Raw genomic sequence first — 115,343 nt, forward strand, 5'->3', positions numbered from 1 at the left:
GCGAAACGCTTTACCAGTCGATTTCTCTCTTTCAGCCCAAAGTGAGCAGTAAAAATTTAGAACTGTATCTCTCTATGGACGAAAACCTGCCTGCGAAAGTATTGGCGGATGAACATCGTATCCAGCAAATTTTGACCAATTTGATTGGTAATGCAGTCAAATTCACCGATAAAGGGCGTGTGTCGGTTGCGGTTGAATATAACGCTGAAACTGCGAGCCAGGGTATCTTGACGATCAAAGTGGCGGACACCGGGATAGGCATTGATAAACCGAAGCTGGCCACCATTTTTGAACCTTTTACCCAGGAAGATGACAGCATTACCCGTCAGTTTGGGGGGACTGGTCTTGGTCTCACCATTTGTCGCCAACTGCTGGCGATGATGGGCGGTGAACTGACCGCCACGTCCACCAAAGGGCTAGGAAGCTGTTTCTCATTTACGATTCCTATCAAGGTACTGGATGGAAGCCACTGGAGCCCTGACGAGATAAAAAGAGGTTTGTTGGTAGCCGACTCCGGCCCGTATGTCAATCAACTCGTGGGTGAATGCCATGTTGCCGGTATTGAGCTGATTAAGGTTAAGGAGATCAGCCAAGCTAGGCGCTTGAATACCGATTTCGATGTGGTGTTTTATTTCCACGCTGCGGGCAAGGATCTGCAAGGCGAGTTGATGGCATTGGAGGAGTGTGTGTCGTTGGATAAAGTGGTGCTTTGCCAGCCGCATTTTGCGACCGTCATGCTTAATTCAGACAAAATTCACGGTATGCTGACGCTGCCATTCTTGGGTAAGCGCTTTAAAACGTGTCTTGAGTCGCTCGGACAGAAACTGCGGCAAAACAACGTCACTGTGCTATCGCCGAATGTACACATCATTAACTCAGCCGTCGCACATTATTACAGTAAGAATCATCGCCGCATTTTGATCGCCGAAGACAACCTGATGAACCAGAAGATCGCCAGTTTCTTTTTAGACAAAGCGGGATATGAATACATGGTGGCCAGCAATGGGCAAGAGGCTTTGGAAGCGATTATGTACAGTGGTCGATTCGACGCAATTCTTATGGACTGCATGATGCCGGTCATGGATGGCATTACTGCGACACGTGAAATTCGTCGCTGGGAGAACGAGCAGGGGAGTGATAAGACGTTGATTATTGCACTGACGGCGAGTGTGCTTGAGGAAGATATCCAAAGCTGTTTCGATGCGGGAATGGATGCGTATCTACCTAAACCTTATAAATCCAATCAGCTATATGAACTGTTTGATGAACTCATGGCCTCCTAGTCAAGACTACGCAGTCGCCAATTGCTAGGGCGACTGCGTCTTGAAGTTAGCGAGTTGGTGATTGCGCTGAATCCACTTGATTGAGCAATTTGTTCAGCGCAGAACGATAGCTAAGCCAAGCGACAAAGCCCGCCAGCAGGTTGCCCAGTGCTGCGCCAATAAATAGCCCTTGCAACCCCGCTAACTGGGCGCCGATCCACAAGCAGGGTAAGAAGAATGCGAACAGGCGTAGCGCGGAAATGGTCAAAGCGGTATAGGACTTACCCAGCGCATTACAGACTGAAACCATTAGCATACAGATGCCTAGTGGGCCAAGGCTCAGCGGCACAATCAGCAAGTGCATGTTGAGCACCGACTCTACGTCGTGATCGCTGGTCATTAGTGTGGACAGCTGGCCCGCCAAAAGCATGCTGACTATCGCCAGAGCGGATTGGAACAGAAGTACAAAGCGAGTGGCAATGTTCACCAGTGATTGAATATCGGCGAACTTTTTTGCTCCCAAAAGACGCCCAACCATCGGCGGCATCGACATGGTCAGGGCAAGCACGCCGACCAAGGTAAAAAACTCGAAACGTGAACCAAGAGCCCAAGAAGCGACAGCCGCAGTACCGAAGCCTGCGATGAGTTTGGTTGCCAGCATCGAAGAGACAGGCGGTAACAACTGGCTAATCATCGCCGGGCCCATAATATGGCCTATAGCGGCAACGCTTGCAGAGACGTTAAGATCGTCTTTGGCAAAACTGATCCATGAGTTGCGCTGTAGTCGCGGTGCGATGACTAAAATGCCAAAACCAAAAGCGATGATGGTTGCAATCGCAGCACCTTCGATCCCCATATCCAAGGTGAAGATAAACAGCGGATCCAATGCCAAGTTCAGACCACTGGTCACCATCATCATGGTGCCTGGCAGTATCGTATTGCCGTTCGAACGACAAATGCTGTAGAGAAAATAGAGCATCGCTCCAGTCCAGGCACTGATAAGCCAGTAGGGCCAGTAGCTGTCGATGATGGCGTACACACTTTCTGGTGCGCCGAGAAGTTGTAAAATCCAGTGGCGAGTAAACCAAAGTAATGCACACACCAAAGCAATGCCCACTGCGCCCATGAGTACAATAAGCCCTGCCAGTTGGCGAGCATATTGCGTTTGATTCGCGCCTAATGCTTTGGAAATCACGGCCGTGGTCGCAATACCCAAACCGACTTGAATGCCGATGATCACCATTTGTAGCGGCAGGGTAAACCCTTGTGCGGCCAACGGCAAAATGCCCAACTGCCCGATAAAGGCGCTATCAACTAATTGGAAACTCATGAGTGAGAGCACGCCGAAAAGCATCGGCCACGTCATGGCGAAAAGCTGACGTGATAACGAAGGAGTATTTTGTGTCATAAATTCGATGTGTGAGCGGTCATGGCACAAAGTCTACATGACTCAGACAACTTGTGGGAAAAAGATTCATCCCGTTTTTCTGTGTGGTTAAGAGCCGATGGTTCAGGCAATAAAAAACCTCACCGAAGTGAGGCTTAGCTAACTGGCAAACTGTAAATGCAGCGGGCTTATTTCTTAGCACCAGTTGCTTGTTTATCTACTTCTGTCAGCTCGCGAATGCGACGGCTGATGTCGCGACGCGCTTTCGAAATCTCTGCGCTCTTGATGATGTGATCGTCGACGCGGTCTTCGTAGTCGGCTTTCATGTTCTTGATGATGGTTAGAATTTCATCATAAGTCATGTTGGGTTTAATGTAATCCAATAGGTTTTCGAGCAGTTCAACCCGTTTGCTGTTGTCGCGAACTTTTTTCTCATTGTCCAACAGTTCACGTTTCAGTTTGTTCTTGCGGCGTGCCTGCGCGACAATTTCAAATACCGTATTCATAGGTCCCTTACCTCAAATGTGAATGTGAAAAAGCAAAATAACTTCAAGATACCCTTCTTATTCTCGCTTTGAGCGCTATCTTGAGGTCACTCTTCTCGGCGATTCGTCCCGTCACAGATTAAAGCACATCATACACAGCCATAACAGCTTTTAGATCAAGCCAATGCCTGTCTGGATAAGAAAAATACAGATTTTGCCCTGCGAATTGTGTTTAACCAATGGTTCGCTATATTATCTGCGCAACAAATCAATCGATAGCCAAACAAAGTCGTATGACCTACGTAAATTCCACGCTGGAAAATGCCGAGAAATCCAGCGATCAAAACGCAAAAGATGTGTGTCAGAAGTTAAAGTACGCCTATATTGATGAAAGAGTCCGATTAGAAATCGTCGAAGTTGAGCTAAATCGCACCAAGATCGTGATGGTGGATGAAAAGGGAAGAATGCGTAAGATTTCACTGATACCAGAGCACTAACATTTTGAGTTAAAAAAGAAAAACGTGTTATGGTGTCACGTAAAATAGCCCTATAAGCCAGATGGTTGTATGCGCAAAATAACAATAAGGATAAGCCAAATGAAGATTGAATTGACCGCCGTTGAAGCACGTGCCATTGGATGTTTGATTGAAAAAGAAGTGACCACGCCAGACCAATATCCGCTGAGCTTAAATGCCCTGACTAACGCTTGCAACCAAAAAAGCAACCGTGAGCCAGTGATGAATTTGTCAGAGTCTGACGTGTTGGATGCCGTCGATCAACTGATTGCTCGCCGTTTGGTCAGTGACGAAAGTGGCTTTAACAGCCGTGTGAGCAAATACCAGCACCGTTTCTGCAATACCGAGTTCGGTGATTTAAAACTATCGGCTCAGGAGAAAGGCATTGTCTGTTGCATGCTCCTGCGCGGTGCACAAACACCGGGTGAACTGCGTACCCGGACCAATCGTCTCGCAAACTTTGCCGATGTTAAAGAAGTAGAGACGGTGTTGGACAGATTGGCGAGTGAAGAACGTGGCCAGTTGGTGGTAAAACTGCCGATTGAGCCCGGTAAACGCGAATCGCGTTATATGCATCAGTTTTGTGGTGAAGTAGATGCGAGCCAAGTGGCCCTGTCGATGCCGGTTCATGCTGCCAGTCACCCCGCAGGCGATCAGCGAATCGCTGAATTAGAAGAGCAAGTGAGCGCCCTCAGGGAGGAACTGGATGAGCTTAAAGCCTTAGTTCAATCGCTCCTGTAATGAATCAATGTTCTGTGGGTTCGGATTGGTCAGTCTATCTGATCCGAACTCGTCTCAATGCCCTTTATTGCGGCATCAGCAATAATGTCGAGCGACGCTTTAGCCAGCATCAACTAGGGAAAGGCGCCAAAGCGTTACGTGGTAAAGGGCCATTGGTGCTCGAATGGTCCTATCCTGTTGGTGATAAAAGCACGGCGTTGAAAATCGAACGTCACATCAAATCGCTACCCAAAAGAGACAAAGAGCGCCTAATAAAAGGTGATCTATGTTTGCCTATCGATAATTTCCCTTATTGATATCACTATTCTCAATATAAAACTGATACGCTTTTATTGGACTTGATGAATAACAACAAGGATTGAGCGCATATGCAGCAGCACAATAAAATCGCAGTGGGTATCGGCTTAGCACTGGCTTCACTTTCTTCCTTCGCGGCTAACCACGTTGCGGACGGACGCGGCAACGGCATGGGCAATACCGGAGTTGCATCGGCAGACTACCTGACCGCACCATTTTACAATCCGGCCCTCGTCGCCGATTTCAAGCAGCAGGATGATTTTGGACTTCTCTTACCCTCGTTTGGCGTGAATGTCCGAGACAGTGATGACAGTTTGACGACCATTGACGATCTACAAGATGCCATCGACCGATATGAGAATTCGGCCAAAGGGCAGGATCAGATTGATCAACTCAACCGTTATATGGATGACTTACAAGGGAACACTCCTCTTACCGTTAGCAGCAGTTTAGGGTTGGCGCTAGCCATTCCGACCAAAGCGCTTTCTACGAACTTGTTTGCCAGAGGTTACGTTGAGATCGTCGCGTTGCCAGTCATCGTCGATTCAAACGGTAATACGGCGGCGGACGTAGAAGATCGCTATACCGACTCAAGTGTGAAAATGGCGGCATTTGGTTATACCGAGTTTGGTTTGGCGCTGGCCAAAGAGCTTACCTTCTCCGAACAGCGCGTTTCGCTGGGCGTTACGCCAAAACTGCAAAAGATGACCACCTATTTTGTTCAGCCCTCGGTCAAAGATTTTGATGTCGAAGATTATGATGACAGTGAACATGAAGAATCGGCCTTCAACCTCGATTTAGGTGCGGTTTGGTATAAGGATGAGTTCCGTGTTGCCTTTGCGATAAAAGATCTATTGAGCCAAACCATCGATTTGAAGGACAAAACCGGACTGAAGAAGGACACCTATGAGCTAAACACTCAGATCACCCTCGGTGCGGCTTATTCAGGTGAGCTTCTGACGGCAGCGATTGATTTTGACCTTACCAAGCAAGAGCGGTTTAAGTCACTTAACGATGAAACGCAGTTTGTTCGTTTGGGGGTGGAAGGCAATGCTTGGGGATGGGCGCAGCTACGTGCGGGCTATGAAATGGATCTCGAAGACACGGTAGAAAATGCGTTTACATTCGGTATTGGTATCAGTCCATTTGATGTGGTTAGCTTGGATCTGGCAGCCAGCTATGCGGGTGAAAACCAGTTTGGCGTTTCGGGAAATTTGGCCTTTACGTTCTAAAAACTGAAAAGCACTGATTCTTTCCTCTCGCCATGTCGTGTATGGAATAATAAAGCCCTCAAGCGTAGAGTTCTACTCGCTTGGGGGCTTTTTAGTCAATGCTAAAATGGATAGACAAATTGTGACACTGAACTGGAGTCTTAACAGATTTCACGTTACTCTTTCAGTACAACCTGGTTAGGTCATGCCAATAATAAATTCCAAGAATAAATCGAGTGTCACATGAAAAAAGCATTAATGATGTCTTTGCTTTGTATAGCAAATTTTAGTGCCAATGCACAAACTGCAGAAGTATTGAACGGATATTGGGCGTATCAAGAATATTTAGAGCGTTTCCCAGAACAAGCCGATTTAACCAATGCGCTTGCGCAAACAGTGCGTAACCATCCTGTGCCGCTGAAAGCGTATCAAGCCAAACCAGTGCGTATTTCTGTGGTGTTTCCCGGGCAACAAGTGTCTGATTACTGGGTTAGGAATCTGAGTGCGTTTGAGAAACGCATGGATAAGCTGCAGATAAGCTATCAGATCAACCAAGTGTTCACCCGCCCAAATGCCGATGTTAAGCAGCAAAGCGTCTCTTTGATGGAGGCGCTGAAGAGTAAGTCGGATTATCTGATTTTTACCTTGGATACCACCCGTCACCGCAAATTCATTGAGCATGTTCTTGACTCCTCGGACACTAAGCTGATCTTGCAAAACATCACCACGCCAGTACAGGCATGGGAAAAACGCCAACCATTTTTGTATGTCGGTTTCGACCATGCGCAAGGTAGTATTGCGCTGGCTAAGCAATTGGAAAAAATGTACCCACAGGGCGGCAAGTACTCTGTGCTCTATTTCTCAGAAGGCTATGTTAGTGACGCCAGAGGCGATACCTTTATTCGTGAGCTAAACAGGGACAACCGTTTTCAATTGCGCTCGTCGTTCTACACTAAAGCGACCAAAGACTCTGGTTATGAAACCGCGATGATGAGCTTAGAAAAATACCCAGATGTCAACTTCATCTATGCCTGCTCGACCGATGTCGCCTTAGGCGCACTAGATGCGTTAAAAGAGCTTAAACGAGACGATATTGTGCTCAACGGCTGGGGCGGTGGATCCGCTGAATTGGACGCCATCAGCGCGGGTGATCTCGATCTCACCGTCATGCGGATGAATGATGATACGGGCATAGCGATGGCAGAAGCGATTAAGTGGGATTTGGAAGGGAAGAACGTCCCGACGGTATTTTCAGGAGATTTTGAAGTGGTGACCAAACAAGACAGCCCGCAGCACATCGAAGCGCTTAAAGAGAGAGCCTTCAGATATTCTGGCCAATAGTGAATGATAGACGACGCAACTTCAATCAAACGCCAATCTCTGGCCACCTTAATCACCCGCATATTTTTACTGGTACTCGGTGTGATCACTATCGGGATTTTTATCCAGAGTTATTATTTCAGCAATAAAATCATCAATCAGGAAGTGCTGCGTACCAAGCAACAGACGTCAGCACTGGTGAGAAACCTGTTTGAAAACCACTTGGTCGCGCTGCAGATCCACCATGATAACAGCGCGAAAAGTAGCGCGATATTTGACTTTTTTGCGCAAAAAAATAGCGAAAATCTCGATTTCTTTTTCCTCAGTGTCGATCAAGCGGATCCGTCTCATACGCCAGAATTTCGCTTTCTCACCGATGCCTCCGGTGTGATTTGGGATGACGGTAATGGCCATTTCTATGGCGTCAATGAAGTGATCTTAGCGAAGATTGCTCGCCGCGTCGCATTCAATAACAACTGGCACTATCTTTCCATGCTCACCCTGATGGGCCCAAGACACCTATTGGTAAGGCGCTCACCAGTGATTGATCCAAACAGTGGTGAAGTGCACGGGCAGTTTTATGTCACTATGGTGCTGGATAACAACTTCCCGCTGGTCGAGATGTTAGAGAGCGGCAGTAACAGCGACAGCATTCTTTTATTGGCTGAGCAGAATACCATCGCGCATTCAATGAATGGTAACGAGACTTACGACGTAGATGCCGTTATGGAACTTAAAGAGGCTGCGGATAATGCAGTGATGCACAATAACCTTGTCAGCCAAACCGCAATTCGCATCAATTCGTCCGATACACCTTTATCCATCTTGGCGGTACAAGACAACAGCCATGTGGTTTCTCTGCAGCGACAACATTATCTCGGTATTATTTTCTCAATTTTACTGATGCTCATGCTTTCAATGATGATCCGGGTGTGGATCCAAAACCGCGTTGCAAACGCCTTGAGTACCTTGATGAACTACAGTCGCTTTGGCGCCGCTGGTGAGCGCTTTCAGCGATTTTTGGGTTCTGACATTGTTGAGTTCGATCACATTGGTCACACATTAGAAGATACCTTCGAGCAGCTTGAATCTCAGCGCCGCTCTTTTCAGGATTTATTCAATTTTGCGCTCTCTCCTATGATGGTGTGGTCAGAAAATGGTCTGCTGATTAAGATGAATCCCGCCGCGCGTAAAGAGCTGGTGGTTGATAGCCTTGATCAGCCTGAAATGATGCATCCGGTGTTTCATTCGTTTAAACAACTGTTGTTGCCGCATGTCTCCATGGCAGGTCAAGGGGCCACTTTAACGGGCGTCAACGTGCCGATTGGTGACAAAATATTCCGTTGGAACCTGTCTCCTATTGTGGTGGACCACGGCATCAGCGGCATCATCGTGCAGGGGCAGGACATCACCACCTTGATTGAAGCCGAAAGGCAAAGCCAGCTTGCTCGACGCGAAGCTGAGCAGTCTGCAAAGACTCGCGCGGATTTCTTAGCGAAAATGAGCCATGAAATACGTACTCCGCTCAACGGTGTTCTTGGTATTGCGCAACTGCTCAAACGTTCGGTGCAAGGAGAAGAGAATCTTAAACAGGTGGATGTTCTGTGTCACAGTGGCGAACATCTGCTGGCGGTACTTAATGACATTCTTGATTTCTCAAAGATTGAACAAGGCAAATTCAACATCAAGAAACGTCATTTCAGTTTCGCCGATACCTTGTATACCGTGGAGAACATCTATCGACCAATTTGCCGTGACAAAGGAGTAGTTCTCTCAATTCAAAGCGATTTGCCACAGACTTATCAGCTTTGCACTGATCAAGTTCGTCTCAATCAGATCTTGTTCAATCTGCTCAATAACGCGGTGAAATTCACCATGCACGGGCACATTGATGTGACTTTCTCTTTGACGTCGAGCGAGCAAACACCGCAGAAACTGGAGATCCGTGTTGCAGACACGGGCATTGGCATTGCTCAAGACAAATTGGAGAGTATTTTTGAGCCCTTTGTGCAGGCAGAATCCATTACTACGCGAGAATACGATGGGAGTGGCCTTGGCTTAACCATAGTTAAGAATCTGGTGGAGATGCTTGGTGGGGAGATCAAGGTGAAGAGCGAACTTGGACGAGGTTCTGAGTTTTGCGTCCTCTTACCTGCTAGCGAAAGTGTTCCTCCCGAAGCAAACAGCGGCGTTGCCGTTACACCAGAAAACTTATTCGCTCAGCCGCTAAAAGTGCTGTTAGTCGAAGATAACCACACCAATGCCTTCATATTAAAAGCGTTCTGCCAAAAATATCGCATGCAAGTGGAATGGGTTCAAGACGGTACGTTGGCGTTGGAAAAACTAACAAGCGAGACATTTGATCTGGTTATCATGGATAATCAGTTGCCGAAGATGGGAGGCATCACGGCCACCAAATTGATCCGTGAGGACCTGAAGTTGGCGACCCCAGTTTACGCGTGTACGGCGGATACCCAAGAAGAGACCAAGCGCGCTTTCTTATCTGCGGGCGCGAACTACGTATTGGTGAAGCCGATTAAAGAAGAGGCCTTATACCGTGCTTTTGTGCACTTTAAGCAGCATTTTTGCTAATGAATCTGGCAACTCTTTTGTTAACTCAACGGGGCTAAGCCTGACCCGCTTTAAAAGAGAGCTCAAGCAGCTCTCTTTTTAATTCGCTAGTCATTCTCACTTCTTGTTCGAAACTGATGCCGACAAACCAGCCATTGGGCATTTTACGCACACTTGCGATATGACAGCCGTTATCTGCGGAGATAAAGCGGTTCAGTGTGGACTCGACTTTAACAAAAGCGCCTTTGGCAAATTCGGGCTCGACGAGTGTGGTGAATCCGCAGCCAGAGACAGAAAAATCGATCAAGTTGCCTTGATACTGATTGCCATTGTGCGTCAGCATACCGTTGAGCGCCACCTTGTAACGCACGTGTTCGCGCACAGGCTTAGTGGCAAAATTGCTCGGTATACGGAGAAAAAGGAGAAACGCGGGCTTGGCAATGGTCGTCAAAATACTGCTTTTGAACGCAACGATATGACCCAGCTCAGTATCGGCAATACCGCGTACCACCACATCCGTGTTCTCCAATTTGCGCAAGACAAACTCTTCCTTGTCCTTTTCGGCGATTTCAATAATGACAAAGTGCTTATCTTTCAAACCAATGAAAGTGGCTGGGCGAGCCATTTTATCATCTGGACCAAACTCAAAGCTGACATTCAGTTTCATGCCGGGGGTTAGGAAACGGCGAATTTCTTCCTTGCTATTGCTGGGAGCCATGGAGCGTTCTGTTTTATCGTTTAGGTATCTGAACTATAAACTGGAAGAGAGCGGCATCAAAGTAAGGATGCCGCGCAGACAAGAGGTTAATGCGTATTTTGTGACGTTGTCCGTCTCTGCAATCGGGTGTTGAAAATGCCTAACGTTTTTCGACACCGTGCGCTGGTGGCTGGTAATCCAGCGACGTATCGTGACGCATGAAGATGTTGCTGGCGATAAGGCTACCGCTGCTGACGACAATCAGTGCTAACCAAGTGATGTTATCAGGATATTCGCCAAAGGCAGGTATCGCGAGCACAGTCGCAAGTACAGGCGTTGCGCTGCCAAAGGCGGCACTCCTTTCAGCACCGAGCGTGCGTACAGCGTATAGATAGGTGACAGACGCGATTAAGCCCGCGCCGAGGCCTTGAATTAAAGTATGGCCCAGTAACTCACGCCAAGGCCATTCAGCGAGCGGAGCCTGAACCAGATAACTTGGCAATAGGCCGCTGTACATAGCCAGCACGAGAGCGATCAAAGAGAACAAGGCAACAAAACCTGAACTGACTAAGGCATTGAGATTGGCGACCCGAGCGCTGATGGTAAAACTCGCCCACATCAGACTACAAAGAAGAAACAGCAGATGTCCTTTGGTTTCTTGCCCTAAGTGTAAGCCATTCAAATGAGGAGCCAAAAATAACCCAATGCCTATGACAACCAGCGACAAGCCAAATATTCTATGTCGACTCAGTGGCTGTTGATAGAACAGCACCGCAATACCTGTGACAAACAAAGGCAGGGTTCCCGGAACCAGTGTGCTGCCGTGGGCCACCGGGACATAGTGCATCGCTGTGCCCGCCATGAGCAGATAAGGCAAGCCGCTGCCAATAAACATGCCTGCTAGATAGCGTTTGGGTACCTGAACAATCTGAGTTTTTGCTCTGAGGACCAGTGGTGAAAGTACAAGCGCTGGTATGAGAAAACGTGTTAGGGCTATATCGGCAGGCTGAAGCGCTGAAATCGCGCCGCCTTTCAACGAGAGAAAAAAGCCAGACCAAATGAATAAGGTGATGAATATCGCGAGGTAGCCGAGCGTCATAATGTGCATGAATAAGTTAACATAGTGTTAATTATCGTTTGTTGTTCGGGGTGAATTTTGGCAAAAATCATCATAGATGAGATAAATATTGATGATTTCCACTAATTAAATCGTTTTTGATGAAGAGAAAAGCCAGTGTGATGGATAGGATAGATAAGAAAATACTCGGATTGATTCAAGAAGATGGTCGCCTAACCACTGCAGAGATCGCTGATAAGGTTGGTTTATCTGCCTCGCCCTGCGCAAGACGGATTAAACGTTTAGAGCAAGATGGCATCATCGCTGGATATCATGCGTATCTAGTTCGGGATAAAGTGGGTATTGCCATGACGGTGTTTGTCGAGGTGAGTCTCAACAATCATCAAGTGACGTCAATTGATCACTTTGAACAAGCCATTGTAGAAATGGAAGAAGTCGTCAGTTGTCACGTCGTCTCCGGAGCCTACGACTACTTGCTTGAGGTAGTGGCAAAAGACTTAACCGGATATGAAGCGTTTACTCGAAAGTTGCAGCGTTTACAAAACGTCAAGGATATTCATACGCACTTAGCGATTCGTAACGTAAAAAACTCAGCGGCACTGCCGATCTACCGCTAATAAAAAGCGGAGCTCAAATTGCTCCGCTGATAAAATTCGTTTGCTAACAATGACTACTGATGGCGCATTTGAGAAATTTCACAATTGCCCGTATCTCGGTCGATTCGAAAAGAGAATGCCGCAGAGTGATATTCTGAGCCATCACACCAAATGGTTTCTCCGAAGATCTTGCACAAATCAAGGTCGTTGATCGATCCAAATTCTTTCACGTGTCTGACGACGGATAAGAATTTCGCTCTAGCAACGGTTTGACTTTCCATGTGATTCAAGCGATTGAAAAGCATGTCATTTTGCATGTTCACCAGCCAACTATTTTGTTTTATGAAAACTTATGAATACGAAGTTAACCAAAAAAGCAGCAAAAGTAAAGCATTATTGTGACGCGTGTCGCTATTTTCCCCCTGTGCTGGTACTAAAAGTCCTGTAAGGAAAAGGGTTTTACGGCTCTTCGAGTACATACGCGCTCTTCACGTTAGGGTGACTATTTAAGCAGTGGGCACGAACGGTATGCTATACCTAGGAGAGATTGTTTTGGCTAGTTGGCGTAAAGCGATGTTTTCGTTATGCTCATGAGCAAAACAGAGCCGAAAAACAGAAGACGGATGTGTGGATGAAAAAAATTTTGGTGGTGTTAATTATCCTGTTGTTGCTGGTTGGAGCCGCAGCGGGCTATTACGTCTTCTTTATGCAGCCGGAGGAAGTAAAAGAGCCGCAAAGCGAACAAGCGCCACCAGCGGTTGCTACCGAGATGAAACCTATACTTGATCTTGAAGCGCCGGCCCCAGAAATTACGGAATATTACGTCGTTGAGCGACGTATTAGCGTGCACAATAAACCTCAAGAAGATGCGTTGGTGGTCGATCATCTTTATAAAGGAGAGAAGCTCACCATTTTGGAAAAACAACTCGGCTGGGGGCGAATTACCGATTATCTCGTCTATGAGGAAGGGGGGGAAGAGACGGCGGAGTGGGTCAATATGACGCAGTTATCTAACGAGAAACCCGTGATAGAAGAGATGGAACGCTTGGAGATTCTCGATGGATACATCGCGCGTTCAGATGATCTCCTACAGCATCAGGAGGTTTTCCGCAAACACACTCAACAACTGCTGAATGATGGCACTTGCAAGCCGCAAGATTTTGAGGAACTCGGTGGTTGGGTGCGCTCCGTCACTTTTCAGCCTAGAGAAGTGTATTTCATATACTGTGGCGGCTTGGATCAAGAAAATAAAATTTATCTCGATATCAATAGCGGAGATATTTTCTATCGATAGATTGAACGCTACCCATCGGCGCAGATTTTAGATTTTTTTAGTTGAGCTAGATCCACCTTAGGCATAGTATGACCAAGCAAGCCACTGTGGCTTGCTTTTTGATCTTGAGTACCGCGATGCATTCAAACTTTTTACGACTATTGGCTTTGCTGTTAACACTGGTGATGACACCAGTAGAAGCCTTTGCATCGATTGCCGAGAACATAGAACGTTCCAACTCATTAAGCGGACGTCTTGCTAGCGCACACCTCAAGCTGACCAATCACTTTGCTGGTGAAAGCCGTAGCGAGCAGGACAGTGCTTCTTTTCCCGTTTCACAATCGTATCAACGACATGATGCTGCCGCTATCTTGCATGCGAATCGTTGGAGTGTTGCGCAGCGTGAAGACTCACCGCGGAACAGCGACCCGCTCTTCTTTAGTGGCCTTGATCAACCTAACATTCATGGCAACTTATTTCGTCTTTACGATTGTTTAAGACAGCTTGAGCTATTACGAGCCTACCATTTTTCTCCCAACCATCGTTTGGCGGGTTGGAAAGAAACCAATGCCATGTACGTCGCGCTCAACAGTCAATTTTCCTGACTCAATTTTCTAATCAAAAAACATTTATTTGAACTGAATTGACTCTGTCTCTCTAGACGGAGGGGAAAACTATGACAAAAAAACACAAATCGGCCAAGGTGCTCAATCACTATTCCGTTTGGAAGTACTTGGTGTTGATTACTACCCTAGTGATTCTCACTTTAAGCGCGATTCCAACGTGGTATGGCGAGCAACCCTCAATCCAGATTGCCTACGCGAAAGATACGACGCCTCAGTATGATCTGCTGCAATTGAAAAAATGGTTGGCTTCACAAGAGATCACGGTGGATAAGATCACCCAGCAAAACGGCGTAACGACCTTGGTATTTGCCGACGAAAACGCGCAAAGCCTCGCTAGAAAACGTCTAGATGGCGTCTTACATGCTGATGCAACCCTCACGTTTTCTTACCTCTCGATCGCGCCGCAATGGCTGAGCGACTTAGGGTTCAATCCGATCAAACTCGGGTTAGATCTACGTGGCGGGGTACAGTTTCTGCTCAATGTGGATGTAGACAAAGCGTTTGAAGAGCAACGGGACGCCTTAGCTGATGAAGTTCGTGCGATGCTACGTAGCGAGAAACTGCGCTCCGTGCAAATCCAGGCGAGCAAAACTTCCGAGCTACGAGTGCTCAGCGAGAGTGTGCAGGCCAAGGATAAAGTGGTGTCGTTTATCAAAACCAATTATGCCAATTGGCAAACGCGCACAGAAGCTGGAGCCTTAGTCATTAAGCCATCAGAGGCCTACGTGAGCGAGTTCCAAAGCACAACGCTCAAGCAAAATCTTAAGATCATGCGCGATCGCATTGAAGAGCTTGGCATTACGGAAGCCTTGGTGCAGCGTCAAGGTGCGCACAGTATTCGCATTGAGCTACCCGGAGTGCAAGACCCTGCTCAAGCGAAAAATGTGATTGGCGCAACGGCCAGTCTGGCTTTCTATGCAGTGAAAGCTCCGGGCGCAGTGTCTTCGTCAGAAGATCTTATCCTCAGTGACAATGATGGCCGTCAAGTGATTCTGGATAAACGCCCAGTGCTAACCGGAGAGCATATTGTCAACGCCCGCGCTGGCGTGGATAAGATGGGCATGTCGGAAGTGAACATCTCACTCGACCATAGTGGCGGCAAGAAGATGAGCGATTTCTCCGCCAAACATTTGGGTAAACCGATGGCGACGGTTTACCGCGAATACATTACACAAGAAAATGGTGAGATCTCGCGCAGTGAGCGTGTGATCAGTGTGGCCACGATTCAGTCTCAACTGGGCAGCCAATTTCGCATCACCGGTGCTGGCAGCATGGATGAGGCGCAGCAACTGGCTCTGTTGCTGCGAGCGGGATCGTTGACCGCTCCCGTCTCGATTGTTGAAGAGCGCACCATTGGCGCGTCACTCGGAGCGGAAAACATCGAAAACGGCTTTGCCGCTCTGGCATTAGGCATGGGGCTGACGCTAACTTTCATGGCGCTCTGGTATCGTCGTCTGGGCTGGGTGGCTAATGTTGCACTTGTCGCCAACATGCTTTGTTTACTTGGTCTCATCGCTTTGCTTCCGGGCGCTGTACTGACATTACCGGGCATCGCTGGCTTAGTATTGACGGTCGGGATGGCAGTCGACACCAACGTGATCATTTTTGAGAGAATTAAAGACAAGATGCGTGAAGGACGCAGCTTCGCGCAAGCGATTGATGCTGGGTTTGACAGCGCTTTCTCAACCATTCTCGATGCCAATATCACCACTATGATTACCGCCGTCGTGCTCTATGCCATCGGCAATGGGCCAATTCAAGGCTTCGCATTAACGTTGGGATTGGGCCTGCTGACCAGTATGTTCACGGGTGTTTTTGCTTCTCGAGCCATGATCAATCTGATCTGGGGACGAGATAGCCGCCGCAGTGTGAGGGTTTAACTATGATCAATTCTATGAAAAAGCACATCCGTTCGATCCGTTACTTGACCAGCGTCATTTCACTCGCACTGATGCTCGTTGCTTTGGGAGCATTGGCGGTACGCGGTTTAAATCTAGGGTTAGATTTTACCGGAGGTATGGTCACTGAAGTGGCGTTAGCGCCCACGGTGACCAATCATCAGTTACTCGATGCAGTACAACCGATTTTGGGTGAATCGGCTACGGTGACTAAGGCGGGAGAAGAGGGGCGATGGGTGATTCGCTACTCATTACCTGAGGAGCAAACCAGCCTTCCAGATCTATCCAGTGGGTTGGCATCTGTCTCCTCGCAGGTATCGGTGATTAGCAATAGTGTGGTTGGGGCACAAGTTGGGCAGGATTTACTTGAACAAGGCGGCATGGCCATGCTGGTTTGTCTCTTGGCGATTTTGGGTTACCTCTGTCTGCGCTTTGAATGGCGTCTAGCCGGCGGCTCTTTAGTGGCTTTGCTTCACGATGTAGTACTGGTGCTGGGTTTCTTTGCTATCACGCAGATGGAATTTAATTTGACGGTTTTCGCTGCCATTTTAGCGATATTGGGTTACTCTCTGAACGATTCGATCATTATTGCTGATCGTATTCGTGAACTGTTGATCGCTAAACAAGACGACACCACGGAGCAGATCAACGATCAAGCCGTGATAGGCACGTTTTCGCGTACCATGGTCACGTCGGGGACCACGCTCATCACCATCGCTGCACTCTGGTTAATGGGCGGTAGCGCCTTGCTGGGTTTCTCAACGGCGATGTTTATTGGCGTGCTCTCTGGTACTTGGTCGTCAATTTCTATTGGTACGGTCTTACCAGAATGGTGGCAGCTTAAACCAGTCCATTACTTGCCGGCAGAAATCGACACAGCTCCTTAGCTCACAGAGCATTCGTCGAACGGTAAATAGCGTTACGCGATAAAATAGTGAATACATAAAACAAAGCCACAGAATAATGTGGCTTTATTTTATTTAAAAATTTAATCTTAAAAAATATATATCAATTAGTGTGGATTTTAGTTGGATATTTATTGATAAATAAGAATTTAGATAGATGAAGGAAATATATCGGTAATTCGTTGAGAGTGTCTGTAAGTTATACACTTCAGCGATGAAACAAGAAAAAACATCAAGTCCTATTTAATACAATCACTTACGAATCTTCTCATCAACATTAAGATTATAAATTCATTTTAATTCAATGAATTATATTTTCATTAACCATTTTATAACATTTCATCCCTTATGAGATCTAGCTCAACATTAGGTGTAATTTTTAAAATTTTATTTGAAATGTAATATTTATAAGTTAGCTTATTTAAATAGGTGAACGTTAGATGAAGACGTCACAAATAATATTTAAATTGTCAGTTGGCAAATATTTGCCAATCGGTCTATGTGCTAGATTTTTTGCTGTTAAGAATGGAGTTCTTAGATGAAAAAGGTCGCTTTGATCACCGGATCAAAAGGCGGAATTGGTTCTGCAATCTCTTCTCAACTTGTACAAGATGGCTATCGCGTAGTGGCTACTTATTTCACAGGTAACTATCAATGTGCGCTAGATTGGTTTAACGAAAAAGGCTTTACCGAAGAGCAAGTGCGCTTGTTTGAGCTTGATGTAACGAACACCCAAGAGTGTGCTGAGCGTTTGAGCCAACTCCTTGAAGAGGAAGGCACCATTGACGCCGTCATCAATAACGCGGGTATCACTCGTGATGGTGTGTTCAAAAAGATGAGAGCAGAGGCGTGGCATGATGTCATTAATACTAATCTCAACAGTGTGTTTAATGTGACGCAACCGCTTTTCTCCGCCATGTGTGAAAAAGGTAATGGCCGCGTTATCAACATCTCCTCCGTAAATGGGTTAAAAGGTCAATTTGGCCAGACTAACTACTCTGCAGCAAAAGCCGGCATGATCGGATTCTCCAAAGCATTGGCGCTGGAAGGGGCTAGAAATGGTGTCACGGTCAACGTGATTGCGCCTGGATACACATTGACGCCAATGGTTGAGCAGATGAATCCGGAAGTACTTGAAAACATCAAGGCTCAGATTCCAATGCGTCGCCTAGCTACGCCAGATGAGATTGCTAAAGCGGTCTCTTTTCTAATGAGTGACGCAGGTGCGTATATCACGGGTGAGACACTGTCGGTCAACGGCGGCTTATACATGCATTAAAGGATCAACCTAATGGAAAAAGTATACATTGTCGCCGCTAAACGTACCCCAATCGGTTCATTTGGTGGTGCGTTAAAAAATACCTCAGCGGGCGAGTTAGCGGCGGTTGCGATCAAAGGTGCGTTGGCGCAAGCTAAGGTCGATGTCGAACATATCGACGAAGTCATTGTGGGCAACGTGGTGAGTGCAGGTCAAGGAATGGGTGTTGGACGCCAAGCCTCTGTTTATGCAGGTATTCCCGCCAGTGTCCCTGCCTATACATTAAATATGGTGTGTGGCAGCGGGATGAAAACCGTGATGGATGCCGCTTCGCATATCCGAAGCGGTGATGCCGAGATTGTCGTTGCGGCTGGGGTTGAAGTGATGTCGCAGATCCCATTTGCAATGCCGGGTAGTGTGCGTGACGGCAACAAGATGGGTCATCTATCGATGCAAGATTTGCTCATCGCAGATGGCTTGACCGATGTGTTCAATCAATATCACATGGGTGTGACGGCGGAAAATGTCGCCAAACAGGTAGGTATTAGCCGCGAAATGCAAGATCAATACGCGCTTGCGAGTCAGCAAAAAGCCGTTGCCGCGATCGAAGCTGGCAAATTTAAGCAAGAAATTGTTCCGGTTGAAGTCAAGCAACGTCGCGAGACAGTTTTGTTTGATACCGACGAATATCCCAAAGCCAATGCGACGTTGGAAGGACTGAAAGGTCTTCGTCCCGCATTTGACAAAGAAGGTAGTGTGACAGCGGGAAATGCTTCTGGCATTAACGATGGCGCGAGCGCGATTATTTTGGCTTCAGAACACGCAGTGAAAACCTATGGCTTGCAGCCTTTAGCGGAAGTTGTGAGCTACGCGCAGTCTGGATTAGCGCCTGAAATTATGGGTCTTGGCCCCGTTGAAGCGGTAAGCAAAGCGTTGGCGAAAGCGCAACTGTCAACCGATGACATTGATGTGTATGAACTCAATGAAGCCTTTGCAGCTCAGGCACTTGGCGTTATTCACAAGTTGGCAGAGCAACATCAGGTATCGGTTGCTTCCATTCAAGATAAAGCAAACCTTAACGGTGGCGCGATTGCATTGGGGCATCCACTAGGAGCGTCTGGTAACCGTATTTTGGTTACATTGATTCACGAGCTGCACAAACAAGATGGTCAGTTTGGTGTGGCTTCGTTGTGCGTCGGCGGTGGTATGGGTACTGCCGTGATAGTGAAAACAGTTAAGTAATTCGATTAATAACCTCTACATTTCGTTAGGAGATAAACCATGTACACGGATTTTTTCAAAACTTTTACTGATCAAACAGAGAAAAACCTACAACCTTACTTCAAGTTCAACAAGCTGGTAACGAAAAACGTTGAAGTTCTGACTGAACTGCAACTAAACGCGATTCGCACCTACAGCGAAATGGGTTTGGCGCAAATGAAAGCGGCATCTGAAATTAAAGATGTTACTTCACTGGCCACATTTAACAGTCAGCAACTGGGTGTATTGACTAAGCTATCTCAGCAAATGCTGGACGACAGCAACAAGCTGCAAGCGATCGCCAAAGAGTTCAAAGACGATGTTGAAAAGATGACTTCGGAAAATATCAAAACAGTTACACCTGCGTAATTTGTTCTGTGTTCACGCCGCCTATCTAGGCGGCGTTTTTTCCGAGTAAGGGAGTATCATTATGTTGCAACACTTCTTTTCGGACTATCTTGTAAAGCTCCAAGAGACCAATCAAAAATGGTGGCAAGACTTTGAAGCAAGCAAGGCAGCCGTCAATTCTCCTTTGAACAAGGCAATGCAAGAAGTGAACTTTGAGGATGCGGCAAGATTTGTTGAAAAAGCGGCAAATCAGCCTGCAGCATTGCTGAAGTTGCAGACGCAGTGGTGGGAACAACAACTGCAAATTTGGCAAAATGTGGCGCTTTCCGGCAACACTCAAAGTGTTATTGAAGCTGAGCAGGGAGACAAACGTTTCTCTAATGAAGCTTGGCAAGCAGAAGCGATGTACAGCTTCATCAAACAGTCCTACCTTCTGTTTAGCAAAACGTACATGGATACCATCGACGCCATTGAAGGGCTCGATGAGAAAACCAAAGAACGTATCACTTTTTTCTCTCGCCAAGCGATTAACGCGCTTTCACCATCGAATTTTATCGCAACCAACCCTGAGTTGCTTAAGCTAACGATTGAGAAGAATGGCGAAAATCTGCTCACCGGATTAGAGCTACTCAAAGAGGATGTGGCTGCGAGTGCGGACATCCTTAAAATTCGCATGACCAACAATAATGCGTTCCGTCTCGGCGCCGATATTGCGACCACGCCAGGTGATGTGGTTTATCAGAATGAACTCTTTGAGTTGATTCAATATCGCCCCATGACAGAGCAAGTCAATGCCACCCCGCTGCTGATCGTCCCGCCGTTTATCAATAAATACTACATCCTTGATTTAACCGCTAAGAACTCGATGGTTCGCTGGCTTTTAGAGCAAGGCCACAGTGTATTTATGATCTCTTGGCGTAACCCTGGTCTAGCGCAGGCGAACGTTGAGTTTGGCGATTACGTGACCGAGGGTGTGGTCAAAGCGGTGACCGCAATTGAAGAGATCACGGGTCAAGAAGAGATCAACGCAGCAGGTTATTGCATTGGTGGTACGGTGCTGGCGTGTACGGTGGGTTACTACGCGGCGAAGCGGATGAAAAAACGCATCAAGTCGGCGACCTTTTTCACCACGCTTTTGGATTTCTCTCAGCCAGGCGAAGTAGGTGCTTACATTAACGACACCATCATCAGTGCAATTGAAGCGCAAAATACCGCTAAGGGTTATATGGATGGTCGTTCGCTCAGTGTGACATTCAGTTTGCTGCGGGAAAATAGCTTGTACTGGAACTACTACGTGGATAACTACCTCAAAGGCAGTAGTCCGGTGGATTTCGATCTTCTGTACTGGAATAGCGACAGCACCAACGTTGCCGCAACAACGCACAATTTCATGTTGCGTGAACTGTATCTCAACAACAAGTTGGTTGAGGAACGTGGTGTCAAGGTTGGCGGAGTGTGGATCGATCTGAATAAGATCCGCATCCCAAGCTACTTTATCTCGACTAAGGAAGATCATATCGCCTTATGGCAAGGAACCTATCGCGGTGCTTTGAATATGGGCGGGAATAAAACCTTCGTTCTGGGCGAGTCTGGGCACATTGCAGGTATTGTTAATCATCCGGCGAAAAACAAGTATGGTTATTGGCTGAATGACAATCTTGATGAGTCGGCAGAAGAGTGGCTGAGTAATGCACAGCGCAAAGACGGCTCTTGGTGGACGCATTGGGATCAATGGCTACTGCAGTACAATCCGCAAGAAAAAGTCGCACCTTATCGACAAGGTTCTGAACTCAACCCCATCCTCAAAGAGGCACCGGGTGAGTACGTTAAGCAAGTCCTACCTATTTTAGAATAACCAGCTCAATGCGCTACGGCTCTTCGTAGCGCATTTTCTCAACGCCCATCAAATTTATCTAAATCATGCAAAAACTGCGCAAATTTACCAGCACAAACGTATTTTACCTCTGTTTGCTGGCAAAGAAGCGGTGACCAAAGCGCAACAGGTGCAAGGTATTCAGGTGAAGAAAACGGGCTACAGCGATTTTTATCAGTTATGGATTGGTGACCAGCAGCAAGGTTAAATCATACTCACGGAGCCACTTTGAGCTCTCTGCACAAAAACACCAAACGAGCGATCGTTTGGTGTTTTGTTTTCGAAACAGAGCTAGGTCGAGACGAGCTCAGAGCTCTTTGTCTTTGCTAAGTGACAGCAGCCATAGTGAAATGGCGGCCACGCCAGCAAAGCCAGCTAAAATAATTACGGGCATGGCACTGTAGCCGAGAACATGCCAAATAACCGATTCTAATGTACTCATGCTTGTTCTCCTTATTGCCAGCCGTCAACGCCGTGCATATCAGGCAGTTTGTGGGCAATGCCTTTGTGACAATCGACACAGGTTTTTTCACCCGAAGCCAGCGCGGTGGAGTGTTGGCTGGCACTGCGTTCGCTCTGTTCGGAGAAGTCCATGAACTCAAACTGGTGGCAGTTGCGACACTCTAACGAATCATTCCCTTTCAGCCGCGCCCATTCACGCTCAGCCAGATGCGCGCGACGTGCTTGGAATTTCTCCGGTGTATCAATATTGCCCATGAAGTGGGCGAACAGCTCTTTGGACGCCTGTACTTTGCGCACGATTTTGTCTGTCCACTCGTGCGGTACGTGGCAATCAGAGCAGATCGCACGCACCCCAGAGCGGTTCGAGTAGTGAATGGTTTCTTGGATTTCCGCCACAATCGGGGCGTGGCAACCCGAGCAGAACGCTTCGCTGTTGGTCGCTTCCATCCCAGTGTTAAATGCGCCCCAAAACAGCAGACCGCCAGCAAATCCCATAAACAGCAGCACACCAGCGGCCGCTTTGCTCGGCGTGCTTAGTCGCTTCCAAAACGCTTTCAATATTTTCATAGATAGCCTCTTCGTTTCAATAATTGGCTACTACTTACGCAGTGAGTCAACGCGTTCAAATTCATTCTCGACCAGCGGTTTAGCGCTCGCCTGAGGCACGTGGCACTGAAGGCAGAAGTAGCGACGCGGCGACACATCGGCCAGCACCGCATCTTCACGGTTCATATAGTGGGTCACGCTGATCTTGGTTGCGCCCATCTCTTTGGCATTTTTCCAGCTGTGGCATGCAAGGCACTTGTTGGCATTGAGTGACACTTCATAGCTGCGAATGTTATGAGGGATCAAGGGTGGCTGATAAACGTAATCACTCTCTAACACTTGCTCACGCGGGTATTTTTTCATCACATCAGCAGGGCGAGTATCCTCTAAAGGTGTGTTGCCACGAAGGGACTCAAGACCGCCCGTGCCCCCCGGGTTTTCTAACTCGGCTTGCGCAACACTGCTGAGCAGGGCAACTAAAGAAAGTGCGCTGATGGAAAACAGCGTCATGACTAATTTTTTCATCGTTTCATCTCCGCCTAATGGCTAAATTCTTTGTCAGGCTGCCCTTGTAGGCAGCCTGTGCATTCGGTTCCTGCTACGCGACCTTAGTGATCTTGACCGGACACTTCTTAAAGTCGGTTTGTTTCGACAGTGGGTCAGTGGCATCTAAGATCAACTTGTTGATCAGAATGCGAGCATCAAAGAACGGTACGAACACCAAGCCTTGTGGCGGGCGGTTGCGTCCACGTGTCTCAACGCGAGCGCGTACTTCCCCGCGCTTATTGGCGATCAGCACTTCATCACCACGGCGTAATCCACGCGCTTTGGCATCATCGGGATGGATGTAACAGAGCGCATCAGGCACCGCTTTATACAGTTCAGGTACACGGCGAGTCATGGTTCCGGTATGCCAGTGTTCCAGCACACGGCCAGTACATAGCCACATGTCGAATTCCGCATCCGGTGATTCAGGTGGCGCTTCGTAAGGGGCAGAAATGATCAGCGCCTTACCATCCGGTTTTCCGTAGAAATCCCAACCTGAGCCTTTCTTCGCGTAAGGATCGCTGCCTTCTTTGTAACGCCACTTGGTCTCTTTACCGTCGACTACTGGCCAACGCAGGCCACGCACTTGGTGATACACATCGTACGGCGCTAAATCGTGGCCATGGCCGCGACCAAAGCTGGCGTACTCCTCAAACAGCCCTTTTTGTACGTAGAAACCAAAGTGGTGCGCATCGTCATTGAGTTCGCGCGCTTCAGAAAGCGGATATTGGTCAACCTGACCGTTGGTAAACAGCACCTCATACATGGTTTTGCCACGGTATTGAGGCATCTTAGCCAAAAGCTCTTCTGGCCATACTTCTTCCATCTTGAAGCGTTTGGAGAACTCCATCACCTGCCAAGAGTCCGATTTAGCCTGACCAACGCTTTTGACTTGTTGATACCAAACTTGGGTACGACGCTCAGCGTTACCGTAAGCGCCCTCTTTTTCGATCCACATAGCGGTTGGCAGGATCAGATCCGCCGCTTGCGCTGTTGCGGTTGGGTAGGGATCGGACACCACGATGAAGTTTTCAGGATTACGATAGCCCGGTAAACGTTCACCATTGATATTTGGGCCAGCTTGCATGTTGTTGTTACATTGCACCCAGTAGCAATTGAGTACGCCGTCGTTCAGCATGCGATCTTGCAATACCGCATGGAAGCCCGGTTTAGGTGGAATAGTGCCTTCAGGCAGTTTCCAGATTTTCTCCGCGATGGCGCGGTGTTTTGGATTGGCGACCACCATATCGGCAGGCAAGCGGTGAGCGAAGGTGCCGACTTCGCGCGCGGTGCCACACGCCGACGGTTGACCGGTCAGTGAGAATGGGCTGTTGCCCGGAGTGGCGATTTTGCCGGTCAGTAAGTGCAGGTTATACACTAAGCTTTGCATCCACACGCCACGCGTATGTTGGTTCATACCCATAGTCCAAAGCGACATCACTTTGGTATTTGGGTCTGCGTACTGCTTAGCTAAAAGAAGCAGCTTCTCTGCGGGAACCCCAGACATCTCGGCGGATTTTTCCAGTGTATACGGTGCAACGGACGCTTTGTACTGCTCAAAATTGATCGACTGCATATCGCCTGAATTGGCGTGTTTGGCTTTTTTCTGTAGCGGATGGTCATCACGCAGGCCATAACCAATATCGGTAGTGGCTTGTTTAAAGTGAGTGTGTTTGTTAACGAAATCCCAGTTAATGGCGTCGTTTTGAATGATGTAGTTGGCAATGTAGTTGGCAATAACTAAATCGGTCTGCGGTTTAAAGATACAACCGGTATCCGCCAGCTCAAAAGAACGGTGGTAATAAGTTGACAGCACGTTCACTTTGACGTGCGGATGGCTGAGACGACGGTCGGTGATGCGAGTCCAAAGCACAGGGTGCATCTCGGCCATGTTCGAGCCCCAAAGCACAAAGGCGTCAGCGTGCTCAAAGTCATCATAGCAGCCCATCGGCTCATCCATGCCAAACGTGCGCATAAAGCCGACCACTGCCGAAGCCATACAGTGGCGCGCGTTCGGGTCGATGTTATTGGAGCGAAAACCCGCTTTCATCATTTTCACGGCGGCGTAGCCTTCCATCACGGTCCACTGGCCCGATCCAAACATCCCAACGCTGGTGGGGCCCTTTTTCGCCAGCGACGCTTTCCACTTCTCCGCCATGACATCAAACGCCATATCCCAAGAAACGGGCGTGAAATCGCCATCTTTGGCAAATTTGCCATCTTTCATGCGCAGTAAAGGTTGTGTGAGACGATCTTGCCCGTACATGATTTTCGAGAGGAAGTAGCCCTTGATGCAGTTCAAGCCTTTGTTCACCGGCGCTTCAGGATCGCCCTGTGTCGCGACGACTTTGCCGTTTTGTGTGCCGATCAAAACAGAACAACCCGTGCCACAGAAACGACATGGCGCTTTGTCCCAAGTGATAGCGGTTTGATCAGAGCTGGCGATCAGATTGGCTGCCGATGCGGGCAGGGTAATTCCGGCGACTGCCGCGGCTGAGGCTGCTGCGTTTGCTTTTACAAACGCGCGTCTTGTCATTTTCATACTTCACCCTCGAGTTGGGATTGTTGAGTTCCAGTGTCTTCGTCCTTGTCATCCGTCAAGGATTCAATCTGGTGATAAACCAGAACGGTGCTGAGAACGTTTGGTAAGTGGCTGATGGCTTCGATCGTATCGGTAATGAAACCTTGATTGACGGTTTCAAGTACCACGACAATTTTTCCTTCTGGGCTGTCTCCATAAATCTCGGTGTTGTCCATCGCCTCAATCTGCGCTTTGACGACAGCAAGAGAGTCGGCGACGACATGGACCACTAAGCTTGAGATGTGCACTTCGTTTAGCGCCATAATTTGCTCTCGTTCTAATTCGTTGTGCTCACATGGATGGATGATGCCGGGCAGATGGAGACGCAAGCGCCGCAGCCGTTACATTCATCCAGATTCAATTGCGCTTGTGCGACTTTGCCGATCTGTAGAGAAAAACGGATCGCCTGAGGTTCGCACGCCTCCGCGCAGCTACGACATTCAATATTGCGCTTGGTCAGACAAGCCTCATCAATGCTGGCTTTGGCTGACCAAGGTGGATTTTCTTGGCTGACAAACAAGGCTTCAGGGCACACAGCCGCACATTGATAGCAAAACGTGCATTCGCCTTGGGTGAAATCGACACGCGGAAAACCGCCATCGCCTATCACTATGATGTCTGTTTCACAGGCCGAAACACATTTCCCGCAACGAGTACACTCATCGCTAAAGCGCTGCCGATTTGCCAACCAAGGCAGAGCAACCGCCTCTTGATTGGCGGTGTGTCGGGTAAAAAAACGACGGCGGGAAAGATCGGTCACGGTTCACCTTATGGCTGTTCAACAATCGTCAATGATGCATATCGTTAGTCAACGTCACGGTTTTGTTCATAAATTGTCATTTAACCGTACACAAATTGTAGTTTTTGACATATTTGTATAAATACCTCTTAGGGGGTAATTGCGGGTGAGGCTTGTTTTGGATCAATAAATTCCTCACTCTTCCGGCTCATATTGTGCTCCCGCTGAGGGCACAAATGGCAAAATCAGATCAGAGGTTGTGTTGAAAAAACAAGTGAAGAAGTCAGTCACTAGAACGATTGCCAAGGCGATGGGGTTGATTTTGCTGCTGTCTGTTGTCACCACGGGCTTTGCTATCGTGACTTTGGCATCGAGCCTCAATGACGCCGAAGCGGTTAACGTTGCGGGCTCGATGCGCATGCAAAGTTACCGATTGGCACATGACATCCAAACGAATGCGGCTGACTACGCCTCGCACATCTTTCTGTTTGAGCGTTCCATCTATTCCCCGTCGATGAAAGCTTTGCAGAACTGGACTGTCCCTCAAGACATCACCGACGATTATTACCGTTTGATCATGCGCTGGCATGAATTGAAATCTGTGCTGCAAAGCGAGGAGCGCGAACGCTATTTGCTATTGGTGGCTGGGTTTGTCGGGCAAATCGACGCGTTTGTTTTTAAATTGCAGCACTTTTCTGAACAAAAGCTGATCAAACTGGCTTGGATCGGTGGTATGGGGCTTGGTGGAATCTTGCTGGTAAGCGTATTTGTGGTCCATTTTGTGCGCCGTGAAGTGGTTCATCCGCTCAATGCACTGGTGGTGGCGAGCAAGCAAATTCAATCTCGTTCCTTCGATGTGGCCTTGAACGTCTCCAGTGATAACGAAATGGGCATTTTAACCCGCACTTTTAACACTATGGCGGCGGAGCTCGGTAAGCTCTATCACGGTTTGGAAAAGGCGGTGAATGAGAAAACACACCGTTTGCAACATGCCAATCAATCGTTGCAGGTGTTGTACCAATCCTCGCAAGAACTGACGGCATCCCGTATCAGTCAGGAAAATTTTCACGCCATTTTGCGACATTTTGTCAGCATCGAAGGCATTGTCGCCGCTAAACTCGAAATTGTTGAGGTGGGCGAACGTAGCCTTGTGTTACAGGAAGGCAAAGTGTGTTCCAACCGCTGTAACAAAAAAGCGCTCACCTTGGATGGTCAGCATCTTGGCTATTTGCACTGGTGTGCGGGGCTTCCTTGCCCGGACCAAGCGCTGATCGACAACTTTGTGCAGATCCTCTCGCGGGCGGTTTATTACAATCATGCCCAGCGACAGGCAGAGCAACTGTTGTTGATGGAAGAACGGGCCACTATCGCTCGGGAACTGCATGATTCATTGGCACAATCGCTCTCTTATCTGAAAATTCAGGTTTCCTTACTGAAACGCTGTATCAGTAAGATCAGCGTGGATGCACAGGTCGAGAAAACCAACTTAGTCATCGCCGAACTGGATACGGGGTTAAATGCCGCTTATACCCAACTGCGTGAGTTGCTCACCACCTTTCGTCTTGCGATTAAAGAGGGAACCTTTGGTCAGGCGCTGCAGCAAATGGTCGAACAGTTGGGCGAACAGACGGAGGCTGAACTTACGTTAGACAATGAACTGCTCTCGGTTGAGCTGGATGCGCATCAGCAAGTGCATTTGTTGCAACTCATTCGGGAGGCGACGCTTAATGCCATCAAGCATGCCCACGCGAGCACGATTCATATTGAGTGTAAAGAAGCGAACAATTGGGTCACGGTGTCGGTTACCGATGATGGAGCGGGATTTGATCCCAACAACAGCAAGCTCAACCATTACGGCATGTCGATTATGCAAGAGCGTGCTGCACGACTTAATGGGGATTTGACTGTGAGCGCAGCAGTGGGGCAAGGTTGTAAGGTAGTATTGAAGTATCAGAGAATGAAGGAAGAAAAAGCGTGACAGTGTGCAAAGTAATGTTGGTCGATGACCACCCATTGATGCGTCGTGGCATCAGCCAGTTACTGAGTTTCGAAGATGAATTTGCGGTGATTGCCGAAGTTGGAACTGGAGCCGACGCCGTTGCCAAAGCGCACGAAACCGAGCTGGACTTGATTCTGCTTGATCTCAATATGAAAGGCATGTCGGGCTTAGATACCCTAAAAGCTCTGCGCGCTGACGGCTGTGAAGCGAGGATCGTTATTCTCACCGTTTCCGACAGCCCGGCCGATATTGAAGCGATTGTGAAAGCGGGCGCTGACGGTTATCTGTTGAAAGACACCGAACCGGATGAGTTAGTCGAACTGCTTAAACAGGCTCGACTAGGCGATAAAGCGTATAGTCAAGCGGTGGCTCGCTACTTACAGGCTCGTCACGATAACCACGATGCGTTTGACGATCTCACCGACCGAGAGACGCAAATTTTGCAAGAGGTGGCGCAAGGATTTCGTAATAAGCAGATCGCCGATCGTCTCTTTATTTCTGAATCGACCGTCAAAGTGCACATGAAAAGTTTGCTGAAAAAACTCAATGTGCCTTCTCGCACTGCCGCGACTATTCTCTATCTAGAGCGCTACGGTGAGGTGAGATAAGACTTAAGTCCAACAGATCTGTCGCTTGCTTGCCGCTACTATAAATAAAACAGCGCAATGGTAGAAGAGGGATAACATGGAAGTCGGTTTATTCTGGGCCGAAAAAGGCTTTTTGTTGGTGGGGATACTGTTTGTGCTGACTGGCATCATCCAATATGGCAAGCGCAGCCAAGATTGGCGAGGCGTAGTGACCATGTTTTACAAACGCATTCCGATGTCGGTGAGTGAATATAAATGGTACCGTCTTGGCATTGGATTGTGTCTGTTTGCGGTAGTGATGCGCATTGGTTTAATGGTCATCTTTCCCGTTTACACGCTTTAACTTCACCCGCTTTTGAGCGGGTTTTGCCTGTTTTGATACATCTCGGTATGTAACTAATTCTTATTTAAAACATTTTTGTTATCGCCTTCATATAAATTCATTTTCACGCCGGATCTAATTTCGTATTCTTGCCAATTCGGTTCATACTTAAAACCGAACAATAACTACAATCACGTCAGTTCCACACGTAATTCTTGAGTTGTCTGTTACACTTAAAGACAGGCAATAATTATTAAAAAGGGTGGTTGAATGTCTTTTCCTGTTCTCATCTGTGATGATTCAGCGCTTGCAAGAAAGCAGATGGCACGCTCACTGCCTGCTTCACTTAATGCCGACATAACCTTTGCAGTGCATGGACTCAATGCGCTAGAGGAGTTGGGCAAGCAAAAATTTAAGTTTATGTTCCTCGATCTCACCATGCCAGAGCTCGATGGATTTGAAACGCTTGAAGCCATGCGCAGCCGAGGTGATGACACCCCGGTGATTGTTGTTTCCGGTGATATCCAGCCCAAAGCGAAAGAGAGGGTGTTTGCCCTCGGGGCGAAAGCGTTTATTCAAAAGCCGATTGCGCCAGACGAACTTAAAGCGACGCTGAGAGAGTTGGTTGAGCCAGACTCAGTGCCGCAAGTGATCACGCCGAAAACGCTGGAACTGCCCATTCTGCGTCGAAGAGATATCTACATGGAAGTGGCGAACGTTTCGATTGGTCGTGCAGCCGATGCACTGGCGCGACATTTTGACGTGTTTGTCCATTTGCCGCTGCCCAATGTGAATATTTTTGAGCTCAGTGAACTGCACATGGCACTAAGAGATTTAGCAGAAAGCGCCAACGTTTCTGGAGTGTGCCAAGGGTTTAGCGGTGAAGGGATTGCTGGTGAAGCGCTGGTTCTGCTCAGTGATTCCAGTGTGGCCGACCTGAAAAAACTGATGAAGGTGCCCGCCGACAGTGAAGAGCTAGAGGAGTTGGAACTGCTGATGGATGTCTCTAACATTCTGGTTGGTTCCTTTCTCAACGGCCTTGGCCAGCAGGCGGAAGTGCGTTTTTTCCAAAGCTCACCGGTGTTGTTAGGGCAACATATTTCGATTGATTCCGTTATCGAAAATACCACAGGTTCTTTTACCAAAACCATGACTTTTGAAGTGAGCTACACCATCGAAGGCACAAGCATACGTTGCGATCTGCTGTTTATGTTCGTTGATGAGTCTTTACCGCTTTTAGACAATAAACTCGCGTACCTGATGGAGGACTTTTAATGCTTAATCTTCCTGCAGAGTTTGAACAATTCCACTGGATGGTGGATATGGTACAAAATGTCGACATGGGCTTGATTGTGCTGGATACCGAGTACAATGTGCAGGTATGGAACGGTTTTATGACCCACCACAGTGGCAAGCAAGCGCATGATGCGATTGGCAAATCGATTTTTGAGCTGTTTCCTGAGATCCCACAAGAGTGGTTTAGGCTGAAAACGAAGCCAGTGTATAACTTAGGCTGTCGCAGTTTTATCACTTGGCGTCAGCGCCCCTATTTGTTCCGTTGTCGCAACGTGCGCCCTGTTACCCAGCAGGCCGACTTCATGTATCAGAACGTGACGCTCAATCCAATGCGCACCCCTACGGGCCAAGTGAAATCGCTCTTTCTATCGATTCAGGATGCGACTGCCGAGGCGATCATGGCCCAGCAGCAGAACTCGTAGTAAAAAATCGTCAAATGCCAGCAAAAGCCAAGGAACTCCTTGGCTTTTTACTTCATCACCAGTCACGGATTCGGGAGAGCGATGGTATGCCATCACAAAACACTCAATGCCTTTATCAAGCTCGTCAAGTGAGAGAGGGAGAAGTTGTGGTCGCCAAAGCGCAGGGCGTCAGCTTATATCAGTTGATGGAACGCGCGGGAGCGCGCGGGAGCGGCGGCCTTTGCCCTGATGATGGAACAGTACCCATCATTGCGTGAGCTGTGCGTGGTGTGCGGCAAAGGCAACAACGGTGGTGACGGCTATGTAGTGGCTCGTTTGGCGAAAGAGCACGGAATGGTGGTGCATTTAGTCCAAGTTGGCGAGCCGGAACGATTGCAAGGCGATGCGCGTGAGGCGATGCTGGCATGTCAGCGCGGCGGCGGAACCATCATGAGTGAAAAAGCGTTACCACTTTTGTTGAATCAATGTGATGTGGTGGTGGATGCGCTGCTTGGTACGGGGTTAAGCGGCTTGGTTCGCGGTGAGCTGGTGACACTGATCGACATGCTCAATCACAGTGGTAAACCTGTGTTGTCCATTGATATTCCGTCGGGCTTGTGTGCCGATAGCGGGCAAATACTTGGCGCAGCGGTGCACGCAGCACACACCATCACATTTATTGGTATCAAGCAAGGCCTCATGACCGGGCAAGCGAGAGCATGCCGCGGCAAGCTCCATTTTGCTGGATTAGAGGTCGCTGATCACTTTGCTCGGCAGGTGAAGACGTACATTGAGGCGATGGACAAAAACAGCTTGGCGGATTGGCTGCCAAAACGCTCGCCCGTTGCGCACAAAGGCGATCATGGCAAACTGCTTTTGATGGGCGGAAATCGCAGTATGGCGGGGGCCATTCGCCTTGCTGCCGGTGCGGCGGCAAGAAGTGGCGCTGGCTTGTTGGTGGCGTTGACGCACCCTGAATCCGCTTTGCCGCTGCAAGTGAGTTGCCCTGAAGTCATGACCGCCGCTTGGATGCAAAACTCGGCGGAGTTGGAAAAGCGCATCGGTTGGGCTGATGTGTTGGTCGCAGGGCCTGGATTGGGGTTGGATGAGTGGGCGAAGAGTCTTTGGTTGTCGATAAAAGCGTTCCATGGACCGTGTGTACTGGATGCAGACGGGCTCAACTGGCTGGCAAGGCACCCGGATCACAATGATCTGCGCGTCATTACGCCCCATCCCGGCGAAGCGGCGCGTTTACTTGGTTGCAGTGTCGCGGAAATCGAGGCGGATCGTTTTGCTGCTGTTCAAGTGCTGCAAGCGCAATATGGCGGCGTAGCGGTGTTGAAAGGGGCAGGGACTCTGATTTGTGATGGCAATAAAACCTACGTGTGTGATGCAGGCAATCCCGGCATGGCCAGTGGCGGCATGGGGGATGTGCTAGCTGGAGTGATTGGCGCATTGCTGGCGCAGAAGTTACCACTGCTGTCGGCGGCTAGGCTTGGGGTGTTGCTGCATAGCTGCGCTGCCGATCTTTGCGCGCAGCGCCACGGTGAAATAGGGCTGCTCGCTTCCGATTTGCCGGATGAAATTCGCCGCTTACTGAATGGAAAAGCCTGATCAATCGGCGATCAGGCAACAAGGTATAACATTAGAACGAGAAGTTAACGCCCGCGCTGATCGAGGTCGCATGCTCATCGTTTGGTAGCATTTGGTATGTGACCGCCGCATCCAGCGTCAAGCGCTGGTCAAACGGCGACGCCAAACTGACCCCGGCGCTGGCATAAGGCTTGACACTGCTGTCCTTATCCACTTTCTCCACCGAATTGGTTGCATCCCACGTCGTCAGCTCTGACTCAATGTAGCTCGCCCCTGCTTTTCCATACACGCTCAAAATGCCGAGGTGTTGGTCAACGCGCAGGCCAAGGCCGTAAGAGTTGTATGTTTGCGCGAAATCGTTAGAAGTCGCCGAGACACTTTTGTTCAAGGTTTCAACTTTTTTGTAGCTCAGATCGGCCGAGAGAAAGTCGGTTAGTTGGTGGTTGTAACCGGCTTGAATAAAGTAAGCGAGTTCATCATTTGAGTTGTTGGTGACCATGGTCGCTCCGACATTGGTATACAGAGCACCTCGTTGTCCTTTGGCGTGCGCCATCGCTGTCGGTAGGGTAGCCAGCAATGCCAGCGTTACAAGAGTCATCTTTTTCATATTCAACACAGCCTTCGTTGTCCGTTTGCCGAGTGGCAAAAAATAGGTACGTTAAATAATACTTAGCAAGAATCAGTCCTTTTTTCCTATAAATTGCCTATTTTTTCTCGGAGAGAAGTTTGTTACGCACATCGAAGCCGCGTCGACTTACTGCGCACTTTGACAAAAACCATCAAGTGATTAGAAATAGCGGGGAAAGGATTGCGCAAGCGATTGCTCAGGTGTTTGATGATAACGTACTGAAATAAAAAAGGAAAAATGGAAGAAAGAAAACTGAGGGTGTTTAAGGTATGAAAACTCGGCAATGGTAGCACAAAAAAAAGTGAAAAATCAGACTTGTCGAAAAAAAATCACAACCTATAATGCTGAAAACCGGAGCGTCTGCCAACGCTCCGGTTTTTTTGTGTCCGAAAAACAGTAACCTCGTCTGCCAACTTGGTTACTACGCACTCTGCGATGACACATACAGTTATGAATCAAGGAATTACACAATGCGTATCGAACAAGAACTTAAGTTAGGTTTTAAAGATGTCCTGTTTCGCCCGAAACGTTCTACCCTGAAAAGCCGTTCTCAAGTAAATTTAACCCGCGAGTTTACATTCAAACATAGTGGTCGTCAATGGTCTGGTGTACCTGTGATTGCCGCCAATATGGACTCGGTGGGTAGCTTCGAAATGGCGAAAGCCTTGGCTGAACATGGTGTCATGACCGCCGTTCATAAACACTATACCGTGCAAGATTGGGCCGATTTCGTCAAAGGGGCGAACCGTGAAACGCTCAACAAAGTGATGGTTTCAACCGGCACATCAGAAGCGGATTTTCAAAAAACCAAAGATGTGATGGCGCTTTCTGACGAGCTGATTTTCATCTGCATCGATATCGCTAACGGCTACTCTGAGCATTTGGTGGAGTACGTTCAGCAAGTGCGTGCCGCATTCCCAGACAAAGTGATCTCAGCAGGTAACGTTGTCACTGGCGATATGTGCGAAGAGCTGATCCTTGCTGGCGCAGACATCGTTAAAGTGGGTATCGGCCCAGGTTCAGTATGTACCACTCGCGTGAAAACGGGCGTTGGCTATCCACAGCTTTCTGCCATCATTGAGTGTGCCGATGCCGCGCACGGCCTTGGTGGCCGCATTGTCGGTGACGGTGGCTGCGCATGTGCTGGCGATGTCGCGAAAGCCTTCGGCGGCGGCGCAGATTTCGTGATGTTAGGCGGCATGCTCGCTGGCCATGAGGAATCAGGCGGTGAGTTAGTGGTGAAAGATGGCGAAAGCTACATGAAGTTCTACGGCATGTCTTCAAAGAGCGCGATGGACAAGCACTCCGGCGGCGTTGCGGGCTACCGCGCTGCGGAAGGAAAAACCGTACTATTGCCATACCGCGGCAGTGTCCACGGCACCATTCAAGACATCCTTGGTGGCGTGCGTTCAACCTGTACCTACGTAGGCGCAGCAGAGCTTCGCGAGCTTACCAAACGCACCACTTTCATCCGAGTTCTTGAGCAAGAGAACAATGTGTTTGGTAAAGAGAAGTAAGCCAACACATCGAAAAAATAATGCACAATTAAGGGCCGCTTTTTGCGGCTCTTTTTTACGTCAAAAAGGGTAAGTGGCGACAGAGACAAGCTTTTACTATTTTTCGGAACTTATCACCGAAGCTGGTAGATAACTTCTACCTCAAAGATAAGGAGCCCCAGTGCCTATGTTTGAGATGGCTTTTCGACGGTGCGAGTGAGCTTTAACTTTCCTTCAAGGAACTGCTGGCAATCACTTCCCTTCCTGCCCATGCGCTGCTAGCAGGCCTACATTTTGATAAACAATTCACGCTTTTTAGATTGAACTCCTGCCATTTAAATAAGAATACCTTGCCAACGATCACCTAATTTAGGTTTGATATAGAATTTTTCTATGGAAGTGCTAGGAAATATGCATTTCATCCCCTTGAGTAGATTTCATATTATGGGTGGGAAATCAAGGTTGGCTATTTAACATACAATAAACAGTGGTCTTAACCGAATTTTTGCAAACCGATAATATACGTGAAATGGAATCCAATGATGAAGAAGATGAACCTAAGCATGATTGCACTAAGTACTTTTGTAGCAATCAGTCCAATGAACTCTTTTGCAGCGATTCAAGAGGGGCAGTTAACAATCTGGATGAGTGGTGATAAAGGCTATAAGGGAATGGCTGAGGTCGGTAAACGCTTTGAGGCAGATACGGGTATTCCGGTGACAGTTGCTCATCCTGGTTCTCTGCAAGATATATTTCCTCAAACCGCAGCATTAGGAGATGGTCCAGATATCATGCTGTTTGCCCACGATCGGTTTGGTGGATATGCTGAAGCTGGCCTTCTAGTCGAAATAAAGCCTTCAAAAGCCACTAAAGAGGGTATCGTAGATTTTGCGTGGGATGCAGTGGACTACAAAGGTAAGATTGTCGGCTATCCAATCGCAATTGAATCGTTATCTCTTATCTATAACAAGGACCTACTTCCTAATCCTCCAAAGAACTGGGAAGAAATTGAAGCTCTAGATAAAGAACTGCAAAAGGATGGCAAGAAAGCCATTATGTGGAATTTGAAAGAGCCGTATTTCACTTGGCCTTTGATGGCTGCAAATGGTGGTTATGCCTTTAAGAAAACTGCTTTTGGTTATGACGTCAAGGATGCTGGTGTAGCGAATTCGGGGGCAAAAAACGCAATGTCACTGGTGAAAAGTTTGGTAAGCAAAGGAGTCATCTCCGCCGATATGGATTACTCCGTATCAGAAGCTGAATTTAATCAGGGGCGTGTTGCTATGACGATCAACGGTCCTTGGTCTTGGACCAATATGGACAAATCAGGCGTAAACTACGGTGTAACCACGTTGCTGAAGTTCAATGGTCAAGATTCAAAACCTTTTGTAGGTGTGTTGGCTGCAGGTATTAGCACTGCCTCTCCCAATCGAGATCTGGCGATCGAATTTTTGGAGAACTACCTGCTAACCAAAGAAGGTTTACGAACGGTTAATAACGATTCCGCTTTGGGGGCAGTAGCACTAAAGTCTTTTCAGCAAGAACTTGAACAAGATCCACGTATAGCTGCGACAATGGATAATGCTATCAATGGTGAAATTATGCCCAATATACCAGAAATGAATGGGTTCTGGGGTGCGGTTAAGAGTGCCATTGTTAATATTGTTGATGGCCGTCAAACTGTAGACGCGGCTCTTGAAGATGCCAAAAAACAAATGACCAAATAATCAACGTTATTTCACTTATCCACTCGCTTTAGCCCGCAATTTTCTTTGCGGGCCAATTCTTATTGGTTTAAGGATACCTCGATGAGACCTCTAACCAGCGATAGTTATCGCCCTAAGTTTCACTTTACACCGCCTTTTGGCTGGTTGAATGACCCCAATGGCCTAGTTTGTATTAATGACGAATATCATCTCTTTTATCAGTATCACCCTTTTGACACTGTATGGGGGCCCATGCACTGGGGACATGCAGTATCTAAAGATCTTTTAAACTGGATTCATATGCCAGTCGCGCTTAAACCGGATAGGTTTGGTGCTTGTTTTTCCGGTAGCGCTGTTATTGACTGGAAAAATTCAAGTGGCTTTTTTGATAAGCAGAATACTCACCCAGGTGTAGTTGCATTTTATACGGCAAATTTTCAGCCCAAAGACGGCTCAGCTTGGATTCAGAGCCAACATGTTGCCGTCAGCCGTGACGGTGGCAAAAGTTGGATCAAGGAGGAAAGCAGCCTTGTATTAGAGAATCCTGGGTTACTTGATTTTCGTGATCCCAAGGTGTTCCGCCATGATGAGTCAGAGGCATGGATTATGGTTGTTTCAGAAGGACAGGATATTGGAATTTACCGCTCACTAGACATGCAAAATTGGAAGAAATCCAGCGTATTTGGTGCTACTGCTGGAGCTCATGACGAGAGTGCACTGGAATGTCCTGATCTTTTTCCGCTTACATTTGAGAATAAAACATATTGGGTATTGGTTGCCGGTGTGCAGCATTGCGGACCGACGGGCGGAACTGGTACTCAGTATTTTGTAGGTGCCTTCGATGGGTATCAATTTGTGAATGAAAACTCAGATGAAAGTGTGCTGTGGTTGGATCATGGCCGTGATTTCTATGCAGCACAAAGTTGGTCTGATGTTGCGGATGGTCGACGTATCGCTATCGCTTGGATGAGCAATAATTTATATGCAGATAGCATCCCTACCTCCCATTGGCGAGGAGCGATGAGTGTCCCGAGAGAACTAGAGTTAACGAACATAGAGGGTAGACTACGCTTGGTTAGTAAGCTCCCTCATCAGTGGCTAGATGCACAACCTTCGGATCTTGAGAGTAATGTCTTATTAAGTGAAGGTAATACTTTACAGCTATCAAGTGATTTTCAAGTAGGTATCACAAGGTTCTCGTTGTCACTTAGTGTCGGTAGTGATATTGAATATTACCCTCTCGGCAATGACGCAATCTGCTATACATTTTCCCGCAGTGAGTCCGGTTTAACCGTGACGACCAAACGAAATGTTCTTGATCAGAACGGAAGCAATAAGTACGAGATTCATTTCGCTTATGAGAGTGAACTAAAACTGCCGGCTCGTGAACTTGTGGATTTACTCCATGTATCTGATGCCTGTTCCAGTGAAATGCAGTTGTTAGATGGGTTGTATTCTTTCACTAACCTCGTGTTCTGCCCGGAGCCGTTATCACCAAGATTGGCTTGTACTAAAGGCTTGGTTTCAGTGGCGGAAAGTCGCTTTCAGCGAGTAACGTAGAATTAGTTTGCCGCTTTAAGATAACCAAATTTTCCATCTATATAATGATTTATCAGTGCCACGAGCTCACATATATGGTTATCTTCACTGGATTCTCTAAGTAAGTAGATACCGAAGGATGCCTTTGAGTACGTTTCGTTCAATGGTAATGGAACTAATCCAAAATCAGAAAAATAGTCCGCCATGACTTCAGGAAAAGGCAGCAAGGCATTGCTGTCTTTGACTAGGTCCATACTGACACTGAGTGAATTACTGGCATAGATTATTTTTTCGGTCAGTTGATGTATGGAGCGGTACAGTTTGATCTCTTGAGGATCTTCTATCAGATGTTGATACCGATCTTCGCTTGGTTTTACTTCCAGTGTAGGGAATTCGACGAGATCTTGAAGAGTGCAATTTTTTTTGTACGTCAGTGGATGCTCTTTGCGAACAAATACGCTGTTTTCGGTTATACGCAACGGGAGAAACTTCACTTCTGCCTTTCTGCTTAATCCGGTAATTTCGTGACCAATGAACAAGTCGATATCACCACTTAGTAGCAAGTCCATTTGTGGTAAATGGTTTCCCACATCAATCGTAATATTAGCTCCAGGGTGTTTTTGACGGTAATCTTTTACGGCCTCTCTAAGGAAAAGATGCCACCAGGCATGGCCGGTACCAACTTTCAGTTCTCGTTCCTGACGTTTGTTAACATGAGCCAGTTTACTCAGAGTGTTGTCATAAAGGCGCTGCATGATCCGAGTCTGCTCAAGCAGTAACTCGCCACTCTCTGTCAATGTGATACCTTTTGATGAACGGTTAAACAGGACAATATCAAGCTCGGCTTCCAATTTCTTCATATTGTGGGTCAGTGTAGGCTGGCTGATGCAGAGTTTTTTTGCAGCGTGGCTAACATTTTTACAAGAAGCCACTTCCAAATATTGACGCCAAATTCTGTCCATGATTTTCGCTATGTTTTGATGTCTGTTTTTACATAATAGATGCAAAAAATAGCATTTCTATCGATAGCACGCACTATCTAATAAGGTCTACATAGAGGCATCAACATTAAGTAATATTGCATCGATTCCCCAACGGTGATTATGGGTGATAAAAATGCAACTATTTAGAGTCTTGCAAACTTGGCAAGGCTCGTTAGCCTAACTAGATTAATTGGCCCAAAAGGCAACTAAAAACGAGATATGTCCGGCTAAATCTGACGACAACACCGCTGTCGAATTGAAAAATCGCCACGCATACGCGAAGGTAATGGTCAGAAATACAACAGCGTGAAGGCAAAGGAACGGCAGATGGATAGGGCGATAGCAGAAAAAATCATGGGCTTTTTGACTCAAATTGGTGTGCCTTTTGAGCGCGCTTCGATAGAGCAAAAAACGTTTTTGCCCGGTTTACATTTACACCATGGCGTTTTGCAGATTGATCTCGATAAATTGGCGTTTGCGGGGGATATTTTGCATGAAGCCGGGCACATTGCCGTTTGTGAGCCACAAGAGCGCCAGTTCCTACATGGCGACATCTATAAAAATGGTTTGCTTAACGGGCGTGAATCGCAACGTATGCATGGGGAAGAGATGGCCGCAACAGCATGGGCGGTCGCGGCCGTAACGCATTTAGAGCTACCGCTGAATCTCGTCTTCCATGAAGAAGGTTATCGAGGTGGAAGCAACAGTTTAATTGATGCATTCTCACAAGGGAAAGGGTTCGGTTTTCCTTTACTGGTCGCCTGGGAAATGACGGACTCAGAAAAAGGCTACCCTTATATGCAAAAATGGATCAGAGAGATGTCGTGGCTTTGATTTATTAGAGCTACCCTAATAACCGCTTTCTTTATAACCGCTTTCTTTGACTCGTAAACGGTTTTTGTTATCGCGGTTGGCGATGACTTGCGCGTTATCGTCAATCGCGCCGAGTGTTTTTGCTAAGCGATCGTACATAACCACATTGACGGTCGCGGCGAGATTCATGCAGCCGTGAGTGGGTACATAAACAACATGATGTGCTCTGTCGACCACCTCTTGCGGCAATGAGCCATCTTCCGGGCCAAACAGATAAATGGCTTTTTCAGGATGAGCGAAATGCGGCAGGGCAGTGGCACCGACCACCAGTTCGACACAGACGATTTCCACATTGCTTTCGAGGCTGGCGGTGAGGTCGTCCATCTCCAGCAAAGCAATCCGCTCATGACTATTTTGTGTATCGGTCTGAAATCTTGCCGCGCGGCTATAACGGCTGCCGTTGTATCGCACCTGAGTGGCGTTGTAGCAACCCGCCGCGCGCATTACCGCGCCGACATTGGTGGGGCTTTTGGGATTATGCAGTCCAATTATGACCGTTGGCTCAGTTGTCATTGCTCTCTTTCTACTTCTGTATTGCTTATGTATTGCTATCGTTGAGCTGGTTGCTCGCAAAGGGCGGGATTATCGCTCTAACGGGGTAGGAGTGCCAGTGATGAATTCACTTCAGGGTAGAGTCAAAATGAAGCAGTGAAGGCATTATCGCGGAGTCGCCTTACTCTCGCTGTAGCGCAGCATGATAGCGCTGGTCGGGGTAAATTCTGCCACGAGTTGCTCGAGATAGGCTTGTTGCTGCAAGTTGTTATAGCTGCTTCTCAAAGCCTCAACCACGGAAGCGGAAGTGTGATTGCCCGTGACCAGCCATAGATCCTGACACAAAGGGGTAACGTTCATGACTTTGACAAACTCATGTGGGTCGTAGCCATATTCTTGCATTCGATAGTGGAAACTGGCCTCAACCATGGGAGCAAAATCGACGCGGTGAGTGTGCAGCAGCCTGATGGCTTCTTTGCCCTTTTCTACCGGAATGACCTGACCTAAGCCGTTTTTTGCCAGCAGTTCACTAAACGAGCTGCCGACCTGCGAACCGAAACGATAGCCCTTCAATTCCTCTAAATTTTTGGCGCTGACTTGAGGGCCGCTTGCCAGCCGATATAAGCCGACTTTGTAAGGCGAAACTTGGCCAATCCATTGAAATTTATCTTCACGCTCGGGAGTACGTGACACGGAGAAAAACAGCGTGTTCTCTGTCTCTATGGTGGTTTTTATCGCGCGATTCCAAGGCGCGAAATGAATCTGTTTGATCTCAAGTGGTATCGTTTTAGACGCGTCTTGCACGAGTGCAGTGACAAACTCGATCACATAACCTTGCGGTTTACCATCCAGCATAAATTGCAGTGGCGGGAATTCTTGAGTGTAGAGCTCCAGCGCAACGGGTTGACGGGCAGAAGCTGCCGCGCTGGTAACGGCACCTAAAAAAATGGCCAGAACGACACTTGTATTCGATATGTATTTCATCAATTACGCCCGTATCTCATTTTTACTAAGTGTAGTCTACTGCTGATGTTTCACGTTAGCGAGCTTAGGCGGTTGTGTTTTTGATAAATCTATCACAGCGTCAAAGAGTTAACGTGAGAATGTTCGGTGAGTATCAGGGCGGAGTCTGCATGAATGCTATGCAGTACATTGAACCAGAGGTTTAATGTTGATTGTAATTGAGCTCTCCTGGTGCAAAGCGGTTGTTCTTTGCACCAGACAGCCTAACGTTTAGAGGTGAAAATCACCAGCACGCTCTGGCTGATAAACGACATCAATGATTTCGATGGTTTTTTCTTGTCCGCCTGGCATTGGCCAGGTTAGCTGTTGGCCGACAGACAAGCCAAGCAGGGCACTTCCTACTGGGGCAAAGATCGAGATGTCTTCACTACTGCGAACTTGATCAGGGTAAACCAGCGTTTTTTCCATACTGTTATCGCTGCCAACAAATTTAAAGCGGACCGTGGAATTCATGGTAACCACGTCGCTTGGCATCTCACTGGAAGCCATTACGGTTGCTCGGTCGAGCTCATCTTCCAATTTCTCTAGCTCTACAGACCATTGGGTTGCCTTTTCCAGTAATGTGCTAATACGGTCCATATCGAGTGTCGATACGATGATCGAAGGTTTGTTTGTCATTGATTTGCTCCTAAATGAAATGCCGCCCCAATAAAATTAGGGCGGCATAGGAAATACAGGTAATTTTGTCACTTCATATGAGTAACACAAACAAGCCGTGCTATTGTAATCGATATGTGTTTTGTTTTCTATCTCTGTACAACGGCCTGATGGCTTGTTATCCAATTGTAAATAGGGCAGTCTGTCCTATCAGTTGTTTGAGCGCAAGGTTTGTTAAAGGCCGGTGAGATTCGCGTTCTACTTTCAGATACCGCACTTTACATAAGGATAAACATGTCTTTTCGTGACCGATTATTGGCCTTAACTATTGTGATGGTGTGGGGCGTGAATTTTGTGGTGATCAAAGTGGGTTTGCAGGGCATGCCGCCGCTACTCTTGGCGGGCTTACGATTCGCTGTGGTGGTTTTCCCGGCGATCTTGTTTATTCCACGTCCCAAGCTACCCCTTAAATGGCTGTGCGCTTATGGGCTGACCATCAGCTTTGGGCAATTTGCGCTGCTTTTCTGGGCGTTGAATGTGGGACTTGCGGCTGGGTTAGCATCGCTACTATTGCAAGCACAAGCTTTTATCACCTTGCTTTTGGGTGTAGTGCTGCTTAAAGAGCGCGTTCGCATGCACAATGTTATTGCGGTGAGCATTGCTGGTATTGGTATTTATTTACTGGCGGCTGCTCAAGAGCAAGGCAGTGCTTCTGTCACGCTCTTTACCTTGGTGCTGATTTTGGGGGCTGCGACGTGCTGGGCGCTGGGCAACATTACCAACAAGGTGATCATGCAACGTTACGCAGTACCGACGATGTCTCTGATCGTTTGGAGTGCTTTGGTGCCAACCGTTGCATTTTTTATCGCTTCTTTTGTGGTCGAAGGGCAGTCGCAGATCGTCGATTCATTGGTGCATATTGAGTGGCATAATGTGCTGTCAATTGTTTACCTTTCGTTGCTCGCGACCATCGTTGGTTATGGCGGCTGGAGCAACTTGTTAAGCCGCTATCCAACCGCCATGGTTGCTCCGCTTTCACTCTTGGTTCCGGTATTTGGTTTGCTTAGTGCATGGGTATTGTTGGACGAAAACCTCAGCGTGTTCCAAATACTCGGCGTTGTGGTGATTGCGCTTGGTCTGGTGATTAACGTGTTCGGGCAATCGCTGTTTTCTCGCAAAGTCACCAACAAGGAAGTCTTGGCTGTTAAAAATAGCGATTAACGAAGAGTGTCGCCGTGGTTATCAATAAAGAAATATTGCTCTATTTTCGCGCTCATTAGGCTCCGACAGGTTTCTTCGTCTGCCATGCAGATAGTGTCGTACAGGCGTTTAGCGATGCGATGAAAGTGTTCAACTAGGGTGGGATCAAAATGGAAACCTTTCCCTTCAACAATGATCGAGAGTGCTTTCTCAAAGCTAAAGGGTTCTTTATAGGGCCGTTTAGCACATAAGGCATCAAAGACGTCGGCAATAGCAAATATACGTGCGTTCAGTGGGATGGTTTCGCCAGAAAGTCGGTTCGGGTAGCCACTGCCGTCCCATTTTTCGTGATGTGATTCAATGATGGGTTTGGCGTCTTCGAGCCAAGGAATGCCTTCTATCATTCTAACACCTTCATTAACATGGGATTTCATGATGTCCATTTCACTGTCAGACAACTTTCCGGGCTTAAGCAAAATACGGTCTGAAATAGCAATCTTCCCGACATCGTGAAGATAGCTACCTAAAATGAGCGCTTTCATCGCTTTGAGATCGTGGCCACTTTCTTCCGCCAGCTCACTGGCTAACCATGCAACGCGGTAGTTATGAGCGCCCGTATCGCAATCTCTGAGGGTAATCGCTTTCCCCATCGTGAACATCATATCGATATTGGCTGTTTTCATCGCAGCAGTGTAGCGGACATTCTGTTTGTTGAGGAAGAGGATAAGGGGATAGATGATGATGGCACAAAGCCAAGCTGAACTGGCTGCAATCACGGACACCCAAAGTGAAAAGTTGCGTATGTCATTGCGTTGCCAATCAGGAACCACCCGTACCCCTTCAAGGTAACCCCAGCGCTGGTTGTTTGTTTCAAGCGGAACGAATGTGCGCAAAATCCACTCTCCGCTCTTTAGATGAAGGCTTTCATAGGATGCGGTGTTGTTGGTGGGAGTCACATGATGAGGAAGGGCACTCTCGATCGCGTGCCCTGTTGGTGTTAAAGATTCTGCGATTTTTTTGCCTGAGCGGTCATACATTTCGGTTATGTCAAACCAATCTAAGATTAAGCTGTTGGTAGTCTGTAACCCCTTTTGTTTAAATTCGGCATCGTTCGAAACGGGAAGTTGAAAATGCGCGACGGCTCCATAAGAGGCTTCTATGGCTAAATTGACCGTCTCCTTTTCTGCGCTCTCGACGGCAATCGTCCATGCGACATAACCGGCTAACACGCTGATAAAAAGGCTAGAGACGACTATCCGCTTCAAAGCCTCTCGAGCAAAATGCATGAATATGTTCTCCCTGATTTAGTGAAACCATTGCAAACGACACTCGCTATTTTGCCAAATAATCCGCCATGATTTTGTCGACGTCGATGCGTTTTAGGCCTTGATTTAGAATCTCCTGCCAACGTTGGCCATCTTGGTTATTAGTAAAAGCAACGTGGAGAGATTTCTCGACCAGCAGTTTCGGGTTCATCTGTAAATCGGCTTTGAAAGCTTGCAAAGAGGGCGTGTTGTCGATCAAATATTGGAAAACGTTACTGTCGATGACGGCCAGCGGAATACGTTTGTGCCCTAACTTAGTTAGGTTTTGGCTATCGCTGTTTACCGCTTCGGATTTCAACGTGCCGTTGGCGATCATTTGGTCGAGCTCATCAGTATTCACGTAACCGCGTACCACGCCGATAGTATACGGCTTAAGATCCGCTAGTGTGGACCATTGCACAGGCATAGCTTTGTTTTCGGCAAAGCCTAGAGGACCAAGGCCAATGGAATCTGAAAAAAGTAGGTCACTGGATTCAAACAAATATTCAGGAAAGTAGCCTGCGTAGCGAGCGTCGTTTTTTGCCAAATGAACAGCCCGTTCCCACGGATAGAACTCGACTTTCAGTTCATGCCCCATCTCTTTAAGCGCAGCGCTAACGACCGCGATCGAAGCACCTTTCTGTTTTAGCTGTTGAGAAGAGTAAGGCGGCCAGTCAAGCGAGGTGAGAGTCAGTACATCGGCTTTGAGCAAGGGAGAAAAGAGCAAGGCCAGTGAAATCAATGTCTGTTTTAATAGTGTCATACGATTTTCCTCAGTCAGGGTTTCTTTGAGCATAGTTAAAGCTAGACGAGAATCAAACGCTTGCTGGTCACTTTTCGATTTCTTAAAAGCTTATTGTCAAAGTTGGATGACTTGGTTTCTACCAGCGTGTTTGGCCTGATACATGGCCTTATCTGCCTCTTCCAACAGTTCATCCAGCGTAGCTTGGTTGGTACATTCAGCCACACCGATACTGACGGTCATGCTGATGGTTTGACGTTTTTCCTGAAGAGGGTTTTCCATCACCGCTTTGCGAATGGCATAAGCTTTGTACATCGCGTGGCTGCGATTGTAACGAGAGAGTACTAGTGCAAACTCTTCACCGCCAATGCGACCAAAAATGTCTCTTTCAGATAAATGTTGTTCGCACAAGCGGACAAAATGAATCAGCGCTTTATCACCACTTCTATGTCCATAGGTGTCGTTAATGGCTTTAAAGTGGTCGAGGTCTAAAACAAGCACAAAGAAACGTTCATTATTCTTACGTGCGGAGGTGAACTCTTTGTTGGCTTGCTCCATAAAATGACGCCGATTACTAATATTGGTCAGGCTATCTCGTGTGGCTTCGAGATAAATTTTATTCTCGTAGGCGGTGCGATTTTTCTGTTCAGCCAAGAGAATATAGCGAGTAACAACAATCGCCACTAGTGAAAAGAGAATAATGATCAGCGTAATATTTGGCAGCACGGCGGTGCTGGGCAAATTCGGCATCCAAATGATCTTCGCCGCTGGTGTGCCTGTTGGTGAAAGCAGTATCATGCTCTCTTCATCTTTGCTGGCAACGTGAGTGCTTGACGCAACACTAAGATGACCCAAATTATACTTTTTGGCTAAGTATAAAATGTAATCGCTGTCCATCTTTATTCCAATCACCAGAAAACCGTTTTCCCGTGGCTGGTAGGTGGATTCGTCAATAAAAGGACCAACAACGATTAGATAGAGGTTGTTATTGATCGTGATGTAGCCGCTGGACAGTTTTTTCTCTTCTTCATTTTGATAGTGCGTGTCACTGAGTTGATGAAAATCATCGTTCATAATCTCATCAACGGTTAATGCTTGACTATTTTCATTATTGACTAACAGTGACTTATTGAGCCTTTTTTCAAACGCCAAGCTAAAAGATAAATTATAGCTATTAATTAAAAAGCTACCAGTATTGATTCTTACCCATTCTTCGTCGTTTTCGTGAAATATTTTAAAATAGGCTTCATCCCAATAAGTATATTCACTCAATATATCTTGATGATGCTTTTTTTCTACGTCTAATGCCAGCGAAACGCGTTGTTTGAACTCAGATGCAGACATATCGTCCAAAGAAATAAGGAGGTAATAGAGGCTGCCAATGATAGCGACAGCGAGCATGAAAAATAGCCAAGAGATAACGGATAACACAGATCTTGTGGAAACAAAGCTGCGATCAACCAGTCTTATCATGCTTGTTTGTCCTTTCTCTCTTCGCGATGATTGAAATGTGTTGAGTATAGTCTAGTTTGCTAAAATGCGTAAATATTTCAGTCAGGTATCTCAGGTGAAGGCTATTTGATAACCCAAGTCAGTGGAAATGATCACTAAAAGTAAATATTGGGTAGATCTGCCATGCAAAGAAGATAACGAATCGAATTACTTGCTCCTATATGAACAGTTAAAAACGTTATTCTCTTAAAATAAAATTAATTTATCAGATAGTATTGATGATGTTTTTACCTATTTCTTTTAGGCGATTTCTATTTTATTAGCAATGAAAGATGAGTGTTTACCTGCTTTTCTAAAAGAGAGAAAGATTTTATTTTCGACAGGGGATTTTTATTTTCAATATTGCACTTGCAATCAATACATAGGGTGAATTGTTTGTTTGCAAGCAAATCTGTTCGGTGATGAAGAATTTCCTTCTAAAAAGTAATGTTTTTAACGTTTAAAACACTATTTGTGGAATGTAAGTTTTCGCAATCAGGTGGTGAGCTTCATTTTTGATACAAGCATAATTGCGCGAATGTAACAAAGTATTGCATCGTGTAACAATTTAACCACATGAAATATAGGTTTTTATTTCATGTTGCCAATTGTGAACGATTCATTGTCGATGTTGCATATGCTCAACAAAATATAATTCTAATGACTATAACGACCTTATTGCACTGAGCTTGCAACGTACAAGCGCAACCAATAAAGGTCATCAAGACATCGAGAAAGTAAATGAAAGCCTCAAGATATATACGCATCTTGTCGAGGGCTGGGCTTGCTATTGCCGCGCTCATGCTCTGTGGATGCGATTATGCTTTGCTCAATCCGAAAGGCGCTATTGGTGTTCAGGAAAAAGAGTTGATCATTACAGCTCTGTTGTTGATGCTCATTGTGGTGATCCCCGTGATCCTGATGACTATCTACTTCTCCTTCAAATACCGCTCAGCGAATACGAAAGAAGAGTACGCACCTGAATGGTCTCATTCGACCAAAATTGAGGTGGTGGTATGGACGATTCCTATCATCATCATCGCGGTGCTTGCCACCATCACTTGGCGTTCTACCCATGAATTGGAGCCCTCAAAACCGCTGGTCAGCGATGTCAAACCGATGACCATCGAAGTGGTTTCCTTGGATTGGCAGTGGCTGTTTATCTACCCAGAGCAGCATATCGCGACCACCAATCATGTTGTTTTTCCTAAAGATGTGCCTATCGAGTTTAAACTCACCTCAGACAACATCATGAACTCCTTCTTCATTCCAAGTTTGGGCAGCCAGATTTACGCGATGCCAGGCATGGTGACGCGCCTGCACTTGATTGCCAATCATGATGGTGATTTTGATGGTGTTGCCGCGAGCTATAGCGGTGAAGGGTTCTCGCACATGAAGTTTACCGCGACCGCAACGGCCGATCAGGCGAGCTTTGATGCTTGGGTTAACCAAGTGAAATCGAGCCCCGATCAATTGCCGGATCTGCCTGCATACAAGGCGTTGGCGCAGCCAACCATTGATGCACCAGTGAAGTACTTCTCCACCGTCGTCCCAGAACTGTTCGCCAACGTGGTGACTCAGTATCCGGGCTCAATGAACGCGAGCTTTGATGCGGCTTGTCTGGTCGAAGATGAAGGATAACCCATGTTTGGTAGATTAACGCTTGAATCGATTCCGTATCATGAACCTATCATCATGATTACGTTGGCCGTAGTTGCCCTTGCGGGTCTTGCAGTGGTGGCTTTAGTCACCAAAGCAGGCAAATGGCAATATTTATGGAATGAATGGTTTACCTCGGTAGACCACAAAAAACTGGGCTTTATGTACATTGCCGTTGCGATGGTGATGCTACTACGCGGTTTTGCCGATGCGGTAATGATGCGTAGCCAACAACTGCTTTCCTCGGCAGGCGAGGCGGGCTACTTACCGCAGCACCACTACGATCAGATCTTCACCGCACACGGTGTGATTATGATTTTCTTTGTTGCCATGCCGCTGGTTATTGGTCTGATGAACATCATTGTTCCGCTGCAGATCGGTGCCCGTGACGTTGCCTTCCCATACCTGAACAACTTGAGCTTCTGGTTGTTCATGGTCGGTGTGGTGCTGACGAACTTGTCGCTTGGTCTCGGTGAATTTGGCCGTACGGGTTGGCTGGCGTATCCGCCGCTGTCTGGTATTGATGCCAGCCCAGGCGTCGGGGTCGACTACTGGATTTGGGCGCTGCAAATTTCCGGTGTGGGAACGACGCTCTCTGGGGTGAACTTCTTTGTCACCATTTTGCGTATGCGTGTGCCATCCATGCCGATGATGAAGATGCCCGTGTTCACTTGGGCTTCTCTCTGCGCCAACATTTTGATCATCATTTCGTTCCCGATCCTGACCGTGACGATTGCGCTGCTGACGCTGGATCGCTACCTCGGCATGCACTTCTTCACCAATGACATGGGCGGCAACATGATGATGTATGTCAACCTGATTTGGGCTTGGGGCCACCCAGAAGTGTACATCCTTGTGCTGCCAGTGTTCGGTGTGTTCTCGGAAGTGACCGCGACATTTGCGCGTAAGAAACTGTTTGGTTACACCTCTTTGGTGTGGGCAACGATTGTGATTACTGTGCTGGCTTTCGTGGTTTGGTTGCATCACTTCTTTACCATGGGTTCTGGCGCAAACGTAAACGCCTTCTTTGGTATCGCGACCATGATCATTTCCATCCCGACTGGGGTGAAAATCTTTAACTGGCTGTTCACCATGTACAAAGGCCGCATCAAGTTCACCACGCCAATGCTTTGGACCGTGGGCTTTTTGATCACCTTTACCATTGGTGGCATGACTGGCGTATTGATGTCTGTACCGGGCGCTGATTTCGTGCTGCACAACTCGGTATTTTTGATTGCGCATTTCCATAACGTGATCATCGGCGGGGTGGTTTTTGGCTGTTTCGCTGCGATAACGTACTGGTTCCCGAAAGCGACCGGTTTCACGCTCAACGAAGCGTGGGGCAAGCGTGCATTCTACTGCTGGATTATCGGCTTCTGTATGGCCTTCTTGCCGCTGTATGCGCTCGGTTTTATGGGCATGACGCGTCGTATCAGCCAAGATCTTAACCCTGAGTTCTTCCCTCTGCTGGCGATTGCCGCAGCAGGTACGGCGGTGATCGCGCTGGGCGTTTTGTGCCAGTTCGTGCAGATTTTTGTCAGCGTTCGCGATCGCAAGCAGAACCTTGACCTGACTGGCGACCCGTGGGATGCACGTACGCTGGAGTGGTCAACCTTTTCTCCACCGCCATTCTATAATTTCGCCATTTTGCCGAAAGGCGACGAGATTGATGCTTTCTGGTATCAGAAGCAGCGTGGTGAGTTTGATCCAATGAACGAGGTCGAGTATGAGCCAATCCACATGCCGAAAAATACCCCAACGGGGATGTATGTTTCCGCATGGGCGATGGCCTTTGGCTTTGCGATGATCTGGTACATCTGGTGGCTGGCGGCGGCAAGCTTGGTCGGTATTGTGATCACTTGTATCAGACATAGCTACAACGACGACGTGGATTACTACGTGCAAGTTGATGAAATCAAAGCGATTGAAGCTGAGCGACGTGCAAAATGGGCACAAGCGAAGCAGGCTTACAACGCGCCAGAGAAGAAAGATGAGATGGAGGTGACCTATGCACGCTGATGCTCACGCTCACGATCACCACGACACCGGTGGCAACAAGCTATTCGGTTTCTGGATCTACCTGATGAGTGACTGCATTCTGTTTGCCACTCTGTTTGCCACTTACGCCGTGTTGGTTTCTGCCAACGCGGGCGGGCCGATCGGCAAAGATATTTTTGAATTGCCGTTCGTCTTCACCGAAACCATGTTACTGCTGCTGAGCAGTATCACCTTTGGTTTTGGCATGATCGCGATGAAACGTCGCGATGTGACGATGATGAAGCGTTGGCTCGCCATCACTTTCTTGCTCGGCTTGGGCTTTATTGCTATGGAGATCTACGAGTTCCATCACCTGATTGAAGAAGGGTTTGGCCCGCAGCGCAGCGCGTTCCTCTCTGCTTTCTTCACGCTGGTGGGCACGCATGGTCTGCACGTGAGCTTTGGTTTGATCTGGCTGGCGGTGTGTTACCACCAACTGAGTACTAAAGGTCTCAACGCCATGATGGAAACGCGTTTCCAATGCTTGAGCTTGTTCTGGCACTTCCTTGACATCGTCTGGATCTGTGTCTTCACCATCGTTTACCTGTTAGGAGTAATGTAATGAGCAATCAACATGCAGATACAGGTGCGCGTGACTACGTGAAAGGGTTTGTGTTTGCACTGGTTCTAACCGTGATCCCTTTCTATTTTGCGTGGTCACAAAGCCTGCCACAAGCGGTAACCTACGCTGTGCTGCTTGGCTGCGCTGTGGTGCAGATCGTCGTTCACTTTGCCTACTTCCTACACATGGAAGTGAAAAGTGAAGATGGCCGTTGGAACATGGTCTCCTTAGTGTTCAGTGCCATTGTGGTGCTTATTCTGGTCGCGGGCTCTCTGTGGATCATGTGGCACTTGCATCAAAACATGATGTTAAAGGTGTGAGATGCTGAAAAGTTACCTGTCTATTACTAAGCCAGGCATCATTTTCGGTAATCTGATTTCCGTTGCAGCGGGGTTTTTCCTCGCTGCAAAAACGGAAGGGGCGAACTGGGATCTGATGTGGCCAACCTTACTTGGCGTGGCGCTGGTGATTGCCTCTGGTTGCGTGATCAACAATATTTTTGATCGCGATATCGATGTCAAAATGGCGCGTACTGCGAAGCGCGACTTAGTGCTGGGTAAAGTCAACAGCGACCACGCGTTTGTCTATGCTTTGGTGATGCTGCTGGCCGGGACCGCCACCTTGTATACCTTGGTCAATCCGCTCTCGACGGTGATCGTGCTGCTTGGCTACGTGTTTTATGTCTTTTTCTACACCATGATATACAAACGCACCTCAGTGTACGGCACGCTAGTGGGCAGCATCTCTGGTGCCGTACCGCCGCTGGTCGGCTATTTAGCCGTCACCAACTACATCGATATTGAAGCCGTACTGCTGTTCGTCTTGTTCTGCCTGTGGCAAATGCCGCACTCCTACGCCATCGCCATGTTCCGTTTAAATGACTATCGCCAAGCGGGCATTCCGGTATTGCCTGTGATTGACGGGATTGAAAAAGTGCAGCGCCATATGAAGGCGTATGTGGTGGCGTTTGCCGTTGTGGCGTTCGCCTTGTTTGCACTTGGCAGTGCGGGGTATGAGTATCTGGCCGTGGCGTCGTTGGTGAGTGGCTATTGGCTGCTTGTTACATTTAAACCTGTAACGCAGCAGAATTACGAAAGCTGGGCGCGCTCGGTGTTTAAAATTTCGCTGCTGGTGGTGATGAGCATCAGCGGTGTGTTAGGCATGGAACTGTTGCCGCTCTCGATCTAAACTTTCCGCTTTTACATGGGCGCAGCGTGTTTCGCTGCGCCCATCGCTTCATTCCAAACTGCCTTCTTGCGTCATTCGCTCACTGCTACGACTAAACAGACGGTCAAAATGCGGATTGCCCTGCAGGCTTTCTAAATCGGGCTCATTGTTGATCAAATCGCGGATGGAAGGACTGGCGTCAATCGCACGTTGCAGATCTTCAATCGCTTGCTCCTCCACCCCCAATCGCGAATAGGCACAAGCACGTTGATAGAGCGCCGGGCCGTTGGTGTTGTCCATCTCCAACACACGATTACACAGGCTCAGTGCCCAGTTGTATTCTCTGATCTCCATCGCAGCGTCGGCTTTATAAGTTAACGCTTCCAAATCGCCCGGCCGAATGGCAAGAATTTCATCGTACACATCGATTCTTTGCTCTGCGGTAGGCATGCTTTGTGCGCGCAGCCACAAGTTGTGGATCTCGTTGATGATCTCAATTTCTCGGTTGTTTTCGCTGATGATGCGAGTTTTACGCTTCAAATCTCGTTCAAGCGCGATGAACTTCTTCTCGTATTTTTCTGCAATGGTTTCCAAACGCTTGTCCGCCATCTCTATGGTGTTGTGCTTAAACTCACGCAGTGATTGCCAACCGACAAAAGCGATCAGCGACGCAACCCCAGCGATAATGTAGAAAAAGTAGGTGACCGTGACGTTGGCATAGTTGAGTGATTTATCCGCCACGGTCAGCTCGCGATCGGTGATCTGTACCGTTAGGCGTCTTTCCAAATCCTGTTGGTCTTGGCGCAGCGCTTTGAGTTCATCCAGTATGTACCTTTCCATCAGTGGTCGGTCGAGCAGTTCGCTTTGTGAATAGCTTTGCTCTTCTGCGATGGCTGGCACGAGCAAGCTCATCAGCGCGATCAGAGTGAGTAAAATTCGCATATCGATATCCCATTGTTTTGTCTTGATTGTTTTCTGAGAGTGACCCCTTCTGATTAGGATAATAAATTTAGAGTACGAATCATTTTAAAAACGGACAATCATCCCGTTAAGTGTGATCTAAGTCACGAAATGAGGTGTTTAACGTTAAGGTGTAAAGGATTTTTCTGAGTAATCAAGTCACTTAGAGAATCCTCCCTCATCTTTTAATAAGCGTTTTGTTGTTAGATTAAAGTTTTGTGTTCTAATTATTTAATTTGCGTTTATGGGTTATTTTGTGTGATAGTTATCACGATTTTGGCAATGAAAAGGCCATTTATTTGCTTTTTAACCGCCGATAATGGCCATAATAAATAGGAATTTTAATTAGAGCTCGATGGAAATGTATCTGCATATGATTACTTCTGCTCCCTGGGTGATGTACCCTGAAATTGCACAACACTCAGCCAATAAATGGACCTTTAGACAACCGAAAGTGACCGATGGCGATGCGATCTACAGTTTGATCGCCGATTGTCCGCCACTGGATATGAACTCATCCTACTGCAATTTTCTGCAATCGACCCACTTTCGCCAAACCTGCATCGTTGCCGAACACAAAGGCGATGTCGCGGGTTTTATCTCCGGCTATCAGAAACCGGAAGAGCCTGACGTACTGTTCGTTTGGCAAGTTGCGGTGGCGCCTCGCTATCGCGGTAAGGGCTTGGCATTTCGCATGCTCGACAAGCTACTCAATCGTCAGCAGCTTAAACAGGTTCGAGCGGTCGAAACCACCATTACCGAACAAAATCAAGCCTCTTGGGCGCTGTTTGAAAAGCTGGATGAGCAGCACGGCAAACGAGGCAAAGTGACTACTTTTCTCGATGAAGACGCCCATTTCAAAGGCAAACACGATACGGAATATCTCTATCGTATTCCGCTAGACACTCCTCAATAAATAGGAATCAAAAACGGTCTCAACATGGATATTTTTACTCAGCAAGAATCCAACGTTCGTTCATATTCAAACCACTTTCCGGTGGTCTTTCACAAAGCTAAAGGGTGTTGGCTGGAAACGGAAAATGGAGAGCGCTACTTAGATTTCCTTGCCGGTGCAGGATCTCTCAACTACGGCCACAACAACCCTGTCCTAAAACAAGCGCTACTTCAATACATTGAAATGGACGGTTTAACCCACGGGTTGGACATGCACTCCAGTGCCAAAGCCACCTTTTTGGACACCTTCCAACGCTTAATTCTGCAACCTAGATCGCTTGACTACAAAATGCAGTTTACAGGTCCAACAGGGACCAACGCGGTGGAAGCGGTGCTGAAACTGGCGCGTAAAGTGAAAGGCAGAAGCAATGTGGTGGCTTTCACCAACGGTTTTCACGGCTGTAGCGCAGGAGCGCTGGCGGCGACAGGTAACCAGCACCATCGTCAAGGCGCGGGCATAACTTTGCCTAACATCACTCGTATTCCGTTTGAAGGCTATGCGGGCGTCGACGGTCTGGCGCTGTTTGAAACCATGCTCGGTGACAACTCTGCGGGTATGGATAAACCAGCGGCGGTTCTGTTAGAAACCGTGCAGGGGGAAGGGGGCTTAAACGCCGCGTCGAGCTCTTGGCTTAAACGCCTCAGTGCGCTCTGTAAGCGCCACGATATTTTACTGATTGTCGATGACATTCAAGCGGGTTGTGGTCGCACAGGAACGTTTTTCAGCTTTGAACCTGCGGGCATCGTGCCAGATATGGTGACGCTGTCGAAATCACTCAGCGGTTATGGTTTACCGATGGCGGTGGTGCTGCTCAAACCTGAGCTTGATGTTTGGAAACCCGGTGAACACAACGGCACGTTTCGCGGCAATAACCACGCTTTTGTCACTGCGACCAGCGCACTGGAAATCTACTGGTCGAATGATGACTTTAGCCGTCACATTCAGCAATGTGCGCAGCAAGTGAGTGACGTTGTCACTAGAGCGGTGCAGCGCTTTCCAGAACTGTTCGTACGTCAAAAAGGGCGAGGCATGATGAGTGGTATTGAGTGCCAAAACGGTGAAGTCGCTAGAGCCATTGCCGCCAGCTGCTTTGAGAAAAAAATGGTGATTGAAACCGCTGGGCCAAATGATGAAGTGGTGAAGTTTTTCTCGCCCCTGACCATCACCGAAAGCGAGCTCAAACAAGGGCTAGAGATTTTCGAACAGGCGGTCGAATCCGTCGCAGCCAGCCATTTTAAAAACGTCGGTTAACTAAGGAAGAACAATGATTGTAAGAACGCTAGAAGAGTGCCAAAACAGTGAACGTCGTGTGGTTGCGCAAAACTGGGAAAGTGTGCGCATGCTACTTAAAGACGACAATATGGGTTTTTCGTTCCATATCACCACGATTTATCAAGATAGCGAAACCCATATCCACTACAAAAACCACCTTGAATCGGTGTACTGCATCAGCGGCGAAGGTGAGATCGAAGTGGTGGGTGGCGAGACCTACCCAATCAAACCCGGCACTTTGTACATCCTCGATAAGCATGACGAACATTTCCTGCGCGCCTATAAAAACAAAGAGATGGTGATGGCGTGTGTGTTTAATCCGCCAATCACTGGCGCAGAGGTGCACGACGAGCACGGCGTCTACCCGCTGGTTGACTGATTCAACCTTGAAGTGGAGCGTCTTGCTGTTCCACTTCTTCTCTCTCTCCCCACGTTAGTAACTAACCAAGGAATCTTCATGATTTATACCGTAGAAAAAATCGGCGGTACTTCAATGACAGCGTTTGACGCTGTGTTAGACAACATCATCCTGCGCCCCGCCAATCCTTATCATCGCGTGTTTGTCGTTTCGGCTTACAGCGGCATGACTGACGCGCTCCTCGAAGGCAAGAAAACCGCCAAACCGGGCGTTTACCAACACATTGCCAAACGCAACGACGAGTGGCAGGAGTCGCTGTGTGAAGTGGAGCAGCGCATGCTGCTGACGAATGAAAACATCTTTGCCGATCCGATGAATCGACTGCGTGCTGACAAGTTCATCCGCTCGCGCATCGCCGAAGCGCGTAACTGCATTACCAATATTTTGCAAACCTGTCAGTACGGGCAGTTTTCTTTGCGCCACTATTTACCACAAATTCGCGAGTTTCTCGCCTCAATTGGTGAAGCGCACAGTGCGTTTAATACCGCGCTCAAGTTAAAAAGCGTCGGCATCAACGCGCGTTTTGTCGATCTCTCTGGCTGGAATACCGAAGAACCCAAATCTTTGGATGAGACGATCAACGCGGCGTTTGCCAGCATCGACCTGACACAAGAGCTGCCGATCGTCACCGGCTACGCGTATTGTAAAGAGGGGTTGATGAGCACCTATGATCGCGGTTACAGCGAGATGACTTTTAGCCGTATTGCCTCACTCACCAATGCTGATCTGGCGGTGATTCACAAAGAGTACCATTTGAGCTCCGCCGATCCGCGTATGGTTGGCCCGGGCAAAGTGTTACCCATTGGCCACACCAACTATGATGTCGCCGATCAGTTGGCGAATTTGGGTATGGAAGCGATCCACCCCAATGCGGCGGCGGGTCTGCGTGAAAGTGGTATTGAGCTGCAAATCAAAAACACTTTTGAACCTGAACATCCGGGCACGCTGATCTCGGCAGACTACGTACCACAAACGGAGAAAGTGGAGATCATTGCAGGCAAAGAGAAGGTATTTGCACTGCATCTTTTTGATCAAACCATGGTCGGTCAGGTGGATAATGTCAGCTATGAGTTGATGGAAATCATCTCCGAGGCACGAGTGAGTTTGATTGGTAAAGAGATGAACGCTAACTCAATCACCTATTATCTGGGGGGCAGTGCTGAAAATCTTAACCAAGTGCTGTACAAAGCGGAAAAACGCTATCCCAAAGCATCGACAAAAGGGCGCATGGTGGCGTTGATTTCCGCCATCGGCTCGCAAATGGATACCAATAAAACGCTGGCCAAAGGGGTGAGCTGCTTAATGAATAACGGCGTGACGCCAGCGGCACTGCACTCGTCTATGCGCAACGTCAATGTGCAGTTTGTGGTGAGTGACAAAGAGTATCGCAAAGCGATCTGTGCCCTGCATGAGACGTTTTTTGAAGCGCAAATGGCCGCGCCAATCAAAACCGAACAGGTGGCATAAGCCGCCTAGTCACAAGGTTCATCCAGATTGTGCTAGTAAAAAAAGGGAGGCTTGCCTATCGCAAGCCTCCCTTATTTGATCGCGCATGGTCAATGCGTTTCAGCCCTAAAACACGTTTACTGTGACTGCTGATGGCAAAAATTGGCCACGTTTAGATCGCCGCGGGGCAGAGTGGAAAACAGATGCCCAGATTGCGCAGCAAACTCCGCCACTTTATCTTGCATCGCGGTGCTGAACTGATGATTTTCGGCCACCAAGCACCAGAAGCTACTTGATACTGCCAACTCAAAATCGCTGATCGGCGTGTTGGAGATATCCAGCGCTCGCAGTTGAAGCAGCTCGCCAATATCTAGGCTGGTCAATGGGTTATTGTTTAGTTCCACTTCATACACGTTAATCGCCTTAACGACATCCACATTCTTCAAATGGTTATTAGCTAAAGAGAGGTAACTGAGTCGGCTGCCTTCTGGCAATGTCACGTTTTCTAGCTGGTTATCGTTTGCGGTCAGCTCAAAGGTTTCAGGATTGTGAGTCAGATCCAGCGTTTTGAGCTGGTTCCCTTTTACATCAAGCACGACCAGATCAGGATTAGCGGAGATATCCAGCGTCGACAGTTGATTGTCTGCCAACATCAGTTGTTTCAACTTAGGGTGCTTACTGGCATCAAACTGCTTAAGGCCCATTCCGGACGCCCCCAGTATCTCTAGATTGTTTAGCGCGGCAAAATCCACACTGGTCACGCCGCTGTAACTGATATCCAAACTGTGCAACTGCGTTACATCGCCAGTAAGCTGAGTCAAACTTGGCATCTTTTCCACTAGCAAGGTTGTCAGTTTCTCGTTGTGGCTGAAATCGAGCGCTTTCAGCTTGGTGTCACTGGCCAATAGTTGTTCCAGCTCTACAAAAGGACGCAGATTTAACGTGCTGATTGGGTTTTTATCCAGCATGAGATACTTCAGTGGCAGCCCCTCGGCAAAAGTAAGGGCAGTGAGTTGGTTATCGGATGCGGAGAAGGTTGTCAGCGCGGTGAGCTCTGAAAGATCAAGTTCAGTGAGCTGATTACCATTGACGGCCAACGCAGTCAGAGCCGGCATTTTAGTCAAATTGAGCTCAGACAACTGGTTCTGCGTCAAGACTAAACGCTGCAAAGAAGGCATGTCAGCCAATTGCAGCGTGGCTAATTCCGTGGAGCGAATCTCGACTGCTTCCAATGCGGTTGTGTTGGTCAAGTCGAGCGCAGGTAGTTTTGATTCACGAATGTCTAAATGAGTCAGTGCGCTGTTGTAAGACAAGTCAACGCTTTGCAACTGTGCGAGTTTTTGTATTCTCAAGCTTTGTAAGTCGGCCAGTGGTTTCAGATCGACATGACTCAACGCACTGAGATACAGGGTAAGCTGCTCAATGTCAGGGGTGTAGTTGGCATTGAAATCGCTGAGTTTAGGTGAGCGGATGATCATATTACGCAGATTCGGAAAAGCGGCGAGATCCATGGTGGTACTGATTTCATACCGGATAGGGCATTCAAGAGTCACCACGTCGGTGATTGCGCTCCAGTGATGAAAATCTCGCAGGTCTTCGACGCAGCGTTGCATTTCTGGGTCACGATAGCGGAGTGAAGAGAAACTGCCATTTTTGGGCACAATGGTGAGATCAACCGAACTCACACTGCGCCCGCGTTGATCGTCGACCACTTGCACTGAGATGCGGATTTTATTGGCGGCCCCGGTTTGATACGCGGGGACAGTCAGTTGAGCCTCAGCGCTATCTTTATTGCTCAGGCTTGCCTCTGGCCCTGATAATTGCGCCCAACTGTACTCTGTGATTGTGCCGTCGCTGTCACTCGCGTTGGCCGTTACTGTCAACAGGGTGCCTTCTTGCACCGTGAGGTTGTCACCAAGTGAAACGACGGGTCTTTGGTTGCCGTTGTTGGCGTGCACCGTAATCACCTGACCAGAATTGGCGCTGGCGCCAAGATTGTCGGTCACTTTGACATCAAACTGAATGAGTTCGTCTTCATCGACGTCGGGAACCGTAAAGGTGGGGTTAAATGAGGTTGGATCTGAAAGTGTGACTGGTGGTCCGCCAACTTGCTGCCAATAGATATTGGCGATGCTGCCGTCGCTATCGGTGGCACGGGCATGTAAGCGCACTTCTTGGGTTTCTTCTTGCACCGCAAAAGGTTTTTCAAGATAAAGAACGGGCGCTTGGTTTTGACTGTTGTCTGGCTGATATTTGACCATGACGGCAACGGTGTCGGTCGCTTTCTGCCCTTTCGGGTCGGTGACGGTTAATTGGAAGGCATAACGGGTATCAACCACCACTTGAGGTGTCTCAAAGGTTAGTTGTTCACTGTCGATGCCTTGAAGGTTGAGAGCAGGGCCTTCAATTTGTTTCCATTGGAATGTCAGTACATCGCCATCAGGATCACTGTGTTGAGCCAGTAATTCGATCGGTTGTAAAGGTTCGGTGGTGATATCTTGGCCCAGTTCAACTGACGGTGGGCGGTTTTGCGGTGTGGCGGGGTTATCGGCAGAGCCTCCGGAGCCACCACCACAGGCGCTCAGTACGCTGACGGTTGCCGCCAGTAAGGTTTTTTTCAGCATGACTTTCTCGCTTGATGTTTTTATAAAAAGTAATTTCTGTATATAAAACCATCGCCATATTGACGGGGTTAATATGTAATCGATTGCTTTGGCTGGTTTGTGTGAAGTGAGTTCAAGTTATGAGCATTAACTGCCCAAGGTACAAAGTATCGGTTGACGTTGAAAAGAATAAAGATTGAGCGATTGATGATTAAAAACAATCTTTGCACTATTCGCACATAAATATATTAACATTGCCACATCAATGCTTGACGTTGTTGGCAGATGAAATACGGATAAGCATCAGAAGACAAGCTATTGAAAGAAATAAAAAAGGTGTCGAGCGATCGACACCTTTTGGTCATAAAGGACGGTGTTCAATAAAGAACGATTTAGCTTTGTTTACGGATGAGGTAGTCAAAAGCGCCTAAGCTTGCTTTCGCACCTTCACCCATCGCAATGATGATCTGTTTGTAAGGGACTGTGGTTGCATCCCCCGCCGCAAACACACCATCCATGCTCGTTTCACCGCGGCTGCCGATTTCAATCTCGCCACGAGCAGAGAGTTCAACCGCGGAATCTTTCAGCCATTCGGTGTTAGGCACCAGACCGATTTGCACAAAGATACCAGACAGCTCAAGCTGCTTAATTTCATCCGTGTTGCGGTCTTTGTATTTCAAGCCAGTCACACGAGTACCATCACCGACCACTTCGGTTGTCTGAGCCATGGTAATGATGTCGATGTTTGGCATTGAGTTCGCTTTGTTGATCAGTACTTGGTCAGCGCGCAGCACGTCAGCAAATTCCAGTACGGTCACGTGTTCGACGATACCCGCCAGGTCAATCGCCGCTTCGATACCTGAGTTACCACCACCGATAACCGCGGTTTTCTTGCCTTTGAACAGTGGGCCGTCACAGTGCGGGCAGTAAGCCACCCCTTTGTTACGGTATTCTTGTTCACCAGGAACGTTCATTTCACGCCAGCGAGCACCCGGGCTTAAGATGACGCTGTTACTTTTCAGTGTCGCGCCGCTTTGCAGACTGACGTGGATTTTGCCATCTGCCGTGAACTCAGCGCCCATCAGCTTCTCAGCTTGCTGCTCTGTGATGATCTCCACGCCGTACTCTTTCAGGTGTTCACCCAAGTTCGCCGCCAGCTTTGGACCTTCCGTGTGTTTCACCGAGATGAAGTTTTCGATCGCCATGGTGTCCATCACCTGACCACCTAAACGCTGCGCCACGATACCGGTGCGAATGCCTTTACGCGCGGCGTAAATCGCTGCCGCTGCACCCGCAGGGCCACCGCCGACGACCAGTACATCGTATGGGTCTTTTTCGTTGAGGCTGGCGGCTGCTTTTTCTGCTGCGCCGTCATCCAGCTTGTTGAGGATTTCAGTCAGCGTCATACGGCCTTGGCCAAACAGTTCACCGTTAATGAACACACTTGGCACGGCCATGATGTCACGATTTTTAACTTCATCTTGGAACAGCGCGCCGTCAATCATGGTTGCGCGAATGTCCGGGTTGATCGCCGCCATCATGTTGAACGCTTGCACCACGTCAGGGCAGTTTTGGCAAGACAGAGAAATGAACACTTCGACGTCAAGCTTTTTGCCGAGTTTGGCGATTTGCTCAATCGTTTCTTGCTCCAGTTTGATTGGGTGACCGCCAGAGTGCAGCAGCGCCAGAACCAGAGAGGTAAATTCGTGCCCCATCGGCACGCCCGCAAAACGCAGTTGTGTGCCTTTGGTTGGGTTGGTCACCGTCATTACTGGCTTGCGATCGCTCGCGGTATCGTCACGCTCTACGCTGATAAGTGAGCTAAGTTCCGCGATTTCATTGGCCAGTGCCAAAATGTCTTGTGAGCCTTTGCTTTCATCTAGGCTGACCACTAAACGGACTTGTTCTTTTAAGTTGGTTAGATACTGTGAGAGTTGTTGCTTGATCGCTTGGTCTAGCATACGAAATACCTTTTTTATTAATTATGAGAGTGGTCACTCTGGATAAAAGGGGGGAGAGCGAACCGGACATTTAGGTCGTCAGGTCAAATACCCAGCTCGCTCTCGAACTCATTAGTAATCAAAAGATTGTCTTAATCAGAAGATTACTGGTCAGGCTTGGTTAGATTTTGCCAACGAGGTCTAATGAAGGAGCCAGAGTCTGCTCGCCTTCTTTCCATTTTGCTGGACATACTTCGCCTGGGTGAGAAGCAACGTACTGTGCGGCTTTCACTTTGCGCATCAGGTCCTCTGCGTCACGGCCGATGCCTTCTGCGGTGATTTCCATTGCCTGAATCACGCCTTGTGGGTCAATCAGGAAGGTTGCACGGTCTGCCAGACCTTGGCCTTCACGCATCACACCGAAGTTGTTGGTGATGTTGCCAGTTTGGTCGCCTACCATGTAGTAGTTGATTTTGCCGATAGTCTCAGAGCTGTCGTGCCATGCTTTGTGAGTGAAGTGCGTGTCAGTCGATACTGAGTACACTTCAACGCCACGTGATTGAAGCTCTGCGTAGTGATCCGCTAGGTCGCCAAGTTCGGTTGGACATACGAAAGTGAAGTCTGCTGGATAGAAGAAAAATACTGCCCATTTGCCCAGAACGTGTTGTTCAGTGATTTCAACGAACTCACCTTGTTTGAATGCCGTTGCGCTAAATGGTTTGATTTTAGTATTAATCATGTTGCGAGTTTCCTTTAAGTTATTGGTTTGGAATGTTTTGTCTTCGGGATGTATATTCCCATCCGAACGCCGTTTTGGAAAATCGCTTGTGGCTATTCTATTGATAGATGCTATCTATAAAAGTAAAAATCATTGATGTCACAATTTTCTGATGAAACAAGATTACTAGCCGCTTTGTTGGCTGAGATGTTTTAGGATAAGCAGCCAAACGCTTTTGAGAGATAAGGAAATCAACATGCAGTTGCAAGCCGAACAAATTCCCCTAATTTGCAGTGCCTTAGCCAAGATCAGAATTGAAGCCGATTTAACCCTCTTGCCGAAATATACCCACTTTGCGGGCAAACCCTATCCGCTTGGGCGTTGCAAAGAGATCCGCGATCTGGTCTATCAGATGCTTTTAGTGCATTTGGAGACCAAGCACGATGAGGTATTGCAGCCGCTGCGTGAGGCGCTGAAAAATGGCGAGAAGTTAGTGCCTGTCTGGGGTTCTCTGCGGGATGAGTACTTTCAAAATGCCATGGTGCTCGGGGAGTGGTACATTGATGTTTCCAACGATACCGTCAATCCCAACAAGCCTCGCGTCGAGATTGTGCGCCTCAGTGAGGCCGATTTTCATCCCATCCGCTCGTTTGAGAAATTTATCGAAGTAGCAGAGAGGTACTGGCAGGTTGATGTGTATAAAAACACACTCTTTCCAGCGTTGGCTCCCTTCTTTCCTTTAGTGTGTGTGAGTAAAGAGAGTGGCGCCAGTTGGCTCGCTGCCGCTAACGACGACATGATTGCCGTGGCGATGAACAGCCAGTTTTCGGCTTCCCAACAGATACTGCAACAGCTGCCGACGCTACCTCAGACGATTGCGCAAAAATGGTTGAGCCACGCCAATGCCGAGCTTGACCCTTTCCTTACGGACGCGGGAGATAGCGAACAAATGTGCATCGAGTATCAAGATCGTTCTCAAGACTTGCTGTTTCGAGACCAAGCCGTGCTGGCCTACCTTAAGTTGCCGAAGATGGTTTGATAGGCGTCACTTATTGCCGGGGCTTGGCTGCGCGATTCATGCGTTGACTGGCTAACGCTAACGCGACTTTGGAGGTCGGAAGGCGTCCAAGTGCTTGACAGATTTGCCAACCAGCTTCGGCAACCGCGGGTAAATCGACGCCAGTCTCGATGCCGAGCCCTTGACAGAGGTAAAGCACATCTTCGGTCGCCACGTTGCCTGCTGCCCCTTTGGCATACGGGCAGCCGCCAAGGCCTGCCACACTGCTGTCGATGGTGGCAACGCCCATGGTGAGCGCCTGATACAGGTTAGCCAGTGCCTGTCCCCACGTATCGTGAAAATGCACCGCTAGTTGTGCCACAGAGACTTCCTTTTTAACGGCGTCTAACATGCGCGCAATGCGCAGCGGCGTGCCAGTGCCAATGGTATCGCCAAGGGAAATCTCATAGCAGCCCAACGCCAGCAGATCGCTGGCCACACTGGCGACTTGCTCGGGTTTCGTCGCGCCGTCATAAGGGCAGTCAGCGACGCAAGAGAGATAGCCTCGCACCGGAATATGATGCGCTTTTGCTGCCTGCATCAAAGGCTCGAAGCGTTTGAGGCTTTCAGTAATGGAACAGTTGATGTTGCGCTGGCAGAAACCTTGTGATGCGGAAGTGAAAATCGCCACTTGATCAGCGCCGCTGGCGAGTGCCTGCTCAAAACCTTGCAGGTTGGGGGTCAGCGCCGAATAAACCACTCCTGCGCGGCGTTCAATTTTGGCCAATACTTCTGCCGAGTCGGCCATTTGCGGTACCCATTTGGCCGAGACAAACGCACCCGATTCGATCTGCCTAAGGCCGGTGCGAGACAGTTGATCTATCAGCGCGATCTTACTCTGGGTACTGATGCGAGCTTCATTTTGCAAGCCATCACGTGCGCCGACTTCGACAATCTTGACCGATTTTGCTAACAAACTGTTCATAGGCTACCTCACGGGGTGTCTTTCGCTGACCAATCTTTTGGCACCCAAGCAGGCGCGCGCTTGCTGAAAAAGGCGTTAAGTCCTTCTTGGCCTTCTGGCGATACGCGGATCTGGGCTATCAAGGCGATGGTGTGTTCAATCAGTTCAGGAGTGATGGGCTGGTTATCGCACTGCTGACACAAGCGTTTGGCCTGAGTCAACGCGTTTGGTCCATTGTGCAGCAAGCGATGCAACAGCTCATCCAGTACCTCGTGCAGCGCATGTGGCTGCGAACCCACGACCTGATGCAGCAGCCCCAAACGCAGTGCATTGGCCGCGTCAAGGGTTTCCGCACTCAGCATATAGCGCCTTGCTTGACGCTGGCCGATGGCACGGCATACATAAGGTCCAATGGTGGCAGGGATCAGGCCAAGCTTGACTTCGCTGAGGCAAAAGCGTGCATCTTGGGTGGCGATGGCGATATCGCAGCAGCAAATCAGCCCGAGCGCCCCGCCAAAAGCGCTACCATGCACCAGCGCAATGGTGGGATGAGGGAAGCAATCGAGCGTTTGCATCAGCCGCGCGAGCTCGGACGCGTCTTGATAGTTGTGCTCTTTTGACTGCCCAGCCATTGAACGCATCCACAACAAATCGGCACCTGCGGAAAAATGCTGACCGTTGGCTTGCAGGACTAATACACGCACCGACGGATCAGCGCTTAAGCGTTCAAGCTCGACAAGCAAATGGGCGATCATCACCCCATCGAAAGCGTTGTGTTTCTCGACTCGGTTGAGCGTGAGGCTTGCCACGCCCAGAGCGGATACGTTACACAGCACATCGTGTTGGCGCTCGTTCATCTTTGCCTCCTTGGTCGAGCTCTATGGCTCGCTTACATGCGAAAGATACCAAACTCACTTTCAGGGATGGGCGCGCGCAGCGCAGCGCTCAGTGCATGGCCCAGTACATCGCGGGTTTCGACCGGATCCAAAATGCCGTCGTCCCATAATCTTGCGCTGGCGTAGTAGGGGCTGCCTTGGGTGTCGTACAGCTCGACAATCGAATCGCGAAACGCTTTGGCTTCCTCATCGGGCCAAGCTTCCTGCTGACGTGCTTTGACTTCGCGCCGCACCTGCGTCAGTACCCCCGCCGCCTGTTCGCCGCCCATCACAGAAATACGCGCATTCGGCCACATCCACATCATGGTCGGATCGTACGCTCGCCCACACATGCCGTAGTTGCCCGCGCCGTAGGAGCCGCCAATGATCACGGTGAATTTCGGTACATCGGCACAGGCAACCGCCATTACTAGCTTGGCGCCGTGCTTGGCAATGCCTTCCGCTTCGACTTTTTTCCCCACCATAAATCCAGTGACGTTTTGCAAAAACAGCAACGGGATCTTGCGTTTGGCACAGAGCTCAATAAAGTGCGCCCCCTTTTGCGCCGATTCGGAAAACAGAATGCCGTTGTTGGCAACAATGCCAATGCGATGGCCGTGAAGTTGGGCAAAGCCGCACACCAGTGAGCTGCCATACAGCGCTTTAAACTCATCAAACGCTGAATCGTCGACCAAACGGGCGATGATTTCGCGCACATCGAATGACAATCGCAGGTCGGCGTTAACGATGCCGTACATCTCTTTGGCATCGTAACGTGGCGGCAAGACATCGTGATTCACTGGAGAAGGGGACTGATTGGCGCTGGCAATCGCCTGACGTGCCAGCGCCAGCGCGTGCGCATCGTCCTGTGCATAGTAATCGGCCACGCCAGACTTTTTACAGTGCACATCCGCGCCGCCCAGCTCTTCATCAGTGACGATTTCCCCGGTCGCGGCTTTCACCAGCGGCGGGCCCGCGAGAAAAATGGTCCCTTGCTGTTTGACGATGATCGCCACATCCGCCATCGCCGGAATGTACGCGCCGCCTGCGGTACACAGCCCCATCACCACGGCTATCTGCGGGATACCTTTTGCCGACATGCGCGCCTGATGATAAAAAATGCGGCCAAAATGGTCGCGATCAGGAAACACTTCCGCCTGATGGGGCAGGTTTGCCCCGCCAGAGTCGACCAGATAGACGCAAGGCAGTTGGCAGCGCTCGGCAATTTGCTGCGCGCGCAGGTGCTTTTTCACGGTCAGAGGATAATAAGTACCGCCTTTGACCGCCGGATCGTTGGCGATCACCATGCAATCTATGCCGTGAATTTTGCCAATTCCGGCGACAACACCTGCGCAGGGGATGGCCTCATCGTACACTTGCCACGCGGCAAACTGGCCGATTTCGAGAAAAGTTGAGTCTGCATCGAGTAGGCGCTGCACGCGTTCGCGGACCGGAAGCTTGCCTTTTTGCCGCTGGCGTTCGATGGCTTTTTCTCCCGCGCCGAGTTTCAATGCTTCTCGGTGAGTGAGTAGCTGGTCCACCAGTTCGCTCATGCGGGCAAAGTTCGCTTGGTACAAATCCGATTCGAGTTTGGTTTTGCTGGTAATGACTGCCATTGTTTCTTGCCTCTTTAGCGCGATTCTGCAAACAGCTCACGGCCAATCAGAATACGGCGGATCTCGGAAGTTCCCGCGCCAATTTCGTAGAGCTTGGCATCGCGCAGCAAACGACCTGCCGGGAATTCGTTGATGTAGCCGTTGCCACCGAGCAGTTGAATCGCATCCAGTGCCATCTGCGTGGCGAGTTCGGCGGCGTATAAAATGGCGCCTGCGGAATCTTTGCGTGTCACTTCACCGCGATCGCACGCCGCCGCGACGGTATAGACATAAGCGCGCGCCGCGTTGCAGCGGGTGTACATGTCGGCGACTTTGGCTTGGACCAACTGAAACTCGCCAATCGCCTGACCAAACTGTTTGCGATCGTGCACATAGGGCAAAACCAGATCGAGACAGGCTTGCATAATGCCGAGCGGCCCAGCCGCGAGCACCACCCGTTCATAGTCAAGCCCGCTCATCAGCACTTCAACGCCGCGGTTGATTTCGCCCAGCACGTTCTCAGCCGGAACGCGGCAGTTTTCAAACACCAGCTCGCAGGTGTTGGAGCCGCGCATGCCGAGTTTGTCGAGCTTTTGCGCATGGTGAAACCCGGGGAAATCACGCTCGACAATAAACGCGGTGATGCCGCGGGATTTGGCGCTCGGGTCAGTTTTTGCGTAGACGATAACAACGTTGGCGTCCGGGCCGTTAGTGATCCACATTTTGCTGCCGTTGAGCACAAAATGGTCGTCATGGCGCTCCGCTTTCAGCTGCATGCTGACCACGTCCGAGCCGGCATTGGGTTCACTCATTGCCAGCGCGCCCACCCAAGAGCCATCAAGCAATTTGGGCAGATACTTTTTGCGCTGCTCGGTTGTGCCATTACTAAACAGTTGGTTGACGCACAAATTGGAGTGCGCGCCGTAACTCAAAGCAACCGAGGCCGAGGCGCGGCTGATCTCTTCCATCGCGATTACGTGGGCGAGATAACCCATTTGCGCGCCGCCATCGCTTTCATCCACTGTGACGCCCAGCAAACCCATCTCGCCAAACAATGGCCATAGGTGATTAGGAAATTGGTTTTCCTTATCAATTTGCGCGGCGATCGGTGCGATATGCTCGCTGGCAAATGCGCTGACCTGCTCACGCAGTAGTTCTAATGTTTCACCAAGCCCAAAGTTGAGCATCTGATACTGGCTGTTCATAACACCTCCGTGTTCTCCTGTTTTGAGTGGTGCAGGAGAGGGGAACGAAAGGTAAAAATGCGTCAGCGAGCGCCTTTGAGCGCCAGTTCACAGCGCTCTTTTGCCGCATCCAGTTCACCCATCACCACGCCGATGTCGTCAAGTTGGCGCTGCAATAGCGCCTTCTTTTCATCGATGATGTTGAGCATTTTCACCAACTGTGTTTCACCTTGTTGAGCATCGTAAAGCTCAAACAATTCGCGAATCTCCGCCAGAGAGAAGCCCAAACGTTTGCCGCGCAGGATCAATTTCAAACGAATCTTGTCCCGGCGTGAGTAAACGCGCGCTGTGCCTCTGCGCTCTGGCTGTATTAATCCCATATCTTCGTAAAAGCGAATACTTCTGGTGGTAATCTCGAACTCTTTCGCGAGATCACTGATTTTAAAAGTTTCCACCTGGTCTCCTCCAACGGTTGGTTGTAGCTGTCCGACTTTCAGCGATGAGGAACGACGGTACTGTCAATCACCTGTTACAGTTCAGGTGAAAATTTATCGTTGTTGTTATTTTGTTTCTTTACGTTTACGTAAATGTTAGTGCTATGCTTACGTAAACGTCAAGAAACCACAGGGCGAAAAATCGCCGGGTTGAAATGACTAGACAGGGCATTGCCCGTCCGTCGCCGTATTCAGTTTTACCCGCATCGCTATCAATTTGTGGTCACCACTTTCGTCACAAGAGAACGAGACATGGAAAAAGCCATATGGATAGTGTCGGCCAAACGAACCCCGCAAGGGCGGTTCCAAGGCGCACTCAAAGAGTATTCTGCTCCTCAGCTGGGCGGCTTTGCGATCAAAGCAGCACTGAGCGCCACCAGCAAAGCAATTGAAAACGTCGATGAAGTGTTGATGGGTTGTGTGCTGCCCGCAGGCTGCGGACAAGCGCCTGCCCGTCAAGCGGCGCTCAATGCCGGGCTACCGCTTTCGGTGGGCGCGACCACGCTCAACAAAGTGTGCGGTTCTGGCATGAAAGCGGTGATGTTGGCACATGATCTGATCAAAGCGGGCAGTGCGCGATCGGTTATTGCTGGCGGAATGGAGAGTATGACCAATGCCCCGTACCTACTGAGCAATGCGCGTAGCGGCATGCGTATGGGCCATCAAACCACGTTCGATCACATGTTTTATGATGGTTTGCAAGATGCCTATGAAGGCCATCTGATGGGTGTTTATGCGCAGCAGATCGCTGACAAGCTGCAATTTACCCGTCAGCAGATGGATGAATGGGCAGCGCTCTCGGCCAAGCGTGCTTGGGAAGCGCAAGAGCAACAGCTGTTTGTCGCGGAGATGGCGCCGCTCGCCTTTGGTAAAAATGGCGAGCTGCTGGATTACGACGAGCATCCACGTTCGATCACACTTGAAAAGATCCCGTTACTCAAACCCGCCTTTGCCGAAGACGGCAGTGTCACGGCCGCTAACGCCAGCGCCATTGCTGATGGTGCCGCTGCGCTGCTGTTGATGGATGAAGGATCGGCCCGTTCACAAGGCTTAGAGCCACTCGCCATTCTTCGCGGCCACAGCACCCATGCGAGAAAACCGGCCGAATTTACTTTAGCGCCGGTTTACGCCATCGAGCAACTGCTCTCCAAACTCGATTGGTCGAGCGACGAAGTGGATTTGTGGGAGATCAACGAAGCATTTGCCGTGGTGACGCAAATCGCCGTCAAACAACTTGGCTTGGAGATGGAAAAAGTCAACGTCAAAGGCGGAGCGTGCGCCTTAGGCCATCCTATCGGTGCCAGCGGGGCGCGCATTCTGGTCACGCTGATCCACAGTTTGCGCCAGTTGCAAGCGCTCGGCGTTGATGGTGACCGCACCCAGCCCAAAGTGATGCGTGGTGTCGCCTCACTGTGCATCGGCGGCGGTGAAGCGACCGCTATCGGCATTGAGATCCCATTACCCTGAAGACCAATCACCCACATCGTGAAACTGAATGCGCTGGACGATAAAGCCATTACTCGCGTGCAGCGCCTAACACTGACAAGGACAACGTTATGCTAAACCCGGTTCCTTTATTGATTGATGGCGAATTTCGTCAGTCGGCCACCACCGAATGGTTAGAGGTCACTAATCCTGCGACCAATGAGGTGATCGCCTCGCTGCCTTGCGCCAGCGACGCAGAGATGCAACAAGCGGTTGCCAGCGCAGCAGAGGCTTTTCAAACTTGGAAACACGTCGCACTGCCTGAGCGCGCTCGTCTGATGCTACGTTATCAACATCTGCTCAAAGAACATCATGATTCGCTAGCGCAGACCCTGTCTCAAGAGACAGGTAAAACGCTGGCTGACGCGAAAGGCGATGTGTGGCGCGGCATCGAAGTAGTGGAGCAGGCGGCCAATATTGCCAGCAATATGATGGGCGAAATGGTAGAAAACGTTGCGACCGACATCGACACCTACTCGGTGATCCAACCGCTCGGTGTGTGTTGCGGCATTACCCCGTTTAACTTTCCGGCCATGATCCCGCTGTGGATGTTCCCGCTGGCGATTGCCGCTGGCAACACGTTTGTCCTTAAACCCTCCGAGCAAGTGCCGCTCACTTCCATGCGTTTGGCCGAGCTGTTTGCGCAGGCTGGCGCACCGAAAGGCGTATTGCAAATCGTACACGGGCGAAAAGCGCAGGTCGATTTTCTGCTGCAACATCCAGAGATCAAAACCATCTCTTTTGTCGGTTCGGTGAAGGTGGCGCAGTACATTTATCAGCAAGGCACGCAGCATTTTAAACGGGTACAAGCGTTTGCTGGGGCGAAAAACCATATGGTGGTGATGCCAGATGCCAACAAAGATCAAGTGATCAATAACTTAGTCGGAGCCTCGGTCGGCGCAGCCGGTCAGCGCTGCATGGCGATTTCGGTCGCGGTGCTGGTGGGCGGGGCGAAAGCGTGGCTTCCTGAGCTAAAAGCGGCGATGAGTCGCGTTCAGCCCGGCGCGTGGAACGACAGTGATGCCGCTTATGGACCGCTGATCAGCCCCCAAGCGAAAGATCGGGTGCATCGCCTGATCCAAGAGGGCATCGACCAAGGTGCCGTGTGTGAGCTGGATGGGCGGAACTGCCAAGTTACCGGTTTGCCAAATGGCAACTGGGTTGGCCCGACGCTGTTTAGCGGCGTGAATACCGAGATGAGCATTTATCGCGAAGAGATTTTCGGCCCCGTATTGGTCTGCCTTGAAGCCGACTCGCTCGAAGAGGCGATCGAGCTTATCAACCGCAACCCTTATGGCAACGGCACTTCGATTTTCACCGCCAATGGTGCGGCGGCGCGCAAGTTCCAGCATGAGATTCAGGTGGGGCAAGTGGGGATCAACGTACCGATCCCGGTGCCTTTACCCTTCTTCTCCTTTACTGGTTGGCGCGGCAGTTTCTACGGCGATCTGCACGCTTACGGCAAACAGGCGGTGCGCTTTTTCACCGAAACCAAAACCGTCACCGCGCGTTGGTTCGATGACGACATTCCAAGCGGTCCGAATCTGACCATCAACTTGAGATAACCCTTAGCCTGTCAAACTGGGAGTTCGCTATGGATTTTGAACTGAATGAAGAACAACGCGCGTTTGCCGATACGGCGAGTGAATTTGCGAAAGCACGTTTAGCCCCGATGGCGGCTAAGTGGGATGAAGAACACATCTTCCCTAAAGAGGTGCTGCGCGAGGCGGGTGATCTTGGCTTTTTGTCACTGTATACCCCTGAAGAACAGGGTGGGCTCGGTTTGAGTCGCCTTGATGCTTCGATCATTTTCGAGCAGTTGGCGATGGGGTGCACCTCGACCACTGCCTTTATGACCATCCACAACATGGTCACTTGGATGGTGGCCAGTTTTGCCAGTGATGAAGCCAAAACGCAGTTTTGCCCCAAGTTGGTCACGGGGGAATGGCTGGGCTCTTACTGTCTCACCGAACCGAATGCCGGATCGGATGCGGCATCGCTCACCACGAGCGCGCAAAAGCACGGCGATCACTATCTGTTGAGCGGGAGCAAAGCGTTTATCTCGGGTGCAGGCGATACCGATGTACTGGTGGTGATGGCGCGCACAGGCGAAGCGGGTGCGAAAGGCATCTCTGCGTTTGTCATTCCAGCCAACGCAGAAGGGATCAGCTACGGGCGCAAAGAGCCGAAAATGGGCTGGAACAGCCAGCCGACCCGCTCAGTCACTTTTGATAAGGTCAAAGTGCCGCTCACCGCGCTGCTTGGCGAAGAAGGGCAAGGCTTTACTTTTGCGATGAAAGGGCTAGATGGTGGGCGCATCAACATCGCCACCTGCTCACTGGGTACGGCGCAGCAAGCGCTCAATCAAGCGACGCAATACCTGCAAGAGCGCAAGCAGTTTGGCAAAAATCTGGCGCAATTTCAGGGGCTGCAATTTAAGCTCGCGGACATGGCAACTGAGCTTGTTGCTGCGCGCCAACTGGTGCGCTATGCGGCAAGCAAACTTGATCGCAGCGATGCAGAGGCCACGGCTTACTGCGCGATGGCGAAACGCTTTGCGACGGATGTCGGTTTTCAGGTGTGCGACGCAGCACTGCAACTTTATGGTGGCTACGGTTACATCAAAGAGTATCCGCTGGAGCGCCATTTTCGCGATGTTCGGGTGCACCAAATTCTCGAAGGGACCAATGAAATCATGCGGTTAATTGTTGCCCGTCGGCTTTTGCATGAAGGTGCGGAGCTTCTGTAAGCCATTAACCTCAACCCATTTTGCTAAGGAATTGTGATGACTTCAGAAAAATATTCACCCCAATCGGCCGCACCGGATGCTGCGGCAGAAGCGGCGATTGGCTTTCATCTCCATCACCATGTGGCGGTGGTGACGATGAACAATCCGCCCGCCAATACTTGGACCGAGCAAAGTTTGCAGCAGCTCAAAACCCTCGTGCAGTCACTCAACCTCAATAATGAAGTATATGCCTTAGTGATAACGGGAAAAGGGGAGAAGTTTTTCTCGGCTGGCGCGGATCTCAAGCTGTTTGCCGATGGCGATAAAGCGCGCGCGCTGAAAATGGCGCGCCTGTTTGGTCAGGCGTTTGAAACCTTGTCGGCATTTCGTGGCGTGTCGATTGCGGCCATCAACGGATACGCCATGGGCGGTGGCCTTGAGGCGGCGCTCGCCTGTGACATTCGTATTGCTGAAGAGCAAGCGGTGATGGCACTGCCTGAAGCCAAAGTGGGCTTGCTGCCCTGTGCGGGCGGGACGCAAAATCTGACCGCTTTGGTGGGCGAAGGGTGGGCTAAGCGGGTGATTTTGTGCGGCGAACAGCTCAGCGCCGCCAAAGCGCACCAGATTGGTTTAGTCGAAGAGGTGGTTGCTAAAGGCGACGCGCTCAATCGTGCGATTGCCATGGCTGAATCGGTCGCCAATCAGTCGCCTTCTGCCGTGGCCGCGTGTAAAAAGCTCATCCAGCAAACGCGTTTTGCACCGCTGGCTCAGGGGCTGATTAAAGAGCGCGAATACTTTCTTGATCTGTTCGATACTGAAGATCAGACCGAAGGCGTGCAGGCATTTTTACAAAAGCGTCCACCCGTATGGAAAAACCGCTGAGCTGCGCCGGGGAGTGTGTAAACCCAAGGAGGCACTATGACAGGCCAAGTTATTTTTACCGAGCGACCTTGCAGTGAAGGCGAGTGCAAAATCGCCATCGCAACGCTCGACAATACCGCATCGCTCAATGCCCTGACTTACCCTATGTTGGAGCAACTGAACCAACAGCTAGAACGCTGGCATGAAGACGACAGCATAGTGTGCGTGTTTCTCGAAGGCGCGGGCGAGAAAGCGTTTTGTGCAGGCGGCGATGTGCGCGCCATGTACCAAGTGATGGAAAGTGAGCCGAAGGCGTCCATTTCGCGCTTTCTCACAGATTATTTCACCTTGGAGTATCGCTGCGACTATCTGATTCACACCTACACTAAGCCGATCATCGGTTGGGGACGAGGCATTGTCATGGGCGGTGGCATGGGGCTTTTCATGGGCACCAGCCACAAAGTGGTGACACCAGAGTCGCGTTTGGCGATGCCGGAAATCAGCATTGGGCTTTACCCGGATGTCGGTGCGACATGGTTTCTCAACCGTCTTGAGCCGGGCATCGGGCTGTTTCTCGGTTTGACTGGAGTGATGGTTAATGCCAGTGACGCATTGTCTGTCCACTTTGCCGATCATCTGCTGCTCGCCAAAGAGCGCGATGGCTTGCTGGAACAGTTGCAGCATGCCTCGTGGTCTACCGCCGAAGATCATTACGAAGTGGTCACTGAGCTACTGGAAAATCTCGCTCAGCAGGCTGATGACCAGCGACCAGTGCAACAGTTGATGCCGCATTTTGATGCGATTCAACAGGCCTGCTTGCAAGACGAGCTGCAAAGCGCGGTGCAAGCTGTTATGACGTTACCTTCCAGCCCTTGGCTTGATCGCGCCAAGCAGAACTTGGCAGAGGGCAGCGCTATTAGCGCGCACATTTGTCACCGACAGATGACGCACTACAGCGAGCTGTCATTAGCCGACTGTTTCCGTTTGGAGCTTGGCGTCTCAGTGCAATGTGGCTTACTTGGCGAGTTTCGTGAAGGAGTACGAGCGAGGCTAATCGATAAAGACGGCCAGCCAAACTGGCTGTTCAACAATGTTGCCGATGTCGATAGCAGCGTGATTGATGCTTTGTTTACTTCACTGTGGCCAGAGCAAGCGCACCCGTTGGTCAGTTTAGGCAAACATGGCCTTTGAGCCTGTGAAAAATCAACCATAAAGAGTTAGGAGGAGTCACATGAACCAAGTGGCATTTATTGGTCTTGGCAATATGGGCTCGCCGATGGCGGCGAACTTAATCAAAGCGGGTTGCACGCTGCGCGTGTTCGACCTCAATCAAGCGGCGATGGCAACACTGGCTGAACTGGGCGCAACCACGTGCGAGTCTATCGAGCAAGCAGTGCAGGGCGTAGACACGGTGATCACCATGTTGCCTGCTGGCGAGCACGTTCGCTCGGTTTATCTGGGTGATCATCAAGGCAATGCTGGGCTGCTCACTTTGCTTGCGCCAAAAACGCTGCTGATTGACTCCTCCACCATCGATCCCCAATCGGCAAAAACGGTGGCCGCCGAGGCGCAAAAGCAGGGGCTGGAATTTGTCGACGCGCCAGTTTCCGGTGGTGTGGCAGGCGCGCAGGCGGGGACGCTCACCTTCATCGTTGGTGGCACGCAAGCGGCGTTTGACAAGGCGCAAACCATTCTTCAGCACATGGGCAAAAATATCTTTCACGCTGGCGGTGCAGGCGACGGGCAAATGGCGAAAATCTGTAACAACCTGATGCTGGGTATTTTGATGTCTGGAACTTGTGAAGCGCTGAGTTTGGGAATAGATAACGGTCTCGATCCCAAAGTGCTGTCCAACATCATGCTGCAAAGCTCCGGTCGCAACTGGGCGTTAGAGCTCTACAATCCATGCCCCGGCGTGATGGAAAACGCGCCCGCGAGCAAGCAGTATCAACCCGGCTTTACCAGTCGCTTGATGGTGAAAGATCTCGGTTTGGGACTGGATGCCGCCTCTCAAAGTCACTCCTCCGTACCAATGGGCGCTTTGGCGCGCAACCTGTTCGCTTTTCATAATGCTGCTGGTAACGGCGAGTTGGATTTCTCCAGTCTGTTTCAGTTTTACGCCAAACAAACGCGCTGATGCGCCTTAATCAACACCAGGAGAGGAAAGATGAACTTAAAAGAGAGTGTGATTGCGATAACGGGCGCAGGGCAGGGGCTTGGGCAGATGATGGCGGTGACGCTAGCGCATGCAGGGGCGGAACTGGCGCTGCTTGATCTCAATGAAGAAGGGCTGCGCCACACCCAAGAGCAGTGCCATATGCTGGGTACCAAGGCTTTGATCTACAAAATGAATGTGACCGATGAAGCCGAAGTTGAGCAAGCGTTTGACGACATTGTGCGTGATTTTGGTCAGCTAGATGGCTTAGTGAACAACGCAGGCATTTTGCGTGATGGCATGCTGGTCAAAGTGAGTGACGGGCAAGTCAGTAAAATGTCGCTTGAGCAGTTTAATTCGGTGATTAACGTCAATTTGACGGGCACTTTTCTCTGCGGGCGAGAAGCGGCGGTGAAGATGATCGAAACAGGCCGCAAAGGGGTGATTATTAATATTTCCAGTGTTTCCCGCGCGGGAAATATCGGCCAAAGCAACTATTCGGCGTCAAAAGCCGCCGTTGCGACGCTGGCCACCACTTGGGCAAAAGAGTTGGCGCGCTATGGCATTCGCGCAGCGGCGATTGCGCCGGGAGTGATTCACACCGCCATGGCGGATCAAATGAAGCCGGAAGCCATCGCCCGTTTGGAAAAAATGATCCCCGTCGGGCGCATGGGCGAAGCGAGCGAAATTGCGCACACAGTCAAATTCATTTTAGAAAACGACTACATCACTGGCCGAGTGCTGGAGGTTGATGGTGGGATCCGCATGTAGCGCTCTCGCCGTTGATCAGCAAAGTCTGTCGAGTTTGGGCTTTGCTGATCTTGTTTCACGCCAGTGCACTGACTTATTGCTCCTAGGGCAACATGGACTGAATATAATTTTTTCGGTTCCATTTACTCATTAGAATTACTGCGGAGAGATGCACGGCAACGGCGATGAAAGTGAGATTGGCGAGCACTTCGTGCGTCTCTTCCAGCCACTCTTCACCCCAAAACATATCACTAACCATTAACCAGCCGCTCACTCCCGTTGCGATGATCAATCCCCACAATAGCCATATCATCACCGCGCCCGCAGGATTGTGACCAAGGTGTTTATCTTGCCGTTCACTCAGCACCTCTTTCAGGTGCGACACTGCCGCTGATGGGGAAGGGCGGAAACGACTCAATCGTGCCGGCGATTGCACCACCAGTCCCCAAAGCAGCCGGATAGCGACACTGAGCAGGATTAGGTATCCCGCCCACTTATGCAGATCGCTCCCCTCTTCTAAAGCAAAGAAATTGGCAAAGAAAAGCAGCGCGACCATCCAATGGGTTGCTCGCACAACCCAGTCCCATTTGAACGTATTAGTCATCCATTTCTTCCTTCACTTTACTCATGTCGGTTGGGTTAAAGTAGATCTCTACGCGCTTGTTGTCTTTGTTATAGCCATAAAGCTCGTAGCAACTGGTCTTGGTTTTCTTAAAGACTTTGATTTTGTAACCCATTGCTTCAACTTGGGTCTTTGCTTGCTCAAAATTAATCCATTGAGATTCCGGCTCTTTTGTACATTGCGGATCCGCCAAAGCGTTGAATGCGCTGCCAAGTGAAAGAAGAGCTGTTGTCGTCAGTAGAAGTATTTTTTTCATGATTCAGTCCTTTTTGGGGTGTCTACAGGATGAATCGTATTGAGCGAAGCTTAAGAGTCACTTAAGAGTTAGGGCGGCGGAAAAATCTTTAAACCCACCCCTACCAAACCACGTATACCTTGCTGATTTATCGGTTAACAAATAACAAGGTATAACGTGGTTTCGCATAAAAAAGCCTATTTGGCGCAGAAAATCTGTCCTGTCTGTCAGCGCCCTTTTGCTTGGCGTAAAAAATGGCAGCAGTGTTGGGATGAAGTCAAATATTGTTCGGAGCGCTGTCGGCGTCATCGTTCATCGCAGTCGTTCGGCGCTGCTTAAGGCTGATGCCAATAACTGAATGCCACTCGTGACCAGTGCGTCATGATGTAATCAATCAGGGCTTGAGTGCGCTCAGGTAAAAAACGGCGCTGCGGATGGAGCAGATACACATCTGCGCCTTCAATTTCCCACTCGGGGAGCAGCTCGATGAGCTGACCGCTACGCAGGAGTGGCTCCATTAATCCTCTTGGTAAGCGGGCGATGCCCATGCCTTGCAAGGTGGCTTGCACTATCGTATCCAGTTCGTCGGAGCACAAACGCGCCGTCGGAATAAATTGCACTTTTTGCGCAACGCTGTGGTGATGAAAAATCCACGGCAGCTTATGGTTGAGACTGAGTAGGGGATGCTCTTTTAACTGCTCGGGATGCGCTAAGGCTGGCGTTACTGTGCCTAGTTTGGCAGCAAGTTCAGCACTGGCACAGAGTACGGAAGGGTTACGCGCCAGTTTACGCGCTACCCAGTCGGACTCCGGCTGTGGGCCAAAACGCAGCGCAATATCCAGATCCCGTTGGCTGAAATAGTCGAGCCCTGAGCCAACTTGCATGCGCAGTGTGACATTCGGATGCAGATCGGCAAACTCCAGCGCCAAAGGGGTTAATTGGTGACGCAGAGGTAACACGGGGGCACTTATCGCAATTTCGCCGCGGTAATCTCGTTTTGCTTGCTCGACCTCTTCTTGTTTGCGCTCTATTTGAGCAAACAGCTCGGCGTAGCTGTGAAATAGCTGTTCACCTTCTTTGGTCAGTACCAACTCTTTACTGTTGCGGATCAGCAAAATGCTGCCCGTATCTTGTTCAAGTTGCTGAATACGGCGGCTCAATGTGCTGGTGGACATCGATTTCTGTTTCGCTGCTAGCGCAAAACTGCCGCAACGCACCACGGTTAAAAACAGCGCCAAATCATCAAGTTTCATGCTTGATCCCATTTTTGCAATTTCGCATCCCATTCTATCCTATTTTCGGATGGCTGTGATTTGGTTATCTTGTGCCACAGCCGAACCATTCCCTTTGACTTTATCTTGAAAGAGAGCTCATGCATTCCGATCCTATTCCCGCTGCCGATGCCCCTCATCCGCGAATTATTTTTGCTAGCGTTGCGCTAGTGATTGCCCTTGGTTCACTAGAAAAAAGCATCGTGACCACACCGCTGGCCTTGATTGGGCAAGATCTCTCGGCGGGAAGCGCCTTAACTTGGGTGATCACCGCCTACTTACTCGCCGGCACAGCCGTATTGCCTGTGTATGGCAAATTGAGCGATCTGTTTGGCCGTGTACGCATGCTCAATATCAGCATCGGTATTTTTATTGTTGGCTCAGCCCTGTGTACTTTTGCCGTTGACTTACCAACCCTGATTGGGGCGCGAGTGGTGCAGGGAATTGGCGGCGGCGGTTTGATTGCTTTGGCGTTCACCGTGATTGCCGATTCCATTCCGGCGCGTGAAGTCGGTAAATACCAAGGCTATATCTCAGCGGTGTATGCGGTTTCCAGTGTCGCAGGCCCTTTGCTTGGCGGCTATTTTGCCGACCATCTCAGTTGGCGCTGGGTGTTTGGCATTAATTTACCGCTGGGAATAGTGGCTCTGTATATGGTTAACCGCCATCTCAAACACCTTAACCAAAAACGTCACAGTCGATTTGACTGGCTGGGCGCTGGGCTTTTAATGCTCACCACCACCTTGTTGCTGCTTCAGCTTTCCTCACACTCCTTTTTGCCTGCGGGGTGGGGCGCTTTTGCTCTGTTACTCTGCTTGGTGCTGTTAATCCTGGTTGAAAGACAGGTGAGTGACCCGATTTTGCCTGCGCGTTTGGCACGCTTACCCAGTTACCTGACCGCGATTGGTCTAATCATGGCCTCACAAATGTTGATGTTCGCGCTTTTGGTTTATATGCCGCTGCAATTGCAGTGGCAGAAAGGCTTTTCACCGTCGCAAAGTGGCACCGTGATGGTGATTTTCATGTTCAGTATCACTACCGGGGCTTATCTTGGTGGCAAATGGGTGGCTCGCTCAGGGCGATACAAAGCGCTGGTGGTGAGCGGTTTTCTGCTTGCTGCCGTCGCCATCTGGCAGATTCACTACGATTTGTGGGTTCATCTCTCGCTAGGTATTGGCGGCCTTGGGCTTGGTTTTACTCTGCCTTCTCTTAATGTGGTGGTACAGAGTGTGTTGCCTGCCCGTGATCGGGGTATTGGCATGTCACTGTTTAACTTTGGCCGTGAGCTTGGCGGCGCGCTCGGGGTGGCGTTCTGTTCTGCGCTGTTTTATCTGCGTGTGCCGCAAAGTGTCACGGTAAGTGAGCATGGCAGCCAAGCCTCATCAGTAACGCCTGACGTGCTCGCTCAAGGTTTTAGTTTGGTGTACATCGGCATGAGTGCGTTGGCGGTTGTAGCGATGGTACTGACCGCTTGGCGTTTACGTAAAGATGCGCTGAAAGGGCACTAACCTCTCTCTGTGTTCAATAGAAAACTCGGTAATAGACAGAAAGCGAGGCGATAGATAGAACACGGGAGCGATCTTTTCCTCTCCTGTCGCGTACAAGCGGCAGAGAAAACAAGGAAAGAGTATGGAAAAGATCAATCTGGTATGGCTTAAACGTGACCTAAGGCTGACCGATCACGCGCCATTACAAGCGGCGTTAACTTCGGGGCGACCGACGTTACTACTCTATCTGTTTGAGCCAATGCTGCTTGGCGATGCGCATTACAGCGAACGACACTGGCGCTTTGTGTGGCAATCATTGCAAGCCATCAATCGTGATTTGGCGCAGAGTAAAGGGGCGGTGTTGATCGTCACATCCGATTGGCAAACCTGCTTTTCACGTATTGCTGAGCGCTACGCCATTGAGGCGATTTATTCTCATCAAGAAGTCGGTTTAGCCTGCACTTTTCAGCGCGATCTTGCGCTGGCGCAGTGGTGCCAGCAACACGACATCGTCTGGCATGAATTTCCTTATGCTGCCGTGATCCGCGGGGCGCAAACCCGAAAAAATTGGGATGAACATTGGCAGCAAGTAATGCGCTCCCCTTGCTGCGATCCTGATTTAACACGCGCGAATTGGCTGAAGCTGGATGCCGCAATGCTTGGTTTGCGCAGCGATATCCCTGCCACATGGCAGAGTAAACAAGCGGGCATGCAAACTGGCGGCAGTGATATGGCGTGGGCGACGCTGGAGGATTTTTTCGCGCGTCGAGGGCGAGAGTATTACCGCTCCATCTCAAGTCCGAGCTTAGCGCGCCACGCGTGCTCGCGGATGTCGCCTTATCTTGCGTGGGGGAATATCTCACTACGTGAGATGTACCAAACCTTGCTCAAACACTGGTCGGTAGCGGGATTTCGCCGCAGCCTGATTGCGCTTTCATCGCGTCTGCATTGGCACTGTCACTTTATCCAAAAATTTGAATCAGAATGTGAGATGGAGTTTCGCTGCGTCAACCGCGCTTATGATTCACTCTTGCAGCAATCAAGCCAAGCCCCCACCGCGCAGTTAGCCGCTTGGCAAACTGGGCACACCGGCATTCCACTGGTAGATGCCTGTATGCGCTGCTTAATTCAAACCGGATACCTCAATTTTCGCATGCGCGCGATGTTGGTGAGCGTGTTAACTCATCATATGAATGTGGATTGGCGAGCGGGCGTGACTTATTTGGCGCAACTGTTCCTCGATTTTGAACCGGGCATTCATTATCCGCAGTTTCAAATGCAAGCAGGGGTCACGGGTACCAATACTATCCGCATTTATAACCCGACCAAGCAAGCACAAGAGCATGACAGTGAAGGGCAGTTTATTCACAAATGGGTGCCAGAGTTGGCGCAAGTGCCTGTACCGCTGCTCTTTGAACCCTGGCTGATGACACCGCTTGAAGCGCAGATGTATCAAGTACCGCTTGAGAGCCCTTACCTCAAGCCGGTGATGGATTTGGAAGCCAGTGCCAAGCAAGCACGGGATCGCTTATGGCAGTGGCAGAAACTGCCTGCGGTACAAGCCGAAGCGATGCGTATCCTCGCGCGCCATGTGCGGCAAGCTAAACCGAGAACTTCGCCGCGCCAACCCAACAAGCGTCAACCGGAGATGGATTAACACGGCTTTGCGAGTTTTGCATCGCGCCAAGCCAAGCCAAGCCAAGCTAGCCAAGACCCGTAAGCTTTGCTAGTCTAGCGGCACATCCGGAAGTGAGGACGACCTCACCGCTCCATCTTTTCTTCGGGGACGACCCCATATATGAGGTGTATATATGGCGTGGTTAATCCTCTTTCTCGCCGGTATTTGTGAAATCGCTTGGGCTATTGGCCTCAAATACAGTGAAGGTTTTAGCAAACCGCTGGCTTCTGTCGCTACCTTATCGGCGCTGGTCATTAGTTTTGTGTTACTTGGGATCGCGTTGCGCACTCTGCCTCTTGGCGTGGCTTACGGCATTTGGGTGGGAATTGGCGCAGTAGGTACCGCAGTCATGGGGATCTTGCTATTCGGGGAAGCGGTGAGCTTGTTTAAACTGATGAGCTTAGCCTTAATCGTTATTGGTATCGCAGGGCTCAAACTGGCTTCCTAGCATACGTGATGTAACGACGAACAATCGCAATTCAATCTGAGTAATAGCACGGTTACGTCCGTAACTGTGCTATTTAATGTTTTCGCAAAGGGGCAAAGAGCCCCTTTTGCATTTGATCTATGGATTTATCCTGAGTAGCTTCGTCATAAAAAATGATGTTTACTGCGCCTGACAACAGATCTGAGCAAATTGCAGCAGAACCTGTTTGGCGTGCTCGGTTTCGCGGACTTGAGCGCTTTTCACCGGGTACTCATCTTCAAACTCGTGCTTGAGGTTATCCAGTGACATCTGCATGATTTTCGGCGTGAACTCAGGGTGAAACTGCACGCCCCAACAGGCGCTGCCGACACGGTAAGCGTGATGGGGTTCAAAGTCGCTGCGAGCTAAAAGAACGGCGTTTTCAGGCAGCTTCAGCACCGATTGGTAATGGACTGCGTGCGCGTCAAATTGCGCTGGCAGGTGGGCGAAAATGGCATCGTCGTTCGCCGCAGGTTGCTTGGTGATTGCTATGGTGCCTATCTCCAAACCGTGTGGATGATAGCCGACTACGCCACCGAGCGCCTGTGCGATCAACTGATGTCCAAAACAGATCCCGAGCAGCGGAATCTTTCGCTCAACCAACTGGACAATTTCGTCAGACAAACGCAGCATCCATGGTTTTTTCTCGGAAGCCATCGCCAGCGAACCCATGATGATCACCCCCGCCAGTGAGTGGAAATCTGGTAGAGGGTAAGAAACTCCGTCATGAAACTCGATGTGAATGTCGTGCTGATGTACGCCTTGCTCGCGAATAGCGCGCAGTGCCCACTCTTCAAAATCCCCGAATTTTTCCAATTGAGCTTGTGGTGCCTGACCAACATTGACGATGAGTAGTGTTTTCATACGCTTCCTTACGACTGAGATTTGTGAGAGCTGACCGTATCAGTGCGGTTGTGCCTGCTGCATGGCGTCTTAATCTAGATAAATCCCCCAGGCTGTGCAACGGATATTTGTTGGCAATTGGCTTACTCAATCGTGACGATTTACCAATTATGGCTGGCGTTTTAAGCCTGAAAAAACCAAGCAACAACAAAGCAAATAGAAAGCCAAAGCAAGTAGAAAACCAGCGAAGCGTGGTTCGCTGACTTTCTATGTGAAGGGCGGCTACATATTGCTGTAGTTTGGCCCGCCGCCGCCTTCGGGTGGGACCCAAGTAATATTTTGCGATGGGTCTTTAATGTCGCAGGTTTTACAGTGCACGCAGTTCGCGGCGTTGATCTGAAACCGGCTTTCTCCATCCACTTGAACCACTTCATACACCCCCGCTGGGCAGTAGCGTTGGGCAGGCTCGGCAAATTTTTCCAAGTGTACTTGGATCGGAATCGATGCATCGGCCAAGCGCAAATGGCACGGTTGATTTTCTTCATGTCGCGCACCAGAAAGGTAGACCGAAGAAGGTTTGTCAAAACTCAGCACGCCATCGGGTTTCGGGTAGGCGATAGGCTCACAATGGCTGATATCGAGCAAACGCAGGTGGTCATGATGAGGCGCTTCCATCTCCCACGGAGCAGGGCGCTTAAAGAGCGGAACCCATACATTTTGCTCAAAGCTGTTGATAATCCCACCAGCCACATTACCGTAGCGGTGGATGGTGGCGCAGAAGTTTTGCGCATTTTCCAGCTCGCGATACAGCCAAGAGGCGCGAAACAGGCTGTCGTAGTCCGGTTCGCTGTGGCTTTTGCCCGCTTGCACACAGTCAAATACCGCTTGAGCTGCCAACAGGCCTGATTTCATGGCGCTGTGGCAACCTTTGATCTTGGCAAAATTGAGCGTACCGGCATCACAGCCAATCAATAGTCCGCCGGGGAACTGCTGCTTCGGTAGCGAGTAGAGCCCCCCTTTGGCGATGGCCCGCGCACCATACGCAATGCGCTGTCCGCCAAGCAGATATTTGCTGATCGCTGGATGATGTTTGAGGCGTTGAAATTCATCAAACGGGCTTAGGTACGGGTTGTGATAAGAGAGGTCGGTGATAAGGCCAACCGCAATTTGGTGGTTATCCAAGTGGTACAAAAAGCTGCCACCAGTGGTATGGGTTTCATTCAGTGGCCAGCCAAGCCCATGCAGGACATTGCCGGCTTGATAATGGGGATGAACATCTGCCAGTTGCCAGATCTCTTTGATGCCGAGCGCGTAGTGCTGTGGCTGTTTGTCTTTATCGAGATCAAAGTGCTGAATTAAATCTTTGCCGAGATGGCCGCGTGCGCCTTCGGCGAACAGGGTATACTTGGCGTTTAGTGCGATGCCGGGTTCAAAATTGGCTTTGGGCTCGCCTTGCTTGTCTCGTCCCATGTCAGAAGTGACGACGCCGATGACAGCACCGTTGTCATCGTAGTTGACCGAGGCGGCGGCAAACCCGGGGAAGATTTCCACCCCCAACTGTTCGGCTTGGCTGGCTAGCCAGCGACAGAGTTCGGCCAGACTAATTACATAATTGCTACTGGCGTTATGCATGGTTTTGGGCGTGAGAAAATGAGGCAGGCGAATGTGATTATGTTCGGTTGCCAGATAGAGGAAATCGTCGCTTTTCACTGTCGTTTTCAGCGGAGCATCCATCTTCTGCCAGTGCGGAAACAACTCGTCCAAAGCGGTGGTTTCAAACAGCGCGCCAGAGAGAATATGCGCGCCCACTTGCGAGCCTTTCTCCACGACGCAGATACTCATATTGGTTTGATGTTGCTGGCTAAGCTGTGCCAACTTGCACGCAGCCGAGAGCCCGGCGGGGCCAGCACCGACAATCACTACATCAAATTCCATTGTTTCTCTTTCCATGTCGTCAACTCATCGTTACGTTTTCATTCGTGCTTTAAATATAGTCCAGTTGACGTAAACGTAAACTAAACTAAGCTCAAAAGGTAATGCAAACTTGGTAGTCAAAACGGTATGGAATGTGTGATTAAACAGTAAGCTACCCATCAGGCTGCCCCCAAGCAGCGCTGGAGTTAGTCACACTCACGTGCAAGCAGTCGATTTTGATTCTACCGCATCCCCATTTGGTAAGGAGGCAATGTGAAAGTCTTAGTCGCGGTAAAACGTGTGATTGACGCTTACGTAAAAGTCAGAATTAAAAGTGATGGTTCAGGCGTAGAAACGAACAACGTCAAAATGTCCATGAACCCTTTTTGTGAAATCGCCGTGGAAGAGGCGATACGTCTGCGCGAAGCGGGTGTGGCAGAAGAAGTGGTGGTGGTTTCTTTGGGCGACGCCAGTTGCCAAGAGCAGTTACGTGCGGCCTTAGCGCTGGGGGCTGATCGCGCGATCCACGTTGAAACTGCCTCTGAACTTGAGCCGCTCAATGTGGCGAAGTTACTGCATGCGGTGATGAAAACTGAAACGCCGGGGCTGGTGCTGCTTGGCAAACAATCGATTGACAGCGATAACAACCAAGTTGCGCAGATGCTGGCTGCGCTTGCGCGCCGACCTCAAGGAACGTTCGCCTCAAAAATCGAAATGCAAGGCGAGAGCGTGTTGGTTACACGGGAAATCGATGGCGGTTTGGAAACCTTGAAGCTGCAATTGCCTGCGATTATCAGCACCGATTTACGTTTGAACGAGCCGCGATATGCCTCTTTGCCCAATATTATGAAAGCCAAACGTAAACCTCTGGATGTCACCACGCCGCAGGCACTTGGCGTATCGCTCAAAACACATCACCAAACGTTGCAACTGCAACCGCCACCGCAGCGGCAAGCGGGAGTGATCCTGTCCAGCGTCACTGAGCTGGTGGATAAGCTCAAAAATGAAGCCAAAGTGCTGAGTTAAGCCCTGCATTCAAGGAGGAAAAAATGAACGACAAACCAGTATCGACATTAGTGATTGCAGAGCACAACCAGCATACCTTGGCGAGCGATACGTTACGCACACTAAAGGCGGCGCAATCGCTTGGCGGTGAGGTGAGTGTGCTGGTTATGGGGCACGAATGTGAAGCCGTGGCGAACACGCTGCGTCAGTTTGATGGGGTGACGCAAGTTTTGCTCGCGCAGCACAGTGTTTATCAACATGCGTTGGCCGAAAATAGCGCCGAGCTGATTGCTAAATTGGCGGCAGATTATTCTCATATCCTGGCTCCTGCGACCACCTTTGGCAAAAACCTGCTGCCACGCGTAGCGGCGCTGCTGGATGCCGGACAGCTTTCCGACGTCATTGCCATTGAATCGAGTGATACGGTGATCCGCCCTGTCTATGCGGGCAACGTGCTGGCAAAAGTGCAATCGCTCGATGCCATCAAAGTGATGACCATTCGCAGCTCGGCGTTCGATGCGGTCTCCGACTGCGGTGGCGATGCGCCTGTGGTTGAAATCAATCAGGTTATCTTCTCCGAGACCTCTGAATTTGTGCGGCAGGAGAAAGCTGAGAGTGTTCGCCCTGAGCTGGCCGCGGCTAAGGTGGTGGTTTCCGGTGGACGAGGTTTAGGCAGCAAAGCGCAGTTTGCGTTGGTCGAACAACTGGCCGATAAACTGGGCGCAGCGGTTGGCGCTTCACGCGCGGCGGTGGACGCTGGCTTTGTGTCTAATGACTTGCAAGTCGGGCAAACGGGCAAAATCGTCGCGCCGCAGCTGTATATCGCGGTGGGTATTTCGGGGGCCATCCAACATTTGGCGGGTATGAAAGATTCCAAAGTGATTGTGGCGATCAACAGTGATGCCGATGCGCCCATTTTCCAGGTGGCCGACTATGGCTTAGTCGGGGATCTGTTTACCCTCGTGCCCGAGCTTATTGAGCAGTTGTAGTGCGTCCAATGCTGCTCATCACTGAATAGCAAAAAAGCCCGGTTGAATCATTCAACCGGGCTTTTTGTTGCTGCTTTGCTGGGCAGTATCAGCGCTTTACACGCTTGGGCGCTGTAAGTGCTGCGCTAACGCTTTGGTAAAGCGTGCCGCTTCACCACCAGTACACGCGCGGTGGTCGAAGGTGATCGACAACGGCATCGCTTTGACCGCCAAAGCTTTATCCTCCTTAATCACCACTTTTTCAATGATGCGCCCAGCACCGACGATCGCCACTTGCGGCAAGGAGACGACAGGCGTGGCGTAAATCCCCGCGATGGCGCCGAAGTTTGACAAGGTGATCGTGGCGTGTTGTAACTGTTCACGGCCAATTTTGCGCTGACGAATTCCTTTGACGGTGTCGTTCAGCCAAGTGCGGATCTCACTGGGTTCAATATCGTCAGCATTGCGCAGCACCGGAACGTATAATCCATGTGCGCTGTCCACCGCGATGCCCACATTGACGGTGTGGTGCACGCAGCGCGTCATGGTTGAGGCGTCAAACCAAGCATTGAGCGCCGGCTCTTGCTGGCAAGCGTACACCACCGCTTGGATGAGGCGCGTGGTGATGTCTTCATTCGGCCCCCAATCGGCAAGCACCGCTTCTTCAGTAATGGTGACGGCAGCAACGTTGTGGTGCGATTCCGTCATGGTGCCCACCATAGTGCGACGCGCCCCTTTGAGCACTTCAGTGCCAGGGCGTTGTTTACCCGCCTCATCGTAAACATCGGCATCGACAATCAAACCCGCCGGGCCGCTGCCTTGTACTTGGTTGATCTCTACGCCCAATTTTTGCGCCAGCAGACGCGCAGAGGGCAGGGCGCTGACTCTAGGCTCTGGCGATGCCCCTTGTTCACCACCGATCCAAAAGTCATCGACGTTGACTTGATGGGTAGTGTGGGAAACATGGCCGACGACCGTGGCGGCGTCTTGCTTTTGGCGTTCATTTTGCGCCACTGCCGTGGAGTTGGTTTCATCAATTTCCAGCAGCAAGCTGCCGATATTGACGATTTCCCCCTCTTCGCCGTGGCGACTGACGATGGTGCCTCCCCAAGGGGCGGGCACATCGACCGTGGCTTTAGCGGTTTCCACCGTGAGCACTATCTGATCGACTTTCACTAGATCGCCGGGGCGAACGTGCCATTTGATGATTTCGGATTCGGCGAGGCCTTCGCCAAGGTCTGGTAAAATAAAAGATTTCATTTCCACCCCTCCACTAGCTCACGCGCGGCTTGCACGATGTCGGCTTCTTGGATCATAAAGTACTCTTCGTTGCGGTAATACGGCATCACCGTATCTAACCCGGTGACGCGCATCGGTGGCGCTTTGAGCATACACATGGCGCTTTCGGCGACTCGGGCGATGAGCTCTGCGCCCACGCCGCCACTGCGACACGCTTCATGCACCACCAGTAGTCGTCCGGTTTTTTCCAACGAGCGCAAGATGGTGTTCATGTCGATTGGTTTGATGGAGGCCAGATCGATCACTTCCGCCTCAATGCCTTGAGCCGATAAGCTTCTTGCCGCTTGTAGTGACTCCACTACGCAAGCGCCCCACGTCACCAGCGTTAAGTCTCGCCCTTTGCGCAGGGTGAAACAGGTATCCAGTGGTAGCGCTTCGCCGTTGTCCACCACCTCGGATTTCACGGTGCGGTAGATGCGTTTGGGTTCGAAAAACATCACCGGATCGTTGCTTCTGATCGCAGCAAGCAGCAGGCCGTAGGCGCGCTGCGGCGAAGAGGGAATCACCACTTTAAAGCCGGGAATGTGCGCAAACAGCGCTTCGATACTTTCAGAATGATGTTCAGGCGCATGAATACCACCGCCAAATGGGGCGCGAAAAACCGCAGGGCAAGCAAGGCGACCCCGGGTGCGATTGCGCATTCTTGCTGCGTGACACATCAGGTGCTCCAGTGCCGGAAAGACAAATCCTTGAAACTGGAATTCGGCAACCGGGCGTAGCCCTTGGGTTGCCATGCCAACCGCCACGCCGCCAATCAGAGCTTCCGCGAGAGGCGTGTCAATCACGCGCTTTAAGCCAAACTTCTGTTTGAGGCCGACGGTTGCGCGAAACACGCCGCCGTTGTCGCCGACATCTTCACCCAGTATCACTACCGATGGGTCGTGCTCCATTTCATGGTGCAACGCGAGGTTGACCGCTTCGACTAAGGTCATTTCAGCCATGTTTGCCTCCCTGCATACGCATTGCTTTATTGATTAACTGATCTCGCTGCGCGGTCAGCTCGGTCGGTAGAGACTCGTAGAGGTAGTCAAAGGCACTTTCCGGTGCTTGCGGCGTCATGCTGAGGTAGCGCTCCACCGCCTGTTCGACAATCGCTTTGCTCTCTTCGAGCCAAGCGGCATCTTCCTCTTCGCTCCAAGCGCCTTGGGCGAGTAAAAAGGTTTTCAAGCGTTTGACTGGCTCATACTGCCAAGCTTTTTGCAAGTCATCGGCATTGCGGTAACGGCTGGCATCATCGGCGGTGGTATGATCACTTAAGCGATAGCTGACGGCTTCGATCAAGGTGGCACCTTTGCCTTTGCGAGCTCTATCCAGAGCTGTTTTAACGGCATTGTAAACAGCGACCACATCATTACCGTCGACGGTTATACCGGGAATGCCAGCACCAATCGCTTTATCGGATAATTGCCCTGCCGCGCATTGTAAATGGCGGGGGACAGAGATTGCCCACTGGTTGTTGTTGACCACAAAAACCAATGGCAAGTGCCAAACCCCCGCGCAGTTGATCGACTCAAGAAAATCGCCTTTTGAGGTCGCACCGTCGCCACAGGTCACCAGAGCGGCGTGGTGTTCACCTGCAATTTTTAACGCAGACGCAACGCCGACCGCATGGGTACATTGCGTGGCGATCGGCACGCAAAATGGCAGATCATGGTTGCGCAGTTGGCCCTCGGTGGGAGCATAGTCGCTGCCGCGCTCATCGCCGCCCCAATATTGCAGGTTTTTTTCCATACCGATGCCGCGCACCCACATAGCAGGCATGTCGCGATAGTAAGGAATAAAAACATCAGAAGGCAGTAAAGCATGGCCGACGCCGACCCCAAACGCTTCCGAGCCCAAGTGGGACGGATATGTCCCGAGCTTTCCGGTTCTTTGCAAGGCCACGGCTTTATTGTCATAAGCACGTGTCACCAGCATGTCGCGGTAGAACTGTGTCAAAAGTGGAATATCAGCCCAAGAGGGCAATGGCGCAACCAGCTCACCAGCATGGTCGATAAATCTGCGCATGGGTAATGCCTGAACATTCATCTCACGTTCCTTTAATGCGTCGTTTCCACAAGAAACAACCAACAGAGGCCCATAACAAGCAACGCCACCGCTAAGTTTCATCTAGAGTTGATTCGCTGACAAAATGCCAAAGCCTGATATTGTGTCCTGCCAATACTCGATGCGTTAATTCATTTCCCTGCAATTAACTCATTCTGTAGTGATGAATCTTGATGTTGCTGAGTTATTGTAAGTGTAATAAAAATGTTAAATCTTGCATGCGATTGTTTTAGATTAAACAGTAAACCCAGCGTTACACCCTAGGTTTTTAGAGGAAAGTTCCAGTTTTTAACCAAGTGAGGCGAAGAAGTTGAATCTATTCACTAGGTTTGACGGTAAATAAGTGACAATCTTTGTGTAAAAAAGCGTGAAGAAGCGACAACAAGCGAAAGGAAAAAGGAGAAAAACAAAGCGCCCTTCTACGCGAAAGGGCGCTGGCTGAATCAAAAAGGCTCGATTATTTGGCAAAGCTCATCAGGTGCGCTTTAACCGAATCAGAGCTGAACGCACTCTCTACACTGACTCGGTAAATCTCGAAATACTCTTGCTCAGTGAGGTCGAACGCTTCCATCACTTTACGCACTTCATCGCTCATGGTGGTGTTGGAAACCGTGCGGTTGTCGGTGTTGATCGTCACGGCAATGCCATCTTTATGGAAGGCTTTGATCGGGTGCTCACTCAAACTGTTCACTGCTTTGGTTTGCACATTGCTGCTTGGGCAAGTTTCCAGTGCCACCGCTTCATCTTTCACCAATTGATAGGCTTGTGGATGATTGTGAATGAAAATGCCGTGGCCAACGCGCTCCGCACCCAACAGCGCGATTGCGTCGTGAACGTTTTGCCCAGCACCTTGTTCACCCGCGTGAATAGTGACGTGGTAACCAAGAGATTTGGCGTATTGTGCGTAGGGGATAAACTCGTGGCAGAAGCCCGGCAGTTCACTGCCAGCTAAGTCAAATGCCACAATACCGCTCTCTTCTTTGCTGAGGTATTTCGCGCCAGCCTCAAGCACAGCCTTGATTTGATCTTTCGGCATGGTACGTAAGATAGAGAGAATGTAGTTGCCGTGAATATCATACTGCGCCTCGGCGCGTTTCATGCCTCGAACCACACTTTGCATGATTTCATCCAGCGACAAACCTTTCACTTGATGCAGCAAGGGGCCAAATCGTACTTCCATGTATTTGACGTTTTCTTTCGCGGCATCTTCAAACAATTCGAACGAGATACGTTCCAAGGCTTGTGCGGTTTGCATCACCATGCCGGGAAGTTCAAAACGTTTCAGATATTCGTCTAGGTTAGGGCAGGTTTCTGGGGCGATCATCATCTGCTGAATTTGCGCGATGTCGCGAGTTGGCAGGGTGAGGTTTTGCTCATCGGCCAAGTCGATGATCGTTTGCGGGCGTACGCTTCCGTCCAAGTGGCAGTGTAAATCGATCTTAGGCAGGTCAAAGTAATTCATGAGTCTTCTCTTTATAAAAATCCCGGGTATAAAGTTACAGACTTCATAATCAAGAGTTTAAGGCTCTTGGTAGAAACTCCCAAACCATATCATTAGGATTATATGAAGCATTGATCGAGGCAAAGTCTAGCACTGGATACTTCTATCAGCAATTGGCAACTTGGCCGATTTTGTATGCAAAGTTCTAATTTTTTGAAGGATTTATTCAGCGTTTATCTCTTGGATTTTGTTTGTCGCAAAGTAGAATGTGACGAAAAATTCACATAGGTGACCAATCATGTTCCACGCACACGTTTACTATCCGTTAAATCGTCGTTCTGAGGCGGCTGAGTTGCACGAGAAAATTCGCCGCGAGCGTAAAGATGTTTTACAAATATTTCCTCTGGTGGATCGCTTAGTCGGGCCACACAAGATGCCCATGTTTGAGCTGCACTTTCGTGATAACCAAAAGGGGTTGATTGAGTGGCTGGACACTCAGCGCGGTGGTTTTTCGGTCCTTATTCATCCGGTAAGTGAGGAAGAGCTCCTCGACCATACCGAGCGCGCACAGTGGCTCGGTACTAACATTGGCATTTTTGAAGAGATATTCTAAGTGTGATCGCAAAATGCACATCTTTCTACCTAACTCCTTTCTAACTTGAGCTTTTGTGCTAAAACTTAATAAGTAGTGGATAAAACAGAGGCTTAGTAAATGGATTTATTTGCTGACCATCGTGCAGAAAATGGTAAAGCTGTCAGTGAGACAATTGATTTACAACGCGGCCATCAACCTTGGAAAGTGTTGCTCGTTGATGACGACGAGCAGATGCACCAGATAACGCGTCTTGCTTTATCTGGTTTTCAGTTTCAGGAGCGCAGTTTAGAGCTAATTTCGGCCTATTCTGGTATTGATGCTCGGCGAATTTTGCAAGAACAGCAAGACATCGCGGTGGCTTTTGTTGACGTGGTCATGGAAACTGAGCACGCGGGATTAGAGTTGGTGCGGTTTATCCGAGAAACCTTGGGAAACCGCTTGATTCGCTTGGTGCTGCGGACCGGGCAAGCTGGGCAAGCACCGGAAGACGTGGTGATCAAAGAGTATGAAATTGATGACTACAAAGAGAAAACCGAGCTAACTACGCAAAAACTCAAAACTGTGCTCTATTCAATGCTGCGTTCTTATCGCGACCTGTGTTTAATTGAAGAGCAAAAACAAGGGCTTAGTCGTGTAATTCAGGCTTCCGCTTTTGTGCAAAATACCACCACCTTACAAACTTATGCCTCGTCGGTTTTGGCGCAGCTTACTTCATTGCTAAAACTGGAAAAATCGGCGCTCTATTGCATTGTCAAACCCGGTCCTCAAGGGGAAGAATCACGGGCCTTGACGCTAGCCGCGACGGGATCCTATGTCGATTTCTGCGCCAAGTGCGCGTTTGATATGCTGCCAGACGTGGTGGCAGAGCGTTGCCAACAGGCTTTGCTCAGCAAGCAAACCATGAACTATGGCGATGCATTTGTGCTCTACAGCCATGATGAACAGGGCGTCGATAGCCTGTTGTATGTCAATCTCAACAAGAACTTAGATGAGTTTGACTTACAGTTACTGGAACTGTACATGCAGAACATCGGCCTGACTTTCGAAAATCTCAACCTGATGCTCGATATTCGCGAAACCTCGAAAGAGTTGGTGTACAACTTGGCTAATGCGGTCGAGGCGAGAAGCCGCGAAACGGGAGCGCACGTGCAGCGTGTTTCGCTATTTGCCGAGAAGTTAGCTCTGCTTTACGGCTTAAGCGAGTACGACAGTAGCATGATCAAACACGCCTCGCCGCTACATGACATTGGCAAAGTGGCCATTCCCGATGCGATTTTGCACAAACCGGGCAAATTGGATGCCGAAGAGTGGAGTGAGATGCAGCGTCATGTCGAGTATGGTGTGGAAATATTGAGCAAATCTAAGCGACGTTTGATCGCTGTCGGCAGAGAAATTGCCGCCTCACATCATGAAAAGTGGGATGGCTCGGGTTATCCCAACCGTTTGAGCGGAGAATCCATTCCGATTAGTGGTCGCATCGTCGCTTTGGCGGATGTGTTTGATGCTCTAGGGTCAAAACGCAGTTACAAAGAGCCGTGGAGTGACGACGACATCCTACGAGAGATCATCGCGCAAAAAGGCAAACACTTTGACCCCAAATTGGTTGAGCTTTTTCTCGATAACATTAGCGACTTTATTGCAATACGTGAAAGTAACCCCGACTAATCAGTCAATTATGGAACTCTACTCTTGGGCGATGTTCAGCGGCAGCTCCTTAGGAAAAGTGATGGTGAACTGCACCCCTTCGCCGGGGGCTGACGCAAAACGAAGGTCGCCTTTTAACTTCTGCTTGATCAAGTTAAACGCTAGGTTTAGCCCCAAACCCGAGCCGCCTTTGCCACGTTTGCTGGTGAAAAAGGGCTCGAAAATCTTTTGATGCAACGATTCATCCACACCACAGCCGTTGTCGCTGTAATGCAGAATGATGTTTTCATCTTGCTGCTCCAGTCTGATCACAATGCTGGGTTGCGCTTGCTCGGCAAAGGCGTGATTGACGCTGTTTAAAATCAGATTTGAGACGATTTGGGTTAACACGCCCGGTAGGCTATTCATTGCCAATTGATCGTCACCTTCAAGTATGGGGGTGACTGGAACTTTTCGTGTTTCTGGGTGCAAGCTGGCGATCAGCGCAGATAACACTTGTTTGACGTTGAACTCGCTACGGCTTTCGGAAATTTGATCCACCGCCGTCTGTTTGAAATCACGGATCAATTTGGCAGCGCGGTGCAGATTGTTTTCCAACATCTCGCTGCTGTCGGTCATTTGTTGCATCAATTGAGCAAACTGGGTGCTGGTCAATGACTGATCAGAGAAGGCTTGATTCAGTTGGCGTGTCGCATCACGAATGATGGACGAAGCCGTCACCGCGATCCCCAAAGGGGTGTTGACTTCGTGAGCCACGCCAGCGACCAAACCGCCCAAAGCGGCCAGCTTTTCTGATTCCACTAGGTGCTCTTGAGTTTTTTGTAGCTGCTCCATGCTCTGTTTGAGATCTAAGGTGCGCAGCGCGACCTGATGTTCGAGATTCTGGTTGAGTGTTTGTAGCTCAACTTGGGTGCGCTTAAGGTCGGTAATGTTGAGCGCAGTGCCACGAAATCCGACAAATTGGTCCTCTTCATAAAGAGCAATCGCTTGAAAGTGGAAGTACAACGCCATGCTGTTGAGCGTAATGCACTCTTCACAGCGAGAAAAATCCTGTTTCTTGAGCAAGCAACGCTTCAGTTGATTGGCGTGAGAGAACGCTCCCAGCTCACTCAGTAGCGGCTTGCGATCTTCGCTTAGGTTGAGTGCATTGAGCATGGCTTCGGAACAAAAAGTTAAACGGCCGAGGTGATCGGTTTCCCACAGCCAATCCGACGAGACATGGGTAAAATCGGTAAAGCGCTCTTGCTCACGTTTGATGTTGCGATACAGCGTAGTCACGCTAGTGGTGATGCGGTTGGTCTCATCTCCCAGCCAATCGAGTTCATCTTCGCTCTCCATCGCCCAATCGGAGTGCGCCAATGCCAAGGGCTCTGCTGGATGGCGCGGATTGTAGTTGCGCAGGTACTTGGCGATTTCAAAAATACGCCGATTTACACTGGTGTGGAACACCATCAAGATGATGGTGCAAACTAAGGTGGTTTTAATCGCGTTCATGGTCAGCGTCATTAAAAACTGCCGGATCAGTTGCTGATAAATTTGCCCAGCGTCTGATTCGACGTAAATGGTGCCAATGGTTTGCGACGTGCCATCAAGCGGGTTTTGATAAATAAGGGGAAAGCGGCTGCCGATCGCTCGCTCTTTGACCTTGTGCCCGGCATTGAACACATAATCGTCCGAGCGGATCTCTAAGAAATCGATTTTGGGCAAGTTGACCAGACCATCCAACCGCTCTTGCAGCAGCACCATATCAAACGACCACAGTGAAGCCGACAACAAACCTGCGTGCACATTCTGTATTTCGTAGTGTCGCTGCTCAACATCGTTAAACTCTTTGTCGTAATCCCAATAGAGCTGCAACAAGGTGGTAAACAAGGTGATCACGCCGCTGATGATGATCATGATCAGCACAATCCGCCGACCAATGCGGCTGAACAGTGGGTTATGAATGCTCTCTTCGTACTGCTGGACTTTGCTCATACTGGTAGGTGGCTCCTGGCACTTTCATCTCAGTATAGATGCAAATGCGTTGAACCAATGTTGCCTACCCAGCAGATTTCATTGTTATTGATAATTTCAACTACACTGCAATGGAAAAGACCATTTAAGGCGAGCACTATGAAAACGATTTCGTTACTACTCATCATGCTGTTTTCAATTTCGCTGCGCGCAGCAGATGTGTTGGTAATTGAAAGTTATCACAATCAATATGAGTGGGATAAAAGCTATTTACAGGGGCTGCGCAGTGAAGTTGCGGATAAAGCAGAGATCGTTACGTTTGAAATGGACACCAAACGCTTGCCGAGAGAGCAATATCCTTTGATGGCGGAGAAAGCGTTTGCTACGTATCAACAATTGAAGCCCAAGATCGTCGTGTTGGGTGACGACAATGCACTAAATTATATGCTGCCAAAACTCTACGACGAACCTATTTCGCTCATCTTTCTTGGTATTAATATCAATCCACGGAAATTACTTGCCACTTATCATGGTAAAGCTGAAGTGACCGGTTTGCTTGAACTGCCATTGTTTGTCAAAAATATTGGTGAGATTAAACGGATTATTGGCAAGCGCGATCTGAAAGTGTGGATATTATTTGATTCCGGTGTGACCTCTGAAATTTCCGCAAGTTATATTGACAGCCAGTATCAATTAATGAAAAAAAGTTTATCGGTCGATGTGAAAATTCATCTGATTGGCGAATTTCAAGCTTGGCAAAGTACGATTGACTCTGCGAGAAGTGAGAGGGTAGATGCCATTATCGTCGGCTTGTACCAAACCATCACCGACTCAGCAGGGAGGAATGTGTCGTCCGAGGAAGTGATTGCTTGGACCAATCAACATACTCGTGTGCCGCTGTTTGGCTTTTGGGATTTTTCTGTCGGAAAAGGCAAAACTTCAGGTGGTGTGGTTCTGTTTGGGGACGCACAAGGCAAGCAAGTCGGGCAGATCGTTAACCAGATCCTTTTGGGCACGCCAGCCAGCACCATACCGATCCAAATCGGCAATCAGGGGCGCGCGCTGTTTAGTGAGGCTGAGATGAAACGTTGGGGCTTGCAAGCACCAAATCACGCGGAGTGGGTGGAATGAGTTTGGCACTGATCTTTGAGGTGGCCCTGCTGGCGATCGCTTATTTGCTGACGTTCTTATTCTTGTTGCCTAGCCAAATCCCTCATAACCATCCGTTTGACTTTAAAGGCCCACGCTTTCTTCTCACTAAGCCTTGGGAAAAAAGCGCTAATAAAGCGTGGCGCGCCTATTATGCGCAGGTGTTGCAACCTTTTCTCGAGCAGAAAACTTTTTATGCGGTGAGTTGTTTTACGCTGTTTATCAGTTGGCACAACAGCATTTCTTGGTCGGTTTCATGGGAAAATGGTTTACCCATTATTTATCTGTTCTCGTTGGACATCAACTTGTATGACGTGAATCAGATTATCATTATTTCCTCGCTATTTTCCTTGCTATTAATGCGGCCATTTTGGCAAATATCTTTATTGGCTGCTTATTATCTTTCTTCATTATTAATAAAACGTCTCTCATTTAGTAAACTCAAATTTACTCTAGTTGCTTTCTGCTGCTTGGCATTAGCGAATTATGCGTTGACGGTGATTTTGTTTTACTTGCTCAATCGCTATTATTCTATCAGTCACGGAATGTTATTAATGCCCGGGTTTATTTTGCTCTTTGCTTTGGTGCTTTGTTTGCCGACATCACGTTTTTCACGCCAATAATCTCGCTTCGATCAACGCGACTGGCTATTTCCGCCTCCCTGAGTTAGCATTGCCGACCTTTTTTATCAGCGACGGGAGGCACTATGTTTATTGGCTTTGATTATGGTACGGCAAATTGCTCGATTGCAGTGATGCAAGAGGGCGAACCACAACTGCTACCGCTTGAAGGTGAAAGCTACTACATCCCGTCAACGTTATCGGCACCCAGTCGAGAATCGGTATCCGAGCATCTATTTCGTCATCTCAACATCAAGCCGTTTGATGCCATCGGCGAACAACTGCTGCGTCGTTCAATCAACGAAAACCGCGAAGAGAGTATCGACCTTCATCCGCAAGATGTCGCCTTTGGTCAAGCAGCGCTGGATCGCTATTTGGCCGATCCGCGTGATCTCTATTACGTAAAGTCACCGAAATCGTTTTTGGGTGCGTCCGGTTTGCATGATATCCAACTGAGTTTTATCGAAGATTTGGTGTGCGCCATGATGGTCAATATTCGCCAAAATGGCGAGAAAAGTACGCAAACGGCGATTGAAAGTGCGGTTATTGGCCGTCCGGTCAACTTTCATGGCCGTGGCGGTGAAGTGGCGAATCGTCAGGCAGAAAGCATCTTGCGCCGCGCTGCGCAGCGGGCTGGGTTCAAACAGATAGAATTCCAGTTCGAGCCTGTTGCCGCCGGGTTGGAATACGAAGCGACGTTGACGCACAATCAAACGGTGTTGGTGGTGGACATCGGCGGCGGTACCACCGACTGCTCATTGCTTGAAATGGGGCCGAAATGGCGAGGTCAGAAAGATCGCAGCGCCAGTTTACTTGCCCACACCGGGCAGCGAGTGGGGGGAAACGATCTCGACATTCATCTGGCATTTCGTCAGTTGATGACACCATTTGGCTTTGGTAGTAAAGCGCTCAGTGGCATTGATATGCCGAGAACGCAGTTCTGGAATCCGATCGCGATCAACAATGTGCAAGCGCAAAACGAGTTTTACTCGCGACAGAACTTAGCTGCGTTAAAAACATTGCATAAAGAAGCGCAAGAGCCAGAAAAACTGGCGAGATTGCTGCAGGTTTACCATGAGACGCTGGGTTATCAGATCACGCGTCGCGCCGAAGAGGCGAAAATTGTGCTATCGGAACAAGACAGATGTCGCCTGTCGCTCAATCTACTATCGGAAACGCTTGAAGTGGAGATTGAACGTCAAGAGATGATCGCCGCGATTGAAGCACCGAAACTCAAAATGGTCGAGTTGGTGCGTGAGGCGGTCGCGCAAGGTGGCAAACAGCCAGACGTTATCTTTATGACGGGCGGCTCTGCGCGCTCTCCAGTGCTGCGAGAAGCGATCGAAAGTGAGCTGCCGAACATTCCTTTAGTCAGCGGCAACTATTTCGGCTCAGTCACGGCGGGCCTCGCTCGCTGGGCGCAGGTGTGCTTCGCTTAACAGGCGGGTGCTTTGCCTAATAGGCAGCTTAGTAAGTAAATAGTGTATAAATAGTGCAAAGGCTCGCCTCTGAGGCCATTGGCAGCGCAGTTGGCGAGTTCGCTATGAAGGCGTACAATCGTTATCTCGTTGAGTTGTCTGAGCACATCGTGCGGGTTTGGTACCGTTTCATTGGAGAGATAAAATGCCTGAATGTCGTGTTAGCCGCAGTATCCACGTCGAAAAAAGTGTCGAGAAAACCATCGACTACATCAGCGATTTCACCACGTGGACGAAATGGTCACCGTGGCTGATCTTAGAGCCAAACAGCGAAGTAGCCTTCAGCACTTTTCAGCAGCAACCGGGTGCTTACTACACTTGGAAAGGTAAGCGTATCGGCCAAGGGCGAATGGAACTGGCGCATCTTTACGACAACCAATTGGTGTACCGTCTCAACTTTCTCAAACCTTTTAAAAGCCATGCTGAAGTGCGTTTTAATGTCACGCCCTCGGGCTCAGGTTGTAAAGTGGAATGGCAATATCGCGGCCACCTGCCGTGGTATCTGTTTTTTCTCAAAAGCTTTATTCGTAATATGCTGCGCATGGACTATGACCGAGGTTTGCGCATGCTGAAAAGTGCGCTGGAAACCGGGCGCGTTGACAGTAAAGTCCGTGAGCTGGGCGAACGAGTTCTGCCTGAAACCCACTATATTGGCGTTTGGGGTTCGGCAACTTTGGACGAAATTGCCACGCTGGCACAGCGCCATACGGATAACCTCAATGATTACGCGGCGCTGCATAATATCACCGCATGTGGTGAGCAGTTTAGGCTTTATCAATCCATGTCAATGCGTAAGCGGCGTTTCGATTTCATTACCTGTTTGCCTGTTTCTGAACCAATGCCTGCAGCGGAGAAGTTTGTCGCCGGTACGATTCCCGCAGGCGTCACTTTTGCGGTGGAACATCAAGGCGAATATCAATTTCTTGGCAATGCTTGGGCCTTTGCTGCATCATTAACGCGTGCCAAGAAGTTTAAAGTCAAATCTCGCCCTCTGGGCATTGAAAAGTATCTCGATAATCGAAGTGAAGTCGCTCCAGACCAATTGCGTACGGAAGTGATGCTATTTAAAAAGGGCTAACATGAATACCTTTGTGATTGAAACAGTGCTACTGATTTTACTCGGGATGTTTGTCGTGCTGGTTGCGCTGCAATTGTGGTTTTGGCTTCGGCCCTATCTTTATGATCTGCTGCTGCCAGCCGACTTTCGTTTTACAGTGCGTAATCTGCTGGCGACGCTTAATCAGGTCAAACCACGTGGTGAGATTAGCGCAGAGTACGCCGCGCAGCTTGGTGAACTGATGCAACCCAATCTAGCGCAAAGGCAGAAAATCCTTGCCGCTACGCAGCTTTTTACCGAGGTCACGCAAAATCATCCAATCTCGTTCAACAGCAGCAAAGAGCAAGCGATTGTTGAACAGAGTGCTCAGCAGTTGCAGCATTTAGCACAGCAGATGAGTAAGCAACCTAAGCATCTCTGCCATGCGATTTCAGCCCATTTTTACTGCGCTGCTTGTGTATGGCTGTGTCAATTGATCTTGGCGCAAGGCACAAACGACGCGCAAGAGAAAGACGCATCGGCGTGTGAACAGTGAACGTTCAGCTCGTCTTAATTTTGAGATTTTGTTCACTCGGGATTGTGGTGATGAAAAAATACACTATAATCTCGGCTGATTTTTATAAGATGTCGCAAAAATCAGTTCAGCTCTGGCTCCTGTGCCTGCCCTAAGGCCACTCGAGCAGGTGCGAACAAGGAAGCCATTTTCAGACGTCTTGATCAACAGATATAACAAGTTTGCTTGTTTGGTATATTTGCCTTGATTGAGGTTTCTCGTGTTATTCGCAGTATCTAATCCGTTTATTAAAAAAGTGAAGTCATCGATTTTGTTTGGCTTATTGTCGATGACTTGTGCTCTTCCTGCTGCCCACGCAGCGATTGAAACACTCTCGCTGACGCCAGAACAAAACTGGATGCCAACCACCGACCTCAGCCTGCCAAGGCAGATGAAAATCGGTACGTTGGAAAACCACATTCGTTACGTACTGATGCCGTCACGCCGTAGCAAAGATGCCGTCGCTATTCGCTTAGGGATAGGAAAAGAGCGCCGCGCGCAACGTTTATACAGCAAGCAAGCGCTATTGAGTGAGCAGGCGCTGGCGGATTCTTTGCGTGAAGTCCTAGAACAAGCGGGCAGTAATCAAACCCTGATCACCGGTGATCAAGAAGAGGTTACGCTGATTCTGGTTGGCGATTTTACAACGCGTGACGCTGAAGATGCGATTGATGGTGTTTTTGCTGATGTCAAACTCGTGAAGAAATCGCAGCCATCGGCCACGCAGTTTGCCGCCGCGCAGCCAGAGATTGCGGAGCAAACACCGCGCATTTGGGTTTCTACAAAAACGTCTACTGAAGCGATGCTTGAGATTGATGAAGACAGCAAAATGAGCCGTAAGGAATCGCTGTCGCGCCAATTGGCAAATCAAGTATTGGCCAAACGGATTGAAAATGCGCTCGTGACCGATGCCGAGCAAGAAAAGGTTGCGGTATCAGTCGAGGAAGAAAAAGCGGCGGGGCGCTTATCAACCAAAGCGTTAATTGAGTTTGCTCAGCAACCGGATTGGATGCAAGCCAAAGATATCATCGCGAAAGTGATTGATTACACTAAAAATGGCACCATCAGTGCGCAGGAATTCAGTGACGAAGTGCAGCAAATGCATCAACGTTTAAAAGCAAACTTGCAGCAGGATATCGGCGAGCAAGCGAATGAGATCGCGCTTGCGGTGCATCGTAAACAGGTTTATCTCCAGCCTTCGGATGAGCTACGTCTGTTTGAATTTCACGTTGCCCACATGAGCGAAGCGGATCTCAACCAGTCAGCGATTCAAATTTGGTCTTCCGACATCGCGACTATGGTGCAACCGGCCGTAACCCATTGATCGAGCCTGGTCGCTTATCCAACTTTAGATAGAATACACACCGCTCTCTGGCTTTAGACGAGCGGTGTTTTTTCAAGGCAGCGGCGACACAAACAGCCTTTGCCTTGTAACTCGATGGCCATTTCTCTCTCTTCTAAGTCGAAGCACCAACAGGTCGATTTGCCCGCGCTGATGTCACAATGGCTCGGTTGGCTGCAACTTGGACATTGATGGGTGGCCTCTTGGCCTGCAAGTTGTGACAAAATGTGCTCTCTTTGCTGATCGCTGCTGGATGCCCAATTGACAATCTCCGGCATGGTGCGGTGGCAGCCTTGGCAAATCCCGCCATTATTTTTGCATGCGCCGATACACGCTGATTTCATCTTCTGTTTTTCACCTTGGTTGCAAAGGGGCACAATGATAATCTTTGTTGTTTAGCAAAGACAGGATAAAAACGCGATGCTGGAAAAAGAGAACTTACTGAAATTGGCGCGTATGCCGATGCCCTATGGCAAATATGCCGGGCGAATGCTGATCGATCTACCAGAAGCTTATTTGCTCTGGTTTGCCAACAAAGGATTTCCTGAAGGGGAATTAGGCCAACTGCTACAGCTTTGCTTGGCGTTAAAAATCGAAGGGCTAGACACGGTCGTAAAGCCGTTGAAGCGAGACAATCGAGCGTGATAACTGCGCTCCCACCTTACAAACCTTGTCTTAAGATGCTGCTAACCAGCTTGGTTATGTAGCTGCTTTCTAATGTTCTACCAATCAAAAGCTGGTGATTCAGCAGGCCGAGTAAAAGAGTAAATAGCGTCTCGCCGAGCTCTTTGGAGACATAGTGGCCGAGCATGGCAAGGTATTTCTGGTTTGCAAGCTTCATACATTCGTCGTCGGCAATGTGCTCTTGCCCGATAACATCAATGTAATCGGAGACCAGTTTTAACTCTTGAAAATATCTTGGCGCAATTTGCTGCATGATCAGCAGGAAGTTTTCGACTCGTTGTGCTGGCGTTGCCTGCTCGGCCGAAGGTCGATGAGCGATGGCATCGCTATCAAAGTTCACAATCGCTTCTGTGGCAGCGCGAAACAGCTCATTCTTACTTTTGTAATAGTAGTAGAGCGCGCTTTTGCTCATGCCAAGTTGGTCGCAGAGCTGGCGCATACCGATATTCTTGTAGCCATGAACGAGAAATAGTTCAGCAGATCTTAACGCGATCTCCTCTCTGCGCTGGTTATGGTCAATGATCTTTGGCATCTCTGTTCCTTGCTTGTTTACTTTTCTTCACCATTGCTGTTGCGCAGTATAACACAGCGATTTTTATTTGGACCACTTGGTCAAAAATGACTTTACCTTGTATGAAAAACCTTCTAATTTAAAAAAGACCAAGTGGTCCAAAATGGAGGTGGCGATGAAAATTGATTGGAATGTCCCCGACGTGAAACCGGGTTTTTCGGGTGCAATGGAGAAATTTATTGGCCCTGGTGCAACCAACGCAGAAAAGCAATTGCAGTACTCTTTGCCCTTGTTAGCAGGGCTCGCCATCGTTGTGTATGCCTATTGGGCACAGTTGGATTGGCGCTGGCCGCAGTATCTGATTGCTGGGTTTCTCAGCGCGGATATTGTCGGTGGCATCATTACCAATGCCACCTCAAGCGCCAAACGTTGGTATCACCGTGAAGGTCAAGGTTTTAAGCAACATCTGCTTTTTGTTGCCTCGCACTTTGTACAGTTATCGCTGTTTAGCTGGGCATTTTTCTCTTTCGATCTGCTTTGGATAGCGGCAGTCGGTGGATACATGTTGCTTGCCTGCATCACCATTTTGCTCATGCCGCTCTATTTGCAGCGACCTGTGGCACTGGCCTGTTACTCACTAAGTATTTTGCTTTGCCTGTATGTGTTTAGTGCAGCCGAAGGCATGGAGTGGTTCCTTCACTTGTTTTACCTCAAGTTGCTGGTCAGTCACATACTAAAAGAGGAGCCGTATCGCCCAGAGACAGAACTTTCGTCAGGAGAAAGAGAATGAATAATTCCCAGCGTATTCTCGTTGCTGGTTCAACGGGCTATTTAGGTTCACACATCGTAAAGCAACTGATTGAGCAGCAGATGAATTTCAAAGCGCTGGCTAGGAGCCGAAGCAAATTGCAGCAGTTGGGGGTGGACGACGCGCAGATTGTCCAAGCGCAGGTAACCGACGCGCAGCAATTGCAAGGCATCTGCGATGGCGTGGAGGTGGTGATTTCTTGTTTGGGTATCACCCGTCAGCGTGATGGGCTGAGTTATGCAGATGTTGATTACGGCGCGAATCTCAACTTGCTGCTGGAAGCTGAGTGTGCTGGCGTGAAAAAATTCATCTATGTATCGGCCTTTAATGCAGCGCAGTTTCCAAAGGTTCGCTTGCTCAATGCCAAAGAACGTTTTGCTTGACGGCTTCTTAGTTCGACCACTGTTACGCCTTGTGTGATTCGTCCCAATGGATTTTTTTTCTGATCTGGAGGAGATTTATTATATGGCAAAAAGCGGACGCGCCTATCTTTTTGGTCAAGGTGAGTTGAAACTCAACCCGATCCATGGAGCGGATCTGGCGCGCTTTTGCCTAGAGGCCATATCGTGCACTGAGCAAGAGCTTGATGTCGGTGCCCCTGACGTACTGAGCGCCAAGCAGATTGCGCAACTGGCTTTTGACGCCTTAGAGCGCGAAGCCAAGCTGACTCATTTGCCTGATTGGATGCGCCGCACGAGTTTGGTGATTGCGCAACATCTGCCCGAAAAATGGGCTGGCCCGTTCGAATTTTTCCTTGCCGCGATGGGCAAAGATGCCATCGCACCGCGCTATGGTTGCCACCATCTAAAGGACCATTATCGCTTGCTGGCAAAGCAAACCCACCATGCCGCTCACTCACAGTAGTTTCACTCTGGGGTAGACGGTATCTGCTGTGCAAAGTGCTCAAAGAGAAAATCGAGAAACAAGCGAATGCGTTTGGGTTGGTACTGGCGGCTCATGTAAATCACGTTGAGATCGGCGCTCAAACTGGCTGCTGACGTGTTGAAGTTTTTCATATAGTCATCCAGTACGGTGACAAGGCGCTTTTGCTGAATATCTTCCTGCACATCCAAAATCGATTTGAGCGCAATGCCTGCGCCATCCAGTGCCCAGAGCCGAATCACTTCCCCATCGTCAGAAAATCGCTTTGGCACTATGGTAATGGCATCGCGCTGTTCGCTGGCTTGAAAGTGCCAAGTTTTTAGCTCCTCGTTGCTGCGTAGCATCGCCAAGCAATCATGATGAGCGAGATCGTGTGGCGTTTCCGGCGTCCCTTTTTTGGCTAAGTACTCCGGTGAGGCGCACAGTACGCGCTGACTGGCCGCTAAGCGGCGGGAGATCAAATTGCTGTCGGCCAGTGAGCCATACCTTACCACCACATCGATACCTGATTCGGCAATATTCACCAAGTTATCATTGAGATAGAGATAGGGCACGACTTGAGGATAGCGCTGGCAAAAGGCCGATAAAATCGGGTAGATGTACTGCTTGCCAATGTCTTTCGGCGCGGCGACTTTCAACGTGCCACGCACCTCTTTACTGCCGGTTTGCAGCAGGTTTTCTGTTGCTTTGACCGCCTCAAGGATCTCCAGACATGCTTGGTAATACGTCGCACCGGAGTCGGTGAGTGAGAGATGGCGGGTACTGCGATTGAGCAGCTTCACGCCATAACGCTCTTCCAGTGCTTGTAAGCGCGCGGTCACAGTGGCGGGGGAGAGCCCGAGTTCTCTGCCTGCGGCGGCAAGCCCTTGGTTTTTGACTATGCTGGCAAACATCGTCATGTCGGCAAATTTATCCAATGGAGTCTCCTGATTGTTTGGAAATTCTAAATAATGAATTTAATAAACGGTAAATTATCAAATTCTTTCGAATGAATATACTGGCTCAACTATGGTGCATCGACATCATTGGACCAAACGCTAGGCCAGTGGCTCTGTGCGTGAATCGCCCCAAAAGAGTTAGGAAAGAAACATGAAATTATACATCTATGAACATTGCCCATTTAGTGCCCGCGTCCGCTTCGTCGCTGGTATGCTCGGCCTCAAGCTTGAAGTCGAAACCATCGATTATGATGACGATAAAACCACCACTGAACTGGTAGGCAGTAAACAAGTGCCTGTGCTGGTTAAAGACAATGGGGTCGCCATCGCAGAGAGTTTAGACATTATCCAATCTGGTTAACTGATATCACGTATTTTTTAGGTTGAAAGGAACTTCCACAGTTTTAAGGTTTATTTTGGGTGTAACTCAAAACACAATGTCGACTAAGTACTCTAACCGTGAGCTCATTTGGACCAACTTCATTAAATGAACGCAAAAATAGGACAACCGAGTGGAACAATGGGTTTCGTTGATAATATTGTTGTCCTTCCCGATACTGATGACGCTGGGCGACTCCCGATGCGCCTATACAGCAATGTAAATGCAATATATCAGTGCAGCTGTATCCTTATATCCTCACAAAAACAAGCAAGATAGTGGGAAAAACACAGTTGGAATAGCACTGAAAGAGGAACCCGATGTATAGCACGCTCAGCTAACACTATGAGCTGCATATCTCTATTTTAATAGGTAGTCAAAATGAAAAAACGGATACTAAAGGCAAGAAGACCCATTTTAGTCCTTTTTTTGGGAGTAATCTTGGGGAGTTCGATTTCAATGAGCAATGCTGAAACTGCCCCCTTTTCTGTCAAAGTGCAGTCTCGGCTTATGACCAATAAGTTGGTTGGTGCAGACGCCGCTGATTTGGATGGCGATGGGGTTCCCAACAGCAGAGACAAAGACTACAACCCTGAAGGAGATGCGGATGGTGATGGTATCAGTAATAAGGCAGAGTACGACAGTGGTTCGGATCCGCTGGATCCAAATTCTCCTATGATGAGTGAGGATGAAGAGCAGGATGGAGAGGATAGCGCCAATGACGTTGAGCAAGAAGTGGATCCAAACATGGATACAGAAGAGGAAACACATGAAGACGAATCGTATGGGGTAGATGGCTAAGGTTATAAGGGTAAGAGCCGCTGCCACAGTCGGGAAGAATAGTGCACAGCGGCTACTATGACTATTATGGATAGCCCCCCTTTTTTTGAAAGGTCTATTATGAAACACCGAGTGTTCACTGCCATGTTTTTTTTGATTAGCGCCCCTTCTCTGGCTACCAGTTTTGACTGTGGGAAGGCGCGTACAGCGATTGAAAAAATGCTCTGTGCTGACGAAGAACTTTCTCGAGAGGATAGCAGGCTAGGCTATCTTTATCAGGAAATCCGCAATAATACGCCCCGCCTTTACTTTCTGAAGGAGGAATTGACTTCTCAACAGAGATTGTGGTTGAAGCAGCGAGACAAGGCTTGCGACAAGCTTTTGGGTGTCGAGCTCACTCACTGTTTAGCCACGTTTTACGAGACCCGCTATGAGCAGCTACGCCAGCTTCGTGATCAACCCGCCTCGGTGCAATCCACGAGTAAATGGTACGACATAGAAACAAAAGCATTTCTCTCATTCGATCAGCAAAGCCGAATTTGTCACGATGAGATGTTTCTTGAAAGAGAACCGATGGATTCGTTGCTGGGGTTTCATTTAGAAACGCTAGAAAGCATCTCTCCCCTCAAAGCGCCGAAAGTTGAAGACCGAGTGGAGGGCTGCCCTGAATCGACTTCAAGCGAACATCGGTACTCAGAAACGCTGGTGTACGTCAATAACAACGTGGTATCTCTGCAAGTCTACCATTGGGCGTATTCTGGTGGAGCCCATGGAAACGGAGAACCAACCCTGCTTAGTATTGATACCAATAAGCGGGCTCTACTGAGTTGGCAAGATATTTTTGGCGACAATCAAGCTCTGGAGCAGCATATCTATCGACGAGTGGCCAGTGAACTGCTTGACGAGGGTTACCTGCCGGCCCCTTCTGTCTCTGGGGCTATTTTTTACTTCAAGGAAACCGGAGCATTCACTATTCGCTCCGACGGGTTGTACATTCAATACCCAGCTTACGCTATTGCGCCCTATTCCAATGGAGAGCCTTCCTTAACCATCCCGTTGCTGATCTTGCAAAAATATATGACAAAAGATCAATACCAATATTTTTTCGGCGCGCCGACGGATCGAAAGTTGGCCTTAAGGCCGAGTTTGGCTATTGAGACTGGCGTTCTGGAAGTGAAGTGACGGCTTATACTCACAGTGGCGAGGACATTCATTGAGTCTGAAATCAACACGATGTTCTCAACAAGTGTTTCGCTGCTGAATAAGAGCAGAGTAGAGCTATATTTCACTGCTATTGGCTTATTAAAGTGACGCGAATATTACTTTAAATTATTGAAAATAAAGTTATTTTAACATCTGGTCAAACGATGGCAGCCGGATTTCAACTTAATGCTCAGTCGGCCACCGGAATTGGTCGAGCTTTTTCCGGCGATGCCGTTATCGCGGACAATGCCTCGGTTATGGCGCGAAACCCTGCCGCGATGGCACTGTTTGATGAAACAGCCTTGTCGTTGGGGTTTGAAATCATTTCCACAGACATTACAGCGGAAGATGTGCAATACAATGGTAACCCGGCAGAATCGTTTGACGATGCCGGAAGCGTATCGGTTGCGCCTAATGTCCATGTGATCATCCCAGTAAACGAACAGTTTGCTTGGGGTCGGCTTTAATCTTGGAACCGTTTTTGAGCTGGACGAAAATAACCGCTTTGGTCTTTCCTATCGATACAGCCCGGAAATTGAAGCGGACGGGAATGTGGAGTACTCCGGCGACAAAGACAGCAACGGCACACTCTACATGCTGCTGCCTAATATGGCCGAGTTTTCGGGCTACCATAGAATCAAAGAACCCCCTTCGCGCTTCACTACAGTATTCAATACACCGGGTGGAGCTGTTTTGATAAGTTGGATGCCAAGATCAATGGCACGACCACCACACTCAATGATTACAACTGGCAAGATGCTTGGCACTATGCCATTGGCGGGACGTACGAGATTGATCAACAGTCCAATATTGATATCGGTCTGACTTACTTGATCGGTGAGGATGTGCAAGCCGATGAAGTGACGGATGCCGGACCCATTGAGCTGTCCCGTATCTCGGCCACCACTCGTGCCAATGCAGTTCTCTTTGGCTTACAGTACAACCGCACGTTCTAATGCGATAGCAACGCTTGATGGTAGCGAGCCTATGCCAAGTTAGCGTACAACTTCGTTCAGTTGTACGCGCTGATAAGCTTGAACAACCGCCGACATGGCCTCACCATGGCCGCGCTGCAAGCGTTGATAATGCGCGACAGTGGTTGCCTGATAGCGTTTGGCGATATCCAGCGGCGCGCAAGACCACATGGAATCCCCAACGACAGAAAGCTCTCGATGCGTATCTTGCTGGCGCGATAGGTGCAACACTTCGTAAAAGCGGCGATTCTCTTCAATGAGCTTTTCGTCAATCAGGCCAAACTTAAGGCGACGCAGAGCTTGGCGCAGCATGTACAGATGATGCACCGGGCAGAGCAGAAACTCCAACTCGGCTTGCGGGTGTCGCTGGCAAATTTGCTCAACCAGTGTCAGTGTTAAGTCGCCACCAACACCGGCAATGATCACCAAATGTCGGCCTGCAAAACCTTCCAAAGGCAACTGCGCAACGTCAACGCACTCGACATGCCAGCGATGGCGTTGAGCCGTGTGGTTTGCTTCAAGCGTTTGCCTCACTTTTTCTGTTAGCTGCGGCACGATGTCGACAAAATGCACCTTGGCACTTTGTGTCTGTTGCAGCAACGCAAGCCCCAGATAGCCGTGATCGCAGCAACAATCCCAAATATGGTCATACTCGTTGCTCACCATGGATTGCAGAGTTTGCATGCGTTGACTCAGTTTCATTTTCGCTCCGATAAAGGCGGGACTCAAAGCGGGCGATTGTAGTGGTTTTTGCCATCGGTTGAGAAGTGAAATGCGTGGAAAAGAGGTGCAACTTCTTGGATGAAAAGTAAAATAGCCGCCTAAACCTTGTATTTTCTGGAGAAGACTATGGCCAAGCGGGTTCCAACTAACATTATTACTGGCTTTCTCGGTGTCGGCAAAACGACCACGATTCTCAATCTGCTCGAAAATAAACCGGCCAATGAAAAGTGGGCGGTGTTGGTGAATGAGTTCGGTGAAATCGGCATTGATGGCGCGCTGATGACAGAAAGCGGCGCTGTGATTAAAGAGGTCCCCGGCGGATGCATGTGTTGTACCGCTGGAGTGCCGATGAGCGTTGGGATCACCGCATTGCTAAGGCAAAATCCTGATCGCTTGCTGATTGAACCGACCGGACTGGGCCATCCAAAACAAGTGATTGCAACGCTCACCTCGGCGCAGTATCAAGAATACGTTGATCTCAAAGCGACGATTGCGCTGGTGGACCCTCGCAATCTCAGCGATGAAAAATACACCATTAATCAGAACTTTAATGACCAGCTTGCCTGCGCCGATGTGGTGATTGGTAGCAAGGTGGATTTGTGCCATGCCCACGATATTGACGTATTTAATGATTGGCTGACCGATCAAACGCCAGCGAAAGTGTTTAGCAAGTTAATCCACGATGGACAGCTGCCGCTGGAAGTGCTCGACATTGAGCGCGTGTATGGCAGTGCATCGACGCATATTGAAGCGCATCATCACCATCACGCAGACATGGAGCCGCAGTTTCAGTTGCAGCCGGGGCAGGCGTATGTGCGTAAAGAGAATCAAGGGCAAGGCTACTTCAGCTGTGGCTGGCTAATTGGCGCAGAGTATCGGTTTAATTTTGACCAACTGTTTTCTATGTTGACTGACTTAACCGCAGAGCGTGTTAAAGCGGTTATCAACACCGATCAAGGCTGTTACGCCTTTAATCGCGCCAATGGTGTGCTGTCGGTCAACCAGATGTCGTTGGAAGGATTTGAATCGCGTATTGAGGTGATTGATTCACAACGGATGCCTTGGGACGAACTTGAGGCGATTTTGCTACGTTTATGCGGTGCCCACGCCGAGTAAGCAGAGTCGACACTGAAGTTTTTTCAGTGAATTGTCGAATATCGTGAGATATATCACTCGCTTTCAGGTAGAATGCTCGGCCATTTGTTTACGCGATTAACTTTTTGTCTGTTTAAGGAAACGCTCCATGTCATTTGCATCTCAAGGTTTTGCTCCCGAAGTCGTGAAAGCGCTCGAAGAGTGTGGCTATGAAAAGCTAACCCCAATTCAGCAAAAAGCCATTCCTGTTGCCCGTCGTGGCCATGATATTTTTGCCACTGCGCAAACCGGGACTGGCAAAACCGCCGCTTTCTCTCTGCCTTTGATCCAGCAATTGCTCGACAGCAGTAAAACGGCATCGCGTAAATCGGCTAGAGCGCTGATTTTTGCGCCGACGCGTGAACTGGCCGAGCAGATCGCGGACAACATCAAAGCTTATACCAAATACACCAACCTCACGGTAGCGGCGGTCTTTGGTGGTCGTAAAATGTCGAGCCAAGAACGTGCTTTAGAAAATGGCGTCGATATATTAGTGGCGACGCCAGGACGTTTGGAAGAGCACATCGAAGCGGGAAATGTGACGGTCGCCAATATCGAATTTCTGGTGTTTGATGAAGCGGACCGCATTCTGGATATGGGCTTTATCAGTGCGGTACGCAAGATTCTTCTCGACGTGGACACCAATCCGCAGATCATGATGTTTTCTGCCACGACCTCAAGCCAGCTTAACGAGCTGTCGAAAGACATTCTACGCAAGCCAAAACGCATCGCCGTTGAGCGTGAAAATACCACCGCGCACACCATTGCACATGTACTGTATCCGGTTGATCAAGAACGCAAAACAGAGTTGTTGTCGGAACTGATTGGCCGTAAAAACTGGCAGCAGGTGTTGGTGTTTGTTAACTACAAAGAGACCGCCAACGAGATTGTGCAAGAGCTGAAACTGGACGGCATTAAAGCCACAGTTTGCCACGGCGACAAAGCGCAAAGTGCACGTCGTCGCGCGCTTGAAGAGTTCAAAACGGGCAAAGTGCGCGTGATGGTCGCGACCGATGTCGCCGCGCGTGGATTGGATATCGAAGATTTGCCACACGTGGTCAACTACGACATGCCGTTCTTGGCTGAGGACTATGTGCACCGTATTGGCCGTACCGGCCGTGCGGGCAAACAAGGTCATGCGGTCTCTTTCGTCAATCGCGAAGAAGAGCTGACGGTGATTCAGGTGGAAAACTTAATTAAGCAGCAGATCCGCCGCATTGAACTGGCCGGATACGAGCCGAAAAGCCGTACCGCGTACATCGACAAACTCAATAGCAAGCCGTCGTTTAAAAATCGTCAAGGTCGACGTAACAACGCCAACGAGCCGACCGATCAGGCCGCGGCAGAACGTCGCTTAGCGATGGTCAAACGTTTGAAAGCGCGTCGCGGTTAATTTAGCCCTCAATAAAAAATCACCCAAACGGGTGATTTTTTTATGCCGCATGGTGGAGCAAATCGGTGAGCTGATCTAACTCTTCCAGCATATTTTTGCATTCGCGTGAGTAGATGAGCTTATCGCGATCGCCCACAATTTGGATAAAGGTGGTTTTGCCGGAGAGTAAACATTGGCGCAAAGTGCGCATCACCATTTGCATGTCGAGCGCTTGGCAATCTTCAATGCTGGCTTTGGCAACAATCGACGCCAAATCAATCGAGATCACCAGTCGGTCACAGTGATCGATAAAACTGCCCAAGTGCTCTTTGCAATCGTTGCGATGACGGAACGTGAACTCTTTCTCTGTCAGCCAATTGCAACCGAGATCTTCGGCGTGTTCCCAAACTGCGCTGCTGGTATGGCTCTCGTTCACGCCAACGAAAAAAGCCCGGGTGTTGTGATAGCGAGTGAGGGCAAAGTGAAAAGCGGTGCCGAGTTTCACGTCCAAGGTCGCTTTGAGCCCCATGCTGTGGCTCAAATTGACCAACCCAACTTCATCACTGCCGCTAAAGAGCACAGGCATTGAAGAGAGTACACTCTCCGCACAATTGGTAAGAACAATTGGAATCGCATGACGTGAAAGCACTCGGCTTAGCGCTTCCTGATAGTTGCCGTTTTCCACGTCTTTGCGAGAAAAATTGTCACAGTCGCTACCCGTTTTACGTTCGTTGAGCTGATATAACCATTCACTGGCGTTTTCTAGGCTCTGTTGCGCTGTTTCAAACTCGACGATTGTCATGGGTTTCACCAACTCACTTAAGGTGAGATACGTAAAAGGGGAGTGATGATGTTCAATCACACTGGCTTTTTGATGACGTTTGAAAAAGCTTAACATGGCGGCATTACCTTTCTGGTGGGAGCGCTCTCGCTGCCTGTAAAACATGTAAAATGATTCGTTGCTTGTCGGCATCCACTCGGTGAGCTGGAGCCATGACCGTGACTGCGCCGATCAGTTTACTTCCTTTCATTACCGGAGCACTGATACCAGAAACCCCGGGATCAATCTCCGACGTGCTCACTGCGTAGCCGTTACGGCGAATGGTGTCGAGCTCTTCCTGCCATTTCTCTAGTCGCTGTTCTTGACCGAAATAGCGGAGAATCCGTTCGCATCGTTGTTGCGGCATGAAAGCGAGCATCACTTTGGATGAGGCGCCACGAAGTAGTGGTTGACTTTGACCCTGGACGTAGCTACATCGCAGCGCCTGCATACTCTCTTTCTGACGAACGCACAAAGCGCGATACCCAACAGGCACCATGTAAGCGGCGAGCTCTCCAGTCTGATGTTGTAAACGCGCTAATATCGTTTCCACCGATTCAAGACTGTGCTGGCTGGTTTGATAGCTGCGCATCAACAGAAGCGCAGCGGGGCCAACAATCAGCGTTTTTTCATGGGCGCTTTCTTCAATCAGGTTCCACTCTTTGAGTAATTTCAAATGGCGATACAAGCTGCTGAGCGGAACGTTCAATTGTTCACTTAGAGTTTTGGCTGAAACCGGCTCGTCGTTCACCGCAACCTGCATCAGCAGTTGTAACGTTTTTTCGTTAACCTGATTGGCGTTCATCTTGTTTTCTTTCATGCAATTTTTAACGTGTACAAATTCATAACACAACTATAATTCTTATTGGTTAAGAAAAGGAATGAAATTTAATTTACTATTTCTCGATATGTGAGAATTGGATTTGAGCCGTGTTCAGAAAGCAAGAGCGTTAGGCGAGTAAAAGGTATTTACTAAAGATCAAAAAAGGGAACGAATGTTCCCCTGAATGTAAAGTGTGATAAGCACCAAGCAGGTGGCGAGGCGCTACGAAACGAGTTCTGTATGGCAAGCTTCGGCAATGCGGTTACGCCCAGTGCGTTTGGCTTTGTACAACGCTTCGTCTGCTTTTTTCAGTAGCAGGCTAATGTTGCCGTCGGCTTGCGGCACCATAGAGCAAATCCCGAGGCTGGCAGTAACATGGGGGTAACTGGCATTCTCACTGTGTTTGATGCGTAGTGCTTCTATTGTGGTGCGAATGCGATCCGCCACGTGTTTCGCGCCTTCAAGATCGGTTTCAGGCAAAATCGCGGCAAATTCTTCACCGCCAATGCGCGCGACCTTATCGAGACAACGTAACTTCATATCGCGAATTGCCTCTGCGACCATACGCAAACATTCATCCCCTTGCTGGTGACCGAAAGAGTCGTTGTACATTTTGAAGTGATCGATATCGAAGATGATCATCGATACTGAGGTATTTGACCGTAGGGCTCGATTCCACTCGTCGGTGTAGATCTCTTCAAAGCGGCGGCGATTGTGCAGGCCAGTGAGGCTGTCGGTGGTCGAGAGCAACAACAGTTGTTCGTTGGTCTCTTCCAACTGCTGTTGCAACTCCTCTAGCTCAGAGAGCTTTTGGTCAAACTCCATGGTCTTCTTTTTCAGGGCATGGCGCTGTTCAAACAGTTCAACAAAAACGCGCACTTTGCTGTGAAACACCAGTGGATGCAACGGTTTAAACAGATAGTCTACCGCCCCGTGTTCGTAACCACGGAAGATGTGTTCTTCGGATTTCGAAGCCGCAGTGACAAAAATTATCGGAATATGACGGGTTTTGCGGTTACCACGCATTAACTCTGCCACTTCGTAACCATTCATGGTTGGCATCTGTACGTC

Annotated in this window: 107 protein-coding genes, 4 pseudogenes and 1 riboswitch (2 of these 112 only partly in view); of the genes and pseudogenes, 67 read left to right on the forward strand and 44 right to left on the reverse strand. The window is 49.3% G+C overall.

Annotated elements, in window-relative coordinates:
- Positions 1-1,283, forward strand: the 3' portion of a protein-coding gene (locus tag I3X05_RS21610; protein WP_226972484.1) for an ATP-binding protein. Its footprint begins 1,336 nt before the window's first position; only the last 1,283 of its 2,619 coding nucleotides appear in the window; its start codon lies off the left edge, out of view; the stop codon is at positions 1,281-1,283.
- 46 nt (positions 1,284-1,329) lie between these two features.
- Here I3X05_RS21610 and I3X05_RS21615 read toward each other — a convergent pair whose 3' ends face one another.
- Together I3X05_RS21615 and I3X05_RS21620 are read right to left on the reverse strand one after the other, a co-directional pair.
- Positions 1,330-2,670, reverse strand: coding sequence for an MATE family efflux transporter (locus I3X05_RS21615; protein ID WP_045569523.1), 1,341 nt, complete (start codon positions 2,668-2,670; stop codon positions 1,330-1,332).
- Between the two features lie 167 nt (positions 2,671-2,837).
- Complete coding sequence (locus I3X05_RS21620) at positions 2,838-3,155, reverse strand: DUF496 family protein (protein WP_045569522.1); 318 nt, start codon at positions 3,153-3,155, stop codon at positions 2,838-2,840.
- A gap of 272 nt (positions 3,156-3,427) precedes the next feature.
- Between I3X05_RS21620 and I3X05_RS21625 the strand changes: the two genes are divergently transcribed.
- The 6 genes from I3X05_RS21625 (at position 3,428) to luxQ (ending at position 9,810) form a co-directional block, all read left to right on the forward strand.
- Positions 3,428-3,631 (forward strand): hypothetical protein, encoded by a 204-nt coding sequence (locus I3X05_RS21625; RefSeq protein WP_039445163.1) that lies wholly within the window; start codon positions 3,428-3,430, stop codon positions 3,629-3,631.
- A 99-nt stretch (positions 3,632-3,730) separates the two neighbouring features.
- The gene (locus I3X05_RS21630) at positions 3,731-4,390 is read left to right on the forward strand and encodes a YceH family protein (RefSeq protein WP_045569521.1); all 660 of its coding nucleotides are present in this window, start codon (positions 3,731-3,733) and stop codon (positions 4,388-4,390) included.
- Entirely contained in the window at positions 4,390-4,686 is a 297-nt protein-coding gene (locus tag I3X05_RS21635; protein ID WP_045569520.1) for a GIY-YIG nuclease family protein, read from the forward strand. The genes I3X05_RS21630 and I3X05_RS21635 overlap by 1 nt, the downstream gene beginning before the upstream one ends.
- Positions 4,687-4,758: 72 nt before the next feature.
- Entirely contained in the window at positions 4,759-5,919 is a 1,161-nt protein-coding gene (traF, locus tag I3X05_RS21640) for a conjugal transfer protein TraF (protein ID WP_045569519.1), read from the forward strand.
- A 222-nt stretch (positions 5,920-6,141) separates the two neighbouring features.
- Complete coding sequence (locus I3X05_RS21645) at positions 6,142-7,239, forward strand: autoinducer 2-binding periplasmic protein LuxP (RefSeq protein ID WP_045569518.1); 1,098 nt, start codon at positions 6,142-6,144, stop codon at positions 7,237-7,239.
- A 3-nt stretch (positions 7,240-7,242) separates the two neighbouring features.
- The gene (luxQ, locus tag I3X05_RS21650) at positions 7,243-9,810 is read left to right on the forward strand and encodes a quorum-sensing autoinducer 2 sensor kinase/phosphatase LuxQ (RefSeq protein ID WP_045569517.1); all 2,568 of its coding nucleotides are present in this window, start codon (positions 7,243-7,245) and stop codon (positions 9,808-9,810) included.
- 34 nt (positions 9,811-9,844) lie between these two features.
- Here the strand turns inward: luxQ and I3X05_RS21655 are convergent, their stop codons facing one another.
- Together I3X05_RS21655 and I3X05_RS21660 are read right to left on the reverse strand one after the other, a co-directional pair.
- Positions 9,845-10,507, reverse strand: a complete 663-nt coding sequence (locus I3X05_RS21655; protein ID WP_045569516.1) for a flagellar brake protein — start codon at positions 10,505-10,507, stop codon at positions 9,845-9,847.
- A 139-nt stretch (positions 10,508-10,646) separates the two neighbouring features.
- Positions 10,647-11,585 (reverse strand): DMT family transporter, encoded by a 939-nt coding sequence (locus I3X05_RS21660; protein ID WP_045569546.1) that lies wholly within the window; start codon positions 11,583-11,585, stop codon positions 10,647-10,649.
- A 140-nt stretch (positions 11,586-11,725) separates the two neighbouring features.
- Here I3X05_RS21660 and I3X05_RS21665 point away from each other — a divergent pair, with 140 nt between their 5' ends.
- The 9 genes from I3X05_RS21665 to phaC all read left to right on the forward strand — a co-directional run bounded on the left by I3X05_RS21665 (position 11,726) and on the right by phaC (position 21,583).
- Complete coding sequence (locus tag I3X05_RS21665) at positions 11,726-12,181, forward strand: Lrp/AsnC family transcriptional regulator (RefSeq protein WP_045569515.1); 456 nt, start codon at positions 11,726-11,728, stop codon at positions 12,179-12,181.
- 610 nt (positions 12,182-12,791) lie between these two features.
- Positions 12,792-13,454, forward strand: coding sequence for a hypothetical protein (locus I3X05_RS21670; protein WP_045569514.1), 663 nt, complete (start codon positions 12,792-12,794; stop codon positions 13,452-13,454).
- A gap of 116 nt (positions 13,455-13,570) precedes the next feature.
- Positions 13,571-14,038 carry a hypothetical protein gene (locus I3X05_RS21675; protein WP_045569545.1) on the forward strand — a complete coding sequence of 156 codons (468 nt, stop codon included), beginning with the start codon at positions 13,571-13,573 and terminating at the stop codon, positions 14,036-14,038.
- 71 nt (positions 14,039-14,109) lie between these two features.
- The gene (gene secD / locus I3X05_RS21680; protein ID WP_045569513.1) at positions 14,110-15,939 is read left to right on the forward strand and encodes a protein translocase subunit SecD; all 1,830 of its coding nucleotides are present in this window, start codon (positions 14,110-14,112) and stop codon (positions 15,937-15,939) included.
- A 2-nt stretch (positions 15,940-15,941) separates the two neighbouring features.
- Positions 15,942-16,844, forward strand: a complete 903-nt coding sequence (secF, locus tag I3X05_RS21685; protein ID WP_045569512.1) for a protein translocase subunit SecF — start codon at positions 15,942-15,944, stop codon at positions 16,842-16,844.
- 556 nt (positions 16,845-17,400) lie between these two features.
- On the forward strand, positions 17,401-18,141 hold the full coding sequence (locus tag I3X05_RS21690) for an SDR family oxidoreductase (RefSeq protein WP_045569511.1): 741 nt from the start codon (positions 17,401-17,403) through the stop codon (positions 18,139-18,141).
- A 12-nt stretch (positions 18,142-18,153) separates the two neighbouring features.
- On the forward strand, positions 18,154-19,362 hold the full coding sequence (locus tag I3X05_RS21695) for an acetyl-CoA C-acetyltransferase (protein ID WP_045569510.1): 1,209 nt from the start codon (positions 18,154-18,156) through the stop codon (positions 19,360-19,362).
- 39 nt (positions 19,363-19,401) lie between these two features.
- The gene (locus tag I3X05_RS21700; protein ID WP_045569509.1) at positions 19,402-19,749 is read left to right on the forward strand and encodes a phasin family protein; all 348 of its coding nucleotides are present in this window, start codon (positions 19,402-19,404) and stop codon (positions 19,747-19,749) included.
- 61 nt (positions 19,750-19,810) lie between these two features.
- Positions 19,811-21,583, forward strand: coding sequence for a class I poly(R)-hydroxyalkanoic acid synthase (gene phaC, locus I3X05_RS21705; protein ID WP_045569508.1), 1,773 nt, complete (start codon positions 19,811-19,813; stop codon positions 21,581-21,583).
- Between the two features lie 325 nt (positions 21,584-21,908).
- Here the strand turns inward: phaC and I3X05_RS21710 are convergent, their stop codons facing one another.
- The 6 genes from I3X05_RS21710 to napF form a co-directional block, all read right to left on the reverse strand.
- Complete coding sequence (locus I3X05_RS21710; RefSeq protein ID WP_061895957.1) at positions 21,909-22,043, reverse strand: TIGR02808 family protein; 135 nt, start codon at positions 22,041-22,043, stop codon at positions 21,909-21,911.
- Positions 22,044-22,054: 11 nt separating this feature from the next.
- Entirely contained in the window at positions 22,055-22,630 is a 576-nt protein-coding gene (locus I3X05_RS21715) for a NapC/NirT family cytochrome c (protein ID WP_045569507.1), read from the reverse strand.
- Between the two features lie 30 nt (positions 22,631-22,660).
- Positions 22,661-23,134 (reverse strand): nitrate reductase cytochrome c-type subunit, encoded by a 474-nt coding sequence (locus I3X05_RS21720; protein ID WP_039427155.1) that lies wholly within the window; start codon positions 23,132-23,134, stop codon positions 22,661-22,663.
- 73 nt (positions 23,135-23,207) lie between these two features.
- A complete protein-coding gene (napA, locus tag I3X05_RS21725) occupies positions 23,208-25,697 on the reverse strand; it encodes a periplasmic nitrate reductase subunit alpha (RefSeq protein ID WP_045569506.1) in 2,490 nt (829 codons plus the stop codon).
- Positions 25,694-25,999, reverse strand: a complete 306-nt coding sequence (locus tag I3X05_RS21730) for a chaperone NapD (RefSeq protein ID WP_039427157.1) — start codon at positions 25,997-25,999, stop codon at positions 25,694-25,696. The genes napA and I3X05_RS21730 overlap by 4 nt, the downstream gene beginning before the upstream one ends.
- A gap of 14 nt (positions 26,000-26,013) precedes the next feature.
- A complete protein-coding gene (gene napF / locus I3X05_RS21735; protein WP_337971258.1) occupies positions 26,014-26,496 on the reverse strand; it encodes a ferredoxin-type protein NapF in 483 nt (160 codons plus the stop codon).
- Positions 26,497-26,737: 241 nt separating this feature from the next.
- On the opposite strand from napF, the gene narQ reads away from it, so the two are divergent.
- The 6 genes and pseudogenes from narQ (at position 26,738) to I3X05_RS21765 (ending at position 32,694) form a co-directional block, all read left to right on the forward strand.
- The gene (gene narQ / locus I3X05_RS21740; protein WP_045569544.1) at positions 26,738-28,453 is read left to right on the forward strand and encodes a nitrate/nitrite two-component system sensor histidine kinase NarQ; all 1,716 of its coding nucleotides are present in this window, start codon (positions 26,738-26,740) and stop codon (positions 28,451-28,453) included.
- Positions 28,450-29,082, forward strand: coding sequence for a response regulator (locus tag I3X05_RS21745; RefSeq protein WP_039427161.1), 633 nt, complete (start codon positions 28,450-28,452; stop codon positions 29,080-29,082). Before narQ ends, I3X05_RS21745 begins: the two co-directional genes overlap by 4 nt.
- A 76-nt stretch (positions 29,083-29,158) precedes the next feature.
- Positions 29,159-29,404 (forward strand): hypothetical protein, encoded by a 246-nt coding sequence (locus tag I3X05_RS21750; protein WP_039445121.1) that lies wholly within the window; start codon positions 29,159-29,161, stop codon positions 29,402-29,404.
- Between the two features lie 249 nt (positions 29,405-29,653).
- Entirely contained in the window at positions 29,654-30,658 is a 1,005-nt protein-coding gene (locus I3X05_RS21755) for a response regulator (protein WP_045569504.1), read from the forward strand.
- Positions 30,658-31,101 carry a PAS domain-containing protein gene (locus I3X05_RS21760; RefSeq protein WP_039427165.1) on the forward strand — a complete coding sequence of 148 codons (444 nt, stop codon included), beginning with the start codon at positions 30,658-30,660 and terminating at the stop codon, positions 31,099-31,101. Before I3X05_RS21755 ends, I3X05_RS21760 begins: the two co-directional genes overlap by 1 nt.
- 86 nt (positions 31,102-31,187) lie before the next feature.
- Positions 31,188-32,694 (forward strand): annotated as a pseudogene (locus I3X05_RS21765) (NAD(P)H-hydrate dehydratase).
- A 31-nt stretch (positions 32,695-32,725) separates the two neighbouring features.
- Here the strand turns inward: I3X05_RS21765 and I3X05_RS21770 are convergent.
- A complete protein-coding gene (locus tag I3X05_RS21770; protein WP_039427167.1) occupies positions 32,726-33,280 on the reverse strand; it encodes an outer membrane protein in 555 nt (184 codons plus the stop codon).
- Between the two features lie 491 nt (positions 33,281-33,771).
- Here I3X05_RS21770 and I3X05_RS21775 point away from each other — a divergent pair, with 491 nt between their 5' ends.
- The 3 genes from I3X05_RS21775 to I3X05_RS21785 all read left to right on the forward strand — a co-directional run bounded on the left by I3X05_RS21775 (position 33,772) and on the right by I3X05_RS21785 (position 38,063).
- The gene (locus tag I3X05_RS21775; RefSeq protein ID WP_045569502.1) at positions 33,772-34,818 is read left to right on the forward strand and encodes a GMP reductase; all 1,047 of its coding nucleotides are present in this window, start codon (positions 33,772-33,774) and stop codon (positions 34,816-34,818) included.
- Positions 34,819-35,336: 518 nt separating this feature from the next.
- Positions 35,337-36,524 (forward strand): maltose/maltodextrin ABC transporter substrate-binding protein MalE, encoded by a 1,188-nt coding sequence (gene malE, locus I3X05_RS21780; protein ID WP_413470439.1) that lies wholly within the window; start codon positions 35,337-35,339, stop codon positions 36,522-36,524.
- An 81-nt stretch (positions 36,525-36,605) separates the two neighbouring features.
- Positions 36,606-38,063, forward strand: a complete 1,458-nt coding sequence (locus I3X05_RS21785) for a glycoside hydrolase family 32 protein (protein ID WP_193157960.1) — start codon at positions 36,606-36,608, stop codon at positions 38,061-38,063.
- A gap of 2 nt (positions 38,064-38,065) precedes the next feature.
- On the opposite strand, the gene I3X05_RS21790 is transcribed toward I3X05_RS21785, so the two are convergent.
- Positions 38,066-39,004 (reverse strand): LysR family transcriptional regulator, encoded by a 939-nt coding sequence (locus I3X05_RS21790; protein ID WP_045569499.1) that lies wholly within the window; start codon positions 39,002-39,004, stop codon positions 38,066-38,068.
- A 348-nt stretch (positions 39,005-39,352) separates the two neighbouring features.
- Between I3X05_RS21790 and I3X05_RS21795 the strand changes: the two genes are divergently transcribed.
- Positions 39,353-39,859 (forward strand): hypothetical protein, encoded by a 507-nt coding sequence (locus I3X05_RS21795; RefSeq protein ID WP_045569498.1) that lies wholly within the window; start codon positions 39,353-39,355, stop codon positions 39,857-39,859.
- A 15-nt stretch (positions 39,860-39,874) separates the two neighbouring features.
- Here the strand turns inward: I3X05_RS21795 and I3X05_RS21800 are convergent, their stop codons facing one another.
- From I3X05_RS21800 to rnk, 3 genes are all read right to left on the reverse strand, one after another.
- The gene (locus tag I3X05_RS21800) at positions 39,875-40,411 is read right to left on the reverse strand and encodes an RNA methyltransferase (RefSeq protein WP_045569497.1); all 537 of its coding nucleotides are present in this window, start codon (positions 40,409-40,411) and stop codon (positions 39,875-39,877) included.
- Between the two features lie 144 nt (positions 40,412-40,555).
- Positions 40,556-41,374: a substrate-binding periplasmic protein gene (locus I3X05_RS21805; protein ID WP_193157959.1), complete on the reverse strand. Its 819-nt coding sequence runs from the start codon at positions 41,372-41,374 to the stop codon at positions 40,556-40,558.
- A 249-nt stretch (positions 41,375-41,623) separates the two neighbouring features.
- Positions 41,624-42,031, reverse strand: coding sequence for a nucleoside diphosphate kinase regulator (gene rnk, locus I3X05_RS21810; protein WP_193157958.1), 408 nt, complete (start codon positions 42,029-42,031; stop codon positions 41,624-41,626).
- 273 nt (positions 42,032-42,304) lie between these two features.
- Between rnk and I3X05_RS21815 the strand changes: the two genes are divergently transcribed.
- Positions 42,305-43,231, forward strand: coding sequence for an EamA family transporter (locus I3X05_RS21815; RefSeq protein WP_045569495.1), 927 nt, complete (start codon positions 42,305-42,307; stop codon positions 43,229-43,231).
- Here the strand turns inward: I3X05_RS21815 and I3X05_RS21820 are convergent.
- The 3 genes from I3X05_RS21820 to I3X05_RS21830 all read right to left on the reverse strand — a co-directional run bounded on the left by I3X05_RS21820 (position 43,228) and on the right by I3X05_RS21830 (position 46,729).
- Positions 43,228-44,496, reverse strand: coding sequence for an HD-GYP domain-containing protein (locus tag I3X05_RS21820; protein ID WP_193157957.1), 1,269 nt, complete (start codon positions 44,494-44,496; stop codon positions 43,228-43,230). The two genes, I3X05_RS21815 and I3X05_RS21820, sit on opposite strands and share 4 nt — an antisense overlap.
- A gap of 46 nt (positions 44,497-44,542) precedes the next feature.
- On the reverse strand, positions 44,543-45,277 hold the full coding sequence (locus I3X05_RS21825) for a substrate-binding periplasmic protein (protein WP_045569493.1): 735 nt from the start codon (positions 45,275-45,277) through the stop codon (positions 44,543-44,545).
- Between the two features lie 96 nt (positions 45,278-45,373).
- A complete protein-coding gene (locus I3X05_RS21830; protein ID WP_193157956.1) occupies positions 45,374-46,729 on the reverse strand; it encodes a sensor domain-containing diguanylate cyclase in 1,356 nt (451 codons plus the stop codon).
- A 759-nt stretch (positions 46,730-47,488) separates the two neighbouring features.
- On the opposite strand from I3X05_RS21830, the gene cyoA reads away from it, so the two are divergent.
- Genes cyoA through cyoE form a run of 5 tightly spaced genes read left to right on the forward strand, consistent with a single transcriptional unit; the run spans position 47,489 to position 52,193 of the window.
- Positions 47,489-48,388, forward strand: a complete 900-nt coding sequence (cyoA, locus tag I3X05_RS21835) for a ubiquinol oxidase subunit II (protein WP_193157847.1) — start codon at positions 47,489-47,491, stop codon at positions 48,386-48,388.
- 3 nt (positions 48,389-48,391) lie between these two features.
- Complete coding sequence (gene cyoB / locus I3X05_RS21840) at positions 48,392-50,425, forward strand: cytochrome o ubiquinol oxidase subunit I (protein WP_193157848.1); 2,034 nt, start codon at positions 48,392-48,394, stop codon at positions 50,423-50,425.
- A complete protein-coding gene (gene cyoC, locus I3X05_RS21845) occupies positions 50,415-51,005 on the forward strand; it encodes a cytochrome o ubiquinol oxidase subunit III (protein ID WP_045569490.1) in 591 nt (196 codons plus the stop codon). The genes cyoB and cyoC overlap by 11 nt, the downstream gene beginning before the upstream one ends.
- Positions 51,005-51,325, forward strand: a complete 321-nt coding sequence (gene cyoD, locus I3X05_RS21850; protein WP_039436599.1) for a cytochrome o ubiquinol oxidase subunit IV — start codon at positions 51,005-51,007, stop codon at positions 51,323-51,325. Before cyoC ends, cyoD begins: the two co-directional genes overlap by 1 nt.
- 1 nt (position 51,326) lies before the next feature.
- Positions 51,327-52,193, forward strand: a complete 867-nt coding sequence (gene cyoE / locus I3X05_RS21855) for a heme o synthase (protein ID WP_193157849.1) — start codon at positions 51,327-51,329, stop codon at positions 52,191-52,193.
- 48 nt (positions 52,194-52,241) lie between these two features.
- Here cyoE and I3X05_RS21860 read toward each other — a convergent pair whose 3' ends face one another.
- Positions 52,242-53,114 carry a tetratricopeptide repeat protein gene (locus I3X05_RS21860; protein ID WP_045569488.1) on the reverse strand — a complete coding sequence of 291 codons (873 nt, stop codon included), beginning with the start codon at positions 53,112-53,114 and terminating at the stop codon, positions 52,242-52,244.
- Positions 53,115-53,505: 391 nt separating this feature from the next.
- Here I3X05_RS21860 and ectA point away from each other — a divergent pair, with 391 nt between their 5' ends.
- The 4 genes from ectA (at position 53,506) to I3X05_RS21880 (ending at position 57,244) form a co-directional block, all read left to right on the forward strand.
- On the forward strand, positions 53,506-54,048 hold the full coding sequence (gene ectA / locus I3X05_RS21865) for a diaminobutyrate acetyltransferase (protein ID WP_082069581.1): 543 nt from the start codon (positions 53,506-53,508) through the stop codon (positions 54,046-54,048).
- Between the two features lie 24 nt (positions 54,049-54,072).
- Positions 54,073-55,338 carry a diaminobutyrate--2-oxoglutarate transaminase gene (gene ectB / locus I3X05_RS21870; protein WP_193157850.1) on the forward strand — a complete coding sequence of 422 codons (1,266 nt, stop codon included), beginning with the start codon at positions 54,073-54,075 and terminating at the stop codon, positions 55,336-55,338.
- 13 nt (positions 55,339-55,351) lie between these two features.
- Positions 55,352-55,738 carry an ectoine synthase gene (locus I3X05_RS21875; protein WP_045569486.1) on the forward strand — a complete coding sequence of 129 codons (387 nt, stop codon included), beginning with the start codon at positions 55,352-55,354 and terminating at the stop codon, positions 55,736-55,738.
- 78 nt (positions 55,739-55,816) lie between these two features.
- Positions 55,817-57,244, forward strand: a complete 1,428-nt coding sequence (locus I3X05_RS21880) for an aspartate kinase (RefSeq protein ID WP_193157851.1) — start codon at positions 55,817-55,819, stop codon at positions 57,242-57,244.
- A 116-nt stretch (positions 57,245-57,360) separates the two neighbouring features.
- Here the strand turns inward: I3X05_RS21880 and I3X05_RS21885 are convergent, their stop codons facing one another.
- The 3 genes from I3X05_RS21885 to ahpC all read right to left on the reverse strand — a co-directional run bounded on the left by I3X05_RS21885 (position 57,361) and on the right by ahpC (position 62,505).
- On the reverse strand, positions 57,361-59,847 hold the full coding sequence (locus I3X05_RS21885; RefSeq protein WP_193167140.1) for a leucine-rich repeat domain-containing protein: 2,487 nt from the start codon (positions 59,845-59,847) through the stop codon (positions 57,361-57,363).
- Positions 59,848-60,218: 371 nt separating this feature from the next.
- Entirely contained in the window at positions 60,219-61,787 is a 1,569-nt protein-coding gene (ahpF, locus tag I3X05_RS21890) for an alkyl hydroperoxide reductase subunit F (protein ID WP_045569483.1), read from the reverse strand.
- A 160-nt stretch (positions 61,788-61,947) separates the two neighbouring features.
- Complete coding sequence (gene ahpC / locus I3X05_RS21895; RefSeq protein WP_193157854.1) at positions 61,948-62,505, reverse strand: alkyl hydroperoxide reductase subunit C; 558 nt, start codon at positions 62,503-62,505, stop codon at positions 61,948-61,950.
- A 235-nt stretch (positions 62,506-62,740) separates the two neighbouring features.
- On the opposite strand from ahpC, the gene I3X05_RS21900 reads away from it, so the two are divergent.
- The gene (locus I3X05_RS21900; RefSeq protein WP_226972440.1) at positions 62,741-63,523 is read left to right on the forward strand and encodes a hypothetical protein; all 783 of its coding nucleotides are present in this window, start codon (positions 62,741-62,743) and stop codon (positions 63,521-63,523) included.
- 10 nt (positions 63,524-63,533) lie between these two features.
- On the opposite strand, the gene I3X05_RS21905 is transcribed toward I3X05_RS21900, so the two are convergent.
- The 5 genes from I3X05_RS21905 to I3X05_RS21925 all read right to left on the reverse strand — a co-directional run bounded on the left by I3X05_RS21905 (position 63,534) and on the right by I3X05_RS21925 (position 68,554).
- Positions 63,534-64,466 (reverse strand): hydroxymethylglutaryl-CoA lyase, encoded by a 933-nt coding sequence (locus I3X05_RS21905; protein WP_045569481.1) that lies wholly within the window; start codon positions 64,464-64,466, stop codon positions 63,534-63,536.
- Positions 64,467-64,474: 8 nt separating this feature from the next.
- The gene (locus I3X05_RS21910; RefSeq protein ID WP_045569480.1) at positions 64,475-65,302 is read right to left on the reverse strand and encodes an enoyl-CoA hydratase-related protein; all 828 of its coding nucleotides are present in this window, start codon (positions 65,300-65,302) and stop codon (positions 64,475-64,477) included.
- Positions 65,303-65,334: 32 nt separating this feature from the next.
- On the reverse strand, positions 65,335-66,936 hold the full coding sequence (locus I3X05_RS21915; protein ID WP_045569479.1) for a carboxyl transferase domain-containing protein: 1,602 nt from the start codon (positions 66,934-66,936) through the stop codon (positions 65,335-65,337).
- Positions 66,937-66,950: 14 nt separating this feature from the next.
- Positions 66,951-68,120 (reverse strand): isovaleryl-CoA dehydrogenase, encoded by a 1,170-nt coding sequence (locus I3X05_RS21920; RefSeq protein WP_045569478.1) that lies wholly within the window; start codon positions 68,118-68,120, stop codon positions 66,951-66,953.
- Between the two features lie 62 nt (positions 68,121-68,182).
- On the reverse strand, positions 68,183-68,554 hold the full coding sequence (locus tag I3X05_RS21925) for a MerR family transcriptional regulator (RefSeq protein WP_045569477.1): 372 nt from the start codon (positions 68,552-68,554) through the stop codon (positions 68,183-68,185).
- A 291-nt stretch (positions 68,555-68,845) separates the two neighbouring features.
- Here I3X05_RS21925 and I3X05_RS21930 point away from each other — a divergent pair, with 291 nt between their 5' ends.
- From I3X05_RS21930 to I3X05_RS21960, 7 genes are all read left to right on the forward strand, one after another.
- On the forward strand, positions 68,846-70,060 hold the full coding sequence (locus I3X05_RS21930) for a thiolase family protein (RefSeq protein WP_045569476.1): 1,215 nt from the start codon (positions 68,846-68,848) through the stop codon (positions 70,058-70,060).
- A gap of 89 nt (positions 70,061-70,149) precedes the next feature.
- On the forward strand, positions 70,150-71,643 hold the full coding sequence (locus I3X05_RS21935) for a CoA-acylating methylmalonate-semialdehyde dehydrogenase (RefSeq protein WP_045569475.1): 1,494 nt from the start codon (positions 70,150-70,152) through the stop codon (positions 71,641-71,643).
- Between the two features lie 29 nt (positions 71,644-71,672).
- Positions 71,673-72,827 carry an acyl-CoA dehydrogenase family protein gene (locus I3X05_RS21940; protein WP_045569474.1) on the forward strand — a complete coding sequence of 385 codons (1,155 nt, stop codon included), beginning with the start codon at positions 71,673-71,675 and terminating at the stop codon, positions 72,825-72,827.
- 135 nt (positions 72,828-72,962) lie between these two features.
- A complete protein-coding gene (locus I3X05_RS21945) occupies positions 72,963-73,688 on the forward strand; it encodes an enoyl-CoA hydratase (protein WP_337971446.1) in 726 nt (241 codons plus the stop codon).
- A gap of 36 nt (positions 73,689-73,724) precedes the next feature.
- Positions 73,725-74,858: an enoyl-CoA hydratase/isomerase family protein gene (locus I3X05_RS21950; RefSeq protein ID WP_193157855.1), complete on the forward strand. Its 1,134-nt coding sequence runs from the start codon at positions 73,725-73,727 to the stop codon at positions 74,856-74,858.
- Positions 74,859-74,898: 40 nt separating this feature from the next.
- On the forward strand, positions 74,899-75,804 hold the full coding sequence (gene mmsB / locus I3X05_RS21955; protein WP_045569471.1) for a 3-hydroxyisobutyrate dehydrogenase: 906 nt from the start codon (positions 74,899-74,901) through the stop codon (positions 75,802-75,804).
- A gap of 30 nt (positions 75,805-75,834) precedes the next feature.
- Positions 75,835-76,593: an SDR family oxidoreductase gene (locus I3X05_RS21960; protein WP_045569470.1), complete on the forward strand. Its 759-nt coding sequence runs from the start codon at positions 75,835-75,837 to the stop codon at positions 76,591-76,593.
- A gap of 82 nt (positions 76,594-76,675) precedes the next feature.
- On the opposite strand, the gene I3X05_RS21965 is transcribed toward I3X05_RS21960, so the two are convergent.
- Both I3X05_RS21965 and I3X05_RS21970 read right to left on the reverse strand, forming a co-directional pair.
- The gene (locus I3X05_RS21965; RefSeq protein WP_045569469.1) at positions 76,676-77,176 is read right to left on the reverse strand and encodes a cytochrome b/b6 domain-containing protein; all 501 of its coding nucleotides are present in this window, start codon (positions 77,174-77,176) and stop codon (positions 76,676-76,678) included.
- Positions 77,169-77,450: a PepSY domain-containing protein gene (locus I3X05_RS21970; RefSeq protein WP_045569468.1), complete on the reverse strand. Its 282-nt coding sequence runs from the start codon at positions 77,448-77,450 to the stop codon at positions 77,169-77,171. Before I3X05_RS21970 ends, I3X05_RS21965 begins: the two co-directional genes overlap by 8 nt.
- 156 nt (positions 77,451-77,606) lie before the next feature.
- On the opposite strand from I3X05_RS21970, the gene I3X05_RS21975 reads away from it, so the two are divergent.
- Positions 77,607-77,768: a DUF2256 domain-containing protein gene (locus I3X05_RS21975; protein ID WP_193157856.1), complete on the forward strand. Its 162-nt coding sequence runs from the start codon at positions 77,607-77,609 to the stop codon at positions 77,766-77,768.
- On the opposite strand, the gene I3X05_RS21980 is transcribed toward I3X05_RS21975, so the two are convergent.
- The gene (locus I3X05_RS21980) at positions 77,765-78,715 is read right to left on the reverse strand and encodes a LysR family transcriptional regulator (RefSeq protein ID WP_193157857.1); all 951 of its coding nucleotides are present in this window, start codon (positions 78,713-78,715) and stop codon (positions 77,765-77,767) included. The two genes, I3X05_RS21975 and I3X05_RS21980, sit on opposite strands and share 4 nt — an antisense overlap.
- A gap of 86 nt (positions 78,716-78,801) precedes the next feature.
- On the opposite strand from I3X05_RS21980, the gene I3X05_RS21985 reads away from it, so the two are divergent.
- From I3X05_RS21985 to I3X05_RS21995, 3 genes are all read left to right on the forward strand, one after another.
- A complete protein-coding gene (locus I3X05_RS21985; RefSeq protein WP_193157858.1) occupies positions 78,802-80,208 on the forward strand; it encodes an MDR family MFS transporter in 1,407 nt (468 codons plus the stop codon).
- A gap of 121 nt (positions 80,209-80,329) precedes the next feature.
- Positions 80,330-81,844 carry a cryptochrome/deoxyribodipyrimidine photo-lyase family protein gene (locus I3X05_RS21990; protein ID WP_193157859.1) on the forward strand — a complete coding sequence of 505 codons (1,515 nt, stop codon included), beginning with the start codon at positions 80,330-80,332 and terminating at the stop codon, positions 81,842-81,844.
- Positions 81,845-81,998: 154 nt separating this feature from the next.
- On the forward strand, positions 81,999-82,313 hold the full coding sequence (locus tag I3X05_RS21995; protein WP_000312391.1) for a DMT family transporter: 315 nt from the start codon (positions 81,999-82,001) through the stop codon (positions 82,311-82,313).
- A 159-nt stretch (positions 82,314-82,472) separates the two neighbouring features.
- On the opposite strand, the gene I3X05_RS22000 is transcribed toward I3X05_RS21995, so the two are convergent.
- Together I3X05_RS22000 and I3X05_RS22005 are read right to left on the reverse strand one after the other, a co-directional pair.
- Entirely contained in the window at positions 82,473-83,195 is a 723-nt protein-coding gene (locus I3X05_RS22000; RefSeq protein ID WP_193157860.1) for a glutamine amidotransferase, read from the reverse strand.
- A 261-nt stretch (positions 83,196-83,456) separates the two neighbouring features.
- Positions 83,457-85,124 (reverse strand): electron transfer flavoprotein-ubiquinone oxidoreductase, encoded by a 1,668-nt coding sequence (locus I3X05_RS22005; RefSeq protein ID WP_045569463.1) that lies wholly within the window; start codon positions 85,122-85,124, stop codon positions 83,457-83,459.
- A gap of 237 nt (positions 85,125-85,361) precedes the next feature.
- On the opposite strand from I3X05_RS22005, the gene I3X05_RS22010 reads away from it, so the two are divergent.
- Positions 85,362-86,114 (forward strand): electron transfer flavoprotein subunit beta/FixA family protein, encoded by a 753-nt coding sequence (locus tag I3X05_RS22010; protein ID WP_045569462.1) that lies wholly within the window; start codon positions 85,362-85,364, stop codon positions 86,112-86,114.
- Between the two features lie 23 nt (positions 86,115-86,137).
- Complete coding sequence (locus I3X05_RS22015) at positions 86,138-87,082, forward strand: electron transfer flavoprotein subunit alpha/FixB family protein (RefSeq protein ID WP_045569461.1); 945 nt, start codon at positions 86,138-86,140, stop codon at positions 87,080-87,082.
- 96 nt (positions 87,083-87,178) lie between these two features.
- On the opposite strand, the gene I3X05_RS22020 is transcribed toward I3X05_RS22015, so the two are convergent.
- From I3X05_RS22020 to add, 4 genes are all read right to left on the reverse strand, one after another.
- Entirely contained in the window at positions 87,179-88,321 is a 1,143-nt protein-coding gene (locus tag I3X05_RS22020) for a dihydrolipoamide acetyltransferase family protein (RefSeq protein WP_045569460.1), read from the reverse strand.
- A complete protein-coding gene (locus I3X05_RS22025) occupies positions 88,318-89,301 on the reverse strand; it encodes an alpha-ketoacid dehydrogenase subunit beta (RefSeq protein ID WP_039436643.1) in 984 nt (327 codons plus the stop codon). The genes I3X05_RS22020 and I3X05_RS22025 overlap by 4 nt, the downstream gene beginning before the upstream one ends.
- Positions 89,294-90,388: a pyruvate dehydrogenase (acetyl-transferring) E1 component subunit alpha gene (gene pdhA, locus I3X05_RS22030; RefSeq protein WP_193277895.1), complete on the reverse strand. Its 1,095-nt coding sequence runs from the start codon at positions 90,386-90,388 to the stop codon at positions 89,294-89,296. Before pdhA ends, I3X05_RS22025 begins: the two co-directional genes overlap by 8 nt.
- A gap of 475 nt (positions 90,389-90,863) precedes the next feature.
- Positions 90,864-91,868 (reverse strand): adenosine deaminase, encoded by a 1,005-nt coding sequence (add, locus tag I3X05_RS22035; protein ID WP_193277894.1) that lies wholly within the window; start codon positions 91,866-91,868, stop codon positions 90,864-90,866.
- A gap of 26 nt (positions 91,869-91,894) precedes the next feature.
- Positions 91,895-91,994, reverse strand: a riboswitch (purine riboswitch).
- A 151-nt stretch (positions 91,995-92,145) separates the two neighbouring features.
- On the opposite strand from add, the gene I3X05_RS22040 reads away from it, so the two are divergent.
- Together I3X05_RS22040 and I3X05_RS22045 are read left to right on the forward strand one after the other, a co-directional pair.
- Complete coding sequence (locus I3X05_RS22040) at positions 92,146-92,460, forward strand: DOPA 4,5-dioxygenase family protein (RefSeq protein WP_045569457.1); 315 nt, start codon at positions 92,146-92,148, stop codon at positions 92,458-92,460.
- A gap of 99 nt (positions 92,461-92,559) precedes the next feature.
- Positions 92,560-94,107 (forward strand): DUF3369 domain-containing protein, encoded by a 1,548-nt coding sequence (locus tag I3X05_RS22045; protein WP_045569456.1) that lies wholly within the window; start codon positions 92,560-92,562, stop codon positions 94,105-94,107.
- An 18-nt stretch (positions 94,108-94,125) separates the two neighbouring features.
- On the opposite strand, the gene I3X05_RS22050 is transcribed toward I3X05_RS22045, so the two are convergent.
- Positions 94,126-96,063, reverse strand: coding sequence for a PAS domain-containing sensor histidine kinase (locus tag I3X05_RS22050; protein WP_045569455.1), 1,938 nt, complete (start codon positions 96,061-96,063; stop codon positions 94,126-94,128).
- Between the two features lie 138 nt (positions 96,064-96,201).
- On the opposite strand from I3X05_RS22050, the gene I3X05_RS22055 reads away from it, so the two are divergent.
- The 6 genes from I3X05_RS22055 to I3X05_RS22080 all read left to right on the forward strand — a co-directional run bounded on the left by I3X05_RS22055 (position 96,202) and on the right by I3X05_RS22080 (position 102,223).
- The gene (locus I3X05_RS22055; RefSeq protein WP_045569454.1) at positions 96,202-97,173 is read left to right on the forward strand and encodes an ABC transporter substrate-binding protein; all 972 of its coding nucleotides are present in this window, start codon (positions 96,202-96,204) and stop codon (positions 97,171-97,173) included.
- Positions 97,170-97,814 (forward strand): hypothetical protein, encoded by a 645-nt coding sequence (locus I3X05_RS22060; protein ID WP_045569453.1) that lies wholly within the window; start codon positions 97,170-97,172, stop codon positions 97,812-97,814. The genes I3X05_RS22055 and I3X05_RS22060 overlap by 4 nt, the downstream gene beginning before the upstream one ends.
- An 83-nt stretch (positions 97,815-97,897) precedes the next feature.
- On the forward strand, positions 97,898-99,250 hold the full coding sequence (gene yegD / locus I3X05_RS22065) for a molecular chaperone (RefSeq protein WP_045569452.1): 1,353 nt from the start codon (positions 97,898-97,900) through the stop codon (positions 99,248-99,250).
- A gap of 184 nt (positions 99,251-99,434) precedes the next feature.
- On the forward strand, positions 99,435-100,367 hold the full coding sequence (locus tag I3X05_RS22070) for an SRPBCC family protein (protein ID WP_045569451.1): 933 nt from the start codon (positions 99,435-99,437) through the stop codon (positions 100,365-100,367).
- A gap of 1 nt (position 100,368) precedes the next feature.
- A complete protein-coding gene (locus I3X05_RS22075) occupies positions 100,369-100,881 on the forward strand; it encodes a hypothetical protein (RefSeq protein WP_337971259.1) in 513 nt (170 codons plus the stop codon).
- Between the two features lie 238 nt (positions 100,882-101,119).
- Entirely contained in the window at positions 101,120-102,223 is a 1,104-nt protein-coding gene (locus I3X05_RS22080; RefSeq protein ID WP_052702523.1) for an insulinase family protein, read from the forward strand.
- A 53-nt stretch (positions 102,224-102,276) separates the two neighbouring features.
- On the opposite strand, the gene I3X05_RS22085 is transcribed toward I3X05_RS22080, so the two are convergent.
- Complete coding sequence (locus I3X05_RS22085; RefSeq protein ID WP_045569449.1) at positions 102,277-102,585, reverse strand: cysteine-rich CWC family protein; 309 nt, start codon at positions 102,583-102,585, stop codon at positions 102,277-102,279.
- A 76-nt stretch (positions 102,586-102,661) separates the two neighbouring features.
- On the opposite strand from I3X05_RS22085, the gene I3X05_RS22090 reads away from it, so the two are divergent.
- Positions 102,662-102,886 carry a DUF3820 family protein gene (locus I3X05_RS22090; protein ID WP_045569448.1) on the forward strand — a complete coding sequence of 75 codons (225 nt, stop codon included), beginning with the start codon at positions 102,662-102,664 and terminating at the stop codon, positions 102,884-102,886.
- A 16-nt stretch (positions 102,887-102,902) separates the two neighbouring features.
- Here I3X05_RS22090 and I3X05_RS22095 read toward each other — a convergent pair whose 3' ends face one another.
- Positions 102,903-103,457 carry a TetR/AcrR family transcriptional regulator gene (locus I3X05_RS22095; RefSeq protein ID WP_045569447.1) on the reverse strand — a complete coding sequence of 185 codons (555 nt, stop codon included), beginning with the start codon at positions 103,455-103,457 and terminating at the stop codon, positions 102,903-102,905.
- Between the two features lie 154 nt (positions 103,458-103,611).
- On the opposite strand from I3X05_RS22095, the gene I3X05_RS22100 reads away from it, so the two are divergent.
- Together I3X05_RS22100 and I3X05_RS22105 are read left to right on the forward strand one after the other, a co-directional pair.
- Entirely contained in the window at positions 103,612-104,226 is a 615-nt protein-coding gene (locus I3X05_RS22100; protein WP_045569446.1) for a hypothetical protein, read from the forward strand.
- Positions 104,223-105,108, forward strand: a pseudogene (locus I3X05_RS22105) (SDR family oxidoreductase). Before I3X05_RS22100 ends, I3X05_RS22105 begins: the two are co-directional and overlap by 4 nt.
- Positions 105,109-105,110: 2 nt before the next feature.
- Here I3X05_RS22105 and I3X05_RS22110 read toward each other — a convergent pair.
- The gene (locus I3X05_RS22110; protein ID WP_045569445.1) at positions 105,111-106,043 is read right to left on the reverse strand and encodes a LysR family transcriptional regulator; all 933 of its coding nucleotides are present in this window, start codon (positions 106,041-106,043) and stop codon (positions 105,111-105,113) included.
- 172 nt (positions 106,044-106,215) lie between these two features.
- On the opposite strand from I3X05_RS22110, the pseudogene I3X05_RS22115 reads away from it, so the two are divergent.
- The 4 genes and pseudogenes from I3X05_RS22115 to I3X05_RS22130 form a co-directional block, all read left to right on the forward strand.
- A pseudogene (locus I3X05_RS22115) lies at positions 106,216-106,416 on the forward strand (glutathione S-transferase N-terminal domain-containing protein); the annotation flags it as partial.
- A 486-nt stretch (positions 106,417-106,902) separates the two neighbouring features.
- Entirely contained in the window at positions 106,903-107,244 is a 342-nt protein-coding gene (locus I3X05_RS22120; RefSeq protein ID WP_045569443.1) for a hypothetical protein, read from the forward strand.
- Between the two features lie 99 nt (positions 107,245-107,343).
- Positions 107,344-108,405 (forward strand): DUF3298 domain-containing protein, encoded by a 1,062-nt coding sequence (locus I3X05_RS22125; protein ID WP_045569442.1) that lies wholly within the window; start codon positions 107,344-107,346, stop codon positions 108,403-108,405.
- 185 nt (positions 108,406-108,590) lie between these two features.
- Positions 108,591-109,382, forward strand: a pseudogene (locus I3X05_RS22130) (outer membrane protein transport protein).
- 39 nt (positions 109,383-109,421) lie between these two features.
- Here the strand turns inward: I3X05_RS22130 and I3X05_RS22135 are convergent.
- Positions 109,422-110,102, reverse strand: a complete 681-nt coding sequence (locus I3X05_RS22135) for a tRNA (adenine(22)-N(1))-methyltransferase (protein WP_045569441.1) — start codon at positions 110,100-110,102, stop codon at positions 109,422-109,424.
- A gap of 147 nt (positions 110,103-110,249) precedes the next feature.
- Between I3X05_RS22135 and I3X05_RS22140 the strand changes: the two genes are divergently transcribed.
- On the forward strand, positions 110,250-111,239 hold the full coding sequence (locus I3X05_RS22140) for a CobW family GTP-binding protein (protein ID WP_045569440.1): 990 nt from the start codon (positions 110,250-110,252) through the stop codon (positions 111,237-111,239).
- Positions 111,240-111,366: 127 nt separating this feature from the next.
- Complete coding sequence (locus tag I3X05_RS22145; RefSeq protein ID WP_039442993.1) at positions 111,367-112,650, forward strand: DEAD/DEAH box helicase; 1,284 nt, start codon at positions 111,367-111,369, stop codon at positions 112,648-112,650.
- A 40-nt stretch (positions 112,651-112,690) separates the two neighbouring features.
- Here the strand turns inward: I3X05_RS22145 and I3X05_RS22150 are convergent, their stop codons facing one another.
- From I3X05_RS22150 to I3X05_RS22160, 3 genes are all read right to left on the reverse strand, one after another.
- Positions 112,691-113,527 (reverse strand): arginase, encoded by an 837-nt coding sequence (locus I3X05_RS22150; RefSeq protein WP_045569439.1) that lies wholly within the window; start codon positions 113,525-113,527, stop codon positions 112,691-112,693.
- 7 nt (positions 113,528-113,534) lie between these two features.
- Positions 113,535-114,269, reverse strand: coding sequence for an IclR family transcriptional regulator (locus tag I3X05_RS22155; RefSeq protein ID WP_039436716.1), 735 nt, complete (start codon positions 114,267-114,269; stop codon positions 113,535-113,537).
- 225 nt (positions 114,270-114,494) lie between these two features.
- Positions 114,495-115,343 carry the 3' portion of a GGDEF domain-containing response regulator gene (locus I3X05_RS22160; protein WP_045569437.1) on the reverse strand. It continues 162 nt past the right edge of the window, so only the last 849 of its 1,011 coding nucleotides appear in the window; its start codon lies beyond the right edge, outside the window — the gene reads right to left on this strand; its stop codon occupies positions 114,495-114,497.

Source organism: Vibrio navarrensis (genome assembly GCF_015767675.1).
Taxonomy (GTDB): Bacteria; Pseudomonadota; Gammaproteobacteria; order Enterobacterales; family Vibrionaceae; genus Vibrio.

Coding starts and splice junctions, on each gene's coding strand:
- I3X05_RS21615 (WP_045569523.1), bottom strand. CDS start 2,670: ATGACACAAAATACTCCTTCGTTATCACGTCAGCTTTTCGCCATGACG.
- I3X05_RS21665 (WP_045569515.1), top strand. CDS start 11,726: ATGGATAGGATAGATAAGAAAATACTCGGATTGATTCAAGAAGATGGT.
- I3X05_RS21990 (WP_193157859.1), top strand. CDS start 80,330: ATGGAAAAGATCAATCTGGTATGGCTTAAACGTGACCTAAGGCTGACC.
- I3X05_RS22060 (WP_045569453.1), top strand. CDS start 97,170: ATGAGTTTGGCACTGATCTTTGAGGTGGCCCTGCTGGCGATCGCTTAT.
- I3X05_RS22155 (WP_039436716.1), bottom strand. CDS start 114,269: ATGAAAGAAAACAAGATGAACGCCAATCAGGTTAACGAAAAAACGTTA.
- I3X05_RS21965 (WP_045569469.1), bottom strand. CDS start 77,176: ATGACTAATACGTTCAAATGGGACTGGGTTGTGCGAGCAACCCATTGG.
- I3X05_RS21695 (WP_045569510.1), top strand. CDS start 18,154: ATGGAAAAAGTATACATTGTCGCCGCTAAACGTACCCCAATCGGTTCA.
- I3X05_RS21790 (WP_045569499.1), bottom strand. CDS start 39,004: ATGGACAGAATTTGGCGTCAATATTTGGAAGTGGCTTCTTGTAAAAAT.
- I3X05_RS22145 (WP_039442993.1), top strand. CDS start 111,367: ATGTCATTTGCATCTCAAGGTTTTGCTCCCGAAGTCGTGAAAGCGCTC.
- I3X05_RS21805 (WP_193157959.1), bottom strand. CDS start 41,374: ATGAAATACATATCGAATACAAGTGTCGTTCTGGCCATTTTTTTAGGT.
- I3X05_RS22135 (WP_045569441.1), bottom strand. CDS start 110,102: ATGAAACTGAGTCAACGCATGCAAACTCTGCAATCCATGGTGAGCAAC.
- I3X05_RS22090 (WP_045569448.1), top strand. CDS start 102,662: ATGCTGGAAAAAGAGAACTTACTGAAATTGGCGCGTATGCCGATGCCC.
- add (WP_193277894.1), bottom strand. CDS start 91,868: ATGAATTACTTTGACCTGCCTAAGATCGATTTACACTGCCACTTGGAC.
- I3X05_RS21970 (WP_045569468.1), bottom strand. CDS start 77,450: ATGAAAAAAATACTTCTACTGACGACAACAGCTCTTCTTTCACTTGGC.
- I3X05_RS21750 (WP_039445121.1), top strand. CDS start 29,159: ATGGAAGTCGGTTTATTCTGGGCCGAAAAAGGCTTTTTGTTGGTGGGG.
- I3X05_RS21950 (WP_193157855.1), top strand. CDS start 73,725: ATGACAGGCCAAGTTATTTTTACCGAGCGACCTTGCAGTGAAGGCGAG.
- I3X05_RS22050 (WP_045569455.1), bottom strand. CDS start 96,063: ATGAGCAAAGTCCAGCAGTACGAAGAGAGCATTCATAACCCACTGTTC.
- cyoC (WP_045569490.1), top strand. CDS start 50,415: ATGCACGCTGATGCTCACGCTCACGATCACCACGACACCGGTGGCAAC.
- secD (WP_045569513.1), top strand. CDS start 14,110: ATGACAAAAAAACACAAATCGGCCAAGGTGCTCAATCACTATTCCGTT.
- I3X05_RS21770 (WP_039427167.1), bottom strand. CDS start 33,280: ATGAAAAAGATGACTCTTGTAACGCTGGCATTGCTGGCTACCCTACCG.
- I3X05_RS21785 (WP_193157960.1), top strand. CDS start 36,606: ATGAGACCTCTAACCAGCGATAGTTATCGCCCTAAGTTTCACTTTACA.
- I3X05_RS22045 (WP_045569456.1), top strand. CDS start 92,560: ATGGATTTATTTGCTGACCATCGTGCAGAAAATGGTAAAGCTGTCAGT.
- I3X05_RS21715 (WP_045569507.1), bottom strand. CDS start 22,630: ATGAAAATATTGAAAGCGTTTTGGAAGCGACTAAGCACGCCGAGCAAA.
- I3X05_RS21930 (WP_045569476.1), top strand. CDS start 68,846: ATGGAAAAAGCCATATGGATAGTGTCGGCCAAACGAACCCCGCAAGGG.
- I3X05_RS21880 (WP_193157851.1), top strand. CDS start 55,817: ATGATTTATACCGTAGAAAAAATCGGCGGTACTTCAATGACAGCGTTT.
- napA (WP_045569506.1), bottom strand. CDS start 25,697: ATGAAAATGACAAGACGCGCGTTTGTAAAAGCAAACGCAGCAGCCTCA.
- I3X05_RS21820 (WP_193157957.1), bottom strand. CDS start 44,496: ATGCATTTTGCTCGAGAGGCTTTGAAGCGGATAGTCGTCTCTAGCCTT.
- I3X05_RS21720 (WP_039427155.1), bottom strand. CDS start 23,134: ATGAAAAAATTAGTCATGACGCTGTTTTCCATCAGCGCACTTTCTTTA.
- I3X05_RS22005 (WP_045569463.1), bottom strand. CDS start 85,124: ATGGAAAGAGAAACAATGGAATTTGATGTAGTGATTGTCGGTGCTGGC.
- I3X05_RS21910 (WP_045569480.1), bottom strand. CDS start 65,302: ATGAACGAGCGCCAACACGATGTGCTGTGTAACGTATCCGCTCTGGGC.
- cyoD (WP_039436599.1), top strand. CDS start 51,005: ATGAGCAATCAACATGCAGATACAGGTGCGCGTGACTACGTGAAAGGG.
- ectA (WP_082069581.1), top strand. CDS start 53,506: ATGATTACTTCTGCTCCCTGGGTGATGTACCCTGAAATTGCACAACAC.
- I3X05_RS22150 (WP_045569439.1), bottom strand. CDS start 113,527: ATGTTAAGCTTTTTCAAACGTCATCAAAAAGCCAGTGTGATTGAACAT.
- rnk (WP_193157958.1), bottom strand. CDS start 42,031: ATGACAAACAAACCTTCGATCATCGTATCGACACTCGATATGGACCGT.
- I3X05_RS22000 (WP_193157860.1), bottom strand. CDS start 83,195: ATGAAAACACTACTCATCGTCAATGTTGGTCAGGCACCACAAGCTCAA.
- I3X05_RS21900 (WP_226972440.1), top strand. CDS start 62,741: ATGCAGTTGCAAGCCGAACAAATTCCCCTAATTTGCAGTGCCTTAGCC.
- I3X05_RS21830 (WP_193157956.1), bottom strand. CDS start 46,729: ATGATAAGACTGGTTGATCGCAGCTTTGTTTCCACAAGATCTGTGTTA.
- I3X05_RS21815 (WP_045569495.1), top strand. CDS start 42,305: ATGTCTTTTCGTGACCGATTATTGGCCTTAACTATTGTGATGGTGTGG.
- I3X05_RS21945 (WP_337971446.1), top strand. CDS start 72,963: ATGAACAATCCGCCCGCCAATACTTGGACCGAGCAAAGTTTGCAGCAG.
- I3X05_RS22120 (WP_045569443.1), top strand. CDS start 106,903: ATGAGCAATGCTGAAACTGCCCCCTTTTCTGTCAAAGTGCAGTCTCGG.
- I3X05_RS22015 (WP_045569461.1), top strand. CDS start 86,138: ATGAACGACAAACCAGTATCGACATTAGTGATTGCAGAGCACAACCAG.
- phaC (WP_045569508.1), top strand. CDS start 19,811: ATGTTGCAACACTTCTTTTCGGACTATCTTGTAAAGCTCCAAGAGACC.
- cyoE (WP_193157849.1), top strand. CDS start 51,327: ATGCTGAAAAGTTACCTGTCTATTACTAAGCCAGGCATCATTTTCGGT.
- I3X05_RS21940 (WP_045569474.1), top strand. CDS start 71,673: ATGGATTTTGAACTGAATGAAGAACAACGCGCGTTTGCCGATACGGCG.
- I3X05_RS22025 (WP_039436643.1), bottom strand. CDS start 89,301: ATGGCTGAAATGACCTTAGTCGAAGCGGTCAACCTCGCGTTGCACCAT.
- I3X05_RS21635 (WP_045569520.1), top strand. CDS start 4,390: ATGAATCAATGTTCTGTGGGTTCGGATTGGTCAGTCTATCTGATCCGA.
- I3X05_RS22055 (WP_045569454.1), top strand. CDS start 96,202: ATGAAAACGATTTCGTTACTACTCATCATGCTGTTTTCAATTTCGCTG.
- I3X05_RS21825 (WP_045569493.1), bottom strand. CDS start 45,277: ATGACACTATTAAAACAGACATTGATTTCACTGGCCTTGCTCTTTTCT.
- I3X05_RS21655 (WP_045569516.1), bottom strand. CDS start 10,507: ATGGCTCCCAGCAATAGCAAGGAAGAAATTCGCCGTTTCCTAACCCCC.
- I3X05_RS22075 (WP_337971259.1), top strand. CDS start 100,369: ATGAATACCTTTGTGATTGAAACAGTGCTACTGATTTTACTCGGGATG.
- I3X05_RS21915 (WP_045569479.1), bottom strand. CDS start 66,936: ATGGCAGTCATTACCAGCAAAACCAAACTCGAATCGGATTTGTACCAA.
- I3X05_RS21625 (WP_039445163.1), top strand. CDS start 3,428: ATGACCTACGTAAATTCCACGCTGGAAAATGCCGAGAAATCCAGCGAT.
- ahpF (WP_045569483.1), bottom strand. CDS start 61,787: ATGCTAGACCAAGCGATCAAGCAACAACTCTCACAGTATCTAACCAAC.
- I3X05_RS22125 (WP_045569442.1), top strand. CDS start 107,344: ATGAAACACCGAGTGTTCACTGCCATGTTTTTTTTGATTAGCGCCCCT.
- I3X05_RS21860 (WP_045569488.1), bottom strand. CDS start 53,114: ATGCGAATTTTACTCACTCTGATCGCGCTGATGAGCTTGCTCGTGCCA.
- I3X05_RS21730 (WP_039427157.1), bottom strand. CDS start 25,999: ATGGCGCTAAACGAAGTGCACATCTCAAGCTTAGTGGTCCATGTCGTC.
- cyoA (WP_193157847.1), top strand. CDS start 47,489: ATGAAAGCCTCAAGATATATACGCATCTTGTCGAGGGCTGGGCTTGCT.
- I3X05_RS21935 (WP_045569475.1), top strand. CDS start 70,150: ATGCTAAACCCGGTTCCTTTATTGATTGATGGCGAATTTCGTCAGTCG.
- I3X05_RS21875 (WP_045569486.1), top strand. CDS start 55,352: ATGATTGTAAGAACGCTAGAAGAGTGCCAAAACAGTGAACGTCGTGTG.
- I3X05_RS21670 (WP_045569514.1), top strand. CDS start 12,792: ATGAAAAAAATTTTGGTGGTGTTAATTATCCTGTTGTTGCTGGTTGGA.
- cyoB (WP_193157848.1), top strand. CDS start 48,392: ATGTTTGGTAGATTAACGCTTGAATCGATTCCGTATCATGAACCTATC.
- I3X05_RS21795 (WP_045569498.1), top strand. CDS start 39,353: ATGGATAGGGCGATAGCAGAAAAAATCATGGGCTTTTTGACTCAAATT.
- I3X05_RS21620 (WP_045569522.1), bottom strand. CDS start 3,155: ATGAATACGGTATTTGAAATTGTCGCGCAGGCACGCCGCAAGAACAAA.
- I3X05_RS21985 (WP_193157858.1), top strand. CDS start 78,802: ATGCATTCCGATCCTATTCCCGCTGCCGATGCCCCTCATCCGCGAATT.
- traF (WP_045569519.1), top strand. CDS start 4,759: ATGCAGCAGCACAATAAAATCGCAGTGGGTATCGGCTTAGCACTGGCT.
- ahpC (WP_193157854.1), bottom strand. CDS start 62,505: ATGATTAATACTAAAATCAAACCATTTAGCGCAACGGCATTCAAACAA.
- I3X05_RS21710 (WP_061895957.1), bottom strand. CDS start 22,043: ATGAGTACATTAGAATCGGTTATTTGGCATGTTCTCGGCTACAGTGCC.
- mmsB (WP_045569471.1), top strand. CDS start 74,899: ATGAACCAAGTGGCATTTATTGGTCTTGGCAATATGGGCTCGCCGATG.
- I3X05_RS21630 (WP_045569521.1), top strand. CDS start 3,731: ATGAAGATTGAATTGACCGCCGTTGAAGCACGTGCCATTGGATGTTTG.
- I3X05_RS22095 (WP_045569447.1), bottom strand. CDS start 103,457: ATGCCAAAGATCATTGACCATAACCAGCGCAGAGAGGAGATCGCGTTA.
- pdhA (WP_193277895.1), bottom strand. CDS start 90,388: ATGAATGTTCAGGCATTACCCATGCGCAGATTTATCGACCATGCTGGT.
- I3X05_RS21905 (WP_045569481.1), bottom strand. CDS start 64,466: ATGAACAGTTTGTTAGCAAAATCGGTCAAGATTGTCGAAGTCGGCGCA.
- yegD (WP_045569452.1), top strand. CDS start 97,898: ATGTTTATTGGCTTTGATTATGGTACGGCAAATTGCTCGATTGCAGTG.
- I3X05_RS22070 (WP_045569451.1), top strand. CDS start 99,435: ATGCCTGAATGTCGTGTTAGCCGCAGTATCCACGTCGAAAAAAGTGTC.
- I3X05_RS21690 (WP_045569511.1), top strand. CDS start 17,401: ATGAAAAAGGTCGCTTTGATCACCGGATCAAAAGGCGGAATTGGTTCT.
- secF (WP_045569512.1), top strand. CDS start 15,942: ATGATCAATTCTATGAAAAAGCACATCCGTTCGATCCGTTACTTGACC.
- I3X05_RS21920 (WP_045569478.1), bottom strand. CDS start 68,120: ATGAACAGCCAGTATCAGATGCTCAACTTTGGGCTTGGTGAAACATTA.
- I3X05_RS21660 (WP_045569546.1), bottom strand. CDS start 11,585: ATGACGCTCGGCTACCTCGCGATATTCATCACCTTATTCATTTGGTCT.
- I3X05_RS21645 (WP_045569518.1), top strand. CDS start 6,142: ATGAAAAAAGCATTAATGATGTCTTTGCTTTGTATAGCAAATTTTAGT.
- I3X05_RS21775 (WP_045569502.1), top strand. CDS start 33,772: ATGCGTATCGAACAAGAACTTAAGTTAGGTTTTAAAGATGTCCTGTTT.
- I3X05_RS22020 (WP_045569460.1), bottom strand. CDS start 88,321: ATGAAATCTTTTATTTTACCAGACCTTGGCGAAGGCCTCGCCGAATCC.
- luxQ (WP_045569517.1), top strand. CDS start 7,243: ATGATAGACGACGCAACTTCAATCAAACGCCAATCTCTGGCCACCTTA.
- I3X05_RS21700 (WP_045569509.1), top strand. CDS start 19,402: ATGTACACGGATTTTTTCAAAACTTTTACTGATCAAACAGAGAAAAAC.
- I3X05_RS22085 (WP_045569449.1), bottom strand. CDS start 102,585: ATGAAATCAGCGTGTATCGGCGCATGCAAAAATAATGGCGGGATTTGC.
- I3X05_RS21980 (WP_193157857.1), bottom strand. CDS start 78,715: ATGGGATGCGAAATTGCAAAAATGGGATCAAGCATGAAACTTGATGAT.
- I3X05_RS21995 (WP_000312391.1), top strand. CDS start 81,999: ATGGCGTGGTTAATCCTCTTTCTCGCCGGTATTTGTGAAATCGCTTGG.
- I3X05_RS21675 (WP_045569545.1), top strand. CDS start 13,571: ATGCATTCAAACTTTTTACGACTATTGGCTTTGCTGTTAACACTGGTG.
- I3X05_RS21885 (WP_193167140.1), bottom strand. CDS start 59,847: ATGCTGAAAAAAACCTTACTGGCGGCAACCGTCAGCGTACTGAGCGCC.
- I3X05_RS21760 (WP_039427165.1), top strand. CDS start 30,658: ATGCTTAATCTTCCTGCAGAGTTTGAACAATTCCACTGGATGGTGGAT.
- I3X05_RS22100 (WP_045569446.1), top strand. CDS start 103,612: ATGAAAATTGATTGGAATGTCCCCGACGTGAAACCGGGTTTTTCGGGT.
- malE (WP_413470439.1), top strand. CDS start 35,337: ATGATGAAGAAGATGAACCTAAGCATGATTGCACTAAGTACTTTTGTA.
- ectB (WP_193157850.1), top strand. CDS start 54,073: ATGGATATTTTTACTCAGCAAGAATCCAACGTTCGTTCATATTCAAAC.
- I3X05_RS21800 (WP_045569497.1), bottom strand. CDS start 40,411: ATGACAACTGAGCCAACGGTCATAATTGGACTGCATAATCCCAAAAGC.
- I3X05_RS21960 (WP_045569470.1), top strand. CDS start 75,835: ATGAACTTAAAAGAGAGTGTGATTGCGATAACGGGCGCAGGGCAGGGG.
- I3X05_RS22040 (WP_045569457.1), top strand. CDS start 92,146: ATGTTCCACGCACACGTTTACTATCCGTTAAATCGTCGTTCTGAGGCG.
- I3X05_RS21755 (WP_045569504.1), top strand. CDS start 29,654: ATGTCTTTTCCTGTTCTCATCTGTGATGATTCAGCGCTTGCAAGAAAG.
- I3X05_RS22140 (WP_045569440.1), top strand. CDS start 110,250: ATGGCCAAGCGGGTTCCAACTAACATTATTACTGGCTTTCTCGGTGTC.